The 115343-nt window shown below is 28.3% G+C and carries 107 protein-coding genes, 1 pseudogene and 1 riboswitch (2 of these 109 only partly in view); of the genes and pseudogenes, 24 read left to right on the forward strand and 84 right to left on the reverse strand.

What is annotated here, in order from left to right; genetic code table 11:
• The 6 genes from ACZ5RS_RS14250 to ACZ5RS_RS14275 form a co-directional block, all read right to left on the reverse strand.
• Positions 1-772, reverse strand: partial view of a MutS-related protein gene (locus ACZ5RS_RS14250; protein WP_464636560.1) — the 5' portion only. 869 nt of this gene lie to the left of the window's left edge; 772 of the gene's 1641 nt are visible here — the first part of the coding sequence; the start codon lies at positions 770-772; its stop codon lies off the left edge, out of view.
• Between the two features lie 389 nt (positions 773-1161).
• Positions 1162-1350, reverse strand: a complete 189-nt coding sequence (locus ACZ5RS_RS14255; protein WP_464636562.1) for a helix-turn-helix domain-containing protein — start codon at positions 1348-1350, stop codon at positions 1162-1164.
• Positions 1351-1452: 102 nt separating this feature from the next.
• Positions 1453-2706: an ATP-binding protein gene (locus tag ACZ5RS_RS14260; RefSeq protein WP_464636563.1), complete on the reverse strand. Its 1254-nt coding sequence runs from the start codon at positions 2704-2706 to the stop codon at positions 1453-1455.
• A gap of 358 nt (positions 2707-3064) precedes the next feature.
• A complete protein-coding gene (locus ACZ5RS_RS14265) occupies positions 3065-4045 on the reverse strand; it encodes a DUF4238 domain-containing protein (RefSeq protein WP_464636565.1) in 981 nt (326 codons plus the stop codon).
• A 25-nt stretch (positions 4046-4070) separates the two neighbouring features.
• A complete protein-coding gene (locus tag ACZ5RS_RS14270) occupies positions 4071-5129 on the reverse strand; it encodes an MrcB family domain-containing protein (RefSeq protein WP_464636567.1) in 1059 nt (352 codons plus the stop codon).
• 25 nt (positions 5130-5154) lie between these two features.
• Positions 5155-5925: a hypothetical protein gene (locus tag ACZ5RS_RS14275; RefSeq protein ID WP_464636569.1), complete on the reverse strand. Its 771-nt coding sequence runs from the start codon at positions 5923-5925 to the stop codon at positions 5155-5157.
• Positions 5926-6163: 238 nt separating this feature from the next.
• Between ACZ5RS_RS14275 and ACZ5RS_RS14280 the strand changes: the two genes are divergently transcribed.
• Positions 6164-6847 carry a BspA family leucine-rich repeat surface protein gene (locus tag ACZ5RS_RS14280; RefSeq protein ID WP_464636570.1) on the forward strand — a complete coding sequence of 228 codons (684 nt, stop codon included), beginning with the start codon at positions 6164-6166 and terminating at the stop codon, positions 6845-6847.
• Between the two features lie 234 nt (positions 6848-7081).
• Complete coding sequence (locus ACZ5RS_RS14285) at positions 7082-7909, forward strand: hypothetical protein (RefSeq protein ID WP_464636572.1); 828 nt, start codon at positions 7082-7084, stop codon at positions 7907-7909.
• 145 nt (positions 7910-8054) lie between these two features.
• Here the strand turns inward: ACZ5RS_RS14285 and ACZ5RS_RS14290 are convergent, their stop codons facing one another.
• The gene (locus tag ACZ5RS_RS14290; RefSeq protein WP_464636574.1) at positions 8055-8702 is read right to left on the reverse strand and encodes a YkgJ family cysteine cluster protein; all 648 of its coding nucleotides are present in this window, start codon (positions 8700-8702) and stop codon (positions 8055-8057) included.
• 490 nt (positions 8703-9192) lie between these two features.
• Between ACZ5RS_RS14290 and ACZ5RS_RS14295 the strand changes: the two genes are divergently transcribed.
• From ACZ5RS_RS14295 to ACZ5RS_RS14315, 5 genes are read left to right on the forward strand one after another with little or no spacing between them, the layout of a single operon-like run.
• Positions 9193-9459 carry a hypothetical protein gene (locus ACZ5RS_RS14295; protein WP_464636575.1) on the forward strand — a complete coding sequence of 89 codons (267 nt, stop codon included), beginning with the start codon at positions 9193-9195 and terminating at the stop codon, positions 9457-9459.
• Positions 9425-10267 (forward strand): BspA family leucine-rich repeat surface protein, encoded by an 843-nt coding sequence (locus tag ACZ5RS_RS14300; protein ID WP_464636577.1) that lies wholly within the window; start codon positions 9425-9427, stop codon positions 10265-10267. The genes ACZ5RS_RS14295 and ACZ5RS_RS14300 overlap by 35 nt, the downstream gene beginning before the upstream one ends.
• Before the next feature lie 44 nt (positions 10268-10311).
• The gene (locus ACZ5RS_RS14305) at positions 10312-11817 is read left to right on the forward strand and encodes a type I restriction-modification system subunit M (RefSeq protein WP_464636579.1); all 1506 of its coding nucleotides are present in this window, start codon (positions 10312-10314) and stop codon (positions 11815-11817) included.
• The gene (locus ACZ5RS_RS14310) at positions 11807-13042 is read left to right on the forward strand and encodes a restriction endonuclease subunit S (RefSeq protein ID WP_464636580.1); all 1236 of its coding nucleotides are present in this window, start codon (positions 11807-11809) and stop codon (positions 13040-13042) included. Before ACZ5RS_RS14305 ends, ACZ5RS_RS14310 begins: the two co-directional genes overlap by 11 nt.
• 19 nt (positions 13043-13061) lie before the next feature.
• The gene (locus ACZ5RS_RS14315; protein ID WP_464636582.1) at positions 13062-16100 is read left to right on the forward strand and encodes a type I restriction endonuclease subunit R; all 3039 of its coding nucleotides are present in this window, start codon (positions 13062-13064) and stop codon (positions 16098-16100) included.
• A gap of 174 nt (positions 16101-16274) precedes the next feature.
• Here ACZ5RS_RS14315 and ACZ5RS_RS14320 read toward each other — a convergent pair whose 3' ends face one another.
• The gene (locus ACZ5RS_RS14320) at positions 16275-17978 is read right to left on the reverse strand and encodes an AIPR family protein (protein ID WP_464636584.1); all 1704 of its coding nucleotides are present in this window, start codon (positions 17976-17978) and stop codon (positions 16275-16277) included.
• Positions 17979-18674: 696 nt separating this feature from the next.
• Between ACZ5RS_RS14320 and ACZ5RS_RS14325 the strand changes: the two genes are divergently transcribed.
• The gene (locus tag ACZ5RS_RS14325; protein WP_464624056.1) at positions 18675-23744 is read left to right on the forward strand and encodes an ATP-binding protein; all 5070 of its coding nucleotides are present in this window, start codon (positions 18675-18677) and stop codon (positions 23742-23744) included.
• A gap of 324 nt (positions 23745-24068) precedes the next feature.
• Here the strand turns inward: ACZ5RS_RS14325 and ACZ5RS_RS14330 are convergent, their stop codons facing one another.
• From ACZ5RS_RS14330 to ACZ5RS_RS14345, 4 genes are read right to left on the reverse strand one after another with little or no spacing between them, the layout of a single operon-like run.
• Positions 24069-25025, reverse strand: coding sequence for an IS3 family transposase (locus ACZ5RS_RS14330; protein ID WP_464636585.1), 957 nt, complete (start codon positions 25023-25025; stop codon positions 24069-24071).
• Entirely contained in the window at positions 24967-25365 is a 399-nt protein-coding gene (locus ACZ5RS_RS14335; protein WP_464624058.1) for a hypothetical protein, read from the reverse strand. Before ACZ5RS_RS14335 ends, ACZ5RS_RS14330 begins: the two co-directional genes overlap by 59 nt.
• Positions 25366-25398: 33 nt before the next feature.
• Entirely contained in the window at positions 25399-25950 is a 552-nt protein-coding gene (locus tag ACZ5RS_RS14340) for a flavodoxin domain-containing protein (protein WP_464636587.1), read from the reverse strand.
• A 60-nt stretch (positions 25951-26010) separates the two neighbouring features.
• A complete protein-coding gene (locus tag ACZ5RS_RS14345; protein ID WP_464636589.1) occupies positions 26011-26937 on the reverse strand; it encodes a cation diffusion facilitator family transporter in 927 nt (308 codons plus the stop codon).
• Positions 26938-27010: 73 nt separating this feature from the next.
• Positions 27011-27102: riboswitch (NiCo riboswitch) on the reverse strand.
• A gap of 303 nt (positions 27103-27405) precedes the next feature.
• Here ACZ5RS_RS14345 and ACZ5RS_RS14350 point away from each other — a divergent pair.
• Complete coding sequence (locus ACZ5RS_RS14350; RefSeq protein ID WP_464624061.1) at positions 27406-28707, forward strand: transposase; 1302 nt, start codon at positions 27406-27408, stop codon at positions 28705-28707.
• A 473-nt stretch (positions 28708-29180) separates the two neighbouring features.
• Here ACZ5RS_RS14350 and ACZ5RS_RS14355 read toward each other — a convergent pair whose 3' ends face one another.
• Together ACZ5RS_RS14355 and ACZ5RS_RS14360 are read right to left on the reverse strand one after the other, a co-directional pair.
• Positions 29181-29714: a hypothetical protein gene (locus tag ACZ5RS_RS14355; RefSeq protein ID WP_464636590.1), complete on the reverse strand. Its 534-nt coding sequence runs from the start codon at positions 29712-29714 to the stop codon at positions 29181-29183.
• Positions 29702-30553, reverse strand: coding sequence for a transposase (locus ACZ5RS_RS14360; RefSeq protein WP_464636592.1), 852 nt, complete (start codon positions 30551-30553; stop codon positions 29702-29704). The genes ACZ5RS_RS14355 and ACZ5RS_RS14360 overlap by 13 nt, the downstream gene beginning before the upstream one ends.
• A gap of 102 nt (positions 30554-30655) precedes the next feature.
• Here ACZ5RS_RS14360 and ACZ5RS_RS14365 point away from each other — a divergent pair, with 102 nt between their 5' ends.
• Complete coding sequence (locus tag ACZ5RS_RS14365) at positions 30656-30922, forward strand: PGN_0703 family putative restriction endonuclease (RefSeq protein WP_464636594.1); 267 nt, start codon at positions 30656-30658, stop codon at positions 30920-30922.
• Between the two features lie 12 nt (positions 30923-30934).
• On the opposite strand, the gene ACZ5RS_RS14370 is transcribed toward ACZ5RS_RS14365, so the two are convergent.
• From ACZ5RS_RS14370 to ACZ5RS_RS14390, 5 genes are all read right to left on the reverse strand, one after another.
• Positions 30935-32509 (reverse strand): recombinase family protein, encoded by a 1575-nt coding sequence (locus ACZ5RS_RS14370; protein ID WP_464636595.1) that lies wholly within the window; start codon positions 32507-32509, stop codon positions 30935-30937.
• Positions 32502-33782: a recombinase family protein gene (locus ACZ5RS_RS14375; protein ID WP_464636597.1), complete on the reverse strand. Its 1281-nt coding sequence runs from the start codon at positions 33780-33782 to the stop codon at positions 32502-32504. Before ACZ5RS_RS14375 ends, ACZ5RS_RS14370 begins: the two co-directional genes overlap by 8 nt.
• A 197-nt stretch (positions 33783-33979) precedes the next feature.
• Entirely contained in the window at positions 33980-34162 is a 183-nt protein-coding gene (locus tag ACZ5RS_RS14380; RefSeq protein ID WP_464638963.1) for a DUF5049 domain-containing protein, read from the reverse strand.
• Positions 34163-34333, reverse strand: coding sequence for a DUF4314 domain-containing protein (locus ACZ5RS_RS14385; protein ID WP_464638965.1), 171 nt, complete (start codon positions 34331-34333; stop codon positions 34163-34165).
• A 242-nt stretch (positions 34334-34575) separates the two neighbouring features.
• Positions 34576-34755: an HNH endonuclease gene (locus ACZ5RS_RS14390; RefSeq protein ID WP_464636602.1), complete on the reverse strand. Its 180-nt coding sequence runs from the start codon at positions 34753-34755 to the stop codon at positions 34576-34578.
• A 1042-nt stretch (positions 34756-35797) separates the two neighbouring features.
• On the opposite strand from ACZ5RS_RS14390, the gene ACZ5RS_RS14395 reads away from it, so the two are divergent.
• Positions 35798-36568 carry a DUF3658 domain-containing protein gene (locus ACZ5RS_RS14395; RefSeq protein ID WP_464624107.1) on the forward strand — a complete coding sequence of 257 codons (771 nt, stop codon included), beginning with the start codon at positions 35798-35800 and terminating at the stop codon, positions 36566-36568.
• A 591-nt stretch (positions 36569-37159) separates the two neighbouring features.
• Here ACZ5RS_RS14395 and ACZ5RS_RS14400 read toward each other — a convergent pair.
• From ACZ5RS_RS14400 to lnt, 4 genes are read right to left on the reverse strand one after another with little or no spacing between them, the layout of a single operon-like run.
• Positions 37160-38998 (reverse strand): heavy metal translocating P-type ATPase, encoded by a 1839-nt coding sequence (locus tag ACZ5RS_RS14400; RefSeq protein ID WP_464624108.1) that lies wholly within the window; start codon positions 38996-38998, stop codon positions 37160-37162.
• A 3-nt stretch (positions 38999-39001) separates the two neighbouring features.
• On the reverse strand, positions 39002-39223 hold the full coding sequence (locus tag ACZ5RS_RS14405) for a cation transporter (RefSeq protein WP_464624109.1): 222 nt from the start codon (positions 39221-39223) through the stop codon (positions 39002-39004).
• A 12-nt stretch (positions 39224-39235) separates the two neighbouring features.
• Entirely contained in the window at positions 39236-39592 is a 357-nt protein-coding gene (locus ACZ5RS_RS14410; protein WP_464624110.1) for an ArsR/SmtB family transcription factor, read from the reverse strand.
• 54 nt (positions 39593-39646) lie between these two features.
• Positions 39647-41263, reverse strand: a complete 1617-nt coding sequence (lnt, locus tag ACZ5RS_RS14415; protein WP_464624111.1) for an apolipoprotein N-acyltransferase — start codon at positions 41261-41263, stop codon at positions 39647-39649.
• A 678-nt stretch (positions 41264-41941) separates the two neighbouring features.
• Between lnt and ACZ5RS_RS14420 the strand changes: the two genes are divergently transcribed.
• Positions 41942-42922: a lamin tail domain-containing protein gene (locus ACZ5RS_RS14420; protein ID WP_464624112.1), complete on the forward strand. Its 981-nt coding sequence runs from the start codon at positions 41942-41944 to the stop codon at positions 42920-42922.
• A 114-nt stretch (positions 42923-43036) separates the two neighbouring features.
• On the opposite strand, the gene ACZ5RS_RS14425 is transcribed toward ACZ5RS_RS14420, so the two are convergent.
• From ACZ5RS_RS14425 to ACZ5RS_RS14495, 15 genes are all read right to left on the reverse strand, one after another.
• The gene (locus ACZ5RS_RS14425; RefSeq protein WP_464624113.1) at positions 43037-43858 is read right to left on the reverse strand and encodes a tetratricopeptide repeat protein; all 822 of its coding nucleotides are present in this window, start codon (positions 43856-43858) and stop codon (positions 43037-43039) included.
• Positions 43859-43930: 72 nt separating this feature from the next.
• Complete coding sequence (locus tag ACZ5RS_RS14430) at positions 43931-44332, reverse strand: DUF1492 domain-containing protein (protein WP_464624114.1); 402 nt, start codon at positions 44330-44332, stop codon at positions 43931-43933.
• Positions 44322-44543 carry a hypothetical protein gene (locus ACZ5RS_RS14435; RefSeq protein WP_464636606.1) on the reverse strand — a complete coding sequence of 74 codons (222 nt, stop codon included), beginning with the start codon at positions 44541-44543 and terminating at the stop codon, positions 44322-44324. Before ACZ5RS_RS14435 ends, ACZ5RS_RS14430 begins: the two co-directional genes overlap by 11 nt.
• Positions 44530-45906, reverse strand: coding sequence for an SNF2-related protein (locus ACZ5RS_RS14440; protein ID WP_464636608.1), 1377 nt, complete (start codon positions 45904-45906; stop codon positions 44530-44532). Before ACZ5RS_RS14440 ends, ACZ5RS_RS14435 begins: the two co-directional genes overlap by 14 nt.
• Positions 45887-46168 carry a PDDEXK family nuclease gene (locus ACZ5RS_RS14445; protein ID WP_464636610.1) on the reverse strand — a complete coding sequence of 94 codons (282 nt, stop codon included), beginning with the start codon at positions 46166-46168 and terminating at the stop codon, positions 45887-45889. Before ACZ5RS_RS14445 ends, ACZ5RS_RS14440 begins: the two co-directional genes overlap by 20 nt.
• Positions 46162-48507, reverse strand: a complete 2346-nt coding sequence (locus tag ACZ5RS_RS14450; RefSeq protein ID WP_464636611.1) for a virulence-associated E family protein — start codon at positions 48505-48507, stop codon at positions 46162-46164. The genes ACZ5RS_RS14445 and ACZ5RS_RS14450 overlap by 7 nt, the downstream gene beginning before the upstream one ends.
• Before the next feature lie 256 nt (positions 48508-48763).
• Positions 48764-49561, reverse strand: coding sequence for a hypothetical protein (locus ACZ5RS_RS14455; protein WP_464636613.1), 798 nt, complete (start codon positions 49559-49561; stop codon positions 48764-48766).
• Positions 49562-49698: 137 nt separating this feature from the next.
• The gene (locus ACZ5RS_RS14460) at positions 49699-50913 is read right to left on the reverse strand and encodes an RES domain-containing protein (RefSeq protein WP_464636614.1); all 1215 of its coding nucleotides are present in this window, start codon (positions 50911-50913) and stop codon (positions 49699-49701) included.
• Positions 50914-50981: 68 nt separating this feature from the next.
• On the reverse strand, positions 50982-54035 hold the full coding sequence (locus ACZ5RS_RS14465; RefSeq protein WP_464636616.1) for a type I restriction endonuclease subunit R: 3054 nt from the start codon (positions 54033-54035) through the stop codon (positions 50982-50984).
• A complete protein-coding gene (locus tag ACZ5RS_RS14470; RefSeq protein ID WP_464636618.1) occupies positions 54032-55237 on the reverse strand; it encodes a restriction endonuclease subunit S in 1206 nt (401 codons plus the stop codon). The genes ACZ5RS_RS14465 and ACZ5RS_RS14470 overlap by 4 nt, the downstream gene beginning before the upstream one ends.
• Positions 55237-56805, reverse strand: a complete 1569-nt coding sequence (locus ACZ5RS_RS14475; RefSeq protein WP_464636619.1) for a type I restriction-modification system subunit M — start codon at positions 56803-56805, stop codon at positions 55237-55239. The genes ACZ5RS_RS14470 and ACZ5RS_RS14475 overlap by 1 nt, the downstream gene beginning before the upstream one ends.
• Positions 56806-57180: 375 nt before the next feature.
• Entirely contained in the window at positions 57181-57561 is a 381-nt protein-coding gene (locus ACZ5RS_RS14480) for a nucleotidyltransferase domain-containing protein (protein WP_464636621.1), read from the reverse strand.
• On the reverse strand, positions 57551-57889 hold the full coding sequence (locus ACZ5RS_RS14485) for a hypothetical protein (protein ID WP_464636623.1): 339 nt from the start codon (positions 57887-57889) through the stop codon (positions 57551-57553). Before ACZ5RS_RS14485 ends, ACZ5RS_RS14480 begins: the two co-directional genes overlap by 11 nt.
• A 301-nt stretch (positions 57890-58190) precedes the next feature.
• On the reverse strand, positions 58191-60053 hold the full coding sequence (locus tag ACZ5RS_RS14490) for an alpha/beta hydrolase family protein (RefSeq protein ID WP_464636624.1): 1863 nt from the start codon (positions 60051-60053) through the stop codon (positions 58191-58193).
• Between the two features lie 200 nt (positions 60054-60253).
• Positions 60254-62230, reverse strand: coding sequence for an alpha/beta hydrolase (locus tag ACZ5RS_RS14495; protein ID WP_464636626.1), 1977 nt, complete (start codon positions 62228-62230; stop codon positions 60254-60256).
• A gap of 611 nt (positions 62231-62841) precedes the next feature.
• On the opposite strand from ACZ5RS_RS14495, the gene ACZ5RS_RS14500 reads away from it, so the two are divergent.
• Both ACZ5RS_RS14500 and ACZ5RS_RS14505 read left to right on the forward strand, forming a co-directional pair.
• Positions 62842-63414, forward strand: coding sequence for a MarR family winged helix-turn-helix transcriptional regulator (locus tag ACZ5RS_RS14500; protein ID WP_464636628.1), 573 nt, complete (start codon positions 62842-62844; stop codon positions 63412-63414).
• A 246-nt stretch (positions 63415-63660) separates the two neighbouring features.
• Positions 63661-64533 (forward strand): GNAT family N-acetyltransferase, encoded by an 873-nt coding sequence (locus ACZ5RS_RS14505; RefSeq protein WP_464636629.1) that lies wholly within the window; start codon positions 63661-63663, stop codon positions 64531-64533.
• A gap of 170 nt (positions 64534-64703) precedes the next feature.
• On the opposite strand, the gene dhaL is transcribed toward ACZ5RS_RS14505, so the two are convergent.
• The 8 genes from dhaL to ACZ5RS_RS14545 all read right to left on the reverse strand — a co-directional run bounded on the left by dhaL (position 64704) and on the right by ACZ5RS_RS14545 (position 72633).
• Complete coding sequence (gene dhaL, locus ACZ5RS_RS14510) at positions 64704-65333, reverse strand: dihydroxyacetone kinase subunit DhaL (protein ID WP_464636630.1); 630 nt, start codon at positions 65331-65333, stop codon at positions 64704-64706.
• Between the two features lie 43 nt (positions 65334-65376).
• Complete coding sequence (gene dhaK / locus ACZ5RS_RS14515) at positions 65377-66372, reverse strand: dihydroxyacetone kinase subunit DhaK (RefSeq protein WP_464636632.1); 996 nt, start codon at positions 66370-66372, stop codon at positions 65377-65379.
• 10 nt (positions 66373-66382) lie between these two features.
• Positions 66383-67516 carry a glycerol dehydrogenase gene (locus ACZ5RS_RS14520; RefSeq protein ID WP_464636633.1) on the reverse strand — a complete coding sequence of 378 codons (1134 nt, stop codon included), beginning with the start codon at positions 67514-67516 and terminating at the stop codon, positions 66383-66385.
• A gap of 411 nt (positions 67517-67927) precedes the next feature.
• Positions 67928-68896 carry a PocR ligand-binding domain-containing protein gene (locus ACZ5RS_RS14525; protein ID WP_464636635.1) on the reverse strand — a complete coding sequence of 323 codons (969 nt, stop codon included), beginning with the start codon at positions 68894-68896 and terminating at the stop codon, positions 67928-67930.
• A 251-nt stretch (positions 68897-69147) separates the two neighbouring features.
• Positions 69148-70746, reverse strand: coding sequence for a recombinase family protein (locus ACZ5RS_RS14530; protein ID WP_464636637.1), 1599 nt, complete (start codon positions 70744-70746; stop codon positions 69148-69150).
• Entirely contained in the window at positions 70649-72019 is a 1371-nt protein-coding gene (locus ACZ5RS_RS14535; RefSeq protein ID WP_464636638.1) for a recombinase family protein, read from the reverse strand. Before ACZ5RS_RS14535 ends, ACZ5RS_RS14530 begins: the two co-directional genes overlap by 98 nt.
• A gap of 67 nt (positions 72020-72086) precedes the next feature.
• Positions 72087-72239: an SHOCT domain-containing protein gene (locus ACZ5RS_RS14540; RefSeq protein WP_464624079.1), complete on the reverse strand. Its 153-nt coding sequence runs from the start codon at positions 72237-72239 to the stop codon at positions 72087-72089.
• A gap of 1 nt (position 72240) precedes the next feature.
• The gene (locus tag ACZ5RS_RS14545; protein ID WP_464636640.1) at positions 72241-72633 is read right to left on the reverse strand and encodes a sigma factor-like helix-turn-helix DNA-binding protein; all 393 of its coding nucleotides are present in this window, start codon (positions 72631-72633) and stop codon (positions 72241-72243) included.
• Positions 72634-73187: 554 nt separating this feature from the next.
• Between ACZ5RS_RS14545 and ACZ5RS_RS14550 the strand changes: the two genes are divergently transcribed.
• Positions 73188-73523, forward strand: coding sequence for a ferritin family protein (locus tag ACZ5RS_RS14550; protein ID WP_464636642.1), 336 nt, complete (start codon positions 73188-73190; stop codon positions 73521-73523).
• A 21-nt stretch (positions 73524-73544) separates the two neighbouring features.
• Complete coding sequence (locus ACZ5RS_RS14555; RefSeq protein WP_464636643.1) at positions 73545-74243, forward strand: peroxiredoxin; 699 nt, start codon at positions 73545-73547, stop codon at positions 74241-74243.
• Between the two features lie 506 nt (positions 74244-74749).
• Here the strand turns inward: ACZ5RS_RS14555 and ACZ5RS_RS14560 are convergent.
• The 27 genes and pseudogenes from ACZ5RS_RS14560 to ACZ5RS_RS14690 all read right to left on the reverse strand — a co-directional run bounded on the left by ACZ5RS_RS14560 (position 74750) and on the right by ACZ5RS_RS14690 (position 97720).
• Complete coding sequence (locus ACZ5RS_RS14560; RefSeq protein WP_464636645.1) at positions 74750-75061, reverse strand: hypothetical protein; 312 nt, start codon at positions 75059-75061, stop codon at positions 74750-74752.
• 13 nt (positions 75062-75074) lie between these two features.
• Positions 75075-75650, reverse strand: a complete 576-nt coding sequence (locus ACZ5RS_RS14565) for a hypothetical protein (RefSeq protein ID WP_464636647.1) — start codon at positions 75648-75650, stop codon at positions 75075-75077.
• A 9-nt stretch (positions 75651-75659) separates the two neighbouring features.
• Complete coding sequence (locus ACZ5RS_RS14570; RefSeq protein WP_464636648.1) at positions 75660-78173, reverse strand: hypothetical protein; 2514 nt, start codon at positions 78171-78173, stop codon at positions 75660-75662.
• A complete protein-coding gene (locus tag ACZ5RS_RS14575; RefSeq protein WP_464636650.1) occupies positions 78174-79220 on the reverse strand; it encodes a hypothetical protein in 1047 nt (348 codons plus the stop codon).
• 17 nt (positions 79221-79237) lie between these two features.
• A complete protein-coding gene (locus ACZ5RS_RS14580; RefSeq protein WP_464636651.1) occupies positions 79238-81010 on the reverse strand; it encodes a hypothetical protein in 1773 nt (590 codons plus the stop codon).
• A complete protein-coding gene (locus tag ACZ5RS_RS14585) occupies positions 81010-83343 on the reverse strand; it encodes a phage tail family protein (RefSeq protein ID WP_464636653.1) in 2334 nt (777 codons plus the stop codon). The genes ACZ5RS_RS14580 and ACZ5RS_RS14585 overlap by 1 nt, the downstream gene beginning before the upstream one ends.
• 298 nt (positions 83344-83641) lie before the next feature.
• The gene (locus ACZ5RS_RS14590) at positions 83642-84004 is read right to left on the reverse strand and encodes a hypothetical protein (protein ID WP_464636655.1); all 363 of its coding nucleotides are present in this window, start codon (positions 84002-84004) and stop codon (positions 83642-83644) included.
• Between the two features lie 5 nt (positions 84005-84009).
• Positions 84010-84969 (reverse strand): phage tail tube protein, encoded by a 960-nt coding sequence (locus ACZ5RS_RS14595; protein WP_464636656.1) that lies wholly within the window; start codon positions 84967-84969, stop codon positions 84010-84012.
• Between the two features lie 11 nt (positions 84970-84980).
• Positions 84981-85433 (reverse strand): hypothetical protein, encoded by a 453-nt coding sequence (locus tag ACZ5RS_RS14600; protein ID WP_464636658.1) that lies wholly within the window; start codon positions 85431-85433, stop codon positions 84981-84983.
• Positions 85408-85929 carry a hypothetical protein gene (locus ACZ5RS_RS14605; protein ID WP_464636660.1) on the reverse strand — a complete coding sequence of 174 codons (522 nt, stop codon included), beginning with the start codon at positions 85927-85929 and terminating at the stop codon, positions 85408-85410. The genes ACZ5RS_RS14600 and ACZ5RS_RS14605 overlap by 26 nt, the downstream gene beginning before the upstream one ends.
• 1 nt (position 85930) lies before the next feature.
• The gene (locus ACZ5RS_RS14610) at positions 85931-86476 is read right to left on the reverse strand and encodes a hypothetical protein (protein WP_464636661.1); all 546 of its coding nucleotides are present in this window, start codon (positions 86474-86476) and stop codon (positions 85931-85933) included.
• A gap of 52 nt (positions 86477-86528) precedes the next feature.
• Entirely contained in the window at positions 86529-86768 is a 240-nt protein-coding gene (locus tag ACZ5RS_RS14615; RefSeq protein WP_464636663.1) for a Head fiber protein, read from the reverse strand.
• Positions 86769-86781: 13 nt separating this feature from the next.
• A complete protein-coding gene (locus tag ACZ5RS_RS14620; protein ID WP_464636665.1) occupies positions 86782-87990 on the reverse strand; it encodes a phage major capsid protein in 1209 nt (402 codons plus the stop codon).
• Between the two features lie 19 nt (positions 87991-88009).
• Positions 88010-88735 (reverse strand): head maturation protease, ClpP-related, encoded by a 726-nt coding sequence (locus tag ACZ5RS_RS14625; protein ID WP_464636667.1) that lies wholly within the window; start codon positions 88733-88735, stop codon positions 88010-88012.
• Positions 88677-89990: pseudogene (locus ACZ5RS_RS14630) on the reverse strand (phage portal protein). Before ACZ5RS_RS14630 ends, ACZ5RS_RS14625 begins: the two are co-directional and overlap by 59 nt.
• 17 nt (positions 89991-90007) lie before the next feature.
• Positions 90008-91609, reverse strand: a complete 1602-nt coding sequence (locus ACZ5RS_RS14635; protein ID WP_464636668.1) for a terminase large subunit — start codon at positions 91607-91609, stop codon at positions 90008-90010.
• Between the two features lie 57 nt (positions 91610-91666).
• Entirely contained in the window at positions 91667-91849 is a 183-nt protein-coding gene (locus ACZ5RS_RS14640; RefSeq protein WP_464636670.1) for a DUF5049 domain-containing protein, read from the reverse strand.
• Positions 91842-92069, reverse strand: a complete 228-nt coding sequence (locus ACZ5RS_RS14645) for a DUF4314 domain-containing protein (protein WP_464636672.1) — start codon at positions 92067-92069, stop codon at positions 91842-91844. Before ACZ5RS_RS14645 ends, ACZ5RS_RS14640 begins: the two co-directional genes overlap by 8 nt.
• Positions 92070-92220: 151 nt before the next feature.
• Positions 92221-92985 carry a hypothetical protein gene (locus ACZ5RS_RS14650; protein WP_464636674.1) on the reverse strand — a complete coding sequence of 255 codons (765 nt, stop codon included), beginning with the start codon at positions 92983-92985 and terminating at the stop codon, positions 92221-92223.
• Positions 92986-93067: 82 nt separating this feature from the next.
• Complete coding sequence (locus tag ACZ5RS_RS14655; protein WP_464636675.1) at positions 93068-93358, reverse strand: hypothetical protein; 291 nt, start codon at positions 93356-93358, stop codon at positions 93068-93070.
• Entirely contained in the window at positions 93309-93581 is a 273-nt protein-coding gene (locus ACZ5RS_RS14660) for a hypothetical protein (RefSeq protein WP_464636677.1), read from the reverse strand. The genes ACZ5RS_RS14655 and ACZ5RS_RS14660 overlap by 50 nt, the downstream gene beginning before the upstream one ends.
• Positions 93578-93886: a hypothetical protein gene (locus ACZ5RS_RS14665; protein ID WP_464636678.1), complete on the reverse strand. Its 309-nt coding sequence runs from the start codon at positions 93884-93886 to the stop codon at positions 93578-93580. Before ACZ5RS_RS14665 ends, ACZ5RS_RS14660 begins: the two co-directional genes overlap by 4 nt.
• On the reverse strand, positions 93886-94188 hold the full coding sequence (locus ACZ5RS_RS14670; protein ID WP_464636680.1) for a hypothetical protein: 303 nt from the start codon (positions 94186-94188) through the stop codon (positions 93886-93888). Before ACZ5RS_RS14670 ends, ACZ5RS_RS14665 begins: the two co-directional genes overlap by 1 nt.
• Entirely contained in the window at positions 94166-95428 is a 1263-nt protein-coding gene (locus ACZ5RS_RS14675) for a site-specific DNA-methyltransferase (protein ID WP_464636681.1), read from the reverse strand. The genes ACZ5RS_RS14670 and ACZ5RS_RS14675 overlap by 23 nt, the downstream gene beginning before the upstream one ends.
• Entirely contained in the window at positions 95418-96584 is a 1167-nt protein-coding gene (gene metK, locus ACZ5RS_RS14680) for a methionine adenosyltransferase (RefSeq protein WP_464636683.1), read from the reverse strand. Before metK ends, ACZ5RS_RS14675 begins: the two co-directional genes overlap by 11 nt.
• A 29-nt stretch (positions 96585-96613) precedes the next feature.
• Positions 96614-97150: a P27 family phage terminase small subunit gene (locus tag ACZ5RS_RS14685; RefSeq protein ID WP_464636685.1), complete on the reverse strand. Its 537-nt coding sequence runs from the start codon at positions 97148-97150 to the stop codon at positions 96614-96616.
• Between the two features lie 117 nt (positions 97151-97267).
• Positions 97268-97720 carry an HNH endonuclease gene (locus ACZ5RS_RS14690; RefSeq protein ID WP_464636686.1) on the reverse strand — a complete coding sequence of 151 codons (453 nt, stop codon included), beginning with the start codon at positions 97718-97720 and terminating at the stop codon, positions 97268-97270.
• Positions 97721-98416: 696 nt separating this feature from the next.
• Between ACZ5RS_RS14690 and ACZ5RS_RS14695 the strand changes: the two genes are divergently transcribed.
• From ACZ5RS_RS14695 to ACZ5RS_RS14715, 5 genes are all read left to right on the forward strand, one after another.
• Positions 98417-99118 (forward strand): ion transporter, encoded by a 702-nt coding sequence (locus tag ACZ5RS_RS14695; RefSeq protein WP_464636688.1) that lies wholly within the window; start codon positions 98417-98419, stop codon positions 99116-99118.
• Between the two features lie 157 nt (positions 99119-99275).
• On the forward strand, positions 99276-99662 hold the full coding sequence (locus tag ACZ5RS_RS14700; RefSeq protein WP_464636689.1) for a hypothetical protein: 387 nt from the start codon (positions 99276-99278) through the stop codon (positions 99660-99662).
• A gap of 194 nt (positions 99663-99856) precedes the next feature.
• Complete coding sequence (locus ACZ5RS_RS14705) at positions 99857-101044, forward strand: lamin tail domain-containing protein (RefSeq protein ID WP_464636691.1); 1188 nt, start codon at positions 99857-99859, stop codon at positions 101042-101044.
• 137 nt (positions 101045-101181) lie between these two features.
• The gene (locus ACZ5RS_RS14710; RefSeq protein WP_464636693.1) at positions 101182-102312 is read left to right on the forward strand and encodes an AAA family ATPase; all 1131 of its coding nucleotides are present in this window, start codon (positions 101182-101184) and stop codon (positions 102310-102312) included.
• On the forward strand, positions 102305-102988 hold the full coding sequence (locus ACZ5RS_RS14715) for a DUF4276 family protein (protein WP_464636694.1): 684 nt from the start codon (positions 102305-102307) through the stop codon (positions 102986-102988). Before ACZ5RS_RS14710 ends, ACZ5RS_RS14715 begins: the two co-directional genes overlap by 8 nt.
• A gap of 69 nt (positions 102989-103057) precedes the next feature.
• Here the strand turns inward: ACZ5RS_RS14715 and ACZ5RS_RS14720 are convergent, their stop codons facing one another.
• Genes ACZ5RS_RS14720 through ACZ5RS_RS14740 form a run of 5 tightly spaced genes read right to left on the reverse strand, consistent with a single transcriptional unit; the run spans position 103058 to position 107634 of the window.
• Positions 103058-103459, reverse strand: coding sequence for a DUF1492 domain-containing protein (locus ACZ5RS_RS14720; protein WP_464636696.1), 402 nt, complete (start codon positions 103457-103459; stop codon positions 103058-103060).
• Positions 103449-103670 (reverse strand): hypothetical protein, encoded by a 222-nt coding sequence (locus tag ACZ5RS_RS14725; protein ID WP_464636698.1) that lies wholly within the window; start codon positions 103668-103670, stop codon positions 103449-103451. Before ACZ5RS_RS14725 ends, ACZ5RS_RS14720 begins: the two co-directional genes overlap by 11 nt.
• Complete coding sequence (locus ACZ5RS_RS14730) at positions 103657-105033, reverse strand: SNF2-related protein (RefSeq protein ID WP_464636699.1); 1377 nt, start codon at positions 105031-105033, stop codon at positions 103657-103659. The genes ACZ5RS_RS14725 and ACZ5RS_RS14730 overlap by 14 nt, the downstream gene beginning before the upstream one ends.
• Positions 105014-105295, reverse strand: a complete 282-nt coding sequence (locus ACZ5RS_RS14735; RefSeq protein ID WP_464636610.1) for a PDDEXK family nuclease — start codon at positions 105293-105295, stop codon at positions 105014-105016. Before ACZ5RS_RS14735 ends, ACZ5RS_RS14730 begins: the two co-directional genes overlap by 20 nt.
• Positions 105289-107634 (reverse strand): virulence-associated E family protein, encoded by a 2346-nt coding sequence (locus ACZ5RS_RS14740; protein WP_464636701.1) that lies wholly within the window; start codon positions 107632-107634, stop codon positions 105289-105291. The genes ACZ5RS_RS14735 and ACZ5RS_RS14740 overlap by 7 nt, the downstream gene beginning before the upstream one ends.
• A 142-nt stretch (positions 107635-107776) precedes the next feature.
• On the opposite strand from ACZ5RS_RS14740, the gene ACZ5RS_RS14745 reads away from it, so the two are divergent.
• The 3 genes from ACZ5RS_RS14745 (at position 107777) to ACZ5RS_RS14755 (ending at position 109294) form a co-directional block, all read left to right on the forward strand.
• Positions 107777-108085 carry a hypothetical protein gene (locus ACZ5RS_RS14745; protein WP_464636703.1) on the forward strand — a complete coding sequence of 103 codons (309 nt, stop codon included), beginning with the start codon at positions 107777-107779 and terminating at the stop codon, positions 108083-108085.
• A 42-nt stretch (positions 108086-108127) separates the two neighbouring features.
• Entirely contained in the window at positions 108128-108862 is a 735-nt protein-coding gene (locus ACZ5RS_RS14750) for a hypothetical protein (protein WP_464636705.1), read from the forward strand.
• A gap of 264 nt (positions 108863-109126) precedes the next feature.
• Positions 109127-109294, forward strand: a complete 168-nt coding sequence (locus ACZ5RS_RS14755) for a DUF6900 domain-containing protein (RefSeq protein ID WP_464636706.1) — start codon at positions 109127-109129, stop codon at positions 109292-109294.
• 11 nt (positions 109295-109305) lie between these two features.
• Here the strand turns inward: ACZ5RS_RS14755 and ACZ5RS_RS14760 are convergent, their stop codons facing one another.
• The 6 genes from ACZ5RS_RS14760 to ACZ5RS_RS14785 all read right to left on the reverse strand — a co-directional run.
• Positions 109306-109692 (reverse strand): DUF7768 domain-containing protein, encoded by a 387-nt coding sequence (locus ACZ5RS_RS14760; RefSeq protein ID WP_464636708.1) that lies wholly within the window; start codon positions 109690-109692, stop codon positions 109306-109308.
• Between the two features lie 2 nt (positions 109693-109694).
• Complete coding sequence (locus ACZ5RS_RS14765) at positions 109695-112949, reverse strand: DNA polymerase (protein ID WP_464636710.1); 3255 nt, start codon at positions 112947-112949, stop codon at positions 109695-109697.
• A 90-nt stretch (positions 112950-113039) separates the two neighbouring features.
• On the reverse strand, positions 113040-113603 hold the full coding sequence (locus ACZ5RS_RS14770; protein WP_464636712.1) for a DUF2815 family protein: 564 nt from the start codon (positions 113601-113603) through the stop codon (positions 113040-113042).
• The gene (locus tag ACZ5RS_RS14775; RefSeq protein ID WP_464636713.1) at positions 113604-114725 is read right to left on the reverse strand and encodes a DUF2800 domain-containing protein; all 1122 of its coding nucleotides are present in this window, start codon (positions 114723-114725) and stop codon (positions 113604-113606) included.
• Positions 114718-115200, reverse strand: a complete 483-nt coding sequence (locus ACZ5RS_RS14780) for a hypothetical protein (protein WP_464636715.1) — start codon at positions 115198-115200, stop codon at positions 114718-114720. The genes ACZ5RS_RS14775 and ACZ5RS_RS14780 overlap by 8 nt, the downstream gene beginning before the upstream one ends.
• Positions 115190-115343: the 3' portion of a hypothetical protein gene (locus ACZ5RS_RS14785; protein ID WP_464636717.1), read on the reverse strand. The gene runs 50 nt beyond the window's last position; only the last 154 of its 204 coding nucleotides appear in the window; its start codon lies beyond the right edge, outside the window; its stop codon occupies positions 115190-115192. The genes ACZ5RS_RS14780 and ACZ5RS_RS14785 overlap by 11 nt, the downstream gene beginning before the upstream one ends.

Below are 115343 nucleotides of genomic sequence, written 5' to 3' on the forward strand. Positions count from 1 at the left end.
CTCCACGCATGTGCCTATATGGAGCAAGTGATATTTCAAGATCATCCCCGAGGGTACCACTCCCACCCATTTCATTCAATCGACTTGCAAATTCACGATGAATCATCTTCGCTCCATGTACCAATGAAGAAAAATAACGAAGACTTTCAAGCTCACTTTCCAAAGAGCTTGTTTTATTTACCGATACAAGGATATTAAGACACACGCTACATATCAGAAATCCCATGCTTATTTGTATTGATAGTGGTAATAATGCACATGCCACTAATGGGGATATTGCCAATACCACATATATCCAATCATTTCCCAACCGCTTGGTAAAAGGATTAAAAATGAATGCACCAAGCCCGTTTCCCGGTCGCTTACCAATACCAATAAGAATTCTCTGAAGATGAATTCTGGAAACTTCATCTGAAAAAAGCCATTCTTTGAGTAAGTATCGGGACTCCAGAGTACTTTGTGGTGTATGGACATCATGCAAAACATGATACAAATACTCATCACCTATAGAACAGTGACATGCGTTGATCCTCTGATATACGGAATCCATTGAGAGATCACTCCAAGTTGTAGAATCCAGAAATGAAGCTCCCTCGTCTGCTTGTATAGCGTGTACGTGATATGAGCTCACGCGTTTCATATCGTGCTCTTCATCTGGAATACGGCCGAAAGTTTCCTTTAAATTACGAACAGAGGCAATATGTGCTTTCCTTATCAACAACAATACAACTGCCATGACACAAAAAATCCCCACAGATATCAAAGCAAACATAATTAATCCTTCCTTTTATATAAAATTAACTAAATAAAAGAGTATTAGTCAACTGAAAAGAATTCTCTCTTAAATTTGACCGACAGTAATTTGCTATGACAAAATTAATAAACATCAACAACAACTATTTCACCATTCTTGAAGTGTATCTTAATTTCTCTTTTTGAAAAAACTTCAACGATATCAACAATGGATGTAAATAGCTTTGGAGAAAATTCTGTTATTAAATCATCCTGAACTTTGAGGGTTTCAAGAAATCTATGAATATGTATTTCTCTTGAATACTTATCAGCCTAGATATTTTCATATCAATACAACTATAAAATTATAGAAAAAGTAGGTATGGTTCATTTCAAGTGGTTGTAAAAATATTTATTATATACGTAAAATTATTTTATAATGGTACAAACTCCATCACGTTCCCAAACTATTCTCTTAATTAATCCTTTATTTTGTAAAGCACTTAAAGCTTTATCAATAGTCCTCTTTTTTACATCTATCTTTTTAGCTATATATTCTAAAGAATAGATTTCATCTTCTAATAAATAGCTTATCACTTTCTTTTCAGTCTTATTCAAAAAGAAATATAGCTTCTCAATTTTTGATATAATTTCAAAATAAATTTAAAGAAAAAATCACCAGGATTGCTATTTGATAAAACTTTTTGCCAATTTTTATGTTTATAAATCAAGACTATTTTCATTAAGTAAAAAATCATAAATACTCATTGTAATTATTCCATTTTCATCTCTATACATTTTTACAATATCACGTGTGATAATTATTTTTTTAAAGGAATCTTTAATATTAAGCAATGATGCTTTTTCTTGTTTAATTTTTATTTCTGTTGGAAGGCTTAATGCTGATTGAATATAATATCTTTTACTACCTAAATTAGCAACAAAATCAACTTTTAGTTGCTTTTTCTCAAAACGGCCATCTTCTGTTTTATTACGTTTAATAACAATTCCAACATCAACTTGATACCCTCTTAGTTTTAGCTCATTATAAACAATATTTTCCATGAGATGAGTTTCTTCGATTTGACGAAATCCTAGTCTAGCATTTCTAAGTCCTACATCTTCAAAATAATATTTTAACTGAGCCCCTATATATTTTCTACCCTTAACATCAAAACGATATGCTTCATTTACTATAAAAGCATCTTTTAAAATATCAATATACTTTTTAATTGTATTAATACTAATTTTGGATTGTATAGAACTTTGGAAAGTTTTTGCAATTTTACTCGGATTAGTAAGGGAGCCAATACAAGAAGCCAGAATATTAATTAAATCATCTAATTCTTGATTTTTTTCTATACCATTTCTTTCAACTACATCTTTAATATAAGTCTCTTCAAATAATCTAGTTAAGTAATTAATTTTTTGCTCTTCGGTTTTCATTAATATTGTTAATGGCAATCCACCAAAAGTTACATATTCAGCCCAACCTTCATATTTATCTCCCTTGTAAACACTCATAAATTCTTTATAGCTTAATGGGTAAATATGAATCTCATCTCCACGCCCTCTAAATTCTGTAAGAATATCTGTTGATAAAAATTTTGAGTTACTTCCTGTAACATAAATATCAAGATTACTTATATGTAATAATGAATTTAAAACATCTTCAAATTCATTCAACATTTGAACTTTATCTATAAATAGATAATATGTTTCTTTATCTTTAATTAATAATTCTATGTATTCGAGAACAACTTGGGGAGATCTATACTTCTTATTCTCAAATTTATCTAACTCTATCTCAATAATATGATTTTCATCAACATCTTTATTCAATAAATAATTTTTAAATAATCTAAATAATAAATATGATTTACCACTTCTTCTTATTCCAGTTATTACTTTAATTAGACTATTATCCATACGATTAATTAGTTTATTCAAATAAATATCTCTTCGTATTTCCATAAATACTCCCCTATTGACAAAATTGGGTAAAAATACCTTCTTTTATCAAAATTATAATACATGGCAAATCTATACACAAGATATATATTGACAAAAACGGGTAACTTTACCCTTTTTTATCAAACTTTAAATAGGGTTAGATTTACCATACAAAGTGAGTCTTGAATTCATAAAAATAGCCGGATATTCTTTAAATATTGAGGAAAAAATAAATTTCTATTATGATAGTTTTCTCTGGGATGGAATAGAGTATGATATTTATCAATGTGATGAGATTTTAAAAAGAGAAGGTTTCCTAGGATTTATAAAAGGAGAAAGTATTTATTAAATTAAAATTTCTCCTTAGGTAGTCTAATATTTATCTCTTTAAGTATTTATATATTTCTAAAATTTCTTTATTGTTTGAAAATATTTTACTACTAAACTTCTTAATTAATATATTATAATAATTTGCTTCATCTATAGAAACATTTCTATTATGTATAAGTCTTTTATTATTTATTCCTTTTGGAGAAATTAATATAGATAAAGTTGGAGATATTGGATAATAAAATTCTAATTCTTTGGCTTCTTCTTCAGTATTTAGATTTTTTATATTAATTACGGGTTGATTTCCCGTAATAAAAGGTATTTTGGTATTATTATAAAGAATTGAAATATGTAGTTCAGTATTTAATAAATAATTTGCTGTTTTAAATGCAATACAAATATGAATTAAAGGAAAAATTTTATTAATATCAACAGAGAATTCATTAAGCTTAGCTATCATTCTTTTTTTTAAAACATCAGTTCTTGAATATTGAATACTTATAAAATAAATTAAATCTGAAAAATCTTTAACTGAATTACTAAATTTGCAACTAAATATTTTTTTTAGTGAGAACAAACCTATTCTTTCAAAAAAAGTTTCAAAATCTTCTATTCCCTCTTTATAGATATTTTTAATCAAAACAGGATCTATAATCTTTTTTTTCTCTAAAAAAGGTTTTACTTCTGCAGAAAAAAATAAGACATCAATAATACCTAACATTGGATGTCTATATTTTTTTGAATTTAGTTCATTAAAGTATTTGACAATGTTTTTATCTGTATCACAATTATTGCTATTTGATACTAAAAGTTTGTTATCTTCATCTCCAACCATTAATAAAAGCAATTTTTTTTCAACAATATTAAGTGACTTAATTTCATAAAAATAATTATGCACACACAATCTTACAGGATTGGCTGGAAATAATTTACCTTTATTATCTAAACAATAAACTTGATTATTATTATCAGCCCATTTGGCCAAATATTCTCTATTTACTACATGCTGGCGTTTTGTAATTTTATTCATTAGCTTCAATTCTCATAAAATAATATTATAATTCTATACCACATTTCTTTAATCTATCTTTTCTTTGTTCTAACAATTTATTAGTCATTTCTTGCTTTTCTTCGCTAGTCCCAAGATGTATTTTTTTATGGCAATTTGGGCAAAGTGCAACAATATTTGCTTCAACATCTAGGCTATAATGATAATTACATTGTTGACTTAATGGAATTAAATGATGAGCTTCTACATATTCTCTACCTGTTGAACCTGAAATAAAAGATTGATGATCATTATTTATTTCACATTTATAACCAGCCATCTTTAATGCATTTACAGCTTTTTGAGGATTTCTCTTAATACTTTGATTATTTCTAGAATTATTTGTTCCTGGAATATCTTCAGGTTTATCCTCAAATTCTACTGGAACATCATTCTGTATCTCATTTTGGAATTCTAAATCATCATCTTCAATACTCCCATCCACATAAGAAGAGCATCCAGTGACCCATCTAATATACTCTGCTTCATTATCTACATCTGGTAATATAGCTTTTAATTCATTAAAAATGCCTATAAGTTTATATAAATCATTAATTAACTCATTTTGACTAGGTATATTATCTTTAGGATAATATTTTGATATTATATTTCCTAATTGATAACCTTTCCCTAAAGTATGATTTGAATGAAGATTTATTGAAGCCTCTGGGAAATTAGAAATATCGCTTCTAAGTTTTGTTCTTAAATAATCAGAGACTGATTTTACAGTATTATTAGCTTCGGATTTAAAAGTATTTCTATACCATGTGTAACCTTGATTTAAGGATAAATAAACACCACTCATATCTTCAGAGAATAAGTAAACAATATAAAAACCTTTTTGTGCTGTATTCGTAATTCTTTTATCAAAAACACACAACCATGGAATACTTGCCCATTGGCCTTTACCAACAGAACCTTTTACTAAAATATTATCATCATTTAATTGTTGTTCAATTTGATTTTTAAGCTGATAATTCACAGTTTGTTGCATTGAATGGCTAGTAAATATTTCTTTTTTAGCAATTAAGTAATTATTTAAAATTTCTTCTATTGTATTTTTCAATATAAAATCCTTTAAAAAATATGTTTTAATAATCTAATTTAGCATTATTTATAACATCAATTATGCTCTCAAATCTTGTCACAATGCACGATTCCGATTTATTAATAATATAATCTTTTGTAAGTTTATCTAATATGTCTTCTTTATCATTAAAAGCTTCTCTATTAAAATCCCAATAGTAAGGGTCTGTTTCAACAAATAAAGGATATATTTTGGAATAAGGGAAATCATTACTTCTTTGAACAGGACTTCGCAAACTTTTATTCCAGAAATAAGGCTCAAAGTACTTTCCATTATTTGTAGCTTCCTCAAAAATATATAAAATATTTTCTTTTGGAATATTAAAACTGTTTCTAATTAAATTCATTCTATTTTCTATATTCTCTGAAAGGTTATTACGACTCCAGCCTATAGTAGTTTTAACTTCAATTACAAAAAAATTCTTACCATTTTTTTTAATTAAAATATCAGGGTAAATATTTTTATTTTTTGAATCTACAATAGTTGAGCCCTTTTGCTCAAGGAATATTTCATATTCTGTTGAATCCAAACATTTAGATAAATAGAAAGCAATTATATCTTGAAAGAGTTCTGCCATAGTATGTTTTTTTGCACGATTAAACTTTACTCTATGCTTATATCCCGCAAACTTCATCGAACACATTAGATAATAAATGGCTTTACTTATTTCATTACCATTAATATCAAAATCAACTAAATCATCTTTACCAGAAAAAGCACCTAGCATTTTCTCATAAAAATCTGAAACTCTACAAATTTCTATTGCATTACTCATTACTTTACTTCCTTATATTTATTATTTATATTAGAAAAATAAAATCTATTTTTTATAATATAGCATATTTATATAAAGAATAAAAATTAATTTTCATCATTCAACAATTTAGTTTTCTATGGTAAAATGAAATTTATGTACACATTTTTTTAAAAATTGCATTCATAATTAAATTATGTCCTTATTTAAAGTTGATAAAATCAATATATTGATTTAGGACATTTTATTAGGAGAAAAAATGAAAAAAAGAAAAACTTTAGTTGTTTTTTTAATACTATGCATTGGATTACCATATTTTATTTTTGCGACAAATATAGTTGTCCCCCAATCAAAAGAAGAACTTATAAAAGAAATTGATAATGCTATTAAAAAATATGGTAATGAATTAAATCTAAATTACATTGATGTATCAGAAATACAAGATATGAGTTTTTTATTTAGTGAATCTGCTTTTAATGGAGATATATCTCAGTGGGATGTTTCTAATGTTACTAATATGCAAGCCATGTTTGATAGTTCTGATTTTGACGGGGATATTTCTAATTGGGATGTTTCTAATGTTAAAAATATGTCAAGTTTATTTAGTGCATCACCTTTTAATGGGCAGCTTTCCGAATGGGATGTTTCTAATGTTATTGATATGAGTGGAATGTTTATGTATTGTCCTTTTAATGGAGATATTTCTAATTGGGATGTTTCTAATGTTAATAATATGATGGCGATGTTTATGCTATCTTTTTTTCAAGGAGATATTTCTAATTGGGATGTTTCTAATGTTACTGATATGAGTTTTATGTTTACAAATTCTTTTTTTAATCGAGATATTTCTAATTGGGATGTTTCTAATGTTAATAATATGACTTATATGTTTCATGAATCTCAATTCAATGGTGATATTTCTAACTGGTCCAAAAGACCTTAATAATATAAAGTCTGTATCCTATTTTTCAGTACTTTTTATATAATTTAAGACCATAGAAAATAAATAATTAACTTATTAGATTAATACAACAACCTATGTAATCTTTTTTATTTTTCACCATTCAACAATTTAGTTTTCTATGATAAAATGAAATTTATCTATGAGGTAAATTTATGGGCTTATCATTAAAACTTTCAATCAATATTCCAGAAAAAGCTAATAGGACAATTATAAATGAAATACTATCTTGATGTTAATGCTGTAGTTGAGCTATATGAAAGAGATTACAAAATAGAAAATGAACTGACTTACATATCAAGCCTAACTATATCAGAGATGTGTAAGAATCTGGACAATAATTTCAAGAGACAGAAATCTCAATTTGAATTTATCGAAAATAGCAAAATTAAAATTAATTGGAAACAGTATCATGAAATAATTTTTGGTGACGCCTTCGATATTGATTATCCAAGATCAAGAATTCAAATCAAATATATATACTCTGCTATATTACAAAATGAAGATTTAACGTCTTTTAAAAATAATTTTTTACCATTGGTTTTGAAAAATACAAACTTGGAAAATGATGAGTATGCAAATTCATTTTTTATGAAAGACTTTATGTCCGAAACATGCCTTTCTTTTATTAATTTCTATTATAATATGTTGTGGGAAGAAATAAATTCAAAAAGAGAATATTTCTTAAAAAAGAAAATTTATGAAATAAAAAAGGAACTTTTAAAGAGTTTTCTTCTAACAAATTTCAAAGCCAAATGTATTGGAGAGCTAACAGCAAAAAATAAAAGCGAATTTCGTAAAATTCTAAAAAGATATAATGGCTCTATAGATTTGTTTTTGGATAGTTCATCTTATTATTATAAAAATGCGAATACTGTTGAACGAAATGATGCCCCAGATTTATTACATCTAACATATTTAGGTCTAGATGATATTTTTGTTACTCAAGATAAAAAACTAAAAAACCTATGTGATAAAGTTTCTAAAGTACCCCGAGTAATAACTATTGAAGAATATTTAAATAAGGTCAATACAAATAAATAAAAGGAAAATTATATCAAGTACTTATAATCCTTTTTTAAATCAAAGCTGACTCATAAAAATGTAGTTAAGAATTATTGAATCAATAAATACTTCTACATTATATGTTTCGTATAAATTACCAATTAATTTAAAAAATATTAGTAAATTAACGTTTGCATTTTGCCATAACTTCAGGAGGAAAGAAAATTCTGATATCACTATAATCATACTTTTTTGAAATATCTTCTAAATAAATTAAATCATTTTCATTAAGTATCTTTTTACCGCTAGTAATTTGTTTCATAAAAGAATCAATTTTCTGTTGCTTCTTTGATAGGTATTTTTTAACTAAAGAATGATAAGCATTATCAAACTCTTCTGAAGTTTGTTGCATGCATTCTAAATTCTGTATGCACTTTGTATTATCTTTCTCAATAACAACATGCCTTCGACATTGATAAGGTCGAATTTCATAAATACTACAAGCATCATTAAATAAGAAAGGACATGAACCTTGTGGAATATAACCATCTTCCTCAATACATATAGTATTATTAGCAATACCTAACTTATTCTTAATATAATTTGCTTCTAACTCCGAAATATCAATCCTCATACCACATTTACAACAGTGAGAACAGCCTTTTTTACATGGAGTTTCATCCTCTATTTCTCTCATCAATTCATCAGTATATTTGTATAAACATTCTAAAGCTTTTATATTATTTTTTATTGAACCAATCTTTGTCTCAATCACTTTCTCTAATTTATAAGTACGCTTTGTAAAAACAATTTCATTGATTTTTTCATTCATAGATATTTGTTATAATCTCCTTAAGTAGTCCTTTAATGTTAGTTCCTTGAGATTCTTCGAATTATTGATTCTTTAATTTTTTTGCAATGACGATTCCAACATTCCACTTAATCTTCAAACATATTACTCGAGAGTGAAGGAGCTCCTTTCATAGAGTAGTAAATTAAAAAGCATTTTGTCAACAGAACATTCCATTCATTTACAGCAAATTTTGGTTTGCTTGTTTCTCTTAAGTTTCATCTCTTCTAAAATATATTTTCGTACAATTTCGTAAAAATTTTATTATTTTTATATTATTTCTATTTAAATCTAAAAACTCCATTTATAGTAATCCAACAACAAAAAATAGCTGACGCTCACCGATGGAACAGAGAAAATTTTAACCTAACCACAAGTTAAGAAGCGTAACTTACTTACAAATATTTTATTTTTCACCATTCAACAATTTAGTTTTCTATGATAAAATGAAATTTATCTATGAGGTAAATTTATGGGCTTATCATTAAAACTTTCAATCAATATTCCAGAAAAAGCTAATAGGACAATTATAAATGGTAAACCTTATGCCACTGATATTAATGGCAAAGGGTTATATTGCCTTGTTAGTAATAAAGAAGATGAGAATGAAGGTTATTTAATAGATAAGACTTTTAAAGTTAAGAATAATGCTTCAAATGAAATAAAAGAGAAAATACTAGTAAATGCAAAAAGGAAACAATCTGATGAGAAAAACAATCAAACCTTTAAATTCAGATGAATTAAAAGAAATAATAAATGAGACAATTAATAAAAAAGGGTTAAACTGTGATTTAAATTTTATAGATACTAGTAATATTAAAGAAATGATGTTTTTATTTTCAGAATCACAATTTAATGGTGATATCTCAAAATGGAATACAAGTAATGTAAAGGCAATGATGGGGATGTTTCAAAACTCATCATTTAATGGAGATATTTCGAATTGGGATACAAGTAATGTATTCAGCATGGATTTAATGTTTCAAGGTTCAAAATTCAACGGAGATATCTCAAAGTGGAATACAAGAAACGTTGGAAATCATGAAGATTTCAATGGAATGGAAAGCCTGTTTCAAGATTCTATTTTCAATGGTGATATTTCGCAATGGGATACAAGCAATGTTAAATCAATGGAAAGAATGTTTCAAGATTCCATATTCAATGGTGATATTTCGCAATGGGATACAAGCAATGTTGAATCAATGGAAAGCATGTTTCAAAATTCCATATTTAATGGAGATATTTCTAAATGGGATACTAGTAATGTTGAAACAATGAGGTCAATGTTTAAAAATTCCATATTTAATGGAGATATTTCTAAATGGGATACCAATGAAGTAATGGATATGAGTAATATGTTTTATGAATCTAAATTTAATTCTGATATATCTAATTGGAAAGTAAAACATGTTAGAAATATGGAAAATATGTTTCTTAAATCAACTTTCTCACAAAATATTAAATCCTGGAAAATTCAAGATGACACAAAGACTTCTTTTATGATGCCTAACAGTCTTGATGAATTCCTTAAAGCAATAAAAGATTAATAAGAACTTAAATGAAATAAAACAAAAAATACTAGGAAAGAAAAATGGCTAAAAGTAATGATACTAATATTGGATTTGAAGAACAAATCTGGGATGCAGCATGCCACCTATGGGGACATATACCTGCAGCTGAATATAGAAAAGTAATAGTTGGATTAATTTTTCTAAGATACATATCAACTGCTTTTGAAAAAAGATATAAAGAATTAGTAGAAGAAGGCGATGGTTTTGAAGATGATCGTGATGCTTATACTATGGAAAATATTTTCTTTGTTCCTAAAAATGCAAGATGGGAAGTTATAGCTGCTGCTGCACATACAGCTGAAATAGGAACTGTGTTAGATAATGCAATGAGAGAAATTGAAGCTGAAAACAAAAGCTTAAAAAATGTTCTTCCCAAAAACTATGCCACTCCTGATTTAGATAAACGTGTTCTTGGTGATGTTGTAGATGTTTTTACTAATATTGATATGAACGATACTAGTGAAAATAAAGATTTATTAGGGAGAACATATGAATACTGTATTGCTAAATTTGCAGCAAAAGAAGGTGCAAAAGGTGGAGAATTCTACACTCCTACTAGCATTGTAAAAACAATTGTTGAAATATTAAAACCTTATGAGAATTGTCGTGTTTATGACCCTTGTTGTGGCTCTGGTGGAATGTTTGTTCAAAGTGTTAAATTTATCCAAGCTCATAGTGGAAATAGAGGCAATATTTCAGTATTTGGACAAGAATCAAATTCAGATACTTGGAAAATGGCTAAAATGAATATGGCAATTAGAGGAATTGAAGCAAATTTTGGCAAACACCATGCTGATACCTTCTTTAATGATTTACATCCAACATTAAAAGCTGATTTCATTATGGCCAATCCTCCTTTTAATCTAAAAAACTGGGGACAAGATAAATTAATAGATGATGTACGTTGGAAATATGGCTTACCACCTTCAGGAAATGCAAACTATGCATGGATACAACATATGATTCATCACCTATCTCCTAATGGTAAAATTGGTTTAGTTTTAGCAAATGGAGCTTTATCAACACAAACAGGGGGTGAAGGTGAAATTAGGAAAAAAATAATTGAAGATGATTTGATTGAAGGTATTGTAGCTTTACCAACTCAATTATTCTATAGTGTTCAAATTCCAGTAACCCTATGGTTTATATCAAAAAACAAAAAACAAAAAGGTAAAACATTATTTATTGATGCCAGAAATATGGGCTATATGGCAGATAGAACTCATAGAGACTTTAAAGATGAGGATATTTCAAAATTAACTAATACATTTTCAGCATTCCAAGAAGGCACATTAGAAGATGAAAAAGGATATTGTTCTGTAGCTGATTCAGAACAAATTAAAAAACATGATTATGTTTTAACTCCAGGAAGATATGTTGGAATTGAAGATGAAGAAGATGAGGGAGAGCCTTTTGAAGAAAAGATGACTAGATTAACTTCAGAACTATCTGAAATGTTTAAACAATCTCATGATTTAGAAGAAGATATTATAAACAAACTTGGAGCCATTGGTTATGAAATGTAATGAAAGAAAACTTTCTAAATTATCAGATATTGTAGAAAGTGTTTCCGAAAGATTCAATTTTGATAAAAATAAAATAATATTAATTAATACCTCAGATGTTTTTAATGGAAAAGTCTTAAATCATAATTATATACCAAATAAAAACATAAGAGGACAATTTAAAAAAAGTTTTAAAAAAGATGATATTCTTTATAGTGAAATAAGACCAAAAAATAAAAGATTTGCATATATTGATTTTGATAGTAAAGATTATGTAGCTTCAACAAAATTAATGGTGCTAAGAAAAATAACTAATCAAATTGATAATAAATTTTTATATTTGCTACTTACTAGTGACGATATTATTAATCATTTTCAATTTTTGGCAGAAACTCGTTCCGGAACTTTTCCTCAAATAACTTTTTCAGAAATAAAGGACTATCAATTTATCCTCCCCAATCTTACAACCCAAAAAAAAATAGCCTCTATCCTATCCGCCCTTGATGACAAAATTGAATTAAATAATAAGATAAATAAAAATTTAGAAGAAATGGCACAAGCTATTTTTAAATCTTGGTTTGTTGATTTTGAACCTTGGGGTGGTGAAATGCCTGATGATTGGGAATATACTTCATTATCAGACATAGCTGAATTTATTAACGGGTATTCTTATAAAGGAAAAGAATTACAAAAATCTACTACAGCAATGGCTACAATAAAAAATTTTGAAAGGAATGGGGGTTTTAAAATTGAGGGTTTTAAAGAAATTTCTCCCTCAGCAAAATTAAAACCAACTCAAAATGTTGAACTTTTTGATTTATTAGTAGCTCATACAGATTTAACTCAAAAAGCGGAAGTTCTTGGTAACTCTGAAATTGTCTTAAGCAAAAATGATTATAAAAATATTATATTTTCTATGGATTTAGTTAAAGTGATTCCAAAAACAATAGAAATATCAAAATTTATGTTAGCAGCTTTGCTAAAAAATAAATATTTTAAATCCTACTGTTTAGGATATGTAAATGGTACAACTGTATTACATTTAAGTAAAAATGCTTTAAAAGAATATAAATTATTTTTACCTATTAATCTTTCTAAACTTAATCCTTTAAATAATATATTTGAAAATATATATAAAATAAAGTCCAAAAATATTATAGAAAATGAAAAACTAGCTAATTTAAGAGCCACTCTCCTACCAAAACTAATGTCTGGGGAACTAGACGTCTCAAATATAGAATTCTAACACTTAAGGAGCACTAAATATGCCACAATACTATAATGAAGATTCATATGAAAAATCTATAATTGAATTATTCCAAAATATGGGATATAGGTATATTTATGCTCCTGATTTAGAAAGAGATTTTAAAAGTCCATTGTATGATGATGAACTGATTAATTCTCTCCAAAAAATAAACCATAAATTACCTAAAGAAGCTATTAATGAAGCAATAAATAAAATAAAAAACTTCGATAATGGTGAATTAGTTCAAAAAAATATTACTTTTATGAATTATATTCAAAATGGGATTCAGCTTGATTATTATGATAAAGGTGAAAAGAAAAATGATATAGTCTATTTAGTTGATTATAATAATCCAAATAACAACTCATTCATAATTGCCAATCAATGGACTTTTATTGAAAACAGTAATAAACGTCCAGATGTATTGTTATTCCTAAATGGACTCCCTGTTGTTCTAATTGAGTTAAAATCACCATCAAGAGAAGAAACTGAAGCATCTGAAGGTTATAAACAAATTAGAAATTATATTCATGAAATACCTTCAATGTTTTTTTATAACTGTATTTGTGTAATGAGTGATCAGCTAACATCAAAAGCTGGAACTATTACTTCTAAAGAAGACCGTTATATGGAATGGAAAACTAAAGATGGGAATTACGAAAATACTCAGCATGCACAGTTCGATACTTTCTTCGAAGGAATGTTTCAACAAGAAAGACTACTAGATATTATTAAAAACTTTATTTGTTTTTCAAATGAAGGAATTAATCAAGTAAAAATACTAGCAGGATATCATCAATACTTCGCTGTAAATAAAGCTATTAAATCAACAACAAAAGCGACTCAAACTGATGGTAAAGGTGGTGTATTTTGGCATACTCAAGGAAGTGGTAAATCTTTATCTATGGTTTTCTACTCTCACCTTTTACAAAACGCTCTAAACAGTCCTACAATTGTAGTAATTACTGATAGGAATGATTTAGATGACCAACTTTATGGGCAATTTGCCAAATGCAAAGACTTTCTACGTCAAACACCAGTTCAAGCAACAAGTAGAGAGGATTTAAAAAATCTCCTTAATGGAAGAATAGCTAATGGTATCTTTTTTACAACAATGCAAAAGTTCCAAGAATCAGAAGAACCTTTATCTGAAAGAAGAAATATTATTGTAATATCAGATGAAGCTCACAGAGGACAATACGGTTTAAAAGAAAAGATTGACCCTAATACTGGAGAAATAAAAACTGGATTAGCTAGAATAATTAGAAATAATTTACCTAATGCTACTTTTATAGGATTTACAGGAACTCCAATATCTCAAAAGGACAGAAGTACTAGAGAAGTATTCGGTGATTATATAGATATTTACGATATGACTCAGTCTGTAGAAGATGGAGCTACTCGTCCTGTTTACTATGAAAGCAGAGTAATAAAACTAAAATTAGATGAAAATACTTTAAAATTGATAGATCAAGAATATGACTTAATGGCTGAGAATGCAGATGAAATCGTTGTAGAAAAGAGTAAGAAAGAATTAGGTAGAATAGAAGCCTTATTAGGTAATGAACAAACTATTAAATCTTTAGTCGATGATATTCTATACCACTATGAAAACCATAGAGAAAATCTATTAACAGGTAAAGCTATGATTGTTGCTTATTCTAGAAGTATTGCAATCAAAATATATCAATATATATTAACCGTCCATCCTGATTGGACTGAAAAAGTTGGTGTTGTAATGACAGGTAATAATAACGACCCTGAAGAATGGCATAGTATTATTGGAAATAAACAACACAAAGATGATTTAGCTAAAAGATTTAAAGATAATAATAGTGAATTAAAAATAGCTATTGTAGTTGATATGTGGCTGACTGGATTTGATGTTCCTTCTCTTGCTACAATGTATGTTTATAAGCCAATGAAAGGCCATAATCTAATGCAAGCCATTGCTAGAGTCAATAGAGTCTTTGGAGATAAAGAAGGTGGTCTTGTAGTTGATTATATAGGTATAGCATCAGCTTTAAAAGAAGCTATGAATGATTATACAACTAGAGATAAAAATAAATATGGAGATACTGATGTTTCTAAAGTTGCATATCCTAAATTCTTAGAAGAGTTATCCATCTGTCAAGATTTATTCCATAATTTCAATTATTCTAAATTTTTAAACGGTACAGATTTAGAAAGGTCAAAAACAATAAGTGAAGGATTAAACTTTATATTAGCAGTAGAAAAAGAAACTGATAAAAAAACTTTTGTAAAAGAATCTTTATTATTGAAACAAGCCCTATCTTTATGTTCATCAATAGTAAGTAAGGAATTAAGAGTTGAAGCTGCTTTCTTTGAATCTATAAGAGTACTGATTTCAAGATTAACTAATACTGGTATGGGTAGAAGAATATCCCTTCCTGAAATGAATTCTAGAATAAATGAATTATTAAATCATAGCATAAAAAGTGATGGGGTTATTAATCTATTCTCTGATGTAAAACAAGAATTCTCTTTATTTGATCCAAAGTTTTTAGACGAAATAGCTAATATGAAAGAAAAAAATCTAGCTGTTGAACTATTAAAAAAACTATTAGCAGAACAAATTAGAACATATAAAAGAACAAATGTAGTTAAATCTGAAAAATTTTCTGAAATAATTCAAAGAGCTATGAATGCATATATTAATGGTTTAATAACAAATGAAGAAGTAATAGCAGAATTAATGAAACTTGCAAACGACATAGCTGAAGCAAAACAAGCAGGTGATAGCCTTGGGTTATCACAAGATGAACTTGCATTCTATGATGCATTAACTAAACCCCAAGCAATTAAAGATTTTTATAAAAATGATGAGTTGATTGCAATAACAAAAGAATTAACTGAAACTCTTAGAAAAAATAAAACTATTGACTGGCAAAAGAAAGAATCAGCAAGAGCTAGAATGAGAATGTTAATTAAGAAATTGCTTAAAAAATATAAATACCCACCTAAGGGTATGAATGATGCAATTAAAACAGTAATGACGCAGTGTGAATTGTGGACTGATAATAATGAGATGTAAATAAATATCCGCCCTCCCTATTATTAAATTAATTTATAAATTGTCTTTCTTAACTTTACCTAAATATTCCTTTTTTTTAGTTATAAAATAACCTCATTGATAAGTTTTATTATAGAAGGTTATTCTATCTAGTAATTAAATTAGTTTTACCAACACTCTCTTAATTTATTATTATTATAATTTATTAATTAAATCTTTAATATCACTGAATAATTTATTATTCTTGGTCAATGTTGAAACATTTCTAAGAGCTTCTGGATAATTATTACATATATGTTTCTTTATTAAAAATATAGAATCTCTAATTAATTTATTATCATCAAATTCATATTTTTTTTCAGTATATTTATCTTTAAGTAGTTTTACAGTATTTAAAATAATTATATCACCAGTATTTACAAATAAAAATTCATTAATAATGTGTAAAAATTCAGAATGCTCAATTCCAAGAAATTCTGAAAATTCACTTTTTGATTCATTTCTTCTAGTTTTTCTATAACTTGTAATGATGCTACTAATTTTTTTATACATATAATTTGCTTCAAGAACTCTATCTACATTTATATCCATAAGAATTTCATCAATTTTATTTTTATCAAAAAGAGCACTTTTACCTCTTTTTGCAATAGCTGCGTTATCATCTAACCAATACCCGACATAATATTGAATTACTTTTTCTAATTTTAAAGGTATTAATGTTTTTATATCTTTAACACCATAATTTTTTTTATATTCAAATTCATTTATTTGTCTTTCCAAATAATAACCTTGCTTTTCCAAATTTTTTTGCAAATCTCTTATTATAGTATGATTTGCTATAAAATAACTATCACGTATAGGATTTTGTGAATTTAAATATTCAGTTATTTTCATTCGTTCATTATAATCAGAAATTTCAATAATTCTTGTTAAAATATCAACACTTTCTTGAAGTCTATTTTCTTTATAGAGGTCATATAATGAAGTCACAGTTTGGCATCCATTTACTATAGATATACCTTTTAAATTAACACAAAGCTTATTAGGACTATTATTTACTTTATCACATATAATAGTTACACCATTATTATAAAAATAAAACATATCACTTTCTTTTTCATCAGAAGCAGTTTTTTTTATAGAATTATTTACATTAGACTTTCCTTCATAAAGACGAATATTTTCATCAAAAATGATATCTATTGAGTCTTCAATCGCTGCTACTAACTTATGACCATTAACTAGCCCAACATATGATTTTATATATTTAGAATCTATATCATATGCTGAAGCCATTTGTTTATAAGAAATAGTAACTTCTAAATCATTTGTTCTATTTATTTTTTCATAAATATTAGAAATTACAGATTTATCATTTACGATTATTTTTAATTCGCTACCATTATCTTTTTTAAAATTATTTGCTAAATTATCAATTAATTCTTTATTCTCTTGAGATACAATACCTTTATTATAACTTACAAAATAAATTTTAAATTTATAGATATCTTTATCTTTTATTATCTCTTTATACTGATTAAATTCGTCATTTGATTTTTGAACAACTGATTGATCAATTAACAAAGAAAATCCATGATACGTTTTTAAAATATCGGCTTGTTTAATTTCTTCGTTTAATCCCTTTTCCTTGTTGGGAAACTTAAATTGCATAACTATTAACTCTTTATTTTCTTCATTTAAAATTATAGCATCAATACCGTTATCACCTGAATTATCAATAATAACTTCTCCTATATCTTGTTCATCCATATAAAAATGATTTTTTAAATACCAATGTATAAAAGCTTTTGACAAAGTATTATATTCGTTATTTTCTTTAATAAATGTAATAGTTTCCTTTATTTGTTTATAATAGGACACATATTTTGTGATTGCCATATAGTACTCCAAGTAAAAAAATTAAAATAAAAGATAAAAAATTATTATCATTCAAGTATATTTCATAAAGTAATAAATATTATTAAATTATTAATTAGGAAAATAATAACATGTGTTTTATGTTTATGTCAAAAAAAATATGATTTACTAGATCTACATAATTATTTTCAATCAACCTACATAATTATTTTTTGCTATTTACTTGAATTTAATTTTTTATCTAAATTTACACGATTACCCTATAGGGGTGTCTGTTGTTACACGATTACTCCAGAGGGTCTTGTAAAATCATGCGAATTAGGCTTATATAAAAAAACAGCTATTTTTTAATTCCTTATATTAAAAGAAATTATAATAGCTGCATTATTGTATCAACGATATGTACTTAAATGCCTAGAATTTCACACATTAATACAACAATACGATTATATAAAAAGTGGGTGTAATTTTTCTTAATAGGGTTTAAAATAATTATGAATAAACTTTTTCTTTTTTAAGTAAAATTTTGAATAATAACCTTTAACAAAAGCATATATAACAAAAAAATATTATTAAATTGTTCAATAAAGTTTGAATTTTTACACTTCTAAATATATAATTTAAAAATATAATTAGTTTACTAGAACGAATATTAGATATTTCCATTATTGGATAATAAATTATAACTTTGAAACATAATAATTAATTGAGGTAAATATGTCAGATAAAGGAAGTGCTTTTCAAAAAGGTGGTGGTGGAACAAATTTTGAACAATTAGTTCAGACGGCATTTTTAACAGCACTGATTACAAAATGTAGTGTACCTTGTATAGATTCAGGAGAACTAACAGAAATTGCATTGCAAGTAACAAACAGAGGTTATGAAACAGATGATTTTATGGCAATAGTTAATTCAATACAAGGGAGCCATCGATTACTTTTTCAGGTAAAACACGATATTTCATTTACTTCGAAAAATGAACAATTTAAAGACGTAGTAACTGCTTTTTGGAAGGATTTTAACAATACTTCAATTTTTGACAAATCAAAAGATAAACTTATTATAATAAAAAATGGTTTATCTAAAAATGAAAGAGCACATTTTAAAACCCTTTTTAATTGGGCAAAAAGTCATGATTCAGAAATTGATTTTATATCAGAAGTAAACAGAATAAAAATAAAAGAAAATAGTTTAGATATTTTTCGTAAGATATTAAAAGAAGCAAATAACAATATTGATTTGACAGATAAACAACTATGGGAATTTTTAAAATGTGTTGATGTTTTAGAATATGATCTATTAAATAATGGTAGTGTCGATAAAACTTATTTTCTTAATCTTATTAAACTTTCTAAAAACAATGAAACATCAATTTCAGAAGATGAAATCTGGAATAGTATTTTTTCTTATATATCAACCCTCAATCCAAATGGTGGTAGTATAAATCTTCAAAGCATAAAGAGTGAAAGTTTCTTTAACTATTTTGACAATGCTAGATTACAACCGTGCATTAAAGATGTTGAAAAGCTTAAATCGGATAGTAAAGAAATATTACGACCGTTGAAAACTTATATTGGAAAAAATGAAAATATATTAAATTTTCCTAGAACTGAAGTACTTGAACAAATTGTAAAGAATATAAATAATTCACAAATTACAATTATTTCGGGGAACCCAGGAGTTGGAAAATCTGCAGCAATCAAAGCTCTTCTTAATAAAAATTTTCATAATGCGAGTGTGTTTGTCTTCAGAGCTGATCAATTTAATACACCAACTTTGGCAAATTTATTTTCTAATCTGGGAATACATGAGACTATTGAAAATATATTTTCTTGTATATCACTCATTCCTGAAAAATTAATTTACATAGATAGCCTAGAAAAATTATTAGAAACAGACCCTGAATGCGCTTTTAAACAACTTTTAGCATTGTTAAAAGAACACCCTGAAATCAAATTGATAGCATCATCACGAAAATATGCAATAGATTTAATTACTCAAAAATTTGATATTGATATAAATGAAACTAACATCACAGAAATCCCCCCCCTTAATGATGAGGAACTAAATCTTGTAAAAGAAAAATTTCCACAATTAATTAGTGTTATGGACAATAAAAAATTAAAAGAGTTACTTCAAAGTCCAAAATATATAGATTTTTCAATCTTGGCAATTAGTAAAACAAATGATAGTTATGCTAATTTATCATTAACTGAATTTAAAAATAAGTTATGGAATTCATTAGTTGTAGATCAAACTAATACTAGAAATGGGCTTCCTTTGAAAAGAGAAGAAGCGTTTATGGACATAGCTATAAAAAGAGCAAAAAAAATGAAACTCTTTGTACGTCCTGATAAATTTGATGCTGAAGCTATAACTTGTTTAGAAAATGATGAAATAATTTTTCAAGAAAACAATAATAATAGAAAATACTCTCCCACTCATGATATATTAGAAGATTGGGCATTAGTTAAATATATTTCATCAACCTACGATGATTTTCCCAATCCACAAGATTTATTTAACAAAATAGGTAATGAACCCGCAATTAGAAGAGCTTTTCGCCTTTGGGTTGAAGATTATCTAATTGATAACAATGATAAATTTATTGATTTAATAAAAACAACTATTTTTGATAAAAATATTGAAAAATATTGGTCAGATGAATTATTAATTGCCATTTTTAAATCAGATACTAGCCATTCCTTTTTTATTAATTTTGAAAAAGAACTTCTAGATAACAAGGCAGAGTTATTTAATAGATGTCTTCATATACTAAAAACATGTTGTAAAGAAAATTTCCAAATTAATAAAGAAAATTCATTTCTTTTGCCGATAGGTTCTGGATGGAAAGAATCAATATTTTTTATTCAGAATCATCTTTCTACATTAGATATAATTAAACATTCAATATTAAACTTTATTTCTGAGTATAATTATAGAATTATGTTCCAATATAATAAAATCAATAATGATGAAAAAAAAGCAATGAAATTTATAGTACTTACTTACCTAAACGAAATAGAAGATAAAAATGCTTTTTGGAAAGCAAAAAGCTCAAGTGATAAAATCAAAGATCTAATAACCATTATTTTTAACTTAGCTGGAGTTTCAAAAGATGAAATTAAGCTTTTATTAAATCGGGCTTTTACTCATATTGACAATAATAGTTCATGGGAATTGAATTATTTTTATAAAAATGTTATTGAAATTTCCCTTTCAGGAGTAGGAAATTATAATTTAATAAAAGAATTACCTGAGGTTATTATTGAAACAGCTTGGAAATATTGGAAAGATATTCCACAAAAAAAAGAAGAGCTCACAGTTCATGGATGGGGATTCCCCATAAACAATTCATTAGAAGAGGATGAATGTTGGGGAATAAAACATTTGTTTTCATTCAGCCCTTCTGGAATATATAAAACACCTTTTTATACTTTATTGAATTATCATCCTTGGATTGGAGTAAAATTTATAATTGAATTTATCAATTATGCTGTTGATTTTTATGTTAATTCTGATTGTGAATATAAACATAATATATCAAAAATTGAATTGGTTCTCAAAGATGGAACTACTTCTAAATTATGGGCCTCTCCTCAATTATGGGTAGCATATAGAGGCATAAGCGTAACTAGCTATTTACTGGTATCATTACTAATGAGCTTAGAAAAATATCTTTTAGAAATAGCTAAAATAAAAACACCAACAACTAAGAAAATCTTAGAAAAAATCTTTGACTATATATTTATAAACAGCAATAACATTTCTCCTATTGCAGTATTATCAAGTATTACTATGGCATATCCAGAAGAAGTAGAAGAATCTATGTTACCCTTACTATCGATTAAAGAAGCTTATCAATGGGATATAAGTCGAGTAGTACAAGAATCCACTGCTCTATCTCCAATGGATTTTAATAATCCATATGCATCAAAAGAACGTTGGGAATCAAATCAACTTCCTCATCGGAAAAAATACAAGCGTGGATTAAGTGATTTTATTTTCTATTATCAATTAAATAATAAAAAATTAAAGAAAGATATTCATAAGTGTTTTGATAAAATGAAAAAACAAGTAAATAAAAAAGATCTTGATATGAGAAAACTTTTACAAGATATTGATATAAGAAATTTACAAGCAAAAGAATATGATGAAAAATTAGGAGGATTCCCTTTAGAAACAAAATATGAAGAAGATGTGAATAATTATTTAGAATCACAAAAAGATGAAATTTATTCTATAAATAAATCAGCTTCATATTCAAACTTGATTTTCAAAGCTTATGAAAATAAAGAAAAAATTAGTTTTGACAAATGGAATGAATGTTATTTATACTATTTAGACAAAAACAATATTGACTCAACATATAGTAGACCCGCAACTTTAGCTGTCCTTGGATTAAAAGATTTTCCAATTTCAATTTCGAAAGAACAAAAAAAGTGGTGCCTAGATACTCTTATAAAAATAAATAAAGCTATCCTAGATGATACATTCTATAACAACTATAGTGAAAATAAAATCTACACTTTATTGGATAAATCCATATCATTAACAGCCTTCCATTTAATTTTGCAAAATCTTCAAGAAGAAAAGGAAATATCCGAAATTTTAGAAATAATATTTTATATGTTGATTGCTCCTTTTTCTGAAAATGAAACCAAAACTATTTTACAGTATATTAGAAAAACATTGTTCAAACTTTTTCCTACAAAATTAAAAAAAATATGGCTTTGCCTTATTAAATATGCTCAATTCAAAAAAGAAAACCCTAAATCTTATGCGTACCAAGACGAAGATACCTTAGCTGAAGAAAAAAGAAAAGAAAAAGAATTTATTCAAAGAATTTTATATACTGATACTAAAAAATTAGACCTTTCAGAAATTAATTTTAAAAATTTTGATGCATATTTACTTACTAAAGTACTTATAATAACACCTTATAATGTTGAAAATATTGATTATTCAAATTTTATTAATAAAATGTCATCTTTAGTTATTTCTGATTTATTCATAAAAGAAAAGCAACAATATGCTTATAATAAAAAATCCAGAAACTTACAATATAGTGCTATAGCATTAATTGAAAATTATTTATCAACTTTTTTATTATTAAATACTAATATTTCCTTCTCTAAAAAAGTTTTAACACAATTGATAAATTCAATATCAAACGATTCATCTAACAATGATTTAGTAGAGTTTGTTAAAGGGATATTGGATTATATTGCAATAAAACTTTACGATAATAGTAATTTAAATATTGACCAATTAAAGTTTAAAAAACAAAAGGAAAATTTCTGGACTTTATGGGAACTTCTTAATACTTTATTACCAACAAATGATAAACATCCACTTATTCCAACGCTTTTTTTAGATATAAGATTTCTTTTATGCGATATCAATGGGAATCCTCTTAAATATGAATGGTGTGTTTTAAATAATAAAAAAACATTTTATAAAAACCTAGTACTTGAAAGAGGTAAAAATAATATTGCATCAATAATTAATGTTTTTTCAACAATAGGTGAAAAAGAATTTTTACCAGAAGGCATAAGCTGGCTCAAAATATTATTAGAATCAAATTTACAAGAAGCAATTTCTTTAACCTCTTATTCAGCTGAAAGAATGATAAAACGACTATATTTTAACCATATTGGAGAAATAAAAAACAACAATAAGTTGATAAACGATTATATTTGGATTTTAAATCTTATGGTTGATTTAGGTTCATCAAGTGCATATCTAATTAGAGAAAATGTTATTACTTATAAAAAAATTGAATAGATTATATTAACCTGAATCCGTATAGATTTCAAAATAAGTAAAATATATTAACAAATGTATAGTAAATTATAGAATAAAAAAGCCTCTTATGTTACAATTAGATTATCACAAAAAAAGGTAACAGGAGTGTACGTGGTAAGATGTTTTGCGTAAGGAACAGTAAGGAGTTTTGAAAATTTATTGTAATGATCTGACCCCCATAAAGTTTACACCTTATGTTTGACTGGAACCCTTAAAGTTGTTCCTGTTTTGTGTGACTGACCCCAATGTGGTTTGCACTTGGGTCAGGTCCTATTCTATAGTATCAGTATTAGTTGTCAATAGTTATTCTACAATTACAGGTAAAGTCCCTCTTGGATTGTGTTGAAGATGCTCTACAGGAGTTTCCCATCCAAGTCCCGCTTTTCTTCTTTTGTTATTGTAGAAAGGTATAAATTCTTCAATCCTTTCCAGTACTTTTGCACATCTAATTCTTCTGTTTTTAAACTTAGTTTTTCCAAATCTATTATATAAACATTCAGTTTTTATTATGGCATTTACACTCTCTTCTGCACTGTTATCATAACAGTCACCAAAAGACATACTGGGAGTCATCCCAAGTTCATTAACCTTAGCCATATAAGCCTTATTATCATATGAAGTCCCACCATCACTGTGAATGATAGAACCTTGCAAATTACATTGCTCTGATAGCTCTACTAGCGTATCTACACACAATTGGCTATCAGGGTGTTCGCTTATTTTCCAGGCAACAATTTCTCTATTAAATAAATCAACAATAGTGTTTAAATAATACATTTTTTCTAATCCAAACAAATATGTAATATCAACTACAAAGTGATTTCTTGGAGTACCACAAAAGAAATTACGTTTCAATAAATCCTTAGGTCTGTTGGCTTTTAATTCCTTTCTCTGCTTATACTGTTCAGTAGAATATTTTCTTCTCCTAACAGAAGATAGCAGATTGTTTTCATCCATAATTCTATGAATACGTTTTTTATTCACCTGCATATGAAGTGTATTGTTAACCATTGCTGTCATCGGTCTGTATCCAACACCATAGCAAGTTTCTTTTTGAATCTTTTTTATGTAATTAATGATTCTATCATTTAGCTCATTATAAGCACTCTTTTGCTGTGATTTATAATAAGCTGCACGTGAGAGATCTGCAAATGAACAAAGGCTTTTTATGTTAGTTCTATGCTTTATTTCTTTGGCATATCTAATTGCTTCTTCCTTTTTTTTTCGACATCTTATTGGGATCAATATTATTAAGTTCAAGCAAGCTTTCTAAATAGGCAATATGATCTTCTTTTCTGCTTTCTTCTATTTTTAAACGCCTGTTTTCTTTTAACAATTCTAGCTGTTTCTCATTACTTAATTTCGTAGGTGATTCCCCCTCTGAGACAATGGATAGATTTAATGCCTCTGGATACATCCTAGCACATTCTAAACATTCTGCAATAAGAGAATCCTTTTGTGCTACCCAATTAAGTATTGTAACATGAGATACATTATATGCCTCTGCAATCTCTTGATATGAGCCTCTACCTTCTAAGTAATCTTCAATAGCACTTAGCTTTTGGCTAACCATTAATTGTGGTTTCTTTGCCTTATACATGGTAATTCCTCCATATGGAAACCTATAAGGGTTCTATGCAAAGAAGAGTGTCAACCTGTAGGGGTGCATATCAATTTGATTAAGCGTTTTGAAATCTACAAAATTAACTTTCTTATTATATGTTTCAATTAATGCTTTAGTTTCTTCATTTTGCTTTTCAATAGGCAATTTCTTTGTTTTATTATATAAAGCTTTCATCATTATTTTATGCATTACACTTAATTTTGAATAATCAACCCCGCCTCTTAAATGAAATATTTTACAATTATCATATAAATCTTTAGAAATCTGTGTAGAAAGTAATTTTTTTATATTATCTGTATTTTCTGTAACATTTGGATCTGATAAACCAACTGTAATAATTATTAATTTTTGATTTATTGAAAGAGGATGTTTATTGAGTGTATCTTTTAACCCTAAAACACCCCCAGCGTAAAGTCCACCAAAATAAATTACAACATCATAGCTTTCTAAATTTGTTACCTTTGAATATTCAATTATTGGTATTTCTGTCTTCTTTGATAATTCTTGGGCATAAGCTTTTGTCGTACCATATTTACTACCATAAATAATAATTTTTTCCATTTTTGTTCTCCTAATAAAAAAAATTATACCATTAATTATATAATGGGAAAAGATTTATTTTTAATCAATGAATTCTTTATAATTTGGTTCAAGATGAAAAGTAATAATACTTCTTTTCCCAAAATATTCTTTAAGTGTTTTTTCAATAGATTCAGAAATTGCATGTGCTTGGTATAAAGAAATATTTTTATCAAACATTAAATGAGCTTCAATTGCAATATTTGAACCAATCCTTCTTGTTCTTAAGTTATGATAATTTTTAATACCTTGATTACTTTCTATTAAATTAGATATATATTTTACATCTTTCTCATCAAGGGATGATTCAAGAAGCTCATTTACTGCAGGAAGCATTATCTCAAAAGCAACTTTAAAAATAAAAACACTTACAACTATAGCTGCAATTGGATCAAAAATAATCCATTTATCTCCTAAAAAGTAAGCAACACTGATACCAATTAAGGTTCCTATTGATGATAGTGCATCAGATCTATGATGCCATCCATTAGCTATTACAGCAGGAGAATTAATTTTTTCTCCGACTTTCTTTGTAAATCTAAATAAGAATTCTTTTGAAAAAATAGAAATCAAGGCTGCAATAATAGCAATTAATTTTGGTCTGGGTAGGATTTCATTTTTAAAAGCAATTTTATAGACATTAACTGCTCCACCTTGTAAAATATTAAACCCTGCTAATAATAATGCAATTCCAATTATAAAAGTTGCAAATGTTTCATATTTTTCATGACCAAAATTGTGATCTTTATCTGCAGGTTTCTCAGTAAATTTAAAACCAACAAGAACAACAATATCTGTAAAAAAGTCAGACAATGAATGTATACCATCAGCTAACATAGCATTACTTTTTCCAATAATACCAGCAGTTATTTTAAATACTGACAATATTGAGTTTATAAAGAATCCAACAAAAGTTATCTTTCTAGCTTTTTCACTTCTTACTTTTTCTGATGTAATATCTTTTCCCATTTTTCTCTCCAAAACTTGTTTTTAAGTATTTTTTTTAAAAAAATCATAATAAAAAAACACACCAATGGAACTTTCCTGTCCCACAGATGTGCTTATATTTCCCTCTGTTGTTACTCATTTTGTAACCCGACTATACAACAAAATATAGTCTGTCAGTAATATTTTTTTATATTAATTTACCTAAATTATAATTGATGAAAGTTATATTTGTCAAGGATAAATTCAAAATATTTGAAAACAAAAAAACTATGTTAATTGAATTATCTAATGCAACCCCCTCTAATTTTTTCTAAGGCAAATTGGTTGCAATAAATATTGCAAAAGATATAGTTGCTATTACTAATACAAATAAGGTTTTCTTATTATTCGGTTGTTTCACACTTGTTTTCTATTTTTATGAGGATTTACAATATTTTATTCTTGTTGGTTTTTGTGTTTGGTTCGTTATTCAAATCAAGGAGGATAATTATGAATAACAACTTTAAACATTTAAGTTCTAAAGAAAGACATTTTATTTATAGTGGTTTAAATGATAAGAAATCATTTAAACAAATAGCTAAAGGAATTGATAGATCACCTTCTACCGTTTCTAGAGAAATTAGAGCTCATATGCAGCTTAAAAGAAAAGGTTCTAAATGGAGCCATTATTTCAATGACTGTAAATTTAGAAAAACTTGTAATAAAGTCTACATGTGTGACAATCTTAATTGTCCAGGTAAAAGTTGTTCTACTTGTGGGAAGTGCATTTATATTTGTAAGGATTATATAAAAGAGGAATGTCCTTTATTAGATAAACCACCTTATGTTTGTAATGGATGTAAAAATGAATTCAGATGTGATTTAGAAAAAAGATTTTATGATAGTATTTATGCACAAAAACAGTATAAAGAAGTATTAGTTGATAAAAGATCTGGTATTGCTATTAATGAATATGAATTCCAATTTACTAATGATTTGATTACACCTCTAGTGAAGAAAGGACAATCTTTTCATCATATTTATGAAACACATAAATATGAAATACCTATTTGTGAAAGAACTCTTTATTCATATCAACATTCAGGATTATTTGAAGTTGATAATTTTAAACATCCACGTCTTGTTAGATTTAAAAAGAGAGTTAACACAAACAAATCTAAAAGGTTAATTGAAAAGAAATGTCGTATTGGAAGGTCTTATGATGATTACTTAGAGTATGTAGATAATTATCCCGATATTCCTATTGTACAAATGGATAGTGTTGAAAGCACTAAAGGAGGTAAAGTATTACTTACTATTCACTTTGTTAATTGTTCTTTTATGTTAGCCTTTATTAGAGAGAGAAACACAGCACAATCTGTTATTGATATCTTTAATGATTTGTATGAAAAACTAGGTCATGAATATTTTAAAAGATTATTTCCTATTATTCTGACTGATTTGGGTGCTGAATTCTCGGGACCAAAACAGATTGAAGAAACCATAGATGGAATTAGTAGAACAAAAGTTTTCTTTTGTGAGCCTATGGCAAGTTACCAAAAAGCATCATGTGAAGTAAATCATGAATTACTTAGAAGAGTAATCCCAAAATATCAATCAATAAATCACTTAGATCAAAAGAAGACAAATCTTATGATGAGTCATATCAATTCTTACAAAAGAGGAAAGTTAGGAAATAATACTCCATACGAAATCTTTGAAAGAATGTATGGCCCAAATATTTTAAAAAATTTAAGCATTACTTACATCCCACCAGATGAAGTAATGCTTAGACCAAGTTTAGTTAAATAACAGTAAAAATAACCAAACACGCACTGTTTACCAACAAGAAATAGTAAACAAAATGACAGTGATTGCATTTAGTACTGCAAAAAAACAGATTATTTGCCAATCTGGGTTTTTTGCGCCCTTTGGTAATGACAAATAAACATCGTACCTTAATTTTTAGGCAGAAAAAGCAAAAAGTCAAACGAAAAAAAGATTTTTCATTAAACTTTTCACTATTTCAATTGCATTAAGTCTTGCAAATGCTCAAAAGGTTGCAGTTAATATTTCAAGTCACCTGAATTATTTTGTTGTACGGATTTTATCTTGTCTATTTGTTTTACTTATTTCTGTTCTTATATTTTATTCCATTATTTTAATAGAAGGAAGAATAATATTTTTAATTTTTTATAAATATCACCTTTTTCAGACATTTCAAAATCTTCTAATTGATATTAGAAGTATTGGTTCTGTTGTTTTGTCTTTAGTTTAATTGAGTATTAAATGGAAAGTGGAAAATATATGTTAATAAATTTATCAATTCTTAATAACAACTCTGTCCAAGGATTATTCTTATATAGCCGAAGTACCATATTTCTTCCTTTTCTCATATATCTAGCACTAGTATAAATAATATCTCTTAATATTGTTTTCATTCTAATTCTATCTTTATTACCCTTAGTTCCTTCAGGTAAATAGAATTGATTTAATAAAGTAATATCTCCTATTATTCTCAAAATGTTATAAGCATTAGTAATCGCTGCTAATAACATTTCATTAACTCTATATTTACCAGATGCTAATCTTTCAAAGTTTAAATCAGTTTTTATTTCACTATGATATTGTTCACTTGTTGCATGGTCATGATATAGATTAACTACTGTTATTGCATCTTCAATTAAATTAGTCCAATAAAGCTCTACTTCTATTTCTGGAAATAATAATGTATTACCTTTCTTATCTTCATAACTCTCTTTAATCTTAAATGCTATTTGAGCTTTATTAGTAACATCTTCTTTTCCTACTGGATACATTTGGGTAAAATAACCATAGTATACAGTTGTTTGTCTATAATCATATGATATCTTTTATCATATAATGACTTAGCTCTTTCTAATAAATCTTGTGAATAATCGTTTCTTCTACACTTTTTCTTAATAATAAAGTTAACATTGTTTTTATCAAGTACATTAATAGTATCTACACTATCATGGCCACTATCAAATCTACACAACATTTTACTATAATCTTCTAAAGCAAGTATCTCTTTAGCATTATCCAATACCTTTTGAACAAAAGGTATTGAACCTTTTTGAGAATGTTGTTTTCCAGGTCTAAGTTCTGCTCCAATACAATAAGATCCTAAGTAACTCATAAGTGGTGCAAAACCATCTTCCCCTTTATATGTTCTAGAACACTCTTCTTTATTGCATTTGGGATTAATCATAGGTGTTACATCAAAATCTAATGGAATATATTTTTCACTTATCTTTTCACAAGGAAAAGAAACTTTCTTAAGTAATTCAATATTTATTAAATTACAATATTCTATAAAATTTTCACTAAGTTCTTTTTCTAAATATAATCTAAGCGTTTCTTGAGCTGGTGTAAATTTAAGATTTAAACATTCGTTAAATACTTCATTATTTCTAAATTGCTCTACATCAGAGAAATTAGTAAATCCCATAGAGTTTAAACCAACTAGTGTTTTATAAATAGTTTCATTTTCTAAAAGACTTTTAGATTTAAGAGTTTCTAAATCATATTCAGCATTATCACTAACTTTCATCATTGCAAATGTTAAAATTTTAGAAATTAAGTTTAAACCTGCTTTACTCTCTAGTGTAATTGTTGTAGTATCAAAATCAATCATTTGGCCTCTCCTGTTACCTTTTTTTGTGATAATCTAATTGTAACATAAGAGGCTTTTTTATTCTATAATTTACTATACATTTGTTAATATATTTTACTTATTTTGAAATCTATACGGATTCAGGTTATAGATAATAAATATGAAAGTTATCAGCTTATTAGAAATATTTTAACTGCTTATAAATATAATTATTCTTTTACCCTTCTAATTGATGAAAGTCGAACTGATTTAATCAGATTTTTTATCACAATAATTAAAGCTATTAAAATCAATGAATTACAAAATAAAATATACTTCATTACTTGGCAAGAAATTGCTGATGTTTGTGGTAGAGATTTAAAAGAATATTTAGAAAACAAATATTTTTAATTTACTAAATAATCAAACTGCATTTTCACCATTCTTAAAAACAACCTTAATATCATCTTTAGAATAAACCTCCATTCTATCAACAAGAGAGAAAAAAAGGTTAGGTGAAAATTCAGCTAAGAGTTCATTTTGAGATTTTAACGCTTTTAAGAATTGCTTGATTTTACTTTTTCTAATTGTCTTATCTTGAATTGTGGATTGAAGGCTTTTTAATTCATTAAGAGCTGAAGAATATGTGGAATATAAGTTATTATACTTCTCATCATATTCTACTTGGTTTTGAATTGTTGTAGCATTTGAAACCACTAGCTGATTTAATTCTTTTGATAATTTATCAACTTCTTTAGTTAGAGTTTCTTCTTTTGCTTTTAACTTATCTGTTTGTAAAACTTGATTAAGAATAAGATTGCAATTTTCTATAATTGATTCTTTATCTTTGATTAAATCATTAATTGCATTAAGTGATATTTCTTTTAACTCTTCTTCATAAAAATGAGGGGTAGAGCATCTAACTTTGTTTTTGTATTTGTTACTACATTGAAAGATAATTCTTTTATACTTAGATGTTGAGTGCCAGGTTTTAGTAGTATATACACTATCACAATCACCACAAATAACTTTATTAGCAAATACACTTTTATTAATATTCTTATTTTTTAAATTACCTCTTTTTTCAAACTCTTCTTGGACTAATTCAAATTGTTCTTTTGTTATAATAAAAGGGTGACTGTTTTCAACATAATACTTTGGAACTTCTCCATTATTAACCTTTCTCTTTTTTGATAAAAAGTCTGTTGAATATGTTTTTTGAAGAATAGCGTTACCTGTATATTTTTCATTTTGTAACATGCTTTTAATTGTAGAACCATACCATTTAATAGTTCCTCTTACATTTTTTACTTCTTTATCTTCTAACTCTTTTGCAATTGTATTAGGGGCTATGCCTTGTAAGTATCTAGAATAGATATATCTAACTATAGTTGCTTCTCTTTCATTAATTACAATATTACCATTATCATCCTTTTCGTAACCAAGAAAGCTACCATAAGACATTTTTACTTTTCCCTCTTCAAATCTCTTTCTTATACCCCAGGTACAGTTCTCTGAAATGGATCTAGATTCTTCTTGAGCTAAGGAGGACATTATAGTAATTAGTAGTTCGCCTTTACTATCAAGAGTCCAAATATTTTCTTTTTCAAAATAAACTTCAACACCTTTTTCTTTTAACAATCTAACTGTTGTTAAACTGTCTACAGTATTTCTAGCAAACCTACTAACACTCTTAGTTATTATTAAATCAATTTTACCATTAAGTGCATCTTGAACCATTGATTTAAAACCTTCTCTATTTTTAGTACTTGTTCCTGATATTCCTTCATCAGTATAAATACCAGCAAAATCCCATTCAGGTTTATTTTTAATATAAGAAGAATAGTATTTAACTTGTGTTTCATAACTTGAAGCTTGCTCTTCACTATCTGTTGATACTCTAGCATAAGCTGCTACTTTCTTTTTAGAATATTTATCTATTGGAGTTGATGAATATTCTTCTAATGTTGCAGGTATTATTTTAACCACTCTAGGCATGTAACTTTCTCCTTGTCTTATGATTCTTTTGCGTTTGCCATGTTTTCTTTACAATTTTTCCATCTTTAAAATGGAAGAATAGTTCATATTCTCCAACTGTTATTTTTTCAATTAGAGTATTAAATAATTCTTCATCTAATACTTCTCCATTTATTACTTCAGCTGCTAATTGGTGAAGGACTTTATCAGGAACATTGCAAGAAGGGCATACATGAGCAGTTTCTGCTATCTTTGTTCCACAAACCCATTTTTTATAATAGCTGATTTTGCCAGTACAGCTTTTATTTGGAATTGTTCTCTTTCTATAAGTCTTTCCACAAATTGAGCAATGAAGTTTTGAAGTAAAACAGCTAAAGGTTAAAGATTGATTTGCTCTATAACCTAAGGTTTTTCTTCTCTCTATTTCTTCTTGAACTTTATTAAATAATTCTTTTTCAATAATTACTGGATGAGTATCTTCTACATAATATTTAGGAAGTTCACCTCTATTAATTTTCTTCTTATGAGTTAGATGATTTTCAATAAAAGTCTTTTGTAAAATAGAATCTCCTGAATAATTAATTTGTCTAAGTATTAACCATACACTTTCATAACAGAACTTATCACTATTCATTGGTTCAAACCCATTAGAGTTTAATAGTTTAACTATCTTATTAGGGCTCATACCATCAAGATACCTATTAAATATTAATTTAACTGCTTCAGCTTCTTCTTCAACAATTTTATATTCATTACCATCCCATCTATAACCATAAAGATTTTTATGATTAAATATGCCTTCTTCAAATCTTTTTCTAATTGCCCATTTAGTATTTTCACTAATACTTCTAGATTCTTCTTGAGCAAAAGATGCTAGAAGAGATAAAAACAATTCACCGTCTTGTGAAATTGTATTTATATTCTCTCTCTCAAAATATACATTTATTCCTTTTTCTTTTAAGGATCTTACTGTAGCTAATAAATCAACTGTATTTCGATTTAATCTTGATATTGATTTTGTAATAACCATATCAACATTTCCTAGTTCACATTGCCTCAATAATTCTTGAAACCCTGGTCTATTAACTTTTGTTCCAGTAATTCCTTCATCTGAATAAATACCTGCAAATTCCCAATCAGCTCTACTTTTTATTGTCTTGGTATAATAGTTTATTTGAGCAGCAAGGGAGTGTAAATTATCAAGATAATCAACTGAAACTCTAGCGTAAGCTGCAACTTTTCTCTTGTTTATATAGGAGGTTTTTGTTGCTTCAATTTTAATTATTTTATCCATATCTACCTCATTGTTGATACACTATTAATGCTCTATTTTTTAAACTAAATCAAGTCAGTGTAAAGAATTAACTTTGTATTAATGGTTTATATTTTTTCATTAATAGCAATACTATATTTCACTATATATCACAAAAAAACGTACTCCTTAGACGAAAAAAATGACCCCTAAGGGCCTTACTTGATATAAATTGATAGTTAATCATTTCCATTAATAATGAACGAAATATAGTATTTGTAATTGTCTGTATTAGATATATAAGCAGATATTTCATTAAGCTTTAATTCCTGTGCTATATACTTGACATTTCTTAAATCAAACATATTTGTTAAGCTTGTATTTCTAACTTTTATAATTTGCTCTTTAATAAGCTTATCAATTTATTCAATTCTCTCTATTTTATCAACTCCAAATACAACACCGAGAGTAGATCCATTAGTCCATTTTACATGGATAGTTCCTGCATCATCTACATAAAAAACCTTACCTAAGGTTCCCCTCTTTGGAGCAAAAGAATCATCCATTGATATTAGTTTAACAACACATCCAATAGGGTATTATTTTCTTAAATTTTCTAACAGATTTTTAGTAATATTATTCATATAATTACTTCTCTTTAGATGGTGTATATATCGCTCTAAAGAAGAGAATTATCAAGCTTATAGTAATTTTATAATTTTAATAAAATGAGGGGTTAATACCCCCTTTGAATACTGCATTATCTGCGTTAATGGCCCTGTTTGTTATAACTCCTTATCCTACAGAGATTTATACACCCCTAGGTTATGACATATCAATGTATTTTTTTACTTTTAAATGTATGAAGTCTTGAATGACAAGACTTGCAAAGAGCCATTAAGTTATCCCAATCACTGCTACCACCCTCAGCTAAAGGGATAATATGATGAACTTCTTGTGTTGGAGTATTGATCCCACGCTTTTTACACATCTCACAAACTGGATGTTCTCTCACATAAGCATCTCGTATCCTCTTCCAATGAGGACCATATCTTTTTTTTGTTTCAGGGTTGCGTTTATATTTTTCATAATGCTGTCTTGTTAGCTTCTCATGCTCCTCGCAGTACCTTCCATAAGTCAATTTTGGACATCCTGGATATGCACAAGGCTTTTTAGGTTTTTTAGGCATTTCATTTTCCCATAAAAAAAGAACCCAAATTTCTTTGAGTCCTCTCGATATATTTTTCTAATTTTAGAGTAACTAAAAAATACTACTGTAATCAACTGTTATTTACTGTAATTTTTTATTTTTACCCCTCACCCTCAATTACTGAAAATTTGTTTATACCACTCACCCCTTTATTTCTTTTTTGGCCAAGTGGGCACGGACACTTATTATTCCTACTCTTTATATATAATAGGGGTATATATACACATATAGTACTATTACCACTATTATATATATATATACTTATTTATATTAATTATTGTCCTATTGTACCATTAAGTGTTTAAGTAGCTGTTTGATAAGGAATTATTTCAATGACAAGGTGAAGGGATAAGAAAAAATGAATTGTCCTATTTTTCTTGTCGTCCACCAAATCAAAAAAACAAAAATTTATGACTATCCAACTCTTTTACTTTTTGGACAGCTTTTTTTCATTAAAATAATTTATGAAAGGCTAAAAAACATCTATATAAAAATTGGGAATTGTCTTGAGTTTTGTTTAATTTATATCTTTCCAAATAGGAAATTAAATAAAAAACTTTTCAAGAATTGAACGTATAAAACATTGATTTACTAACACGTTTTAACCAATTATTCATTATTCAGTTTTTGTTCATTCTACAAAATTTTGGAAAAAATAAACTGTGTACCTGAAATATTTATTAAAATCAATTAAATTAGGCTGAAAGATTCAAATAGAGCGACTTATTTTATTAAGGGTGTATATTTAATTTGGATAACTATCAAAATATTTATTACAAAGCCATAATAAAAAATGAATTTCCAAATATCATTGACTCAAAAGATCTTTCTATAGTATTCTTGCACAATGAAAAAAATACATCTTATTGCTGGATATAATTCATTTGGCGCACTATGTTATGTTTATGAAAATAATAGAGAAAACCATCAAATATTTGGATTACGGGATTATTTATGTATTGGCCCTTTATATGACATTAATAATGTTCAATCAATTTACAATAGAAAAAAATATTTCAAATCATTTTGTTCTTTAATCAATGATAAAGAAAGTGAACAATATATTGATGAAGAGATAAATTATGATAAAATCAAAGAATTAAAGACTACAGAAAATCCCATTTATTATTACTGCACAAATAGTTCAAATGAACAAATATATTTAAGATTTTTATGCTATTTTTTAGAAAATACAAATATTTATATTATTAATCCTAATAAAATAGATAAATATAAAAATATAAAAGCAACTGCAGAAATTGAACTTGAAGATTATCCTTTACTATTAAATTATGCTAAAAAATTGACGCGTGAAGAAAAAAATAAGCTAAAAGATGAATATTTAGAATTACAAAATACAACCAATTGTTTTAGATTATTTAAAAATAATAAAATCTTAGTAAAAGAAGAATCCTTTTTAGATGATTTAATATTAGAGCAACTTACAAGTAATTTTACAAAATTTCAAATAATACTTTGTAACGTGTTTCGAAATATTTCTTTTGATATAAGTGACTCATTCCTTTCCTATAGAATTATGAATTTAATAAAATCAAAAAAAATTATTGCTAATAATGTTCATCTATCAATTAATGATATTATGATAAAAAAAGGTTAAAGTTCAAATAATGTTTTAATTATTTGATCAAATAACTAAAGAGAAATAAATATTTCCCATATATCGATATTGTACTCCTTTTTAAGAAAGATACATTAAAATGATTTTACCTATATTTGAAATAATTTATAAAACAGATTAGTTATTATTTAATTTATGTTTCTCATTCCATTATTAATCAAGTTTATTAAATAATAGAAAAACCAACAGAGAATATAAAATATATACAACAAGTAACACACTTAAAACAAATATTTTTTATTCAAAACTACAGTCTCTATCTTTTAAAGAAACCTACATAAAATTCATAATAGGACTTCTTCCTTTTTAAATTTACATACATCTCTTTCATCGTAAAATATGTATTGGCACTATACTAATGCAAAATAAATAATCCTAAATGATTTCAACAAAATTTATAAAAGTTTTTATTAAATGCTTAAAAAATAAAATATATAGCAAGGAGATGAAAATTCACGACTAATCTATAAAGTACTTTAGAATCATTAAATATTTCTAAAATTTTATACTCAACAAAAAAATTATATAAAGCTGAGTATAAAATTTATTTAGATCAAAAGATTAATACCATCATTTAATTTTTAGAGCTCGCAAAGCATTAATTATAGCAATAATCGAAACACCTACATCGGCAAAAATTGCAAGCCACATATTAACAATACCTAAAGCACTTAAAAATAGAACTATAAATTTAACAAGTAATGCAAATGTTATATTTTGTTTTACAATTTTAATAGTTTTCCTTGATATTTTAATTGCAGTAGCAATTTTTGATGGTTCATCATTCATTATAACAATATCTGCAGCTTCAATTGCAGCATCTGAACCTATTGCTCCCATAGCAATCCCAATATCTGCCAAAGCAAGTACTGGTGCATCGTTAATTCCATCTCCAACAAATGCTAATTTTTTCCCTTTTGGAATATTTTTTAAAAAATCTTCTTCTATCTCTACTTTATCTGTAGGTAGTAGTTGGGTAAAGGCTTCATCAATATTTAAATCCTTTGCAACTTTTTTACCAATAGAATCTGAATCTCCTGTAAGCATAATTGTTTTCTTTATGCCCTCTTTTTTTAAATTAATGATTGCATCTTTTGCATCTGATTTTATCTCATCTGATATTATAAGATAACCTTGATATTCTTTATCAATTGCAATATATACAATAGTTCCAATTTTATTTAATTCAACAAAGTTTGGAATTATTTTTTTCATCAACTTTGAATTACCGATATAAATTTCTTTATTATCGATATTTGAAATTATTCCATGACCAGGAATCTCTTCAACCGTTTTTATTCTTGTATTATCTATATCTTTTGAATAAGCTTTTAGAATCGATTGAGCAATAGGATGAGAAGAATTACTTTCGCTATAAGCTGCATACTCTAATAATTGTTCTTTATCAATATTTTTAGAATTAATTTCTTGAACATTAAATACACCTTTTGTTAATGTGCCAGTCTTATCAAAAATTACAACTTCAGTTTTTGATAGAGCTTCAAGATAATTACTTCCTTTTACAAGGATTTTTTCTCTTGAAGCGCCTCCGATTCCACCAAAGAAGGAAAGAGGGATAGAAATAACTAATGCACATGGACAAGATACAACTAAGAAAGTTAATGCTCTATATAACCATAGATTAAAAGATCCAAGATTTAATATAAATGGTGGGATTGTTGCTAGAAGAATAGCAGCAAGAACTACAAAAGGAGTATAAATTGCTGCGAATTTAGTAATAAAATTTTCACTTTTTGATTTTCTGCTACTTGCATTTTCTACTATATCTAAAATTTTGCTAACTGTTGATTCTTCAAAAGGTTTTAATACTTTAATTGTAATTAATCCATTTTGATTTATACTTCCACTTAATATTTCATCATTAACTCTTATATTTTTAGGCACAGATTCACCTGTTAAAGCTGAGGTATCAATAAGAGAAGTTCCCTCAACTACTATTCCATCTAAAGGCACTTTTTCTCCTGCTTTAATAACAATTAAATCACCAACTTTTACATCAAATGGATTTACCTTTGTAATTTCATTTCCAATTTTTAAATTAGCATAATCAGGTCTAATATCCATTAAGTTAGAAATAGTAGTCCTAGATTTATTTATAGCATAATTTTGAAATAATTCTCCTAATTGATAAAATAACATTACAGCTACAGCTTCAGGATATTCTTTTAGAAAGAAAGCTCCAAAGGTAGCAAAAGTCATTAAAAAATTCTCATCGAAGATTCTACCTCGAAAAATATTTCTTATAGCTTTTATTACAATATCATAGCCTACAATTAAATAACTAATAATAAATAGATAATTACTAAAAGTAATTCCATATATTTTTAATAAAAATGCAATTATAAATAATAAAAGTCCAATAATAAATCTAATAATATTTTTTTTCATATTTTAAACTCTTTGCACTATTACATCAGGTTCAATTTTTTTGATTATTGAAATAATTTCATTATTCGTTTCTTCAAAAAAATCATCTGTTATTTCTAGATTTAATTTTGTAGTCATAAAATTTAAACTAGCACTTTCAACATGCGATAATTTATTAATTTTTTTTTCAATTTTTGCAGCACAATTTGCGCAATCCAATCCAATTAATTTGTATAAAAGTTTCATTTTTTTTCCTATTTATTGGTGTACATGCATTATTCCAGCGTCTACCATGTCTTTAACATGTTTATCAGCTAGAGAGTAATACACACTTTTACCCTTTTTTTTATATTTTACTAAATTAGCTTCCCTTAAGGAGCTAAGCTGATGTGATACTGCTGACTTACTCATACATAAAATATTCGCAATATCACAAACACACATTTCATGTATACTCAATGCCCAAAGTATTCTAATTCTTGTTCTATCTCCAATTAACTTAAAATAAATTGTAGCATTATCAAAAATAATATCATTAAGCATTTTCATTTTTACTATTTCTATTACATCTTCATGTATAGAATTACAATCACAATTAAATTTATTTACACTCATCTTTTTAACCAACAGTTGAATATCTATTCAATTTAATAATAATTGAATAGATATTCAATTGTCAAGAGTTTTTTTTAACTTTCTTATTTTAATTATTCCCCAAATGATAAAAAGGGTAAAAGAAAGATAAACAAACCAGTTTCCGTATTTTGTGTAAAAAGTTAATCCAAAATCTTTTTCTTCAAAGATAGGAACATCATAAATCATATATGACTCAGTAAAAGGAGGAAGCGGTTTTAAAACTTCTCCAGTAGGTAATATTAAACAGGTAATTCCACTGTTAGTTGAGCGAACTGTACTTCTTCCATTTTCAATTGATCTAAAAATTCCAAGATTTAAATGTTGCACTTCTGCACTCACAGCTCCAGACCAACTGTCATTTGTTAAATTTAATAATAAAGATGAACCTTGTTTTACAAATTCTCTACTTATATCTTCAAAAACATCTTCAAAGCAGATAGATGTAGAAAAATATAAATCATTGAATATAAATATTTTTGATTTATCCCCTGGAAGCCACCATTTGAAATCATTTGCTTTTAAAAAATTATAAATTTTTGGAAATTGTTTTTCATAGGGAAAGTATTCAGTAAATGGAACTAAATGTTGTTTTCTATAAGTATCAACAATTTTATCATTGTTAAATAGAATTATAGAATTATAATCATCTCTATTCCAAGATCCATCATCATTAAATGGTTCATCATAATTTTCTTTCAAAACACCTTCTGGATTTCCTGTTATAAGAGGAACATCTAAAGATTTGCCAAATTCGACAAAATCATCAACCAATTTACTAATTGCTAAATTGTTTGGATATTTAGTATGCCAACTTACTGATGGAACAAACGCTGTTTCACTCCAAAGAATCATATCAGGATTATATTCCATTGCTTCCATTGTCATTTTTTTAAGCGTTTCAAAATTTTTTTTGTATTGCTGATATCCACCTTTCCAAGTATCATTATTATGTTGTAATGCTGCAATTTTTTTATAATACGATGGAGTAATATTTTTGTAATAATTTATTCTATAATAACCAAATATATTTATAGATATAAGAATAATAAAGTATAAGATTATAAATTTTTTCTTAATATCAAGAAATTTAAAGAAACTATTTTTTTTACTATATCTTACAATATAATCTGCAATAAAGATTTGAGGAATTATAAAGAAAAAAGATAAAAACCATTGTCCTGTGATGGATGTAATTTGAACAATAGGTAAATAGGATGCAAAAGCTGACGATAAATTTCCATATGGATATCCTAAAAATCCTTGTTGAATAATATAGGTATAAAGAGTGTAAGATATTGCTTGAATTAAAACAGTATGTTTTTTTTCAACTGTATATATCAATTTAAAAATTGGCACAAAAAACATCAATTGAATCGCTCTAATTGATGGGCCTATAAATATTGCCAAATTGTGAAAAGTTGAAAGCCAATAATTAAATATTGCTAAAAATATAAACCCAAATAAAAATCCAACTAGAAATGAAAATTTTAAGCTTGTTTTATATATTGCAATCAATAGTGGTATTAAAGCAATAAAAGCTAAAAATGGATATCCTTTATCACTTATAAAAGAGGGAAAGGCCATTGAATAAAAGAATGCAGAAATAATTGTCAAAGTAATATCTATCAAAATAGACTTAACTTTTTGCATATACAACCTCCTAATAAAAATATTTTATTTGTAAATAGAATTTTTGCCTTCAGATATAATGATTATGACTAAAGATGCTTAATGTAAATAGTTTATATGTGTATTTATATGAATAAAAATTCATATAAATACACTTTATGCATGAATTAAACCCGTTAAAAATATGATGTGTAAAAATTCTTAACTCAATCGAGTAGAAAATGACCCACAAAACCTACTACTTCAGTTAATAATATATTTTGATAAAAATGTAATTATCCAACTCTTTTATTTTTTGGACAGCTTTTTTTATTATAAATAATTTAATTTATTTCTTTCCAACTCAGATATTTTAGGAATCTTATTTCAAAAATTATCGCACAAACAGTGAGGCTTTTTATTTGCCCATTCCAATCTATTGCCAATTGTATAAAACTTTCATATTTTATAATATAATAGATAGGCAACTAAACTTTTGAGGTAATATTATGAAACATCTAAAAGCTACAATATTAATTGTGCTATCTTTATTATTTGTATCTTGCCCTATAACTAATGCAATACCAAATAATATACAACCTACAGAATCAATCAAATTAGCAAGCTAGAATATTAGGATTTTATCTAATGATAGCCGTGATGATTTAGAGCTACAAAAAATTGCGAATATAATAGATAGATAGATATGATATAGTTGCAGTGCAAGAAGTAAGAGATGTTGAAGTAATAAATAGATTACTCAACATATTACCTGATGAATGGAATGCTATAATTTCAAACAAAACAGGTAGAGGTGTAAAAGAACAATACACTTACTTTTTTGATTCAACTATCATTCAACCTCTAGGAATATCTTATCTATTTAATGATCCAGATGATTTACTAATTAGAGAGCCCTTTATTGCTCATTTCAAAGCATCAGATTTTGATTTTACATTAGCAACTATTCACTCTATTTATGGGGATAGTATAACTGACAGAAGAGCAGAAATAATGAAGATGGATGATATAATTGCTTTAGTAGATGCAGCAAATGGTGGTGAGTCTGATATTATATTACTAGGGGACTTTAACATGCCAGCAGATGATTATAGCTGGGATATGGGAACCTACCACAATCTAATACAACCTACATTAAAAACAACAATAACTGATACTAGTAGCTACGATAATTTTTGGATTAACTCTGGTACTTGGAGCAGAGAGTATAATTCTTTTTATGAAATGTACAAATTTGATGAATTGTTATTTTCTAATGATGATGAGCAAGCAAGCCTAGAAGTGTCAGACCATAGGCCTATATCAGCTAAATTTATCACAAACCTAGGCGATGATGATTTATCTGGTAACTGGATTAAAACCACAGGATTTACTGCAACAGGAGGTTCATCAGGCTATCCTACAACAGGTGATATTAGAATATATAGTGTTGTAAAAAACCCAACTGAAAATGAGTCAGTAACACTCAAGAATTATGATTCAGTTGATATTGATATAAGTGATTGGACTTTAGGTAATAAAAACAACCCAACATCACATAATTTTAGCAATGGTACAATTATCAAAGCCGGAGAAACTTTATTTCTAAATCATTCAACTCTAGGCTTTGGAATTAACGACACTGGAGAGATATTATATTTAAAAGATGGCTCCGGAGCTGATGTTGATATTTGGCCATAAGAAAAACATAGAATCAAAAAAGATTTCTACCGTTTAATTTTCCTTAATAAATATGTTAAATAAAAAAATTATAGCCCTAAAATAGATAGCTATAATTTTTTTTATTTATTGTGGTTAATATTCTACTTTTTGCAATCTTCTTTCAGCCAAATCTTTATAAAATAAATCTTTATCTCCGGCTTCTTTTATAATAATATTCAACCACTTTCTAGTATTATCCCATTGCTTATCTTTCCAATAAGATTGAGCTATCTGAAACCTAAAAGCTTGTAAAGTAGATGAATTTGGAAATTCTTTTTCAAAAGAATAAAATGTTGATAAAACCAAAGGAATATATTTCTCAAAATTTTTCTCAAGGCCATAAGATGAACCATATCTTCCAGATTCTGTCCAACCCAACAATGTTTTTAATTTTGAAATATAAGCCTCTTCAGCAGCAACAGTTTTTGGGAATTTAGTTATTACAAGATCATACCAAGTAATAGAGGCATCTACGTTATCAATCCAACTAGAATCAATATGAAAAGTATCTGATTTACCATCTGACCAAAAATCTCCATTTTTTAAATATATTGCAGCTTCAGCATTATCTACTACACCTTTAGTAGTTTTTCCTACAACTTCTTTTAAAATTTCCAATTTATCTTTTACAATTTTTGAATAATTAGAATTTGGATAGTTTTTAAGTAGGGCACTCCAAGTTTCAATTGCTATTTCAATTTTATTTTCTTCAAAAGCAATATTTCCTAATTTATAATAAGCCTCAGGTTTTAAACTTTCATTAGACTCAAATATAATTTCTATATATTCTTCTTTAGCTTTTTCATTTAAGCCATATTTATAATACATATCACCTTTTTCATTACTTGAAGCAAAACAAGCAATATCCCATAATAGTAATACTAATAATAGTAGTAGTATACTTTTTTTCTTCATAAACTATTATACTCCTTTAATATTTTTTTTAAGTATACTAATTTCAATATTAGTTGTCTACTAGAATATTTATTATATTTTAACCAACCTAATAGCTTTTCTATGTAAATAATACACATGATCTTGAGATACATTAAGTCTTATTGCTATTTCTTGCCAACTCAAATATTCAAGATATCGCATCTCTAATATTGTCTCACAGGAAATATTATTAATAGCTTTAATAGCACTCTCAATTTCTTTTTTTAAACCTATAAGCTTTATTATCTCTTTATTTATATAATCTTCTAATTCCATTATCTTTAATAAAGTTTTTTCCATTCTTGATTTCTCAGTAGCACTGCAATTAGGCATATCTGAAATGGATGGAGTTACATATATTGCATGAGCCCTTAAATACTGTAATTGATTTTCTTTTGATTTAATTTGTCTCTCTAAATAAAAAGCTCTAGATAAAAATTCTTTATTTGTCATTTAGTATGTTCTCCTTTTTTAATATTCTACTTACATCGTTAATTTCACATAAAAATTTAAACCAATCACTCTCAAAAAAGGCCTCTATCTCCTTCTTTGTTTTAATTGCATCTTCATAAGCTGGATTGCTATCCAGCTGCCTTAAAGCCCTTTTATAATCCTCTACAGCTCTAACTGTAATTGCTGCCACAAGGAGTCTATATGCTCTCATTTAGAACTCCTTTTATATCAGCTTTTACAGCATCAATTAGTGCTGATTGAACTTTCTCTTTACTTGACAGCGCAGTTAATATCTTCTCATCTATTGTTTCCTTGGTAACAATATGTTGAATAACTACAATATTTGATTTTTGACCTTGCCTATACAGCCTTGCATTAGTTTGTTGATATAGTTCTAAACTCCAGGGAATAGAAAACCAAACTAGGTTATAGCCACCAAATTGAAGGTTCAATCCATGACCTGCTGAAGCTGGGTGAATGAGTCCAATTTGCAACTCACCTTTATTCCATTTTTCAATATCTTCTGCTTTATAAATAGTTGAATAGTTTAATTTAAGCTTAGATAATCTATATATTATTCTCTCTAGATCATGTTGAAACCAATATGCTACTAAAATCGGATTCCCATTAGCTGCTTCTATAATATCTTCAAGTGCATCAAGTTTTCTATCATGAATACTAATTATATTCTTTTCATCATCATAAATAGCACCACTTGCCATTTGTGATAATTTACCACTAAGGCTTGCAGCATTAGCAGCAGTTATTTCAACATCTTTTAACTCAAGCAATAACTTCTTTTTCATATCTTTATAGATTTTTGTTTCTTGAGAATTCAAATGTACTTGAAAGGTTGTATTAATTAAATCAGGCATTGTTAGATAATCTTCAGCTTTCATTGATATTGTAATATCATCAATTGCTTTATAGATTCTTTCTTCTGCCCCTTCTCTGAGTGAATAACTATATATTATTTGACCATTCCTCTTATCAGGTACAAAATACTCATTTCTAAAAGCAGTTATAAACTTGCCTAGTCTCTTTCCCATATCTAATAATTTAAATTGAGCCCACAGGTCCATTAAACCATTACTAGCAGGAGTTCCAGTAAGACCAACAATCCTATCAACTTTTGGTCTTACTTTCATTAGAGACTTAAATCTTTTAGCTTGATGGTTTTTAAAAGATGATAATTCATCAATTACAACCATGTCATAATCAAACTTTATTTCATTAATTAACCATTTGACATTTTCTCGATTTATTATATACAAATCAGCTTTTTTATTTAAAGCATTAAGCCTTTCATCCAAAGTTCCAACAACAATAGAATAGGATATTTCATTTATATGATCCCATTTTATTATTTCAGCTGGCCAGGTATCTCTAGCTACTCGTAATGGAGCAATTATTAATACTTTATGAACTAAAAAATAATCAAAAAGTAAATTATCTATGGCTGTAAGAGTAATCACAGTTTTGCCTAAACCCATTTCAAGTAGAACAGCTGCAATGTTATTTTGCTCTATAAAATCTATAGCATAAGCTTGATATTTATGAGGTATATATTTCATTTAATATTTCCTTAATTTGTTTTTTTGAATCAAGAACATAAACCTTAAACCCTAATTTTCTTAATAATTTATGTCTTGAGATTTGAATTGGTCTTGGTTTTTCACCTTCTCTTTTAACTTCAACGAAGGCTAATTTACCCCCTGGAAGAAGCACCAATCTATCAGGCACACCAACAAAGCCAGGACTAGTAAACTTAAGAGCTTGACCTCTCATTCTTTTAGTTTCATTAACTAATTGTTTTTCAATATCTTTTTCTAACATTTTGCAGGTTGAAGTCTTTTATAGAATCTTTGACGACCATAGATAGGAAAATTAGTTCTACCACTTTTTTCCCAGCCCTCAATCTTTTTCATAATACTTGCGATTGCATAGGAATCAGACATTCTCAAATCTGAAGGTTTTTTACCTAAACATTCACTCCATATTTCAAGATTGCATACTTTATCACGAAGAACGCCTCCCCCATTGTTAAAACCAGCTAAATAATCTCTTCTTTGTCCAATATCAAACTCATCCCATTTATCAGGAATTGGTGTATCAAGATAAGCTCTTATCAAACCTTCTCTTTCATCAGTTTCCATTGCATCACCTTGATAAGACTGAGCAAGAGTAGCAACTTCACCTTCAAGAAATAAATTCTCTCCAATAAAATAAAAGATAAGAGCTTCTGCCCAAATTTGTGCAATAATATCATTGTTTAAATGCCAGGGTTTCTTTATGCAATCTCCTGTTACTGTTATAGGCCAAAATCTTCTATTTCCTGTTATATCTCTTAAAAAGCCATCTTGTGCATTAGTAGTTCCAACAATAATACATTGTCTAAGATGGCTTTCTACATTAACGCCATAGCTTGGTCGATACTTATCATCATTACGGGAAATAAAAGATTTAACACTTTCAATATCAACTTTTCTCATACCAGCTAATTCACCGAGTTCTAAAATCCAATATCCTTGTAATTTCTCAGGTCCAGATTTATCTTTCATATCAGTTAGCGTTAAACTATCTGAAAACCACTTACCACCTAGTTTTGCAAATAACGTTGATTTACCAATCCCCTGTGGTCCATTTAAAATTGGAACACTATCAAATTTAATTCCTGGTTCAAAAACTCTTGCAACTGCAGCTATTAAGGTTTTCTTTGCTACGGCTCTTGTATAAAGTGAATCATCCGCTCCAAGATAATCGATAAATAAAGTTTCTATTCTCTCAATGCCATCCCACTTGGGTAAGTTAACAAAATAATTTTTAACTGGATGAAAAGCCCTTTCATCTGCTACTGCGATTAATGCATCTTTTAGTTTAATTGGTGAATAAATATTATAGACTTTTGATAGATATACTTTGAGATGAGAAAAGTGAGTGTCACTCCAACCAGTTTTTTTCTGCTCCCAGGGTACATTCCCTACGACCTCAATTGAATTACTCAAAATATTAAATTTAATATTTATTAGTTTTTTATCATTTCTCAATATTAAAACAAAATTATCTAAGGTTTCTAAAATTTTACCACTTTTATTTATTTCAAGATTTTTATACCAATCATCGCTATCATCAAATTCAAGGCCCGCATCTTCTATTTTTTCTTTTGTAATTATTTTTTTAACTTTTTCATCATTAATTGCAAAGCTATTCATTTCAACAAAAGAAGGACTTTTTGTATTTAAATTATCAATATCATTGTCTAAATGTCCAAATTTATGAATTCTAATTAAATCAAATGCATTTAATAGTTTATTACAAGCTGAATCACTTGCATGATGAGAGAAGGAAAACTTATTATCATAAATAATAACACCAGCACTGGAATCAGCTGGAATATAATCATATCTACCTTCTACAATTGAAGGTTCATAAACCTCCGGAATAAACTTAGCTATTGCTTCTTCAATTCCATAGGCTCTACAAAAAGCTCCCACTATTCCTTTCTTCTCTAACGGATCTTCTTGCTTTTTACTTGATGGTTTATAAACAGAGCTTTCTCTACTAGAAGTTGGAAGAAGAGTACAATCTCTCCAATTAGGATAAGAAGCTAAAAACAAATCAGGATTTAACCATTCCTTATTAACTTCTTTAAATATGAATTCCCCATTAGATGGAGTTGTTGGCCAATACATTAATTGATGAGGTCTATAGGAACATTCATCAAACATATCTATTCCTAACTTCCGTGTATAGTATCTAGAAATGGCTATATACTCGTCAGGAGTCACATCTCGGGTTAATGGTATAATTATTCTACATCTAGGTGATATAGGGTGATGTGAGTGGGTTGTATAAAGTGCAGCTCTATACTCACAAAGATTTTCAAAGTTAGATATTAACTCAACTGATGCATTATCTACATCAAGAGCTAGCATAGATCTACTAACTATGTTTTCTCTTTTCCTTCTATTATCTTTTAATAATCCACCAACAAATCCACCTTTATTTTTTATTATATCTTTTTCTCTTTTAGGTAGATTTGGATACTCTTCTTGAGTTTCAGTTGTTCTAATAGTTGTTTTTAATTTTTTACAAAGTTCTTCAAAACTAATAGTCTCATTAGACCATTTCTTTGCAAAACAACTATTACCGTAGGCTATGGGTAAATTACGCATAACACACTCCTTGGTTAATAATTTAAGGACAAAATTACTTTAGCCCTCTATTTATTACCGAGAAAGCGTACCCCTCTTAAAAGTTTTGATTTATTAACTATACACAATTAGCATAACTAACTATAAAACTATTTCCAATTGGGGGTACTAAAATCTCTTTCAACAAGACCTCAGTAAATAATAGTAGAAAGAGTTGTTCCTCCTTCTATCTATCATCAAAAAAGCGTACCCCTCCCTAGATGGATATTTAACAATATTAGTTTAATTTTTGTTTTAAGAAATCGATATATTCTTGTTTATGAGGTTTTATAGTTAAATCATCTAAGTAAAATTTACCTGAGCAAATTAACCATATTATTTTATCAACTTTGTATGGAGTCATTGTATTATCTATTTCTTTACAATCATTAGATATTCTCACAATTTCTTCAAATATTTGAATGTCATCTTTTTCAGAAAATTGTAATGAAGTAAGAACTTCTACAATATGAACATCTGGTTTTGAGTAATCTGTAAATCCTAGCTCTTTTAAAAAATCACAAGCTAGTGCAAAACCAATTCCACTTATTTTCTTTGAAATTAGAAGAGGTAAAGCTATTTTAGTTTGAAGATTATATTTAAACATACTTATAAATTTTAAGAAATCATCTAAATCAGAAAAGTCATTAATAAACTTTGATGAATCAATTATTGATTTAGTCCATTTGTGCCAACAATTATTTTTCTTTTCTGAGTTTTTTATTTCAAAATTTTCTTTAAAAGTTTCATAAATGTCATCAAAAGTAGATTCTGAAATTTTTCTAAAATTAAAATCAAATAATAGTTTTTTAAAGAAATCTCTCTTCTGTTCAAATTTAATAACATTAGGCATTCTTTGATAATTTTGAGCTGAATTGATTAATTGTTCAAAAATATCTTCAAGACAACTAAAATCTTTTTTATCACCCACAAAGTATTTTTCTAAATCTTCTCTTTCAATATCTTTAGGCAATATATCATAAAGATATTTTAAAGAGTACTTATAAAAAAGTTTATGATTTTCATTTTTATTCATATTATTATTTACAACCTTCTTTTATTCATAATTCCAAAAAAAATTATTAACACATTTACAATAAGTGAATAAGAATTAATGCAATAAAATAAGCTAATTTTATCATTCTAGATTTATCAAATTAAATCCGTTTTCTGTTATTTGACAAATTTACAGTTATTAAAATCATCATAATGTTTATTAAAAAGAACATAACAATATTCTTTACCATCACCCTTTACACTTGGGTATCTAATTCCATCGATATTTCTTCTATCGTGTTTTTTTATAAAATATAAACACTGTGAAATAAAATTAGGAATCAAATATGCATGGGTTCCAATAGTAAAGTCAGAACAAGGGAATAAACAATAAGCAAAAGTGGCACCCATATCTTTATCTAAATTTATTAAATTAAAACTATCATTATTTTTTATTTGAATTGTATTAATATTTTTTACCTTTCCCATTGTATAACCAATCTCAGCTTTAGCAATTTTACTTGAACTAGTTAGGTATAAATGGTTTACACCTTTATTACTAAATCTATTTTCATTAGTTTTATCAAAAGGAGGATTAAACATTTCTTGAGGGAGTAATTTAAAACAAGATTTTTCTACAGTTCTACACCTATAAAATGTTGTATCGGATTCAATTGTAATACAATATTTTTCATAGTTAGTTTCTAATTCACTAAATATCATTTCACCTACTTTATGTTTAACACCTAACATTGGGAAGTTAACTAAAAATTCAAAAAAATTAGAACAATCCTCATTAGTAATTTTAGGTAAAAAACTTCTTAAAGTTTTATAATCTTTTTGTTCTTCTAATTTTCTCTCATTACCAGAAGTATCAAGTATCCTTACTACTGATTCATTACTATAATCAGTATCATAAGTTACTTTATTTACTAAAGATTCATCATAATATAATTCTTTTATTTTTGAATCCGGAATTCGTAGAAATTCTGGAATTTTTAAACTAGGTAAATCATTTAATTTTGCTACAGTTTCAGAAATATTTGCAGTATATAAGCTAATATCTTTGCAGATATCATAATTTAACTTATCAGTAATTAATGGAATAGTAGATTTATTATATATTTCTTTTGAAATAAAATTTAAGTCATCAAATCTGTTCTTTTCCATAACTGAAAAAACAGTAGTACTTAATTCCATTAATTGATCTCTAAGAGATTTAGGAATTAAATTAGCTTTCTCTAATTGATTATGCGTTTTTTGAACTTCTAATAAAATCTTGTTATAATTCGGATTTTTATATAAATCATTCATCTGATCGATAATTTTTGATATATTATTATCCGGTTTATCATAATCTTTTATTTTTGTTTTTTCATTATTGATTCTCATTTTATCTCCACTTACAATTTTACTTCTTTTTAACACGCCTTATTAAAAATTTATTTGTTAGATTATTTTTACTCAAAACAATTCAACCCTTTAAATTTATCAATTAACTGCTTTAACTCTTCTATTACTGTTGTCTTCTTTTGAAGTCTATTATTTGGACCTTTTGAGAATCTAGACATTGGTGGGAGTAGCTTATCAATATCTGTTCCTGTTGTTTTTAAATATCCATCTCTTAGTGCATTATCAACAAATTTAACTGTTTCTTTAGGCTTTAATTTCTCTTTATTAATTATATATTCAACTTCTTGCTCTTTAACACTTTTAGCATATTCATCCCAACCTAGATCATAGATATCTTTTTTATCACCTGTTGCATTAATTGATGCTATAAAGCTTTCTATTAGTTCTTTTTTACTTCTAAGTTCTATACTTGATTTAATAGCTTTTTGGATATCTACTAAGATTTCAGAGTTCTTACAATTTGAATCATGATATTCTTTTACAAGTCTTAATATATAATCAATGTTTATCTCTTCTTGTTTTACAAGTTCTAGTTCAAATACTATATCATCATTGATATCTGCTTTTTCAGCTTTTTTCTCTTTTTTAAACTTTTCATATATATCTATATAATTACTTTGATAATCTTGAAGTAATCTATCTGATATTATCTCTGGGCCATTAAATTCATCAAATGATGTTAATATATTTCTAAGTTTCAATAATGTACCAAATAGAGAGACAAATTCTTTTTGTTTTGTTTCTCCAATTATTTCTTCTTCAATTGGGAATTTATTCTTTAATTGTTCTACTAATTCAATATAACCAAAGATATGTTTTCCATCTTTATCATATCCATTTAGATAATCATTAAAACTTCTAAGAAGAACTATGCTTTCAGCATCACCATCTCCAAATAATGCAATTGCATCTCTTGTAGCATCTTGTAGATTTCTAAAGCAAACTATATTACCATATGTTTTAACTGAATTTAAAATTCTATTTGTTCTAGAGAAAGCTTGTATTAATCCATGCTGTTTTAGATTCTTATCTACCCATAGTGTATTAAGGGTAGTTGCATCAAATCCTGTTAAAAACATATTAACTACTATTAGTAAATCTATATCTTTTTCTTTTACTCTTTTTGATACATCTTTATAATAGTTTTGGAATTTATTTGAATCAGTACTGTAGTTTGTTTTAAATGTTTTATTATAATCATCTATTGCATAATCTAAAAAATCTCTTGATGTTTTATCAAGGGAGGAAGCATCTAGATCTTCATCAGGTAACAGATTATTTGCTGATTCTTCTTCATTTGCACTATAGCTAAAGATTGTACAAAACTTTAATGGTTTATTTTTTTCTTTTGTTTGTTTCTTAAATTCTTCATAATATCTCATTGCCATTGGGATTGAAGATACTGTTAGAATTGAATTAAAGCCAAATACTCTTTTATCTTTTAGTTTATAATAACTAGCTCTTTTAGTTTTTTGGTCAAAATGATTAATTATATAATCAACTATTAATGAGACTCTCTTTGGATTTTCTAATGCTGCTTCTCTATTTATTGATTCAACATCACTATCATTAATATCATCTTTTTCTTTAATGGTGTTTATATAGTCAATTCTAAAGGGTAATACGTTTTCATCGTTTATAGCATTAACTATTGTATAAGTATGTAATTTTGTTCCAAAGGCTTGTGGTGTTGTTTTAATTAGTGTTTTATTACCAGTTGGTGCATTCTTTACAAAGATTGGAGTTCCTGTAAAACCAAAGATATGATATTTCTTAAAGTTTTTAGTAATTGATGTATGCATATCACCAAACTGGCTTCTATGACATTCATCAAATATCATAACTACATGTTTTTTATAAACTTCATGTTTCTTATTTTGTTTTATAAAGTTATCTAATTTTTGAATTGTTGTAATAATAATTTTAGCATTAGGATTACTTAATTGTTCTGTTAATACTTTTGTTGAATTATTACTATTAGCACAGCCTTTTTCAAACTTATCATACTCTTTCATTGTTTGATAATCTAAGTCTTTTCTATCAACTACAAAAAGTACTTTATCAATATAATCTAATTTCATGGCTAATTGTGCTGTTTTAAAAGAAGTAAGGGTTTTACCAGAACCTGTGGTATGCCAGATATAACCACCTGCATCTATACTTCCCATCTTTTTATAGTTTGTTGCTATTTCTATTTTATTTAAGATTTGCTCTGTTGCACATATTTGATAGGGTCTCATAACCAATAATAGGTTCTCTGTTGTAAATACACAGAACTTAGTTAAAATATTAAGTATTGTATGTTTTGATAAAAAGGTTTTAGTGAAATCAACTAGATCACTTATTATATGATTTTTACTATCTGCCCAATAGGAAGTAAATTCAAAGCTATTGCTTGTTTTATTCTTTGTATTTTTACTTCTACTATTATTTTCTTTTATATGGCTAAATCTTGTAGTATTAGAATAATATTTAGTATGAGTTCCATTTGATATTACAAATATTTGAACATATTGGAATAAACCTGAAGATGCCCAAAAGCTATCTCTTTGGTATCTATCTATTTGATTAAAGGCTTCTTTTATTGCAACTCCACGTCTTTTTAACTCTACATGTACTAGTGGTAATCCATTAACTAGTATTGTTACATCATATCTAGTTTTATGATTTCCATTTTCTTCTTCATACTGGTTAATAACTTGTAATCTATTATTATGGATATTTTCAGTATCTATAATCTTTATATTTTTAGTTAAGCCATCATCTTTTTGAAGAAGTTGGATATAATCAGTTTGAATTTTCTTTGTTTTATCTTCTATATCATCTTTTTTATTAGCAAGGCATTCATTAAAGAAGTTATTCCATTCTTTATCACTAAAGGTATACTTATTTAATAACTCTAGTTGTTTTCTTAAGTTTATTATTAATTGTTCTTCTTTTGTTATATTCAAATAATCATAGCCTTGCTCTTCAAGCATTTTAATAAATGCTTTTTCAAGAGCAGCTTCACTTTGATAATTATCGGATTTTCTCTTATCTGATACATATTCAGATACTACTGTAAAATCATCTGTGTTGATTATTTGATTATAGCCCCTCATGCTTTTTTCTCCTTAAAGGTGAGTAACTTATCTCTATAATATTCATATTGTTTTTGTCTTGCTTCTATTTCTGCGGGTAATCCTTTAGAAATATCATTTGTTAAAGTATCGAACTTATCTAGTATTTTTACTATTCTCTCTTGTTCTGCTAGAGGGGGGACTGGGATTTTAAATTTCTCTGTTATTGGCGTTGATATTTGTGGCATTTGCATATTATTTGCAATATGTTGAAAATGTTTTTTATTTTTAATGAGATAATAATAAACGAATTTTAAATTTATTTTCTTATTTTCGCAATGATATGACCAAAATTCATTTTTATGGCTAAAAGGTTTTGTATAATATTCAAAGTCAATAATACCCCTAGATTTAACTATAATAGAAGTGGCATAATTAATATCTTTTGAAGGTATATCATTAAAATTAACATCTACAATAGTTTTTCCACCTGCAAAAATACGAACTTCCCCTTTTTCTTTATGCAATTGCTTCATTTTTTGTGCAGTTATTTTTGTCCCTTTTGTTCTAACTAAAAGAGTCCCTAACTCTTTCCATTTCACACTATCATCAAAAGTTAATAACTTATCACGATAATATTCATATTGTTTTTTGCGGGCTGTTAGCTCTGCTGTTAGCTCTGCTGTTAGCTCTGTGAAGGTGTCTAATATACGAACTATTTCTTCTTGGATTGGAAGAGGGGGCATGGGAATTTTAATTTTATTCCATTTATTTTTTGTAATACCGAACCGAGTTAATCCAGTAGCTAATTTAACAATTTGCTTTTGGATTAATTGTGTTTCAAACAAATATCTTAAAAAATAAGAAGTAATTATATTAAATTTAAATAAGCGTATTCTCATTATATGATAACTGTATACAGCATTAGGAATATCTTCTGTAATAACTGCGGCATGTCCAATATCATCAATTGTTTCCGAAGTTGGAGTAACAAAAATATCTCCTATAGAAAGATTACATTTTTCTATTTTATAATTTGGAGCAGTTACTTCCATTGACAATATACTTTTATTGATATATTGATTTTTATAAACATCCATATAATTCAATAACATAACTTTTTGCTGATTATCAATTATTTTTTTATCAACGCCAATATTTTCAATACTGCATATTTCACCCAAGGTAAGATATTCCACCCCATCAGGACATAACTCATTAATCAATTCATCTAGCTTACTCATTAGAAGTCTCCTTCTATTTCAGCAACTATAGAATCAATAGAATCTCTAAGTTCTGCTTCATGAGCAACTATTCTCTTAATTTCTTTGTTTAGTTCTGTGATATCTACTTTTTCTCTAGTATCTTCTTTTTCTACATAGGATGATACTGATAAGGTATAATCTTGTTTTGCAATTTCTTCATTGTCTACTAATTGAGAGATATAATCTTTGTTTTCTCTGTCTTGAAAATATTTAAGAATATTTTCAATATTAATTTCTTCTAATTTATTATTGTTGGTAGCTTTAGAAAATTCATTAGATGCATCAATAAATAATGTCTTATTATCTTTCTTTGATTTCTTAAGAACCATTATACAAGTAGCTATACTTGTTCCAAAGAATAGGTTTGTTGGTAACTGGATAATACAATCAACAAAGTTATTATCAATTAAATATTTTCTAATCTTCTGTTCTGCGCCACCTCTATATAGAATACCAGGGAAACATACTATAGCAGCTGTTCCATTTGTAGCCAACCAAGATAAACTATGCATTATAAAAGCAAGGTCTGCTTTTGACTTTGGAGCTAATACACCAGCTGGAGAGAACCTAGCATCATTTATTAATATTGGATTATCATCACCTTCCCAATTAATAGAATAAGGTGGATTTGATACTATAGCCTCAAAAGGTTCTTCATCCCAATGGTGAGGAGTAGTTAAAGTATCATCACAAGCGATATCGAATTTATCATAATCAATATCATGAAGAAACATATTAATTCTACAAAGGTTATATGTTGTTGGATTAATTTCTTGTCCAAAGAATCCTTTTCTTACTTTTTCTTTTCCAAGTATTTTAGCAAAGTTTAATAAAAGAGATCCTGAACCACATGCTGGATCATATACTTTATTTACTTCAGTTTTTCCAACAAGAGTAATTTTAGTTAATAACTCTGATACTTCTTGTGGAGTATAATACTCACCTCCACTTTTTCCAGCATTAGAAGCATACATACCCATAAGATATTCATAAGCATCACCAAAAGCATCAATACTATTATCTTGATAGTCCCCTGCTTTCATGGAATCTATTCCATTAAGCAATTTAACAAGTTTTTCATTTCTCTTAATAACAGTATCACCAAGTTTCTTACTATTAACATCTAAATCATCAAATAAGCCTTTAAAGTCACTTTCACTATCAGAGCCTTTAGTTGAGTTTTCTATATTGATAAATACTTTTTGTAAGGTTTCATTTAAGTTATCATCATTTTTAGCATTCTTTTTAATATTAACAAATAATTCACTAGGTAATATAAAGAAACCTTTAGTTTTTACAATATCATCTCTAATTGTTTCAGCTTCTTCATCACTTAATTCTTTATAATCAAAATCTAAATTACCATATTCTCTTTCATCTTTATTTATATAATTAGTTAGATTTTCAGATATATATCTATAGAATAACATGCCTAGTACATATTGTTTAAAATCCCATCCATCAATACTACCTCTAAGATCATTAGCTATTCCCCATATAGTCTTATGAAGTTCTGCTCTTTCTTGTTGCTTATTATTGTTGCTCATTTTTGTTTGTCTCCTAGTATCAATGTTATCAAGTTTAACACAAAAAAAGGTTATAATAAATAAAAAATAAAAGAATTAGATTTAAGAAATAAAAAGTTTATTTAAAAATTAAAAGCTATCAAATTTAAACAATACACGTTATACCTAAACTATACACGTTATCAATAAAAGTGGGTGAACCTTTGTATATAATTACACGATAGTTTAATTGGGCATTTTTTGATTTTGACATTTAAAAAAAATTAAGACACTAACTCTTTGTAGATAAAGAATTAATATCTTTTTTAACTTGTATTTTGAAATGTAGTTTAATGCCTTGGTACAACAATTCTAATACAATTACACGTTTAAGTAGCTCTAGGGTGTATAAAAATCCTATTTATTAAATTTCTTATAATGAAAAAAATTAAATATATTTTCGAAAAGTGTATTTTGATTTCGTTTATAAAGGATACGGGATTGTGTAAAAAAATATTCATCAAAAGAAGGCATATTCTTCCTAAATTCAAATTCTTTTTTTGTAAAAATAACAGGGTGGATTAAAATTTTATATTTATCAATCAATTGTGAAATACTTTTATATAAAATTTCACCTTTTTTCTCATTCTTTAAAATTATAAGAACATCAATATCTGATTTTGGATTATAATTGTTACATTGACTTCCAAATAATCTAATTTCTTCAATATTTCTATTTTTTTTCAGGTTACTTATTAGTTCATCAATTAATATTTTAACTTCATTATTACATATCATCAAGTTTTGCCTTTAGAATAAAATAAACAGCATCATTATCACTTTTATAAATCTTTTGAAGTTTAGTTTTTTCATTTTTAAGAAACTTTAATATAGATGTAAAATCAGCATTATATTTTATTACCATCCAATTTTCATGAGTCTCTTCATTTAAATAATTATAGATTAAATCTTCTAATTCCTTTATTTTTGATAAATAATTATCATAAAAATTAAGATCTTGATCAAAAGATTCTACAATTATTGCATAATTATATAAATAACTAAAAGCCTGCTGCATTGTTTCAGAAAAATTTTCACCAGCAATATATGACATAGTACGTATCATATCAAAACACAAATCAATTGCATATATATTTTGAAGCCAAATTATAATCTCCTTTTAATTTTCTACAACATAAAGATTACGTTTAGGTTGATAATTGAGAAATAGTAAGTTATGCGTAAATTCTATATAATATCTGTTTTACTAGCTCAGAAGAACAATTTAAAACAAACTAAAGTTTTTTCAAAGATACTTTAATTTATTGATTAATAACTGAGTGGCAATTACTCACCACCCAATATTTTAGAAAAAAAACAGATAAGTTATTTATATAACATAAATTTAAACTATCATTTAATTTTAATTATATTATTGTTAAAGAATTTGAAGAACTCATTAATGCTATAATCAATGATATAATTATTGAAGGTAGATAAGGATTTTTTGTAACCCTATAAATCTTACGACTTCCAATTGCAGCTAAAGGCAAAATAAAAGAAACAGGAATTGCCCAAATCCCTAATATACTTACACCTCCTAACATAGATTGTTCTCCCGTTGTAAAGAAAATTAAATAATTTATAATTACTACAAGAATAACACTTAATCCATTAAACAAAGCAAGGATTGCCGTATTTGCCCATTCTTTTTTACCATTATAATTAAAAAGATTAATTGCAATTGAGTTTGGAACATAAAATAATAAAAATAATGGTAAATATTTTAAAGCTATCCATATTTTATTTGAATCAAAAGCTTTAATATATAACAACCATAATCTAAAATCCGTTTTAAAAAAATAATCGGATATAAATACTATCATAAAAGAAGTAAATACTACAATTATTGATAATATGACAGTTTTAACCCATTGGTCTTTACTTAATAAAATTCCACGTTCCTTTAAATCCATACCTTCATATTTACCAATTAAATAATAGAAAAGAATTAACGAAACTATAATTATTAGCCCCATAAAGGCTGACCATGACCCTATAAACCAAGTTGAAGGTTGTGGTAACCAAGTTGGTTGTTTTATACCAAGTTGTTCTTGCCATCCTTGTATGTGAAAATAAGACCAGAAAGATATAAAAGCTATAACAAATAGAGAAATCCAAAACCAATTTTTACTTTTCCCTTTAAGAGGCTTCCGAATTACAACATTATCATTAGATTTTAAAACACTAAAATATGGGATTTTTATCAATTCTTTCGTAAATGAAATAATAAACATCATAAATCCAATTAATCCAATTGCATTAAAAAATACTTTTATTATCCATATTTGATTTGAAGATTTTATAAAATTAGGAGAACCTAAAGTCTTGTCAAAAAAATTGATAGTATCTTTTACAACCGTAGGAGAAAAAGCACTCCAAGCATGTGGAATTGACGGAGTATATATTACTCTTATAGACTCTTCTCCACCAATATTCTTACTATAAAAAGTCCCACTATTACGCAAAATTGCATCTGGATTATTTCCAAAATTTAGGAAAGATTGTGCCGCACTTGTTCCAATATAATCTCGAGGTGGAACGACTGTCCCATCTTCATTTAAATGGCGAAAGAAAAACTCATCATATTGATCGGCCACAATTCCAACGCTTCTATCACCATATCTATTAACATAACTTCTATTCTCAGTTGGTGGTTGCATAGACCAAAATAGAGGTTCATTTTCATTAGAAGTATACATTCCATCGTTAGACACTAATAGAACTGATTTGATTAAGTGATTTCCACTTGCCTCATCGTCTAAAACCGCCCAGTTGCTAGCTCTGGCACCGTTGGAATGACCAGTTACACCTATATTACTGGAATCAACATAAGGTAAATTTGCTAATAATTTTACTCCATCATATAATCCTGTACCATTTTTTCTCCATTCAGAAGCTTTTACAGCATCAGAATCTCCATGTCCATACATATCAATTGACAAAACGACAAACCCTCTACGTGACAATTCTACATAATTTAGGTCTTGCATTTCTTTATTATTATACCAACCATGACTAACAACAATTGCTGGTGCTTTATTTTCATTTGTTGCAGTTTTAGGTTTAAATAATAGTGCGGACATTGAGTGTCCAGAACTGGTTTCCCATGTCAATTCTTTGACTGATACTTTCCCAAAAGAAGTTTGAATAATTGAAGCCCCAATCATACTAATTAAACATAGTACAATAGATATAATTAAAATAAATTTATTTTTTATTTTTTGCATTTTTATTATACCTCCTAATAATAAATTCTTATTAAATACAGCATCAATTCAAAGCTATGTAAATTTACATATTATTTTGACTATAAAATTAATAATATCTAGTTCCCCTATTTATACAAAAAGATTTTTATTAAATATTTAAAATCAACAAATTACAACTTTGAATCAATACTGAAAAAAATCATAAACAAAAATTCATGCTAATCTTTTTTTATCTTTTTAAATAAATAAAGATAAAAGAAAACAAAAAGAGCAACACAAATAAATATAGTCAAATAAACTCCAAATCTAAATGGTAAATTTGAACCTATTTCAGGAATACGAATTTCACAAACAGACCATTCAATAATTGAAGCAAATATTCCAATAATAATGCCCCCCAAATACATATTACCTGTAGCAGAATAAATAATTCTAATCATAAGAACAGAAAAGAATATAAATAATGGTAGCGGTAAAACAGCTACTGCTGCGGAAGCTAACCCTCCAAACATTGGATTTTGACCTGTTTTATAATATTTCCCATATGAATATATAATTACAACTAATGGAGGTAATGCAGTCAAAAATGATACAAGAATATGATTTAATAATTTATATCTTGTCAATGCCTTTGTGTAATCAAAAACATTTACTACAACAGAAATTCCAACATAGAAAATAATAAACAAAGGCAATACTGCTAGCATACCAGGTATTCTTACAGCACTAAATGGAACTATATGCCAATAAGCAAATAACAGCTTTGTTCCTGAAAAATAGTTAGCAATAAATACAATAGAATAAATTGAAAAAATAGATATTAAAGCAATTAAAATAGTTTTCCATAATTGTTTTTTATTAATAAATAAACCAGTTGTATATATATCAAATTTATTTTTCTTTCCATATATTAAATACCACCCTAAAGATAAATAAAGAGAAAAAGTCCCCGCAATTATTCCAATTAATCCATGGTAAATTGGATTCGCTGAACGAAATATATTATCATGATAAGCGCTTAACCCTTGACTATTTAGAATTTTTATAATTAAAAAAATACTAATTGTAGTTATAATCATTAACCCCCACAGCCAAACAGCACCTTTTGCTCCACCAGCTTCTTTTAATTTAGGTTTCATAATATCAGCTTCTTTAAAAAACTTAATTTGAGTGGTAATAAGAACCGCAAGAGAAACCATTAATGTTAATAATCCTAACATACCAACGATAGAGAAAAAATTATCTAAAGGATATATAAAATCATCATTAGCAATTATTGTTTTAGTTGGTACAGAGTCTTGGAAAAATGATACAACTCTTTCAACAACATCACTTGAATACCAAGCAGTCATATGAGTATCAGGAGTAACATAGATTGTTCTAGTAGCAGTTCTTCCAGTTGGGAAGTCTTTTGAATATGTAGTATTTGCTAATCTTTTTTCCAAATTCTCTTTAATCGAATCTTGACCAAAATTTAAAAAAGATTGAGCTCTTTCTCTTTCAATATAGTTAACAGAACTTGCATTTACTGAAGCATATTTATTTGCATCATTAGAATAGCCTCCTGCAAAATTTTTGTACACAAAGAAGAATTCATCATATTGATCAGCTACTACAGCTACATTACGATCTCCATACCAATTAAAGTATCCATTTTCATTAGCATAGTATGGATCAGCATGAATAATAAATACATTTTTTATATAATGATTCTCTTGATCTAACTTAACACATTCACTAGAAGCAATCCCCCCTCTAGAATAGCCTAAAGTGCTTATATTATTAGAATCAACGAAAGGTAAAGTTCTTGCATATTTTACGGCATCATATAATCCTCTTCCTGAACTTAACCACAAAGAATCCGGCAAGACTTCTGAATTTCCCATATTATACATATCATTTGTTATAACTACATACCCCCTTCTTGATAATTCAATAGCATAAAGCTCCATTTCCTCTTTATTATTATTTCCACCATGTTGAATTACAATAGCTGGTCCTGGATTATCTAAAGTAATATTTTTTGGAGTATACACTTCCATAGATTGTTTATATCCAGAAGTAGAAATTAAAGCTACCTCTGTGATATTTACATTTCCAAAATCTGTTTTAATAAGTTGCGACATTGATAACCCAACAATCGCTAAAACAAAGCCAACAATAGTCGCCAAAAAGACAGACCCCTTTTTCCCCATAAATCTCTCCCTTTTTTATATAAATCATGTATTTAAATTAAAAACTATATATAATTAATTTTATAAATACACTTTATATAGATTAAATATAATTATAACCATTTTATTTTTATTTCCTTGGGCAATAAAAATAATGTCTTCTTTCATCATATAATAAATTTAAGGTTTGTCAATAAAAAGATAGCTAAATACATTTTTATAATTTCTCAAAATATAATATGTGGTTATAATCTCCTCTTCCGTGTATTATAGAAAGTAATGGAATTATAAAATCAATATCAAACATATTTAGAACTATTTTATGAATTAACTATAATTCTATTATAAAATTAATGTTTGATAGTTAATATTTTTCATAATACAAACAATTCCCAACAACGACTAACTAATTTAGAGATATATTTCATATGTAGTGAATATTCCAATTAATAAGTTTTAATAATGTTGTGGATAATGTATACAATACAAATACGATGAATAGGCGTAAAATACAGGGAATATACCTTGCATTCATTCCTCTGTTATGATAATTTAATACAAACAATTTCACATTAAATAGAAAATTTTGAATCTTAATAAAAGCTTAAAATTTCAAATTAAAGGAATGATTTATGAAATTAGAATGGCTGGGTGATTATAGAAATTTAATCGAGAGCCTAATACGATATACAAATGTGTATGCTCAAGTATATAATATAAAAGGGTTCCATGATACAAAAGTAAAATGCTCTCTTGCTCAAATCCAAGTCCTTGAATATGTTTTAGAAAATGAAGAAAAAAATCTAAAAATGGCAGAAAATGCAAAGCGATTAGGAATTTCTCCGAGTGCATTTTCGAAAAATGTTAAAAACATGGAAAATAAGGGATTACTAGAAAAATATTGCACAAATACTAATAAAAAAGAAATAATTATTAAAACTACTGATTTAGGCAGAGAAGTTTATAATGAATATACTACAAAATTACAAAAAATCCGATTTGATAAAACATTTGAAATTTTAAATCAAATTCCAGTACAATATATAAACAAATTTGAGGAATTATTAAATTTTAACGCAGAGAGTATGCTTGAACAAAAAAATAAAATAAGGAAAGCTAAAGGTAAAAAAAATAATTCTAAAATTAAATTAATTAAAATCAATACAAAAAAACCAAATAGTCATAAATCACACAGTAATAATTAATATTATATTATTTATTATCTTTAATATTGCTTAATTGATAGGTTTTATCACTCAAAACACTAAAGTATCAATTTGTCATATAATTACTTATTTTCTAGAAATTAACTTTACTTTCAAATTGAGCTTCTAAGATTTAGACTATAATTACTAATATTATTTTAAATTTTTGCTTTTAAATAACTACCTAAATTTAGTTATTCAAATAAAAACAATACAGTTTCATCAAAATAGAAAAAAGGAGGTTTTATGCTTATAACTTCACTCAAAAATACACCATGTTTTGATATCCACACTACCTTCTTAAAGGCATTTAGTGATTATCAATTACCTATAAAGGTAACTGAAAAGCAGTTTAAATTTGAAAATATCCAAAAAGGGGTTGAACTTAATTCTTCATTTGGAGCTTTTAATGATAACGGTGAACTTGTTGGATTTATTTTGTGTGGAAAGCAGGTTAAGGGGAATGCTCCCATTTATTACAATGGAGCAACCGGAGTTATTCCTTCATACAGAGGACGTCATATAGGAACGAAACTACTTAAAACAGCAATAAATGATTCTATATATAATAAAGCTAACTCTTTTATTCTTGAAGTGCTAAATGAGAATGTTAAAGCATACAACCTATATAGTTCAAAAGGTTTTTTTAAAACTAAAGATTTGTTATGCTATCAAAAATCTATAGAATCAATTGAAGATTATAATACAAATTTATATTCACTACTTACTCCAACATTAAATGAATTTGAATTAATTTTATCAAAACTTTCTTTACCTTTTGAACCCTCATGGCAAAATTCATTTTTTGCAGTATCTAATATTTTTGATTCTTTAGTAATTAAAGTACTATGTAAACAAAATAAAAAAATAGGTTTTATTGTTTTAAATCCTAATACTGGCCAAATATTACAAATATCTGCAAAAGATAACTCTTTAAAAATTATAAAGACACTAATATATTTTGCTAAATCTATGACAAAAACTGATAAGCTTAGATTTATTAATATCGATTCAAATTCACTACTATCTTCAATTTTATGCAATAATGAATGGGAAATTTTTGCAAAACAATTTGAAATGCAACTAAAACTGGCGTTATACACCACAATAAATAATTAACATATAACTTATTCCAAAAATCTAATTACTTCTTGAATTACTATTCTAAAATAAGCTTTCCCAACTAATATTTTCCAGGGCTAAACAAAACATAACAATCTAATCCAAATATTGGATTAGATCATTATGCTACTAAAATATGTAAATATAATTCTGCAATAACAACTAAATTAAAATTTATTAGCTATTTCTGTAAAAATAATACCTAGAGCCATAGCTCCAGCATCAGGATAACTCAAGCTCCGTTCACCAAGATAACTTGCACGCCCTTTTTTTGCAGAGTATTCTTTCGTCTTATCGGCTCCATTTACAGCAGCTAAAGCTCCTATTTTAAAAGCCTCTTCAAAAGATTTTTTTTCTATACTACTTTTTTTCAAAGATAAAGCAGTAGGAATTAATGCATCAAGAAGAGTTTTATCTCCAAGTTCAGCTCCACCAATTTTTTTAATTCCATCTACTCCAGCCTGAACCATTTCTGCAAATTCAAATAGATTAATTATTGTTTTCCCTTTTACAAAATTACCTGAACTTCTAAATGCAGTTCCCCATATTGGACCTGAAGCACCCCCACAATTTTCCATTATAATCATTCCACAATCTTTTAATAATGCACCAATATCAGTTCTATTTAGATATTCCCATTTCTTTAAAAGAACTTTAAACCCTTTTGCAATTGACATACCAAAATCACCATCTCCAGCTTTGGAATCTAATTCACAAAACAAAATTTCCTTTTCTATTATTACTTCACCCATAATTTTTATTATCCTAGACATTCCATTAACATCTATTTTATTCATAATTTCTCCTTTCTCAATCACAAATTTGTGATAATTTATAACATTAATTTTGTAGCACAGGGGTGACAACCGGTGCATCTAAGAAGTGTTTTAATTCTTTATCTAATTTTAATAGTGTTACTGAAGCACCAGACATATCAAGTGCTGTCATAAAATTCCCAACAAATGTTTTATATATTTTGATTTTTCTATTTTCTAAAATATTAGCAACTGAATTATTCAAAATATATAACTCTTGAAGAGGAGTCCCCCCAAATCCATTAATTAATACTGCCACTTCATCATAGTTGTTATAAGGAAGGTCATTAATAATTTTATCAAGTATCTTGATAGCTAATTCATCTGCAGATACAATGGTTTCTTTAGTTACACCTGGCTCGCCATGAATTCCAACACCAAATTCAATCTCATCTTCAGCTAATTCAAAAGTAGGTGAACCTTTTGCAGGTACAGTGCAAGAAGTAAATGCAAACCCCATAGTTCGAACATTGTCTATAACTTTTTGAGCTATCGTTTTCACAGCAAGAAGCTCTAACCCTTCTTCTGCCGCAGCACCAGCAATTTTATGAACAAAAACAGTTCCAGCAACGCCACGTCTCCCTATTGTATAAAGACTATCCTCGACTGCTACATCATCATTTACATATACACTTTCTACCACAATTCCTTCATCTTCATGTGCCATTTCAGAAGCTGAATCAAAATTCATGCAATCCCCTGAATAATTTTTGATAATAAGAAGAGTTCCTTTGTCTGATTTTGTATCGCGAATAGCATTGTAAACTTGAAAAGTTGAAGGGGATGCAAAAACATCTCCACAAACTGCAGCATCAAGCATACCAGTTCCAACAAATCCTGCGTGAGCTGGTTCATGGCCACTTCCCCCCCCACTTATTAATACAACTTTATTTTTTTTCAAAGTTTTTCTTACCATTACTTTATTTTTTTTACTAAAACATAATTGTTCAGGATAAGCCTTTTGCATGCCTTCACACATTTCAATAACAATATTTTCAGCTTTATTCATTATTTTTTTCATTTTATACTTCCTATGCTCTTCCAATTTTGTGAGATTTTCCTAATTTATCCGCTACTATAATAGCTGCAACTACATCTTCTTTTGTAATTGGAGAAGGCATTGCATGGATTGATTCTTCGGGTATACAGGTTTTTATAGCTACGTCCATTAGTTGTTTATATGTAATATGAATTACTCCTAAGTCTTCAAGGCATACTGGTAATCCCAGTTCACAACAAAAATCTAATACCGTATTTATTTCTTCCTTAGGTGAATTTTCTAAAACTAATTGTACTAATGTACCAAAAGCAACTTTTTCACCATGCATATAGGCATGAGTTTCTTCCAGAATAGTTAAACCATCATGTATAGCGTGAGCAGCAGATAGTCCACCACTCTCAAAGCCTAGCCCAGAAAGTAAAATATTAGCTTCTATAATATTTTCTAACGATCTTGTTACAACTTGATTTACACAAGCAACCTTAGCTCTTTGTCCATCCTCTAACAAGGTTCTATAGCATAAAGTAGCAAGTGCAAAAGAAGCATTGGTTCCTTTTGCAGGTACACAACTTCCATCAGTAGCCCCACAAGGTAATCCTGCATTCACATTTGAAAATGAGGCCCTAGCAGATCTTGTCTCAAAATACGTGGATAAAGCATCCCCCATACCCGAAACCAAAAATCTTACTGGAGCATTAGCAATAACTGTAGTATCAATTAATATTACACTAGGGCTTTGTTTAAAATAGGCATACTCTTCAAATTGACCTTCTTCTGTATATATTACCGCCGAATGACTAGTAGGAGCATCTGTTGCCGCTATTGTAGGACAAATAATTAAAGAATCCCCTTTTGCAACACATTTTGAAGTATCTATTGCTTTACCCCCGCCTAAACCAATTATACAATCACATGAATTATTTTTATAAACATTTTCTAAACGCGATATTTCTTTTTTTGAACATTGTCCGTTAAAATTGCTTTGAATAAATTTTACACCAAATTCCTTAGCCGTTTTTTCTAATTTACTATAGACTCTTGTAATGTCATCTGGATGAGCGATTAAAAGTGCTGATTTCCCAAAAGTCTTAACAAAAAAACCTAAATTCTCTAATTCATCCTCACCTTGCACATATTTTGTAGGACAAATAAACGCTTTTCTCATATCAAATCTCCTTTATTTTAATTAAACTATAATTATGATAAAAGAATATTTAACAACTCGATTGTACAATTCAAGATAAATTTGTGTCGAATTATGATGTAAAATAAAAATAAATTGTATTTTTCAGCATTAATTTTTATTTTTTATTAGCTTAAATCCAAATTTAAATAAAATTTTAATTTAATTAATATTTGGTAGTGTACAATAATGTTCGCAATTTGGTACTTGTAAAAAAGCCATCGGTAATCTCATAATGTTTGGTAAAGACACCGAATATAGGAGAAAACACAATGGCTAGAACTAAAGATATCACATTTTTTGAAATGAAACTGTTAGAATTTGCTGATTCTAAGGATCCTTTATTAGAAATGTTAGATTGGATGACAAAACAACTAATGGAGTTTGAGATTTCTATAAGCTATTTTTTATATATTTGTTGCGATATAATGATGGAGCTACACCTTCAATTTTTTTAAAAACTTTGTTAAAATAACTATTATCTCCAAACCCTAAATCCATCGCAATTACAGTAATTGGATTATCAGTATTAACTAAAAGCTCCTGAGCTTTTTTTACTCTAATTTTATTTATATAATTTGCAAAATTATCTCCTGTAACTTTTTTAAAAAGTTTACTAAAATAACTAGAACTAATATTGCATAAAGCAGCCATATCATCTAACATAATTTTCTCAAAATAATGCATTTTAATAAATTCTAAAGCTGGCTTAATAATAAGTGAATTATATTTAGGAGTTGGTTTTATAAAATTTAAATTTTCAGTTTTATTTTCGCTTAATTGATTATAAGACTCTATTTGTGAACCCCAAGTTTCATTTAGATTAATTTTTATAAGAGCTTCCTCAATAATGTAATTAGTTATTTGAAACAACATATTAGCAATAACTTGAACTTTTTCTAAATCCATTACAGGCAAATTGGAATATAGTTTATCTAATTTGTATTTACACTTAGCGTCTAAAAAGTCACCATAAGAATTAAAAATTTGTTCAAGCTTATTTTTTTCTTCATTTTCTTTTAAAACAACTTGGCCCGCCATTACAGCTCCAAAATAATGCCCTTCAACTACAATAGGGACCGCAAAATCTAAAAGACCCATATGGCATTTATAAATATAAGGGCGACCAGTACGGGCAGCCTCAATACCACCATGTGAATCACATTTTCTACATAGTTCATTTAAAGGATTAATAGAACGAACAAGAGAACAATATTCGCTACATTTACTATGAGTAGTAACACGCTCGCCCATTACATCTACAGTAACAAGTGACATCGCAGATGCATCAGAAAGACAATCCTGAATTTTTTGAAAATTTTTAGCATTAATTATAAAATCAAGATTAGGAAATTTCTCCATTACACACAACCTTATACAATATTATATATTAATAATACTCTCAAAAATAAAATAAATCAAATATCATACCAAATTAACTATAAATGATTGACATACTCAATTAAAATACACCCCACTCAAGGTTAGACATGAAAAATTTTATTCATATAAATTCTAATTTTTAGATTTTATAAGTTATTTGACTAATACTTAATTTTGATAGATTCAAAGATAATTTAAAATTTTTAGCTCTGCAAATCATTTGGATTATTCTATTTCTTTCTCCTCAACAAATCAACAACTACTATTTCACCGTTCTTGAAATGAACCTTTATCTCTTTTTTTGAAAATACTTCAACGATATCAACAATGGATGTAAAAAGCTTTGGAGAAAAGTCTGTTACTAATTCATCCTGAGATTTGATTGTTTCTAGAAATCTATCAATCTGTAATTTCCTTGAATACTTATCAGCTAGAATAGCTTGTGTCTTTTCAAGTTTCTCTTGAATTGCAAAATACTCTGCTGATAGATTATTATAATCTTCATTAAAGTCCCCTGGGTTATTTATAATAGTAGAATTGCTCTCAACTAGTTGTTCAATTTGCTTTGAAATCTTATTGAGCTCTTTAGATTGCTCAATTTCTTTAATTTTTAACTTTTTAGTATCTAAAACTTTGTTTAGAATTAATTGACAATTCTCTATTATCTCATCTTTTTCAACTATTATTTTATTAATTGCTTCTAATACTGCTTTGTATATTTCATCTTCACTCAGATGAACATTGTCACATTTCTCTTTTCCTCGGTATTTATCATTACATTGCCAAACAACTCTTCTATATTTATCAGTGGAATGCCAAATCTTTCTACCAAATAAAGCACCACAGTTACCACAAACTATTCTATTTGAAAACAAATTAGCACTGGTGCTTCTATTTGGATAAGCACATCTTTTTTCAAACTCTTCTTGAACTAAATCAAATTTTACTTGAGATATAATAGCTGGATGACTATTTTCAACATAGTACTTTGTAATCTCTCCATTATTTTTCAGTCTCTTTTTTGATAAGAAATCAACTGAATAAGTTTTTTGAAGAATAGCATTACCAGTATATTTTTCATTCTGTAGCATGCTTTTTATGGTAGACCCATACCATTTTACATCCCCTCTAACATTTGGAACTTCTTTTGTTTCTAATTCTTCTGCTATTGAATTAGGTGTTAATCCGTGTAAAAATCTAGAATAAATATATTTAACTATTTTAGCTTCTCTTTCGTTAATTACTATATTGCCCGCTTTATCTTTTTCATATCCAAGGAAATTTTTATAAGACATTTTAACTTTGCCCTCTTCAAATCTCTTTCTAATACCCCAGGTACAGTTCTCTGAAAGGGATCGAGATTCTTCTTGGGCAAGGGATGACATTATAGTAATTAGTAACTCTCCTTTACTATCAAGAGTCCAGATATTTTCTTTTTCAAAATAGATTTCAATTCCCTTCTCTTTTAATTTTCTAACAGTTGTTAAACTATCTACAGTGTTTCTAGCAAATCTACTAACACTTTTGGTAATTATTAAATCAATTTTACCATCAAGTGCATCACTAACCATTGATTTAAAACCTTCTCTCTTTTTAGTACTAGTTCCTGATATTCCTTCATCAGTATAAACCTTTACAAAATTCCAATCTGCTTTACTATTTATATATTTAGTATAGTAATTTACTTGTGTTTCATAACTTGATAATTGTTCTTTATTATCTGTTGAAACTCTAGCATATCCTGCGACATTCTTCTTCTTTATCTGAGATAAAGGAGTTTTCGAATATTGTCCTAGTGTTGCTGGTATCTTTTTTACTTTCCTTGTCATATTTTTTTATCCTTGTCTTATGATTTTTCTTTGTTTGCCATGTTTTCTTTACAATTTGACCATCTTTAAAATAAAAAAAGAGTTCATATTCCCCTACTGTTATTTTTTCAATAAGGGTATTAAATAAATCTTCATCTAAAACTTCTCTATTTATAACTTCAGCTGAAAGCTGATGAAGGACTTTATCAGGGACATTACAAGAAGGACAAACATTAGCAGTTTTCGTTATTTTCGTTCCACATATCCATCTTGTGTATTTACAAATCTTTCCAGCACTACTCTTATTACTATTAGATCTCTTTCTATAAGTCTTTCCACAAATAGAACAATGAAGTTTTGAAGTAAAACAACTAAAGTTCAATGATTGGTTTGCTTTATAGCCTAGAGATTTTCTTTTCTCAATTTCTTCTTGGACTTTATTAAATAATTCTTTTTCAATAATTACAGGATGAGTTCCTTCTACATAATATTTTGGTAATTCACCTTTATTTATTTTTTTCTTATGTGTTAAATGATTTTCTCTAAAAGTCTTTTGTAAAACAGAGTCCCCCGAGTAATTAATTTGTCTTAGTATTAGCCATACACTTTCATAACAAAAAGAATCCTTTCTCAAAGGTTTTACTCCCTTTGAATTTAACAGTTTAACTATTTGATGAGGGCTCATCCCTTCAATATAACTATTAAAAATCAGCTTTATTATATTAGCTTCATCTTCAACAATGTCATATTTATTACCATCCCATCTGTAGCCAAAAATATAGTTAAATTTACAAATTCCTTGTTCAAATCTTTTTCTAATTGCCCATTTAGTATTTTCACTGATACTTCTAGATTCTTCTTGAGCAAAAGATGCTAGAAGGGATAAAAACAATTCACCATCTTGTGAAATTGTATTAATATTCTCTCTTTCAAAATAAACATTAATACCTTTCTCTTTTAAGGATCTTACAGTATTTAATAAATCAACTGTATTTCTATTTAACCTTGATATTGATTTTGTAATAATCATATCAACATTTCCAAGTTCACATTGCCTTAATAATTCTTGAAACCCTGGTCTATCTACTTTAGTTCCCGTTATTCCTTCATCTGAATAAATACCTGCAAACTGCCAATCAGCTCTACTTTTTATTGTCTTGGTATAATAGTTTATTTGAGCAGCAAGGGAGTGCAAATTATCAAGATAATCAACTGAAACTCTAGCATAAGCTGCAACTTTTCTCTTGTGTAGATATGAGGTATTTTTAGCTTCTATCTTAATTATTTTATCCATAATCACCTCTCATTTGATACACTATTAATGCTCTATTATTCAAAGTAAATCAAGTCAATGTAAAGAATTAGCTTTGTATCATTGGCTTGTATTTTTTAATTAAAAGTTTATTTGCTTGATCATATTCAGCTTTTTTTATCAGCTTATTTTCTTTTAAATTATCTAATAAATATAAAGATGAGTTGTATTTTTTTTGATTACTAAAATTCTTACTGTCCATATTATTTCTCCTTAAATCTAGCTTTGATATAGCACTCATGGGTGCAATATTTCCTGGTAGTCTTACCATAAACTTTAAATTTTGTACCACAAGTTGGGCAAATAAATTCATTAAATGTTTTATTTGTTTTTTTTCGATGTTTATTCCACCATTGATAACGACAACTATCAGAGCAAAACTTCTTAATTTTTTTACCTTTTAATTGAATTAAAGGCTCCCCACAATTTAAACAATATGTTTTATTATCTTCACATTTATCATACTTTTTGAGATTATGATATTTACAATATGATTTAACAGTATTTACCGAGACATTTAATATTGAAGCTATAATTGCATAGCTTAGCCCTTGATTTCTCATCATCGTTACTTTTTCTTTTTCATCTATTGTCATAGTCCTTCTCCTTCTATTCAAAGACGAAAAAGCGTACCCCTATAGACATAAAAGAGTCATGATAGTTTCTAGCAAAAAAGTTAGAATACTAGATTTTTAATACACCTATTTTCATAAATTTGTTTAAAAGTCTTATGTTAAATATTACGTCAACTTTCATCAAATAGTGCATAAGCTACATTTCATTAAATAAAAAATAAGGACTTGTTATTTTCTAAACCATTATGAAGATATCCAATCAATTATTATTCCTTAAAATTCAAAATCATTGACTCTTCCCCTAATTCTTTTACCAGTATCATTAATTTGATTATTAATCCATTTTAATACTTTAGTAACATCAACTCTAAAAAATAAAACTTTTCTATTTGTAGAACTGTCAATAAGTCATCACCTTCTATATCTTGCAAAAATAAATAATGTAAAAATTTAATTGACTTTTGTTTCCTTATGCATTTAAATAATAAATGGCTTATGTCATTAACTTTTGGTTCATTGTGTTTTTAAATAATAAATGGCTTATGTCATTAACTTAGTTTCATTAGGAAACAAAAATGTTGATATTATGGTTATATAAGGATGAAAATCATATGCCAGATTTTAGTACACCGTTTGCCGGATTAGCTGAGAAAAAAAAGTTAACACATGAAGAATTAGTAAGGTCTATAAGATTTATGATTGCAGCTGAATATGAAGCAATTCAGTTATATATGCAATTAGCAGAATCTACAGATAATCAACTCGCAATAGATGTTTTAAAAGATATTGCTGATGAAGAAAGAGTTCACGCAGGTGAATTTTTAAGACTTTTACATGAATTGGATCCAAATGAAGCAAAATTTTATGCTGAAGGAGCTCAAGAAGTAGAAGAAGAAATTAATAAATTATAATTCTAAATCGTGGAGGATTCTATGGGTTGTGATACAGGTTTAAAGCCTATTAAAAAAGTGAAAAAAGAAGACTCGAAAGTAGAAGTAATAGAGGAGAAAAAAGCTATGAGTTCAACAATGGTAAGACAAGAAATGCCTGAATTTAAGATGGATGCTTATGATGCAAAAACTGGCCACTTTACAACAGTTTCAAGTGAAGATTATAAGGGAAAATGGACTGTAATTTGTTTTTATCCAGCTGATTTTACATTTGTTTGTCCCACAGAAATTGCAGCTATGAATTCTAAATATGATGAGTTTAAAGAATTAAATACGGAAATACTTGCTGTATCTGTTGATTCAAAATTTTCTCATAAAAGATTTGCAGAAACAGAACCAATTCTAAAAGGTTTAAAATTAATGATGGGTGCTGATGCAAATCAAGAAGTCAGCCGTGCTTTTGGTGTATTGATAGAAGAGGAAGGCGTTGCCTTAAGAGGTCGATTCTTATTTACTCCGGAAGGTGTTTGTGTTGCTCAAGAAGTTCAAGCTGACTCTGTTGGAAGAAATGTAAATGAATTTTTGAGACAAGTTAAAGCTTGGCAATATGCAACAAAAACTGGAGAAGTATGTCCTGCAGGTTGGAGACCAGGTAAAAAAACTCTTCCTGTTAATACAGATGCAGAAAAAATGGCTGGACATGTAGGTGAATATATAACTATAGAAGAAATATTAAGTTAGAGTTTTTTCTATTTGTGATTAAGCATTCTCATTTTGAGAATGCTTTTTATTGGTTCATGGGATTTTTAAACACAACTTAGTCGAGTTAATTTTATATATACTAATTCAATAATGATTTGTATATTATTAATTTCTAGATGTTTAAATTTAACATTAATATGTTAATTTATATAATTTATTATAGAATTTTTACCATAAATAGTATTAATAGAATATCCTGTATTAAATTTTTTTTTAAAATTGTAGTTTTCTTTTTTTTTACTTGGAACTGTGGTAAATCAAGAATTATATTAACATAAAAGTTCATTGAGAAATTTCTGTTTGTTTGAGTTTTTATACTAATAAAATAACAGAGAATGTATCCTATTTCTATTTTTATATTTTATTATATAGATTTCTTATGAATCTCACTATTTCCCCACAAATACCAAAAAAATACCAACCTGAATAAATCAAGTTGGCTTTAATTTGTAATAAAAAAATTTAAAAAATTTCATTTTTTTGTTTTAATATTTTTTAAGTGTAATTGTATTGGAATTAACAGCTACTGTAGATACCGTTTCTCCTGCTTCATTTTTTACAAAAGCTGTTGAAGCATTATAATAGTAGGATATGTATACCATAGTCATCGCATCTGATAAGCCAACCTCTTCAGCATTCAAAAAAGAAATATTGTAAATCTTATCAGTATCTAAGTTTAGATTTATTAGTGCATTAGTATTAAAATTAAAAGAATAAAGCTTATCCTTCACACTTATACTCGAAAATTCTAAATTTAATAATTCTGTCCCTTCTAAAGTTTTTATTATAATTATCATCTTGTTTCCTTTATTAATAAGTTCCAACATTGTGTGTATTTAAATTAGCAGCAGTTAATTCTATCCCTGGGATAAACCCACTTGAAGTTGGGTCAATATAATATCGAAGTGCTTTATTTTCTCCATTACTATTTGGATACATATATGATGAAAAATCCATAGAAGCTGAACCATGTTTATCATCTCGACAATCATAATATAAATAATACCAGCCTTCGGATGAGCCGAAGAATGAAGTTAAATCACTTTTTTTCAGATTGCCCGATAATGAAACTGTTGCATGTTCTGCAGATATTATTGTATATCTATTACCAATAATGACTCCTGTTGCAGTTCTTTTTTCAATCCACATTGTTATCCAAGGGCTATAATTACCAAACCAATACCATTCAGTAGTAGTAGAAGCATTCCAAGATATTACTATAGGGTCATTAGTTCCACCACAATCATGATAATAAAATAAGCCATTTCCTATTGAATGATCATCATTTGAATTATTTGGAGCAGTCCATGAAAAGGACCAATTAGCTATAATATTTTCACTATTTAATTTAGCAGCTGTTATTTCATCTCCTACACTCCAACTCATTTAATACCTCTAACTTGCATATACTTTTCCATGAACTTCAGTTGCATTAATTAAATTAATATTTGCTGATTGATAAGGTTTTTCTGATGTTCCAATGACCCTATTATCTCTAATCGGTATAATATGCCCTGTTTCAATTGATTCAATAGAACCAGCTACTATTGCATACAAGTTTAATGAATTATATCTGTCCTCTTGAATAAGATTTACTGTATTACCATTACTATCAATTGCTTTAATATAAGAACTAGTTATAAATAATTGAACAAGTTGTGTATCAATGCCATCAATAGATATTGTATGAATTATTCCATCAGTTAAAACTAACCAAGTATCCCTTAAATCATAAGTTATGTAATTATATAAACCTAAAATAAAATCAGTTTTATTCACTTTTGAAATATATGATAAGGAATTAATAGAATTCATGGTTATATTAATATCACTTTTATAATAAGTATTGTTCAAAAAATATTTCTTTTCTTTTCTTGTTGAATCATATAAAGCAAAACTATCAGGTATTCCAGATATATAAACAGAATAGCCAAAATCTATATAATTAATATTTAATGATGCCGCTGCTGTTTTATCTTTGCCATCTTCCTCATATTCATCTCCAAATAAATAAGCTGTTAAAGCCACTGTAATTTGAGTATTATAAGAACTGCAATCAATTCTGAAATAACCAGTATAATTAACATCTGTACTGGCTCCTGTTGAAGGGATTATATCAACTTCAGTTCCACCATTTATACTATATTTAAAATTTACATATGCCCCTCTTGATTCAGATGAATAAGCTCCATTATCACTTCCGACAAAGATATATAAATATTCAACCCATGGAGGTATTGTAATAGATGTAATAGGCACTGATAAAAGGTTTTCATTCCTTTGTGAATAAGTTATTTCTACGGCTTCTCTATTATTCAATTCTAAGAAATTTTCTCTACCTCCTCTAAAGGTTTTATGAAATCTAACATAATTAACAGAAGCATTTTGACTACCCCAAAGAGCCCAAGAATCGGCCCTAAATTGCAATGTTTCATTTGGATATAAAACAAAGCATATTTCCATGTTAGATACTGTACACAATTTTCTTGGGTATGAACCATTAATAATTTCCCATACAACTTCATTCATTGTACCATCTAATGTAGCTTTTACTGTTACATATATTGGGTATCCAAAAGTATTAGTCCAAGTATGTAAAACTTTATTATCATGTGCGCTTATTTTTGTTGTATAGGGATTAGTATCGTATAATAAATATTGATCTACATTATTTGTTTTCAAAAAATAATCAAAACTATCACCGTTATAAATAATTCCATAATTATTTCTATTAATATGGTTTGAGTCAAATTGATTAAAAAAATCGTTAGATAGCCATTCATTTTTAGCTAAAGTATAATCAATGGTATCACCGTTTTTCTGATCAATGGTTTTTAATGCTTTATGAACAATTTGTTCAGCAGTTATTTTATTAACATCAGCATTAATCATTGTGGAGCCATTAAAATATGATTTCCCATTACCTTCAATTTTCCAGCCACTTATTGGATATCCATTTTCATCTAATCCTGACCAGTTCGCTTGCATTGAGCCATCAGAATTTAAAGTTATTCCATCCTTAAATAGCTCAGGTTTATCCAGTTTATTGTTTAATGTTCCCTCAATATTGTTTTCTGATATTTTTAAAGAATTTAAAAATTGCCCATCATTTGCTAATAAAGAATTTACTAAAAGGGTTGATACTACAAGAGTTTGATAAAAGCTTTTTAGTTCAAGTGCATCTAACCAGTTTTCAAAGTCATTTTGGGATATATTACCTTGCCTAAATATTTTCATAAAAGCTTTTTGAAAATAAGAATCCAAAGGTTCTATTGAAGTAATCGCTGCAGTTTCAACAACACCTCCTTCATTTATTACAAATTCACCAATTTTAACATAAGAAAAATTATACATTGCGCTGTGTCGCGTTGTAATTAAAGTTGCATCCTCATAATCTACAATATTAATTGTTTGAACAGTATTATTATTAAAAATTGTTGTTCCAAGTTCTAATTTACAAAATTCAACTTCACTTGTATTTAAATTTACAATTATTATTCCATTACCGGAATAATTAAAACTTTTAGATGTTTCAAATATGTTTACTTGATTGCCATTGTATTTAATAAATCCTATATTCTGTAATGGTTTTACAGTAATAGTATTTAAATCAAAAACAACAGTTAATTTACCTGTTTCTCCTTCTGGGCCATTTTCTCCTATGTCCCCTTTATCCCCTGTTATTGAGTATGGTGTAAGTATTTTTATAGTTGAATTAGAATAAGTAATTACTTCTCTTTTCCAAAGTATCTCCCCTTCATTTCGTTGAGGGGGTGAAACACTCCAATTTGAAGTAGGCTCAATGTCCCTAGAATTACTTATAGAAAATTGTTCTTCAATTGATAAAACAGATAATCCATCTTCGCCATCAACAATATTAATTAAAGTAATGCTGGAACTAGCTTTCATTTATGCTACCTCACAATAAAATGTAGATTTAATATCAACCTCTTCATGTGAAACAGATATTGCTTTTTTCTTAGTTGCAACAATTGAACCACTAGCTACAGCAACTGGAGAGAAGGATGCATCAGGATTCCCATCTTTATCATTTTTCCACCAATTATAAGTTAAAGAACTTCCTGTTGTATCAATCTCAACTCCATTTTGATAAACTTTACATATAAGAATAGTAGAGCCACTATTATTCTTAAAAAAACTACCAGCGGTAGATTCTATTACTGATTGATAAGGATCTGATACATCTAAAATTGATACCCCTTCGGTAGTAAAGGTTTGATTATAAGTATCAGAAGAGGAGTCTGTATCACTAATATGACATCTAAACATTGCAAAACTATCAACGAGAGAGGGAGTAACACTTAAAATATTCGTACTTCCTGTAACAGAAGTCCAAGTACTTCCATTTGTTGATTTCTCCCAAGAATAGGATAAATTTGTTGTATCAGTTGTAGTTCCTCTTATAAGTTCAGCTTTAATTTTTAAAGAAGAAGGCGCTCCATTTTTAAATTGAGAGCCATCCAGAGTATATGCTCTAGCTACTACAAAAGAGGTACCATTAGCAACCCTTGATAAAGTAATACTTACTTCAACAGGAAAAGTTAAATTTAAAATTGTATCTAGATATGTTCCACTAAATTTATAATCAATTTGCCAGACATCCCCTACCAATTTATCCTCTGCTACCGTTAAAGCTCCTGTTGCTGAATTTATAGTTTCTCCATTTTGCCCACTTATAACAGCTATCCAATCTCCTCCTGCAGATCTTCTCTTCCAACCTTTATTAGTCATTGCTGTTAATAAACTAGTTGCACTACCTGCCTTCATAACTTTAGGTGTTAAAATAAGAGAGGTTTCCCCTTCCCAGGAAGGATGCAGATTTTGATTTGCAGTATCGTAAAGAGAAGTCAAAGGCAAATTAGAATCAATGCCCGTGATTAATGAAATACCATCAGTGTAATCCATGATGGTAAAAGATGCTGAGGTTTTACTCATTATTTGTTTCTCCTAATTTAAATATTTTCTAAATCAACTTCACAAAAAAAGACTGTACGTCCTATACAGTCTTCTGATTCTATTAATATTGATTTTTTATAAAGTGCTTTGGATGAAGTATTGAAAGCTTCATCACTTATTTCATCCTCGGTTTTCCGAACCCATTTGAATCGATAATCTTCAAGAGTTCCTGTTATATCAATTGCGTTTTGATAAACCTTACAAGTTAGAGTTGTATTTATTAAATTTGTTCTAAAAAGCGTACCATTTGAAGATTCAATTACTACCATAAAAGATTTACCATCTTCTCCCTTAGTATTACTTTTAGCTTTTGCTAAGCTTTGATAATAAACATTTTTTGTTAAATCAAATTTACTTATCCCAACCGCTAAGTATTTTATAATGTAACTTTGGTCAGTAAAGGTTTTTGCATAAATTAATACATTAACTTTTAAACCCGAATATAAATTGTCAAATAGGGTTATAACACTTCCATTTTCTAAATCTTCAGTTGAATAAAATTCATATTTGGTATTTGAATACTTATTATATTGTGAAATTAAATTAGCATGCTTACTTGCCAAATCTTGAGAGTGAATATATTTTACTTCTTCACATATTATTGAACTGGAGCTATCACTGTTTTGAGATATCGTATCAGTTGTACTAATAAGGTTCGTATCTTTTACAAAAATAATATCAGCTATTGCATCAAGCTGGGTAATATAATAAGGAATAGATCCATTATTTTTTATATCAATTAATAAATTAGTTCCACCAGCACTATCAATTATTCCTACCACATTTCCACTTTGAGATTTTAATATCGTAGAAACATTTTCAACTGATAAGATTTCATTACTTCCTACTATTTCAGTTTCGCTTTTAGCATTACAGGCTTGAACTAGAGAGGGACTTCGAAAAGTATTATCACTTTCGATTTCATCATAAATTTCAACCCCATCAAAATGCTCATTTGGATTTAGTGAAAAATAACAATAGGGATGAGAATCATCTTTACCCGTTGTATTTCTATAAATTAAATAATTATCAGAGGTACCTAGTCTAGTATAGGTAACTTTTGCACCATTATATTTTCTTATATCTTTCTTAATATTTATTGCGGAATTACCAACACAATATAAATAATCTTTATCTATTACTCTTAAGTTTTCAGTAGAAGTACACTCAATTTTATAAACTAAAAGATTTCCATATTCATTAAAATAATATACATATCCTAATTCATATAATAATTGCTCTAATAGTTCTTTACATGTTGTATCACTCTCTACTTTTGTAGTTACTATATCTAAAATCATCTCACAATCTTGAGCTATTAAAACTCCAGCAACTGTGCATATTTCATAAATAGCCATATAGGCTGATGAATTAATTAGATATTCCCCATCTTCTATAAAAGATTTAACAAGCAATTTAGTGCCAACATCCTCAATCGTGAGATTTAATACACTTTCCCCTGTTGAAGTAATAGACCAGTTATAATTTGAAGAAAGATAACCTGTAAAAATAGTCTTACTTCCATCTTTTAATACAGCTTTTATATCTCCATTTGTTACAATAATATCTTCTATACTTGAACAAGTTTTATATAATTGAAGAGATATTTGATTTGACGAAGATTTCAATCCATTTAATAATTGATACTTAAAACTAAGGGAGGGAAAGACAATATTATTACTATTTATTACTTGATTAAGCTCGTGATTAAACTGAATATCATTTTCTAAAAAGGTTAAATAAAGAGTTGGATTATTAAGTTTTTCCATTATACAGATACTCCATAATAATTGAGTTCTTCAAACTGATTTTTGATCATCATTGCAAAAGCTCTCATCCCCCCTTCTCCTACAATAGGTGCTTGTTGATAGATATTTATTGTTACTTGAGTTCCCCCCTGATACCCAGCACTACTAACAGCGGTATTAGTTGCAACAGAATCAGTCGCTGTTGTATCTTGATTAGAAAAAGAATCAATAGCATTTAACCTATCAGATAATCCACTAAAGGCATCGGAGGTGAATTTACCAGGAGTGGTTCCATAACTTTTTTTACTACTAAAGGGATGTGATAAATTATAAATTGTAACACCTATTGCTTCTCCTAGATATTTTATCCAAGAGCCTAACCACGAAAACAAATCAGCAAGGAACTGAACAGGCGACATCAATATAGTAAAAGCTTTAGCAACCAATATAAGTATTGGAAGGAGTGCTTCAATCACTCCTGATAATACTAAAAACAAAGGTTCTAGAGATTGAATAATAGGAGATAATACAGCAAAGATAACATTAGCAATTACAGAGAAAACTTTATGAAGTTCGTCTAGTAAAGGAAGGGTTGTAGAAGCTAAGGCTTCTCCAATCCAAGTAAAGGCATCTATTAAAGGTGCAAAAACAGAATTTAAAGCTGGCTCCATTACTGACACAAATCCACCTATTATTGTAAGCAATATATTAAGAGGATTTACAACCTGCATAACTATATCTATAAGGGGCATGATAGCAGATACTAAACTTCCAACTCCTCCTAACATCTCATTTGTTATAGAGTCAAATATAGAAGAGCCTTGTCCTTGAAAAAGACTTGTAAAAACAGTTGAAACTTTATCACTTAAAGATTTTGATATTTTATCTCTTATATTACTTTCTTCTTTATCAGTAGTTGTAGATGTTGTGGTATTTTCATCACTATTAGTTGATGAGGTATTTTCTGCTATTTCTTCTAGTACTTCACTTTGGTCTGCTGCATCTGAGTGTTTCTTTATCACCTCTAAATCAGGCATAACAATTTCATTTAAAGCATTTTTAAAATCAGAGCCAATTCCACCATAAATATCAGAAATAGCAGATACATTATTTGAGTTAATTACTTTTGCACTATCAATAGCAGATAAAACATAATCTTTTAATATAGGCCCTATATTTTCAAAAGATTTATCAGCTTGTATTTTACTATTTTCAGCTCTCTCTTTTATATGATTTCCGCCCAAATCAAGAGATTCTAATTTATCACCAAGTTTAAATATTTTACCAATCCAAGTCCCTTGAATTTTTTCACCAGCACTATTAATAACATTTTGGATAGCATTTAAAATAGAAGCTTCAATATTAGCAGCAATGTAAACAATCCAATTAAGAATACCTGCTACTAATTGAGTAAGCATTTGTGGAATTGCACCAAATACAGCTTTTAACATCTCCATTACTAATATTCCAATATTTTTTATAGCTGTAACAAATATTGTTTTAATAGAATTCCATTCAAAGGTTTTCTTTACCATTTCCCACAAAGTAGAAAGAGTTAAACTAAATACTTTAGGAAAGTTCTTAATAGCAGCACCAACATATATAGTAATTTTATTTATTCTTTGACCTAAATCTTCAAAGCCTGTATCAAGTTTAGCAATCCAAGGTCCAAAATTAAAATCGATAACTCCACCAATTTTCTCTTTTATATCCCCCCAAGTTTCACTCATATTTTTTAAATGCTGATTAGAATCCTCTTCAGCCATTTTATCAGAGTAATCACCTAGTTTTTCTATAACTAAATCAATTGCAGCACCCTGGCTTAACTCTTCTTTGGTAACTCCATCAAGATTAACACCTAATCTCTCTAATTGAGTTGTTGTTCCATTAAAGGTATTTAATAAAGTAGTCATTGAAGATTTTAAATCTTTACCTGTTACATTAGATAAAGAAACAGCAGCTGTTGAGATACTATTTATTTCATCAGAGCTTTTACCAAGAGCAGCAAGCTCGGCTACCATCTCTTCAATGTCCCCATTAGCTGTTAAGGTTTTCTTAGCTAAGGTATCAACAGTTTCTAAAACTGAGTTGTAAGCATCAGTATCTCCGAGAGCAATTGCTAATTGTTTATAAGCTCTATTAGCTTCACCAAAATCTTCAGTTAAAGCTGTTTTACATGCGGACCCTAATTTTTGAATTGCCGCAATTGCTGCAGTTACTGCAAATGCAGATTTAAGAGTAGATCCAAACTTAGATACTGTATTTTTTAGAGAAGACAAATCATTAGCAGCAGATTTTGTAGCTTGGCCTATATTGTTTTGACCTTTAATTATTACTTTTGCTTGTGTTGCCATTTCTATATCCTAAAAAAATACCAGCATAAAGCTGGCTATTTACTCTTTTGTTTTATTTTTTGCATTTTCTCATACAAAAACTTTCTATAATTTAATTGGATTAATTTTAGTATTTGCATACTCATATATGGTTGATTCATAATAGAGCCTTCAAAAGGAAGAGTTCTAAAATCTCCTGTTTCACTATCACAAATAGGAAGATAAATATCAGTTATATAAAATAACCAATGTTTATATTCATTAAATAATTCTTGATTTCTTCTACCATTAAAGACTTCAGAACAAAGAGAAGACAGAGCTATTCTATCTTCTGTGCTCGGGTAAAAAAACTAGCTTTGGTATAAGAGTCCACAACCTTTACTGTTAAATCTAAAGAATCAAAGATAATAGCTGTTACATCTTTTTCTGACATTTTCTTTTGAGCTTTTTCATCTTCATAAAAGTTATGCTCAATTAAGATTAATGGTAATAATTCTCTAAATAGAATTAATATTTCGTTTTCACTTTTCTCTGAAGCATCTTTCAATTTTAACATTTCAATTGTAGGTAATTCTTTTAACACAATATATGCTTCATCATCTTTTTCTAATCCTACATTAGTTCCAATTTCTATTTTTACTTTTTGAATACAATTATTATAATTTTTTGATTTTATAAACATATATTTTATTCTCCGTATGGTGTTGATATTTTATCTGTAATATTTACTTCTATTGGCTCTGTATCTCCAACTGATAAAGCTTCTCCTGAAATTGATGCTGTAAGTATTCCAGTTCCACCTATATTTGCTGATACATCATTGACTGATAAATTAGGAATAATTACTTCAATTTTATAATCTGAAATAGAGGATGCAAAAGTTAATATAACTTCTGTGTTATTTTCAGTAATTAAATAATTTGATTTAAAATCTTCAATTGCACTACTATAAGGTATTTCAAAATCGAGAGTTACACTTCTCTTTCCATGTTGAGGTTGACCTGAATATAAACCTGATGAGTAAGTTTTAGGAGATTCTTCTAATGCATTATCAATCTTTAATGAGGCACTTGAAATATCAAAAATATTACCACCTACACTAAAGGTTGCACTTATACATTTATAAGATGGAATACTAAAGTTTGGTATTGAAGTATTTAAAGAACCTGTTTCTTCTCTTACTCCTTTAATATCAATACTACCTTTTACAAAATCCCCAGCAGCACAAGTTAAGGTAAAGGATGAAATAGTACATCCAGGATATTTTTTAACAACCGCTTTTCTATCAATTACAATTGTAGTTGAAGGTAAATTTTGATTTACATCACATAAACAAAGGTTATGTTTATACCACTCACTCTCATCTATCTGAGAGCAATTATCAATGCCGCCTAAGGCTAGATTGAATAATAAACCTGCAAACTCAGGTCTTAATATAAAACTAATAGAGCCATCAACTCCAATTGATAATAGGTCTCTACTAGAGGGTGTTTTACTTGCTAAAAGAGATCCCTCGTCCCCTTTTGAAACTGATACACTTATTCCTTCATTTGTATGATTTATTAAAGTAGTAGGATTAGCACTTATTGCAAATCCACTTTCTTTTCCAAATTGAATAGTAGTTCCACTACCTGTTATAAAAGCCATTTCTACTTCCTTTAAAATTCTTTAGACCACATAAGATCCATCCTAACTTCAATTGCACTAATATTTGCAATTTCTGATACTGCTGGATAATAGTCCATATCTGTAATTTTTATAAAATCTATAAAACCATCTAAACTTTGATTGTTTTTTAACATCCCATAGAGTGCTGAATAATAAGCAAATACTCGCTTTATTAACTCTTCAGTTTTTACACCTTTACATAAAATAAAGAACTTAATATTCATAGTAGCCATATCACTATTAATACTAAGTTCTTCTAAGGTTTCATAATCAGGTTGAATATAAAACATGTTATTTTTTCTCATATTATCAATATCAGGAAAGTCAATTTTTATATTATGATCATCAATAACAAATTTATAAAATTCATCTTCAATGAAATTATTTAGTTTTTCTATTAAAATTAATTTAAGTTTTTCAAGGACTTGTATTTCTGTTTTCATTTTTCTTTTCTATTTTTGCTATTTCTTTTTGAACCAATTTATCTAGCTTTTCTTTATATGCAGTTGATTTTAAATAATCATTTACAGGTTTTTCAACAAAGTTTGTTTCAGGAAGTTTTACGCTATGAACTTTTTTCCATTTCCCATCTATTTGAAAAGTTAAATAACCACCATCTTTTGCTCTAATCTCAGAGCCTTTAGAGAGAGCATAACCATAAAAGACATTATTCTCAGCCTGCGCTTTTGCTTCAATAATTACAGCTTTCCCACTTTTTATAACTTTTTTAGAAATACTCTTATATAGAGTTCCAGAGCGTTTTTTTAAACCACTACTTTTATAGCCTTTTTTAACCTTATTCTTTGCATCAGTACCAATACCAGAGAGTAATCTTCTCATCATTGTTTTCTTTCTTGCACCTAAATCATTTAGCATATTTAGAGGGTCTGCTATATCTGATTCTATTGAAAAAAAATCTGTATTTGATTTCTGTCTCATATTAAAACCTTACAATTCTTAATATATCCAAAGGCTGCAAGTATTTTCTATAATTACTATAGTTAATAAAAGTTCTACTATTATCAGAAAAACTCTTACCTGTTAGCCCTATATTACCATTAGTTTCAGAGAGCATTAGTGTAGCTATTCTTAGAATTGAGAGCTTAATTACACTTGGCATGTTATTATCATTCCATCCAGCTTTAAAACTTAATAAAATATTATCAACACCTTTTTTAAAAGGCATTTTATAATCAGTGAAATATATATAATCATCATTGAAATTAAATTCATTTGTATCAAAAGTTGAATCATTAATAAAAACTGAATAAAGAGATGTAATAGGACGAGAAGGTAGATATAATCTCTTTTTATCATTGCCTGAAATTAATACATCAACATATTCTTGCTCTGTTGGATCAAATCCAAGATAGCCTTTTATAACTTCTTCTGCTGATGCTAAAAAAGATTCTTTTAGAATAATAGCTGATTCATTATCTTCATAATTTCCAGTATAGGAATTAAATAAATCTAAACTTACTATCATTTCATATCCCCATAAAAAAACACCTTAGATTTCTCTAAAGTGCTTGTTATAACTATACTTTTAGCAGTCCAACTTCTCTTAATTTAGAAAGAAGGAAGTTAAAATCATTTTTTAAAGCTTTTACAGTTTCAGCAGTACTATCTTCAAGATTATCTATTTCTTTAAAAGTTGAAAGGCCCTTAATATTTGAACCTTCTTCAATTATTATATTTGCAGTGGAGGTGATTTTTACATCACCCCCAAGTGCAATAGTATCTCCACCATCTTCTTTATAATTTTTTGAATTATTCATCAAATTATCCTTACTAAGCTACTTTTTGTTGAAGTACTTTAACTGCTTCTGGAAGAATTAGTTTTCCATCTACTCTTTGAGAACCTAAGAAACCAACCTGACCACTTGGTGCATATAATTCACCTAAGCGTTTAAAGACTCTACCTTGTCTATCAGCAATCCAATAATATGAGAAGTCCCCAAATACAACACTCTTATTTCCAGCAGTTAATTCAGGCATAAAAGAAGATGTTTGAACAGGTCTATTTAAAATACTGTCAGGTGTTCCTGCAGTTACTGATGGTTGCCAAATGTACTGACCATTTCCATCTTTTAATTTTCTTAAAGCTTTAATAGTTGTATCATTTACAATCCAAGTTGCATTTTTTCTATATGGTGATTTTAAGGAATAATATAAATCAATAATTTCATCAAATTTAATACCTGAATCCAAAGAGGATGTTACTCCAATTTGAGCACCCCCAGTTGTTGCTAAAATTCCTAATGGTTTTCCACTTCCATCCCCAATGAAGAAAGCTTCTTCTTCTTTTGCTCCAATTCTTCTTCCAAATTCTTTGGCAATATATCCCTCTAAATCAAATACATTATCACTAATTAACTCTTCAGATACTTTAATCATTGTACCAACTTTATGAGCACCAATACTTACTTGACCAAAAGCATCATCACTTTCAGGATAAGCTCCCCCTTCATCAATCCAGGATGCACTACCTTTTGAAGCAACAATAGGGATTTTCTTATCCCCACTTGCTGTATTCATTTTATGAGCAATTGTTCTAAAGATATTCTCTTCTTCTAATGCTTCGACAAGCCTTCTCTCAAATTCATCAGGAACTAAATAACCACCTTCAGTATCAACTCCAATTCTTAGTGCATTTCTAATCTCAGGTGTTACAATTCCATCTCTTGCTCTAATTTGTTTCCAGAAAGCAGAAGCATATTCACCACTATCTCTTCCTATCTTTTTAGAGTTTTCCATATCACCAGGTTTAATTGTAATAGGAGAATTGATTGGAGCAATTAATTCTCGCTCCATTTTATCTAATCTTTCTTGTCTTTCAATTTCTTTTCCAAGATTTACAATCTCATTTTCCATTCTTTCATAAGTTTGTGTATCTTCACTGGATAACATATTATTTTCATTTCTATGAGAGTCTAAAAACTTTTTAGCTTTCTCCCAAACGCCAGCTCTTTGTTCTCTTAATTCATTAGCTTTATTCATAAATCATATCTCCTATTTATTATGGTTTAATTAAAAATAATCTCTTCTCTAATTCATTTATTGATACACCTGTTTCAATTTTTTCTTGAGAAGCTTTTTTATATTTGTTTGTAATTTTGTTTATTAATTTTGATTCAACAGCTTTTCCTGAATAGGAATAACTATCTTCAATATTTGTTTTTTTAGAATCTTCTAATAACCCATCTGCGAATCCAAGTTCTATAGCTTTATTTGCATTCATCCACGTTTCACTATCCATCAGCTTACTAAGCTTTGCTCTTGGTTGGTTAGTCTTTAATTCATAAGCATTGATTATGCTCTCTTTTACTTGATTAAGCATATCAATAGCTTTTTGCATATCTTCATGATTTCCAAAAGCTACAGTCATTGGGTTATGAATCATCATAAGAGCAGTTGGGGCTAATAATACTTTAGTTCCAGCCATTGCAATTACAGATGCAGCAGAGGCAGCTATTCCATCAATCTTTATTGTTATATTAAATGGATAATCCATAAGCATTGAGTATATTTGACTTGCGGCAATACAATCTCCACCCGGAGAATTTAACCATATAACTAGATCCCCATCCTCAGAAAATAATTCTTCTTTAAATAGTTTTGGAGTTACATCATCATCAAACCAACTATCCTCAGCAATTGTTCCATTTATTGATAAAACTCTTACTTTATTTTCGTTTTCTACTTGGTTTTTCCAAATCCAGAACTTCTTGTTCTTCACTACCATTATCCTCCGTGTTTGTGCTTTCTTTATTGGCGTATATTCCAGCCATATTTAAAGGAAGCATATTCCCATTAACGAGATAGAGATTACCTCCATCCTCATCAGATATTTTATTTAAATTTTCTAACTCTCTAATATCATTTGCACTCATCCAGCCATTCTGTCTTGCAGTGGCATATCCATTCATACGGCTTTGATAATCTCCTCTTAAGAGACCTTCTACATTGAATTTTATAAAGTATTTTTTCTTATCTTCTTTATTGAATAGAATTCTAGATAAAGATTGCTCCCATCGAATTACCCAAGGGTCTAATGTGTATTTAACAAACTCAAGAGATTGCTACTCAATATTAGAAAAACTTGATTTTTCTAAGTCCCCTACCATATGAGGTGGAACTCTAAATATTCTAGCTATCTCATTTATCTGAAATTTTCTTGTTTCTAAAAATTGTGCTTGCTCAGGGGAAATGGAGATTGGAGTGTATTTCATACCTTCTTCAAGTACTGCAACTTTTCCAGTATTTGAGGAACCTCCGAATTGTCCTTGCCATGTTTCTCTAACTCTTTTAGGATCTTTTAAGGAACCAGGATGCTCAAGAACTCCACTAGGTGCTGCTCCATTTGCAAAGAAAGATGCACCAAATTCTTCACAAGCAATAGCCATTCCAATAGCATTTTTAGCCATTGCAATTGGAGAATATCCAACCAATCCATCAAAGCCAAGTCCAGGTATATGCAATACTTCGCTAGGGTCTAATATTACAGTTGTTCCCTTTAAAGTATTAGTATCCCCATCTCTCTTTGTATATTGATAATAAAGATTTCCAGATTTATCTCTATCAACACTCATTCTATCAGGCATTAAGGGATAGAGAGCTATAACATCCCCCTTACCATTTCTTATTATTTGGGAGTAAGCATTACCCCATAAAAGTAAATGAGTCATTAAGGTTTCTCTGAAAATAAAACTCGTCATTTCAGGATTTGGTTCATCATGTAATAAGAAATAAAGAGGATGCTCAACTGCTTTTAATGTGTTATTATTCTCCCCATAGTGATATAAATGTAGTGGAAGTCCTGCAATTGCTTCTGATAAAATTCTTACACAAGAATAAACAGCAGTCATTTGCATACTAGTTCTTTCATTTACAGGCTTTCCTGAAGTTGTTCCCCCAAAAAGAAAATTAAACGAAGATCCATTAATACTATTTTTAGGTTTATCTCGCGACTTCTTTTTAAAGTTTGGCAAAAATTGCATTATATTTCACTCCAAATTTAGATAAATAAAATACCTCTGCCATCATAAACAGAAGTATTATTTACATTTTCACATCTTATTGCTCTGTCCAGGGCCATTATGGTTGCAACAGCTCCATCTATCTTTTCAGTTGACTTCTCTTTATCTGGTTTTATATTACCAGCAGGGTCTCGTCTTATAAAAATATTATCCATCATCCATCTTAAAACAGGATGTTTTCCATGTGCTAATTTCCTCTCTAATACAAGTTTCATTAACTCTTTAGTTGGAGGACTCATATCTTTAAAACCTTGACCAAAAGGCACTACAGTAAAGCCCATACCCTCTAGGTTTTGAACCATTTGAACAGCACCCCATCTATCGAAGGCTATTTCTTTTATATTATATTTTGTTCCTAATTCTTCTATGAATTTTTCAATGTATCCATAGTGAACAACATTACCTTCGGTTATTTCTAAATGGCCAGTTTTTAACCAAACATCGTATGGAACATGATCTCGTCTAACTCTTAAATCAAGACATTCTTCAGGTATCCAAAAATATGGTTTAATTATATATTTATCATCTTCATCAACTGGTGGAAAAACTAAGACAAAAGCTGTTATATCTGTGGATGATGATAAGTCTAATCCCCCATAGCAAACTCTACCATTAAGGGAATTATTATCAATTTTATAACCACATAAATCCCATTTATTCATTGGCATCCATCTAACAGTTTGTTTTACCCATTGATTCAATCTCAACTGTCTAAAAGAATTCTCTTCACCTGGATTTTGTCTTGCACTATCACATGCCGCTTGAACCTTATCAAAACCTATTGTTTCTCCAATGGATGGATTTGCTTTTATCCAAGTTTTTCTTTTAGTCCAATCATCCTCTTCACTTGCTCCATATATTACAGGATAGAAGGTACTATCTATTTTTCTACCTTCTATCAAATCAATTGCTTTTTGATGTTGCTCATAACATATTGAGTGAGTATCTGTTCCAGCTGTAGTTATTAAAAAGAATAAAGGTTGTGTTCTTGCATCGCCTGATCCTTTAGTCATTACATCAAATAGTTTTCTATTAGGTTGAGTATGCAATTCATCAAAAACAACCCCATGTACATTAAAGCCATGTTTTGAATAAGCTTCAGCTGATAAAACTTGATAGAAACTATTCGTTGGAAGGTAAATTATTCTCTTGGTAGCTGTAAGTATTTTTACTCTTCTACTTAAGGCTGGACACATTCTAACCATGTCAGCTGCCACTTCAAAAACAATAGATGCTTGCCCTCTGTCCGCTGCACATCCATAGACTTCAGCTCTCTCTTCAAAGTCCCCACAAGTTAATAAAAGTGCAACAGCAGCTGCTAGTTCACTCTTTCCATTCTTCTTTGGAATTTCTATATAAGCTGTATTAAATTGTCTATATCCATTTGATTTAACAATTCCAAATAGATCTCTTATTATTTGCTCTTGCCAATCTAGTAATTCAAAAGGCTTTCCAGCCCAAATTCCTTTTGTATGGCTTAAACAATTTATAAAATTAACTGCATAGTCAGCTTTCTCTTTATCATAAATAGAATCCTTTGTTTTAAATTTAGTTGCTTTATATTTCTTTAATTTTTTCATAATATTTAGACACAAAAAAAGACCCCCATATGGCCTTTAAAAAATGGAAGAATTATATTAAAGCTTTCCATTTATTATAAAAGTTATATACTCTCTTTCATTATCACTTTCTTTTATATAATCAATTAATTCTTTCAATTCTAGTTTTTCTGCAATAAATCTAACATTTTTTAAATCAAACATATTAGTTAGACAGGTATCTCGAACTCTTAAAATTTGTTCTTTAATTATCTTAGTCATTGCTTACCTTCACAATTCTATCAACTCCGTATACTACTCCAAGTGTTGAACCTGTCTCCCATTTAACATGTATAGTTCCGGTATCATCAATATGAAATACTTCTCCCATAGTTCCCTTTTTGGGAGCTTGTAAATCTTCCATACTAAGCAATTTAACAATAGTCCTTGCAGGGTATTTTTTTCTAAGATAATCTAAATGACTTTTAGTAATAGTTCTCATAAAATAATAATCTCCTATACATGTATCTATCACTCTATAAGAGATAATTATCAAGTTAATAATCAAACATTATTTATTAATAATTTTATCAAAAGAAAAACTTTCTGAATTAATACAGAAAGTTTTTAGATAGTAAATTATATTTTTTACTTTAAAAATATTTGTTTAAAAAGTCCATTAACTCTTCTTTTCCACTAAATGAATTTTCATATCTTGGGTAGGGATTGTACCAAAATCTATAACAAGCTGTATGAGGAGCAAACCCACTTATAATTTTTTTACTTTTTGTATTTATTAGCAATCTATTATTTTCTAAGGGCTCTGAAGTTTCCCAATATTTATTCATAAGAGCATCCCAAGCTTTTATTGAAACTACAAAAATTGCATCAGGATCAAGAATTCTTATAAGATCCTCAAATACCTCATATGAAACTTTATCATCTAAATTAGTTCTCTTTAAACTCCCTCCAGAAATTTCTGCGGGTCTTTGAAAAAAATTGTAAAATGCAAAATACCTAAATAAATTATCATTAGGTCCACTATCCAAAATAATACCAGAATCTCTCATTGCATGATGAATATATCTATAAAATCTATGCCCACCATCATTCCAATTATTCATTCCAGTGCTTACAATTCCTGCTGTTTCAGTATAATCAACTTCAGACTCTTCATCTACCGGAGATAACCCTAAATCGTTAATTGTGGAGTTATACCAAAGTTCTGGATTTTTTTGAATTGTACTACCTTCTGGGAGATAATGACTTTCTCCAATAATTAAAATTTTTTTGTGTTCTTTCCCATATTGACTACCCACCCAAGGCATCATTTGAGGATATTTTTTGTAGTGAGGAACTTGAATTAATTGTTCTTCAAAACTATTAGAATAATCAATATAATTTCTAATATATGGCATAGTATTTCTCCTTTATACCTGTTTAAAAATATGTAAACAATCTTATTTAGTATACAGCAAGATTCCTAACAAATCCATAAATTTATTTTTTTATAATCTCCTTTAAAATCAACCCTAATTGTTTTCTATAAATATCCATTTCATATCTATATAGTGGCAATTCATACTCCCCATAATTTAATAACTTATCTACATCCTCTTCATTGATATAATATTTATCAGTCTCAAAGTTCCAATTCAACTTAGGGAATGTAGGTATTTCAGGTAAATCTGGAATCATATTTATTAGTATAGGAGTTGAATCAAAAGACTCTTCAATATTATCAGTTGTCGTGCAGCTTATTAAGCCTATCAAGGCGAGAAGAAGAATCATCAGAATCTGCAGTTTTTTTCTTTTTAGGTTTTTCATCTATTTTAACTTTTTTTATTTTATCTTGTACTTCACTTATTTTTTCAAACTCATTTTTAACTTTCTTAACTTGTTTCTTATTTTCTTCAAGCTCTTTCTTTTGAACTTTAATTTTATTAGATTGGTGCTTTGTTATTCCTAACAAGCTAAATATAATGGCGACAATTATTGTAATATAAGTATTCATTTAAGTTTCCTTTCTATTATATCTTTTAATAAAGGTTTCCAAATTTTCATACAGGAAGGAAGTTGTAATAAATAAATTAAAGCTGTGTATAAAATAATGATATAAGGAGTATTGTTAATCTCTTCAAAAATATCACTAATAGAGATTATTTTATAAACAAAAATACTAAACATAATTGATAAAACTAAAGCCAACGATCTTATTTCTAACACACCTGATTTATTTTTTCTGATTACTTTTTTATAAAGTTCCATCAGAAGTCCAATAAAACCTGCATAGACTAAAATTATTATTACTAGATACATTAATTCTCTCCATTATGTTTAAAAAGGGATAAAAAATATTCATCCATTTTCTCTTCTTGATTCTCTGATTCACCATTGATTTCATGATTTCTAAGAGCTTTAAAAATGACCTTATCATTTTCTAACGTCATAACTAAACCTTCCTGAACAAAGGAAAGTTTTTCTTTTATTGTTTTGATATCATCATGAGTTGAATCTTTAAAATCTCTTTTTTTAGTAGCTCTATTCAAAAACCAAATTACTAAACCACCAGAACCAAATATTGATATTATGAGAGTATTAACTACATTCCAATTGTTCATAATTCTTTTCCTCATTAATCAACTCATCATATGGGTAAGAAAGGCCATCTCTTTCAACTAATACCTTTTCACTTGAACCAACTAATTCAATATATCTTTTTATAATTACATCACAATATTTTTCATCAATTTCACAAGTATAACAAACTCTATCAGTTTGTTCACAAGCTATAAGAGTACTACCACTGCCACCAAAGGGGTCTAATACTAAAGTCCCACTCATAGAAGAATTCATAATAGGATATGCTATTAATTGAATAGGTTTCATTGTGGGATGATCAGCATTCTTTTTAGGTTTATCAAACTCCCAAATAGTAGATTCTTTTCTTCCTGTAAACCAATTATGCTTGCCTTTCTTTTTCCAACCATATAAAACGGGCTCATGTTGCCATTGATAAGGGGATCGACCAAGAACAAGAGATTGTTTCTTCCAAATACAAGTCCCTGATAAATAAAAACCAGCATTGTTAAAAGCCTTTCTAAAATTAAGACCTTCAGTATCAGCATGGAATACATAAATGGATGCATCTATTGCCATGCATTTTTCTATATTTTCAAAGGCAGCCAACAGGAAAGAATAGAAAGAATTATTATCCATATTGTCATTTTGAATTTTACCTGCGTTACTTTCATAATTAACATTATATGGAGGGTCGGTTACAACAAGATTTGCTTTTTTTTCACACATTAAATGATTATAAGTTTCTTCTTTTGTGCTATCCCCACAAATGAGCCTATGCTTTCCTAAAGTCCAAACATCGCCTTTTTTACAAATTGGAGGATTTTTCAACTCGTCATCTACATCAAAATCATCATCCTCTAAGCCATCTTTTAAACTATCCTTAAATAAATCATCAATCTCTTCAGTATCAAAACCAGTTAAAAAAACATCAAAATCAGCACCTTCTAAATCAGTTATTAACAATGCTAATTTTTCTTTATCCCAATCACCCGTAACTTTATTCATTGCGATATTTAAAGCTTTTTCTTTTTCGGTATTTAGATTAACGATTACGCAATCAACTTCTTCTTTACCTAAGTTCTTTAATACATTTAATCTTTGATGCCCGGATATAACAGTATTATTGTTTTGCTCATTTACAACAATTAACTCAACATATCCAAACTGTTCAATTGATCTCTTTAATTTTTCATACTCAGCATCCCCAGGTTTTAAATCTTTTCTTGGATTATATTTTGCGGGATTTAATGTATTTATTTTTAATGATTTAATTTCCATATTTTTCAAACATCTCCATTAATTCTTGTGATTTATCAAAATACTCCCAAGTATTATTTTTTATATTATTGAAATGACCATAAGTCGAAGTTTTAGAATATTTAACATTTCTTAGGTCTAAATCATTAATGATTGCGGAAGGTCTTAAATCAAACACATTTAAAATTAAATCTTCTAATTTTGATTCACTAATACTAGATGTACCAAATGTTTTTATTTCCAAAGCTACTGGATAAGCTTTACCAATTGCATAAGAAATGGAAGTTTGACATTTACTTGAAAATCCACATTTCACAATATTCTTTGAAATAGCTCTTGCCATATAAGCTGCTGACCTATCAACTTTGGTTGGATCTTTTCCTGAAAAAGCACCCCCACCATGAGCTGCTAATCCACCATAGGTATCAACTATTATTTTTCTACCAGTTAGTCCTGTATCTGCTGCAGGACCTCCTAACACAAATTTCCCAGAAGGATTAATTAAAATATTTGTATTAATATCAATTGGAAAATCTTCAAAAACTGGATTTATAACTTTTTCAAGTATTTCTTTTTTCAATTCACTAACATATATCTCTTCAATGTGTTGAACTGATACTACTATTGTAGAAACCCTTATAGGAATATCCCCATCATACTCAATACTAACTTGAGCTTTTCCATCAGGACCAATTCCAAAAATTGATAAATCCTTCATACATACATCTAATTTTTTACAAATTGCGTGTGCTTTAACTAAGGATAAAGGTAAAAATTCTTTTGTTTCATTTGTAGCATAGCCAATTACAGTCCCTTGATCTCCAGCACCTAACTCTATTTGTTTTTTTGCTTCAATTTTTCTAACTTCTAGAGCCAAATCAACACCATTAGAAATATCCAAACTTTGATTATGAACATATACTGATATTTTATAATCATTGGGATTATAGCCAACATCCAATAAAACGTCTTTAACAGTATGCTTTATATTAATTCTTTCTTTGCAGGTTATCTCCCCTGCCACAATTATGTGATTCGCAGTTGCTAATACCTCACAAGCAACTCTAGAATTTTTATCTTTTTCTAAACAAGCATCTAGTATTGTATCGGATATTAAATCACATAATTTATCAGGATGCCCTTTGCAAACTGACTCAGATGTCACTAGTTTTTTCATCTTTGAAAAGTTCCTTTTGTTTGATTTTTTTATTTTTTCTTTGAATTAAGAAGTCTCTCCATCAAATCATCTTGAGGGCTAGCTCCCTTAAAATCAGATGAGCTATTTTCTTTTACAAGTTGGAATATCTGAAACCAACATTGGTTAACTTGCTTCATATATTCACGACTCATTGAAACATAAGGAGAAGCAATAGCCGCACCAGTTGTTGGGTGCTTTGCAAGAAAACCAAAATCACTTATAGCTGTCTCGCACTGGATCCATCTTGCAACACTCATAGAATATTGTTCTATTAACTGAGGATTAACTATTTCTTCACACCGCCTAGATTTAAGGTAATTCCAAGTGTCCTTATACACATCTTTTGCACAGAACTCTAGACCACTTTTTTGTAAAGCTAACATGTAATCTTTTACAGGAGGCATTTCTAATCCATTTAAATTTGGAGTATCAGGGAGATCACATACAACAGCAGATTTTCCTTCTGTTATTTTTGTTGCAAGTGCTTTTGGTTTTCTACCAGCACCAACTCTAGCTCCACCTCGATTTGTGCCATCCTTAGCCATCTCTTACCACCTTAAAAATGGGTTTAATACCCCCTTTGAATTCCAATTTTTCTGCGTCATTGCCCCTGTCCGTTGTAAGTCGTTATCCCACAAAGATTTATATACCCCTACCATTTGTTAGTTACCCCACCTATCTCCACGATTAGCATGAAGTCTTGAATGGCAGGATTTGCAAAGAGCCATTAAATTATCCCAATCATTGCTACCACCTTCAGATAAAGGGATAATATGATGAACTTCTTGTGTTGGAGTATTTATCCCACGCTTTTTGCATATCTCACAAACTGGATGTTGTTTCACATAAGCATCTCGTATCCTCTTCCAATGAGGACCATATCTTTTTTTCGTAGCTGGATTTCTTTTATATTTTTCATAATGCTGTCGTGTTAGCTTCTCATGCTCCTCGCAGTACCTTCCATAAGTCAATTTAGGACATCCTGGATATGCACAAGGCTTTTTAGGTTTTCTAGGCATTTCATTTTCCCATAAAAAAAGAACCCAAATTGCTTTAGGTCCTCTTAAATATATTTTTCTAAGTTTAGAATAACTGAAAAAAACTACTGTAATCAACTGTTATTTACTGTAATTTTTATAAAGCCACCCATAAAAAAAGAACCTAAATTAATTCAGGCTCTTCTACATATTTTTCTAATTTTAGAGTAACTAAAAAATACTACTGTAATCAACTGTTATTTACTGTAATTTTTTATTTTTTACCACTCATGCTTTAAAACAATCCACCCTCAATTACTTTAACTGAAATTTTGTTTATACCACTCACCCCTTTATTTCTTTTATGACCAAGTGGCCACGGACACTTATTATTCCTACTCTTTATATATAATAGGGGTATATATACACATATAGTACTATTACCACTATTATATATATATATACTTATTTATATTAATTATTGTCCTCTTGTACCATTAAGTGTTTAAGTAGCTGTTTGATAAGGAATTATATCAATGACAAGTTGAGGGGATAAGAAAAAATGAATTGTCCTATTTTTCTTGTCGTCCACCAAATCAAAAAAACAAAAATTTATGATCATCCAACTCTTTTACTTTTTGGACAGCTTTTTTCAATAAAAGTAATTTAAGAAATGCCTTAATTACTCCTTTAAAAATAATCATTTTTTTTACTTCTAACACAAAATTCTTGAATAGCAAAATAAGTTTTTTAATTATAATAAAATCTTCTAATCCTTACTTTTGACTTAGTTGATTTATGGTGATAATCTTTTTATTCATTGGAGAGTTGTTTATGAAAAGTTTATATAATGTTTTAGAAGATCCAAAAAATAGACTTAATCCATTTTATAATGGTTTTATGTTAATAATAATTTTTATGAGTTTATTAAGTTTATTATTCAAAAATGAATATAAAGTTCTAACTTATATTGATTATATTACAGTTTCCATATTTATAATTGATTATGCATTAAGACTTTTAACATCCAATATTAAACTAAAAAAAGGATTAGCATCTTATCTTCTTTATCCTTTCACTGGATGGGCAATTATAGATTTGTTATCAATTTTACCCTCATTTAATATTTTATCTAATAGTTTTAAAATATTTAGAGTACTAAGACTATCAAAGTTATTCAGAGGACTACGAATATTAAAAATATTCAAAGTTTCAAAACAAGTAAAAATCTTTGTTTCTGTATTCAAAAAAGAAAAAAATGCACTAATTTCCTTTGGATTATTTGCTCTTGGATACATATTTATTACTGCTCTATTAATTTTTAATGTTGAGCCTGATACTTTTAGTAATTTTTTTGATGCAATTTATTGGGCAACAGTTTCATTAACAACTGTTGGATATGGTGATATTTATGCAACATCAGTTATAGGAAGAATAATCACAATGATTTCTTCTTTATTTGGAATTGCTTTAATAGCAATGCCAGCTTCTATAATTACATCTGGGTTATTAGAAGAAATGAATAAAAACCGATAGTTTTTTTAATACAATTAAATAATTAAAATTATTACCTAACAAATATTATTAACTAATAAATACAATTCTTTAATTAAAGGACATACAATATCTTTACATAAAACTTTAGCTATGTGATAGTTTAGATAGTATCATAACAAAAAAAAGGAGAATACGTATGAAGAAAGCAATTTCTTGCTTGCTATTATTATTAGTTAGTGTTAGTTTGTTTGCTGTCCCTCGAGCTTCAGCTTGGGATGGTGTTACTTATGCTATTAAAGATTATCTAGATGATAATGCAAACAACCCCAAAAGTATAAAATATGTAGAATGTAGCCCAATTATGAAGTTAAGCAATGGAGGGTGGGCTCAACGTGTAAAATTCAGAGGGGAAAACGCCTTTGGAGGAACAGTATTAAATGAATACATTTTCCTAATTCAGGGTGACAATAGTAATGCAAAAGTAATCTCAGCAGCTACACCAGAAGATTTCGCACTCGCTTTAACACAAGCAAACGTTTCAGTTATTGCAAGCTATAATTATGATGGTTCTCTGTACAGATAGTTTTGGTTGTTTTGTGAATTTATTGTATGATGCCCTAAATTTACCCATAAAAAACTAATACCGAGATTAAAAATAACAATAGTCTCACAAACAGTGAGGCTTTTTATTTGCCCATTCCAATCTATTGCCAATTGTATAATATTTTTATATCCACTAAAATAATAGATAGGCAACTAAACTTTTGAGGAAAAACTATGAAACATATAAAAGCTACAATATTAATTATTTTATCTTTATTATTTGTATCTTGCCCAGTTTCCAATGCAATACCAAATAATACACAACCTACAGAATCAATAAAACTAGCTAGCTGGAATATTAGGATTTTATCTAATGATAGCCGTGATGATTCAGAACTACAAAAAATTGCTACAATAATAGATAGATATGATATCGTTGCAGTTCAAGAAGTTAGAGATGATGAAGTAATTAATAGATTACTAAATATATTACCTGATAAATGGGATGCTGTAATTTCAAACAAAACAGGTAGGGGCGTAAAAGAACAATACACTTACTTTTATGATTCAAATATTATTCAACCATTGGGAACATATTATCTATTCAGTGATCCTGATGATCTACTAATTAGAGAACCCTTTATTGCTCATTTCAAAGCATCTGATTTTGATTTTACATTAGCAACTATTCATTCAATTTTTGGAGATAGTATAAATGATAGAAGAGCTGAAATAATGAAGATGGATGATATAATTGATTTAGTAGATACTGCAAATGGAAGTGAATCTGATATTATCTTACTAGGAGACTTTAACATGCCAGCAGATGATTATAGCTGGGATATGGGAAGGTATCATAATCTAATACAACCTACATTAAAAACAACAATAACTGATACTAGTAGCTACGATAATTTTTGGATTAACTCTGGTACTTGGAACAGAGAGTATAATTCCTTTTATGAAATGTACAAATTTGATGAATTGTTATTTTCTAATGATGATGACCAAGCAAGCCTAGAAGTGTCAGACCATCGACCTATATCAGCTACATTTACCACAAATCTAGGAGATGATGATTTAACAGGAAACTGGACTAAAACCACAGGGTTTACAGCAATAGGAGGTTCTTCAGGATATCCTACAACAGGTGATATTAGAATATATAGTGTTGTAAAAACCCCAACTGAAAATGAGTCAGTAACACTTAAAAATTACGACTCAGTTGATATAGATATAAGTGATTGGACACTTGGTGATAAAAACGACCCAACATCACATAATTTCAGCAATGGTACAATTATCAAAGCTGGAGAAACTTTATTTCTAAATCATTCAACTCTAGGCTTTGGAATTAATGACACTGGTGAAATATTATATCTAAAAGATGGCTCTGGTGCTGATGTTGATATTTGGCCATAATATATATATTAAATATAGAAATAAAATAACACTCTAAAATAATATTAACTATATATACAAGAACAATGCTAATAAAATAGATTTGTAAATAAACATCAATTATGCTATTCTAACAGAAGTTTAACAAGGAGAATTACATGGCTCAATTAGATAATATCTATATAAAAGGGTTTAAATCAATTAAAGAATTAAAAGATTTCCCTTTGAATAATATTAATATAATTATTGGTGCTAATGGCTCAGGAAAAAGTAATTTTTTAGAAATATTTAAGTTTTTAAGAGCAACCATGCAAATGTCATTACCTGGTTTTTTAGATACTGATTTGAAGAAATATGTTCAAGATTATGGTAGTGCAAGTGATTTTTTGCATGAGGGGCCTGAGACTGCAGAAGAAATAATTTTTCAAATGATTTTTGGTTGTAATGGCTATAGAATTGAATTTAGACCAACCCAAGACGATTTACTTAGAATAGACAAAGAATTAACATATTATAATGGATCAATGTATAATCGATGGTCACCATTATCTAGTTCTGTTGATGGGTATACACCCTATTTATTAACTGAAAAAGACTTAAGTGGGGCCACAGCACGTCATGGTATCGGCTATCATGTTTATAATTCTATTGAAAAATGGCAAATGTATCATTTCCATGATACAGGGAGATTAGCTCCGGTAAAAAGAGTGCAAAGTATTTTTGATAATGAATTCTTACGTTTTGATGGTTCAAATTTAGCAAGTTATTTATATAAATTGCAAAATGATAAAAATCCAATATTCGATAAAATAGCAAGTGTTGTTAAATTAATAGCACCTTTCTTTGATGGATTTCATTTAATACCAGATAAAAATGATAATATTAGATTATTATGGAAACAGAAAAAAATAGATATACCGATGAAACCCCAATCTTTGTCTGATGGAACTTTGAGATTTATTTGTTTAGCAACGGTATTATTACAACCTATTCATCCTGAAACAATTATTATTGATGAACCAGAATTAGGTCTTCATCCACAAGCTATTTCAATGCTTGCAGAATTAATTAAAGGGAGAGCTCAAGATACGCAAATAATTATTGCTACTCAATCACCTGAATTAATCAGTTATTTTGAACCTAAAGATATTATTGTAGCAGATAGGGAAAATAATCAATCAACTTTTAAGCGTTTAAACAATTCAGAATATGATAATTGGCTTAAGGAATATACACTAGGAGAATTATGGAAAAACAATATCTTATCTGGAGGACCTAAGTATGAGTAATATATTTATTATTTGTGAAGGACCAACAGAAAAAATATTTGTTGAACGGCTATTAGCTCCATATGTTTTTAAAAAAAATAGTAATGTATATTTAACCCCTATATTGATTGGTCAAACAAACCATAAAGGTGGGGATGTTAGATATGAAAGATTTCTTAGAAATTATAAAAATTTAAGAACTCCAAATTGCTATATTTCAACATTATTTGATTACTTTAGAATCGATTCAGAGTGGCCAGGTATAGAAGATATCAATATACGAAAACAAAGTGGAGCAAATTTATCAAAAGAAGATATATTGAATATTTTAAGTGCAAATACAAAAAGTAAAATTGAAGCAGATTTAGGTATCACTTGTGATAATTTTATACCAAATTTTGAAATGCATGAATTTGAAGCATTATTATTTTCAGATGTAAAAAAACTAAGTGAGAATTTACCTTATAATAAAAATAATGAAAAATATTTTTCAGAAATTCTGAACAATTATAATGGAGACCCTGAGTTAATAAATACAACTACAGCTCCATCAAAAGTAATTTTAAACAAAGTATCAAGTTTCAAAAAAACAGTTGATGGAATTGATATTGCAGAAAAAATTGGCATTGAAAAAATGAGACAAAAATGTTCTTGCTTTAATACTTGGGTAAGTATATTGATTGATTCAAATAAATAGATTTTTCATTTTTAATAATTTCTTAATAAACAAATATAAAGAAATAGCCTCGCAAAAGTGAGGCCTATTTTATATTTTCACTAAATTCATTGCTTTTCGATGCAAATAATACACATGATCCTGAGATACATTAAGTCTTATGGCTATTCCCTGCCAACTCAAATATTCAAGATATCTCATCTCTAGTATTGTCTCACAGGAAATATTGTTTATAGCTTTAATAGCACTCTCAATTTCTTTTTTTAAACCAATAAGCTTTATAATTTCTTTATTTATATAATCTTCTAATTCCATTATCTTTAATAAAGTTTTTTCCATTCTTGATTTTTCAATAGAACTACAATTTGGCATATCTGAAATGGATGGAGTTACATATATTGCATGAGCTCTTAAATACTGTAATTGATTTTCTTTAGATTTAATTTGTCTCTCTAAATAAAAAGCCCTAGATAAAAATTCTTTATTTGTCATTTAGTATGTTCTCCTTTTTTAATATTCTACTTACATCGTTAATTTCACATAGGAATTCAAACCAATCACTTTCAAAAAAGGTCTCTATCTCCTTCTTTGTTTTAATTGCATCTTCATAAGTTGGATTGCTATCCAGCTGCCTTAAAGCCCTTTTATAATCTTCTACAGCTCTAACTGTAATTGCTGCCACTAGAAGTCTATATGCTCTCATTTAGAACTCCTTTTATATCAGCTTTTACAGCATCAATTAGTGCTGATTGAACTTTCTCTTTACTTGACAGCGCAGTTAATATCTTCTCATCTATTGTTTCCTTGGTAACAATATGTTGAATAACTACAATATTTGATTTTTGACCTTGTCTATATAATCTTGCATTAGTTTGTTGATATAATTCTAAGCTCCAGGGAATAGAAAACCAAACTAGGTTATAACCACCAAATTGAAGGTTCAATCCATGACCTGCGGAAGCAGGATGAATTAGTCCAATTTGCAATTCACCTTTATTCCATTTTTCAATATCCTCTGCTTTATAAAGAGTTGAATAGTTTAATTTAATCTTAGATAATCTATGAATTATTCTCTCTAGATCATGTTGAAACCAATATGCTACTAAAATCGGATTCCCATTAGCTGCTTCTATAATATCTTCAAGTGCATCAAGTTTTCTATCATGAATGCTAATTATATTTTTATCATCATTATAAATAGCACCACTCGCCATTTGTGATAATTTACCACTAAGACTTGCAGCATTGGCAGCAGTTATTTCAACATCTTTTAACTCAATCAATAACTTCTTTTTCATATCCTTATAGATTTTTGTTTCTTGAGAATTCAAATGTACTTGAAAGGTTGTATTAATTAAATCAGGCATAGTTAGATAATCTTCAGCTTTCATTGATATTGTAATATCATCAATTGCTTTATAGATTCTTTCTTCTGCCCCTTCTCTGAGTGAATAACTATATATTATTTGACCATTCCTCTTATCAGGAACAAAGTATTCATTCCTAAAAGCAGTTATAAACTTGCCTAGTCTCTTTCCCATATCTAGTAATTTAAATTGAGCCCAAAGATCCATTAAACCATTACTAGCAGGAGTTCCAGTAAGTCCAACAATCCTATCAACTTTTGGTCTTACATTCATTAGAGATTTAAATCTTTTAGCTTGATGGTTTTTAAAAGATGATAATTCATCAATTACAACCATGTCATAATCAAACTTTATTTCATTAATTAACCATTGGACATTTTCTCGATTTATAATATACAAATCAGCTTTTTTATTTAAAGCATTAAGCCTTTCATCCAAAGTCCCAACAACAATAGAATAGGATATTTCGTTTATATGATCCCATTTTATTATTTCAGCTGGCCAGGTATCTCTAGCTACTCGTAATGGAGCAATTATTAATACTTTATGAACTAAAAAATAATCAAAAAGTAAATTATCTATGGCTGTAAGAGTAATCACAGTTTTGCCTAAACCCATTTCAAGTAGAACAGCTGCAATGTTATTTTGCTCTATAAAATCTATAGCATAAGCTTGATATTTATGAGGTATATATTTCATTTAATATTTCCTTAATTTGTTTTTTTGAATCAAGAACATAAACCTTAAACCCTAATTTTCTTAATAATTTATGTCTTGAGATTTGAATTGGTCTTGGTTTTTCACCTTCTCTTTTAACTTCAACGAAGGCTAATTTACCCCCTGGAAGAAGCACCAATCTATCAGGCACACCAACAAAGCCAGGACTAGTAAACTTAAGAGCTTGACCTCTCATTCTTTTAGTTTCATTAACTAATTGTTTTTCAATATCTTTTTCTAACATTTTGCAGGTTGAAGTCTTTTATAGAATCTTTGACGACCATAGATAGGAAAATTAGTTCTACCACTTTTTTCCCAGCCCTCAATCTTTTTCATAATACTTGCGATTGCATAGGAATCAGACATTCTCAAATCTGAAGGGTTTTTACCTAAACATTCACTCCATATTTCAAGATTGCATACTTTATCACGAAGAACGCCTCCCCCATTGTTAAAACCAGCTAAATAATCTCTTCTTTGTCCAATATCAAACTCATCCCATTTTTCAGGAATTGGTGTATCAAGATAAGCTCTAATTAACCCTTCTCTTTCATCAGTTTCCATAGCATCACCTTGATAAGACTGAGCAAGAGTTGCAACTTCGCCTTCAAGAAATAAATTCTCTCCAATAAAATAAAAGATAAGAGCTTCAGCCCAAATTTGTGCAATAATATCCTCACTTAAATGCCAGGGTTTCTTTATGCAATCTCCTGTTACTGTAATTGGCCAAAATCTTCTATTACCTGTTATATCTCTTAAAAAGCCATCTTGTGCATTAGTAGTTCCAACAATAACACATTGTCTAAGATGGCTTTCTACATTAACTCCATAGCTTGGTCGATACTTATCATCATTACGGGAAATAAAAGATTTAACACTTTCAATATCAACTTTTCTCATACCAGCTAATTCACCGAGTTCTAAAATCCAATAACCCTGTAGTTTTTCAGGACCTGATTTATCTTTCATGTCAGTTAAAGTTAAACTATCAGAAAACCATTTTCCTCCGAGTTTAGAAAAGAGAGTCGATTTACCAATCCCCTGAGGACCATTTAAAATTGGAACACTATCAAATTTAATTCCTGGTTCAAAAACTCTTGCAACTGCAGCTATTAAGGTTTTCCTTGCTACGGCTCTTGTATAAAGTGAATCATCCGCTCCAAGATAATCGATAAATAAAGTTTCTATTCTCTCAATGCCATCCCACTTGGGTAAGTTAACAAAATAATTTTTAACTGGATGAAAAGCTCTTTCATCTGCTACTGCGATTAATGCATCTTTTAGTTTAATTGGTGAATAAATATTATAGACTTTTGATAGATATACTTTCAGATGAGAAAAGTGAGTATCACTCCAACCAGGTTTTTTCTGCTCCCAGGGGACATTCCCTACGACCTCAATTGAATTACTCAAAATATTAAATTTAATATTTATTAGTTTTTTATCATTTCTCAATATTAAAACAAAATTATCTAAGGTTTCTAAAATTTTACCACTTTTATTTATTTCAAGATTTTTATACCAATCATCGCTATCATCAAATTCAAGGCCCGCATCTTCTATTTTTTCTTTTGTAATTATTTTTTTAACTTTTTCATCATTAATTGCAAAGCTATTCATTTCAACAAACGAAGGATTTTTTGTATTTAAATCATCAATAGCATTGTCTAAGTGTCCAAATTTATGAATTCTAACTAAATCAAATGCATTTAATAATTTATTACAAGCTGGATCACTTGCATGATGAGAGAAGGAAAACTTATTATCATAAATAATAACACCAGCACTGGAATCAGCTGGAATATAATCATATCTACCTTCTACAATTGAAGGTTCATAAACCTCCGGAATAAACTTAGCTATTGCTTCTTCAATTCCATAGGCTCTACAAAAAGCTCCCACTATTCCTTTCTTCTCTAACGGATCTTCTTGCTTTTTACTTGATGGTTTATAAACAGAGCTTTCTCTACTAGAAGTTGGAAGAAGAGTACAATCTCTCCAGTTAGGAAAAGCAGCTAAAAACAAATCAGGATTTAACCATTCTTTATTAACTTCTTTAAATATGAATTCACCATTAGATGGAGTTGTAGGCCAATACATTAATTGATGAGGTCTATAAGAACATTCATCAAACATATCAATACCTAGGATATTAGTAAAATGTCTAGAGATAGCTGTATATTCATCAGAAGTTACATCCCGAGTTAATGGTATAATAATTCTACATCTAGGGGATACAGGTTGATGTGAGTGAGTTGTATAAAGAGCTGCTCTATACTCACAAAGATTTTCAAAGTTAGCTATTAACTCAGTTGATGCATTGTCAGCATCAAGAGTTAACATAGACCTACTTACTATATTTTCTCTTCTTCTACTATTATCTTTTAATAGACCACCAACAAATCCACCTTTATCTTTTATTCTGTCTTTTTCTCTCTTAGGTAGATTTGGGTACTCTTCTTGAGTTTCAGTGGTTCTAATAGTTGTTTTTAATTTTTCACAAAGTTCTTCAAAACTAATAGTCTTATTAGACCATTTCTTTGCAAAACAACTGTTCCCATATGCAATAGGTAAATCTCGCATATTACACTCCTCGGTTAATTGATTGAGGACAATACTGTTCCTCTATCTATCAACGAAAAAGCGTACCCTTTATTAAAAAATAATATTTTGATAGTTTAGTTAAAAAAAATATTATATAATAACAATAATGGAGGATTTTAAAATGAAAAAAATACTAATTTTAGTTGGAGTTATTTCACTATTTATATCAATTTATTTTTTCTATGAAAGCTATGATAAATTTAACAATTATATAAATAGTGATACTTACAGCATTATTAATAAGAATGTATATGTTGGTGGGGATGCATACAATTATATTATAAATAGTAATTATTTCACTGGTTTTAATATTCTTGGAGTAGGTTCAGTACTTTTAAGTTTTATTTGTTTTGGTTTTGCTCACGTTAGTTATCAACAAGATAGAAACATAGAGGAATTAAAGAAAATAAATGGCAAAATTAAAGAATAATTAGTATGAATATATAAAACAATTTCAATTAAAAAGAATATTATGGAAGAGCATACACTAGTAAAAATCGCAAAAAACAGATTTGCAAATTTAGAAGAAACATCAGTACATTTAGTCGATGAAAATAATATAAATACATTTCTTAATGATCTTAATAATTATCCCCATGCGTATGTATTAGCTTGTCTTATGGATAGGCAAATCAAAGCAGAAAGAGCCTGGAAAATCCCATGGGTAATAAAAGAAGAGTTAAAAACATTTGATTTGGATATTTTAGAAAAACAATCATTAAATTTCTATGTTAATTTATTTAATGAAAAGTCTTTACATAGATTCAACAATGATATGGCAAAAGTTTTTTATTTAGCTATTCATAAAATTGCAAAAGATTATAGAGGAGATGCAGCCAAGATTTGGAATAACAAGCCAAGTAGTGCAGCCGTAGTATATCGTTTTTTACAATTTGAAGGTTGTGGCATAAAAATTGCCACTATGGCCACAAACATATTAGCAAGACAATTTTTGATTCCATTTTCAGATTATTATTCAATTGATATTTCGCCAGATGTCCATATAAAAAGAGTTTTAAAGAGAACTGGTTTAGTTTCGAAAAATGTCACAAATGAATCCATAATATATAAAGCAAGAGAATTAAATCCAGATTTTCCAGGAATTATTGATTTCTCTTGCTGGGAAATTGGAAGAGATTTTTGTCGACCAAAGAATCCAAATTGTTCAGAATGCCCAATAAATAAGGAATGTTTAAAAATATTATAATTCATGATAAAAGAAATTAAGATAAAAAATAAATTAAAGAAAGCTTTATAATCAGTGAAACTAAGCCTTAAAAGATTGTGAAATAAAATAACATTCAGCGAGCTTATGAACTATTATAAATAAACATTTAAAGGCTTCCATTATCGTAAAATCAAACTCATTTTATTGTAGCTATTTCTTTGTATTATAAAGAAATAAATCAAAATATAACTGGATATATATCCTTTCTAGAGTTACTATGTAAACATAAGGAAGGATATAAAAATGAAAAAAGAAATTGAAAAAATTGCAAAAGATGAACTACATGTTGAAACACTAGAAACAAGAAATAGTGATAGCCTAGACTTTTATGACTGCTCAATTTGGAGCATTAAAGAAGCCCTAGAAAAAGCCTATAAAGCAGGCCAAGCTTCAGTTTCAACAAAAGCCTAGCCTTTAAATTTTTACAGTTCATTGCAAAAGTTATCAAAATACCTAATAGTATATTTTTTAACTTTTGCTCTCTCTATCTCTTTTTTCATTCCTTCACTTATATAATTTCCAAAAACCCATATTTCTGAACATCTGTCCATTAGAATATTTCCAAATAATAAACCTAATTTTCTTTCACTCGTATTATTATCATTTAATATTTGGGGATACAGTAAATGTGGTGCAATAGGCATATATCCTTTATTAATTGCAAATCTACTATATTTCTTTGCATTAATTATATTATTTTCAATTTCTCCAGCATAAGAGGAGCAAATATATACAATTGGATAGTAGTGATTTTTCAAAGCTAAGTATGGAGTTAAATCCAAGTAACCTTCTTTATTATATTTATCCATGATTAATCCTTTTTATAAAATTCTGTTTCATATGCGTCTGCATTTAATAGCAAGCCTTTAGCCCAAGGAGGTGTTATTGTCATTATTTGAATAATTTCTTTAATACTTATTTCTTTTGAAGCTTCAATGACTACCTCATCGTGAATATGCATACAAATCTTATATTTCGATAAATTCTTCATTGCATAACACAAAATATCCCTACTTGTAGCCTGGACAATGTTCTCCACAATTTTAGGGCCATAAGTATTAATTCGACTCCAAGATTTTGTTGAATCAATTCCTTCATAGGTAATACATTCCCCTCCAAACTGGTTAATTCCAATTCGAGGTTTTATATATGAAAGGGTTCTGTTTGACGGAAGTTTTATAAAAAGAATTCCACTTTGATAAAAAAACTTTATTCCATAAGTTGTAACCGATGTTTTTTCTTTTACAGCTCTTTTTGCAGCATTATCAACAGCCCACCAAAATTTAACAATTTCAGGATTAGCAACTCTCCATGCATCTACTAAAGGTTTTAGTTCATCTTCTTTTATACCTAGTTCAATAGCACCCATAGCTTTTAAAGCACCGACAGATCCGCCATATCCACAATTATGAACTAGATGGTTCGATACGGTAAAACGATGATATCTTCCGGCATCTCGTATGTCATAAACTCTAGTTATTTTTCTATGTTTATCTGTAGTATTTTTTGGTAACTTTGATATACCACTTCTTATTAGATGTAATCCTTTGGTGGCTGCTTCAATAAATTGTATTGGCTCCGATTCCCCTTCAACCCATACTTGATGTTCTTCTGTTGCTTTAAGTCCTTCATATTCTATTACCTCTTTTATCCCTTTATAAATAACTCCTTTATGATTTACCCAGGATTCACCATCCCATAACTTTTCAGCAGTTGTAATTTTCTCAATTGGAATCAAACCTTTGTCGGTAAGAACAAGTTCACCTTCTGCAATACAAGCCAGCTCAGCCTGCTTACCTTTCTGTCTTAGATGACCATTTATTCCATGTTTTTCAACAGGGACTTTAAACATCTTTGATGCAGATGCACAATAAATATCTCCTCCATTTTTAAAAACATCTAATCTCCATTTCTCATTAGCAAACCAAGCTATAACTCGTGCTTCTATAGCTGAATAGTCAGCTACTATAAATCTTTTATTCCTACCAGCAATAAAAGCTGTTCTGATTAGTTGAGATAAAGTATCTGGGATATCTTCATATAAAAGCTTTAAAGCATCTGTATTATTATCTTTAACAAGCTCTCTAGCTTCTTGTAAATCTTCTAGTTTATTTTGGGGTAAATTTTGTAATTGAATGTTTCTCCCTGAGTTGCCTGTTACCCAAACTTTGCCACCTCTTCTAACAAGAAAATAACCTGTCTTTGTTACAGCACAATAAACCTTTCCAACAAATAGTCCTTTTTGAGGTTTTGAGATAATCCTATGGTTATTACCAGGAGATAACCAAATACTCAGTACATAAGAATCACTCCAATTGGGAGTTTTAATTGGATTTCTTTTTCTTATTTTTAAGATTGCAGTTCTGCCACTCATATGAGCTAAAGCTTGTACAATATCAGCATTTTGTTTATTTGTTGTTGAATACTGAATACTGTTAGGGGCTGGTTTATATCCATCCCAATAAGGTAATTCATCAAAAAAGATATCAGGGTTTTCATCTAATAACCAAAACCCAAATGTCTTATCTCTAAATTGTCTCAACCACAAAGGAACAGCTCTAGCAGGGATATCAATATTATAAACTTTTGTACGTTCATAGTAATTACTTGAAAAAGAGATATCTGCTTTTCTTAATAAAGTTTTACATCTTTCAACTTTTCTTATTTTTTTAAATCTAAATCTTACAGCACCATCATTTGTATAATGTCCATCAGCTTGAGTCATGATAAGAACCCTAATCCAATTAGGGTTAGCACATCCTCTGTGATATCTATATCCATGCATTGGAATACAAGGACTAGTTTTACTCATCTCTTCAACAGTCATATCTTGCCAATTGTCTGAATAAGATCTTTTAACTCTCATTTTATGATCAGGAGTACTGCATTGATCTATTCTAGAATCAAAATAAGTATACATATACCCAGAGTAATCAAATTCTACTTTTTCGACTTCTTGAAAAGAAATAGCTTCAGAACTAGCATTCCAACATGCAATAGCACTTGAATCCCATTCATCAAATCTCTGCCAACCTGTTCTAGTTAAAACTTGATGATCTCCTGTTAAGCAAAATCGTCCAGTCCTATTTGCACCATAGAATTGAAACATCCCTCTTGCCCTATTATCAGCACAAACAGTATTTTGCATTGCTTGATATTTTTTTATAGAAGATTTCGATAATTGAAGCCTTAACTCTAATATTTCTTTAAGATGAGGTGGTGCTTTTTCAATTAATGCCTTTACTTCTTTTTTACCTAAGGATTCAACCTTTAACCCATTCTCATTTAGCCAATTTTTCATTTGAACTACAGAGTTTGGATTTTCAAGTTCAGTTATATTTATCATTTTATTTGTAATTTCAATTTTAGATTTAGCATCAATTTCAATGGCATTTTGTACAAATTCCATATCAAGTAAAACACCAGTATCATTTATTAATTGATCCACATGATATTCATCCCAAACAAAATCAGGAAGAGGAAATTTAGATAATATATTTTTTATACCTAATTCAACCTCTACATCTCTAATATTGTATTTTACAAAATTCTCCCACTTCTCTATATCATCTGTTGGATAATTTCTAGTTCTACCTTCATTCTTTATTGTAGGTTTGCATGGAATACAAAAATATCTTATTAATTCTTTCCCTTCTTTCAACTTCTGCTTATCTAAACCTAAAACAGCACCAGCTCCTTCCAAAGATAAAGGAAGTCCAAGATATGCAGACCATATCATGGTACATCTCCAGGAAGTTGGGGATAAATATTTCCCTGTAGGATACCCTAGATACTTAGAAAGACAAATTCTTTCAAACATTGCATTAAATGCCCATTTAATTACTTTATCATCTTGAATAGCTGATATTATTTCTAAGGGTATTTTTTCACCCCTTGCAAAATCTACAACTTGAACTGCTTCACCATTTATTGAGTATGCAAATAGTAAAATTTCAAAATCATCTGATTCACAATACTTATAAACACCTGATTTATAAAGATTAATAGATGAATATGTCTCTAGATCACAAGATAGTGTTTTAATTTGATTTTTATAATTAATCATTAACGCCTCCTATCTATGGTCGAAAAAGAGTACCCCTAAATAACAAAGGCCACACCTTAAGTGCAGCCCAACAATATTTTTTTTACTTAACTATGCTAAAAAGTCATCTTCCTCATCAGTAGCAAAATCACTCTCAGCTGAGGCTTTACTACCTAAAGGCTCACCATCTCTAATTAATTGAAGATTTTGAAGCCCACAAGCAATACCTTTATTCCCATTAGAATTAAAAGCATAAAAAGTAATTGAAGCTCTTCCATATACTCCTGAATACACAGCAGACCTATCAAATATAGGATTACAATCAACATCTACAATACCAGGTGCTGTTGCACTATTTGCATTTATGAAATAGGAATTCTCATAAGCCTTATCATCAGGTCTTTCAATGTCTCCATCTCTCAAAGGAGTCTTAATTAATTCTAATTTTGGAAGGGACTTACCATTGCCTCTTAATTTTGCTTCACCTTCTTTGTATGCAGCTGCAATTGCAGACTTTACTTTATTTATTGTAGTTGTATCAGATTTTGGAATAATAAGTGAAACTGAATATTTTGGTGTTCCACCATTAATTGATTTTGGCTCCCATACTGTAGCGTAGGACCATCTTGTTTCTTTCCCTGTAATTACTTTTGTTGGATTTACTAATTTTGACATTTACTTTTCCTCCGTGTCATTTTTAAAATCATTTATTTCTAGTGCTGGTCTTTTATCACTTTCCAGCGCAAGTGTAGGTTTTCCTTTTGGTTTATAAATATATTGTTTTAAAAGCTCTTCAAATTTTGACTTGCCTAATAATTTGGTCATTGCAGTAATTCCTAAAACCTTATGCTCATAAGGGTCTAAGCCTTCATTTTTGACAGTTTCTATTACGGCGTTTTCATCTAAATATTTTCTATTGGATCTTCCTTCAACTAATTTAAATCCCTTAAGGGTGCCACCTCCACTTAACACCGAAAAAGCGTACCCCTGAATATCTGAAATCCAAGAACTTATTTCATCAACCTGCTTTAAAATTTCGATTACTTCCTCATCAGAAATTAAAGGAGGTTTCTTAAAATCATAAGCTGATAACTGCATATTCTTTTCAGCTCTTTTTCTACAAGTAGCTTTTATTTTGCAAAATCTACACCAGGAGCCAGCTTGCATTTCACCTTTACCCTCATATGCTAATAAAGCTCTAGGCTTTAGATACTCATTAGCCCATTGCTTAATTTGACTTGCTGTTATTGATGAAGTGCTAATATTTGAAAGTCTTGGCTGAAATATTGTCATATTTATATTTTCAATCTCATAGATACTTTCAAACATATCTAAGGCACCTAAGGCATATAACATCATTTGAGTATTGTTCTCTGCTGTTACTTCAATACCTTTTCCATATTTAAAATCAATAATATGAAGAGTTTTATTTGCAATAATTAAGCAGTCCCCTGTTCCTGAGCAATCAGGGACATAATTACTAATATCAAGCCTTTGCTCAGTTATAATAACTGGATCGTTATCTTTCTCCGATTGATATGCTTCAAGAACAAATAGCATATATTCTTCTGCAGATTGCTCCATCTCTTCATCATAAAAGGATAAATTTTCAATTGGGCTTTCTACCTTTAAACCTAAGGCATTATTCACCTTATATTCACAAAGAGTATGTGCATCAGTACCCTCTCTTGCATAAACACTTGTTTCATCATTAATGTTTTCAGTAAGTCTTGCTGAAGGTGGACATTCTAACCATCTTTTAGAAGAAGATGGGGATAATAGGGAATGTTTACTCATTACCTAACCTCTTTATATCTCTTAAAAAGCTAGGATAGTATTCTTCTTTCAAGTCCTCTAAACAAGTTGCACTATGATATTTATATATTTCATCAAATTTATTTGAAAAAGCTTTTTTCTTATCCAACTCATCTTTTATCATTTTAAGAGTAGTTCCTAAGCAAGAGGCTTCTTCAAGAAGAAGTTGATAATTCTTGGGTTTTATTTCTGATAATTTATCAGCACCATATTTTATTAATAAATCTCTTACTTGTTTTGTATAACCTTCTCTAGATTTAGCAACTAGAACTTTTCTAACATCTTCTAGTTTTAAAATTGGTTTTTCAACTTCTTCTTTTATTTGAAGATTAGTTACTTTAACTGTACTTTCAACTGATTCTTTAGAGTCAATAAGGTTATTTAACAAGCCAACACATAACTCGAATAATTTATTTGTTTCATTTAAAATATTAATTAGCTGTTCTCTAGTTTGCATTTAATAACTCTCCTTCAATCTCTTTTATTTCAATTGCTTGAATTGATTTTCCAGGTTTTAAAATCAAAACTTGGCTATAATCACCAAATAAAAAGTGTAAGAACCTATTTGAAATTCGCTTAAATCGGCTACTTAGCACACTT

The organism is Pleomorphochaeta caudata, from assembly GCF_055395745.1.

Bases quoted from the DNA above. Each gene is read 5' to 3' on its own strand.
- ACZ5RS_RS14300 (WP_464636577.1), top strand. From the start codon at position 9,425: ATGAGAAAAACAATCAAACCTTTAAATTCAGATGAATTAAAAGAAATA.
- ACZ5RS_RS14755 (WP_464636706.1), top strand. From the start codon at position 109,127: ATGAAAAAAGAAATTGAAAAAATTGCAAAAGATGAACTACATGTTGAA.
- ACZ5RS_RS14290 (WP_464636574.1), bottom strand. From the start codon at position 8,702: ATGAATGAAAAAATCAATGAAATTGTTTTTACAAAGCGTACTTATAAA.
- metK (WP_464636683.1), bottom strand. From the start codon at position 96,584: ATGAAAAAACTAGTGACATCTGAGTCAGTTTGCAAAGGGCATCCTGAT.
- ACZ5RS_RS14430 (WP_464624114.1), bottom strand. From the start codon at position 44,332: ATGACAAATAAAGAATTTTTATCTAGAGCTTTTTATTTAGAGAGACAA.
- ACZ5RS_RS14450 (WP_464636611.1), bottom strand. From the start codon at position 48,507: ATGCGTAATTTACCCATAGCCTACGGTAATAGTTGTTTTGCAAAGAAA.
- ACZ5RS_RS14340 (WP_464636587.1), bottom strand. From the start codon at position 25,950: ATGGAAAAAATTATTATTTATGGTAGTAAATATGGTACGACAAAAGCT.
- ACZ5RS_RS14745 (WP_464636703.1), top strand. From the start codon at position 107,777: ATGAAAAAAATACTAATTTTAGTTGGAGTTATTTCACTATTTATATCA.
- ACZ5RS_RS14765 (WP_464636710.1), bottom strand. From the start codon at position 112,949: ATGATTAATTATAAAAATCAAATTAAAACACTATCTTGTGATCTAGAG.
- ACZ5RS_RS14375 (WP_464636597.1), bottom strand. From the start codon at position 33,782: ATGGATAAAATAATTAAAATTGAAGCAACAAAAACCTCCTATATAAAC.
- ACZ5RS_RS14470 (WP_464636618.1), bottom strand. From the start codon at position 55,237: ATGAGTAAGCTAGATGAATTGATTAATGAGTTATGTCCTGATGGGGTG.
- ACZ5RS_RS14640 (WP_464636670.1), bottom strand. From the start codon at position 91,849: ATGACTAAGATAATTAAAGAACAAATTTTAAGAGTTCGAGATACCTGT.
- ACZ5RS_RS14715 (WP_464636694.1), top strand. From the start codon at position 102,305: ATGAGTAATATATTTATTATTTGTGAAGGACCAACAGAAAAAATATTT.
- ACZ5RS_RS14405 (WP_464624109.1), bottom strand. From the start codon at position 39,223: ATGAAACTTTTATACAAATTAATTGGATTGGATTGCGCAAATTGTGCT.
- ACZ5RS_RS14435 (WP_464636606.1), bottom strand. From the start codon at position 44,543: ATGAGAGCATATAGACTCCTTGTGGCAGCAATTACAGTTAGAGCTGTA.
- ACZ5RS_RS14780 (WP_464636715.1), bottom strand. From the start codon at position 115,200: ATGCAAACTAGAGAACAGCTAATTAATATTTTAAATGAAACAAATAAA.
- lnt (WP_464624111.1), bottom strand. From the start codon at position 41,263: ATGCAAAAAGTTAAGTCTATTTTGATAGATATTACTTTGACAATTATT.
- ACZ5RS_RS14460 (WP_464636614.1), bottom strand. From the start codon at position 50,913: ATGAGAATCAATAATGAAAAAACAAAAATAAAAGATTATGATAAACCG.
- ACZ5RS_RS14350 (WP_464624061.1), top strand. From the start codon at position 27,406: ATGAATAACAACTTTAAACATTTAAGTTCTAAAGAAAGACATTTTATT.
- ACZ5RS_RS14705 (WP_464636691.1), top strand. From the start codon at position 99,857: ATGAAACATATAAAAGCTACAATATTAATTATTTTATCTTTATTATTT.
- ACZ5RS_RS14580 (WP_464636651.1), bottom strand. From the start codon at position 81,010: ATGGAAAAACTTAATAATCCAACTCTTTATTTAACCTTTTTAGAAAAT.
- ACZ5RS_RS14615 (WP_464636663.1), bottom strand. From the start codon at position 86,768: ATGAATAATTCAAAAAATTATAAAGAAGATGGTGGAGATACTATTGCA.
- ACZ5RS_RS14685 (WP_464636685.1), bottom strand. From the start codon at position 97,150: ATGGCTAAGGATGGCACAAATCGAGGTGGAGCTAGAGTTGGTGCTGGT.
- dhaK (WP_464636632.1), bottom strand. From the start codon at position 66,372: ATGAAAAAAATAATGAATAAAGCTGAAAATATTGTTATTGAAATGTGT.
- ACZ5RS_RS14735 (WP_464636610.1), bottom strand. From the start codon at position 105,295: ATGTTAGAAAAAGATATTGAAAAACAATTAGTTAATGAAACTAAAAGA.
- ACZ5RS_RS14760 (WP_464636708.1), bottom strand. From the start codon at position 109,692: ATGGATAAATATAATAAAGAAGGTTACTTGGATTTAACTCCATACTTA.
- ACZ5RS_RS14500 (WP_464636628.1), top strand. From the start codon at position 62,842: ATGAAATTAGAATGGCTGGGTGATTATAGAAATTTAATCGAGAGCCTA.
- ACZ5RS_RS14495 (WP_464636626.1), bottom strand. From the start codon at position 62,230: ATGGGGAAAAAGGGGTCTGTCTTTTTGGCGACTATTGTTGGCTTTGTT.
- ACZ5RS_RS14540 (WP_464624079.1), bottom strand. From the start codon at position 72,239: ATGGACAGTAAGAATTTTAGTAATCAAAAAAAATACAACTCATCTTTA.
- ACZ5RS_RS14550 (WP_464636642.1), top strand. From the start codon at position 73,188: ATGTTGATATTATGGTTATATAAGGATGAAAATCATATGCCAGATTTT.
- ACZ5RS_RS14455 (WP_464636613.1), bottom strand. From the start codon at position 49,561: ATGAATAAAAATGAAAATCATAAACTTTTTTATAAGTACTCTTTAAAA.
- ACZ5RS_RS14750 (WP_464636705.1), top strand. From the start codon at position 108,128: ATGGAAGAGCATACACTAGTAAAAATCGCAAAAAACAGATTTGCAAAT.
- ACZ5RS_RS14370 (WP_464636595.1), bottom strand. From the start codon at position 32,509: ATGCCTAGAGTGGTTAAAATAATACCTGCAACATTAGAAGAATATTCA.
- dhaL (WP_464636630.1), bottom strand. From the start codon at position 65,333: ATGAATAAAATAGATGTTAATGGAATGTCTAGGATAATAAAAATTATG.
- ACZ5RS_RS14285 (WP_464636572.1), top strand. From the start codon at position 7,082: ATGAAATACTATCTTGATGTTAATGCTGTAGTTGAGCTATATGAAAGA.
- ACZ5RS_RS14265 (WP_464636565.1), bottom strand. From the start codon at position 4,045: ATGAATAAAATTACAAAACGCCAGCATGTAGTAAATAGAGAATATTTG.
- ACZ5RS_RS14425 (WP_464624113.1), bottom strand. From the start codon at position 43,858: ATGAAGAAAAAAAGTATACTACTACTATTATTAGTATTACTATTATGG.
- ACZ5RS_RS14710 (WP_464636693.1), top strand. From the start codon at position 101,182: ATGGCTCAATTAGATAATATCTATATAAAAGGGTTTAAATCAATTAAA.
- ACZ5RS_RS14605 (WP_464636660.1), bottom strand. From the start codon at position 85,929: ATGAGACAGAAATCAAATACAGATTTTTTTTCAATAGAATCAGATATA.
- ACZ5RS_RS14355 (WP_464636590.1), bottom strand. From the start codon at position 29,714: ATGTATCCAGTAGGAAAAGAAGATGTTACTAATAAAGCTCAAATAGCA.
- ACZ5RS_RS14700 (WP_464636689.1), top strand. From the start codon at position 99,276: ATGAAGAAAGCAATTTCTTGCTTGCTATTATTATTAGTTAGTGTTAGT.
- ACZ5RS_RS14650 (WP_464636674.1), bottom strand. From the start codon at position 92,985: ATGCCATATATTAGAAATTATATTGATTATTCTAATAGTTTTGAAGAA.
- ACZ5RS_RS14335 (WP_464624058.1), bottom strand. From the start codon at position 25,365: ATGTATAAGGCAAAGAAACCACAATTAATGGTTAGCCAAAAGCTAAGT.
- ACZ5RS_RS14445 (WP_464636610.1), bottom strand. From the start codon at position 46,168: ATGTTAGAAAAAGATATTGAAAAACAATTAGTTAATGAAACTAAAAGA.
- ACZ5RS_RS14595 (WP_464636656.1), bottom strand. From the start codon at position 84,969: ATGGCTTTTATAACAGGTAGTGGAACTACTATTCAATTTGGAAAAGAA.
- ACZ5RS_RS14560 (WP_464636645.1), bottom strand. From the start codon at position 75,061: ATGATAATTATAATAAAAACTTTAGAAGGGACAGAATTATTAAATTTA.
- ACZ5RS_RS14360 (WP_464636592.1), bottom strand. From the start codon at position 30,553: ATGATTGATTTTGATACTACAACAATTACACTAGAGAGTAAAGCAGGT.
- ACZ5RS_RS14740 (WP_464636701.1), bottom strand. From the start codon at position 107,634: ATGCGAGATTTACCTATTGCATATGGGAACAGTTGTTTTGCAAAGAAA.
- ACZ5RS_RS14645 (WP_464636672.1), bottom strand. From the start codon at position 92,069: ATGAGAACTATTACTAAAAGTCATTTAGATTATCTTAGAAAAAAATAC.
- ACZ5RS_RS14695 (WP_464636688.1), top strand. From the start codon at position 98,417: ATGAAAAGTTTATATAATGTTTTAGAAGATCCAAAAAATAGACTTAAT.
- ACZ5RS_RS14725 (WP_464636698.1), bottom strand. From the start codon at position 103,670: ATGAGAGCATATAGACTTCTAGTGGCAGCAATTACAGTTAGAGCTGTA.
- ACZ5RS_RS14610 (WP_464636661.1), bottom strand. From the start codon at position 86,476: ATGATAGTAAGTTTAGATTTATTTAATTCCTATACTGGAAATTATGAA.
- ACZ5RS_RS14520 (WP_464636633.1), bottom strand. From the start codon at position 67,516: ATGAGAAAAGCGTTTATTTGTCCTACAAAATATGTGCAAGGTGAGGAT.
- ACZ5RS_RS14670 (WP_464636680.1), bottom strand. From the start codon at position 94,188: ATGAACAATTGGAATGTAGTTAATACTCTCATAATATCAATATTTGGT.
- ACZ5RS_RS14625 (WP_464636667.1), bottom strand. From the start codon at position 88,735: ATGGTAGTGAAGAACAAGAAGTTCTGGATTTGGAAAAACCAAGTAGAA.
- ACZ5RS_RS14665 (WP_464636678.1), bottom strand. From the start codon at position 93,886: ATGTATCTAGTAATAATAATTTTAGTCTATGCAGGTTTTATTGGACTT.
- ACZ5RS_RS14575 (WP_464636650.1), bottom strand. From the start codon at position 79,220: ATGAGTAAAACCTCAGCATCTTTTACCATCATGGATTACACTGATGGT.
- ACZ5RS_RS14530 (WP_464636637.1), bottom strand. From the start codon at position 70,746: ATGACAAGGAAAGTAAAAAAGATACCAGCAACACTAGGACAATATTCG.
- ACZ5RS_RS14305 (WP_464636579.1), top strand. From the start codon at position 10,312: ATGGCTAAAAGTAATGATACTAATATTGGATTTGAAGAACAAATCTGG.
- ACZ5RS_RS14310 (WP_464636580.1), top strand. From the start codon at position 11,807: ATGAAATGTAATGAAAGAAAACTTTCTAAATTATCAGATATTGTAGAA.
- ACZ5RS_RS14585 (WP_464636653.1), bottom strand. From the start codon at position 83,343: ATGGCAACACAAGCAAAAGTAATAATTAAAGGTCAAAACAATATAGGC.
- ACZ5RS_RS14490 (WP_464636624.1), bottom strand. From the start codon at position 60,053: ATGCAAAAAATAAAAAATAAATTTATTTTAATTATATCTATTGTACTA.
- ACZ5RS_RS14535 (WP_464636638.1), bottom strand. From the start codon at position 72,019: ATGGATAAAATAATTAAGATAGAAGCTAAAAATACCTCATATCTACAC.
- ACZ5RS_RS14570 (WP_464636648.1), bottom strand. From the start codon at position 78,173: ATGAAAGCTAGTTCCAGCATTACTTTAATTAATATTGTTGATGGCGAA.
- ACZ5RS_RS14325 (WP_464624056.1), top strand. From the start codon at position 18,675: ATGTCAGATAAAGGAAGTGCTTTTCAAAAAGGTGGTGGTGGAACAAAT.
- ACZ5RS_RS14655 (WP_464636675.1), bottom strand. From the start codon at position 93,358: ATGATTCTTCTTCTCGCCTTGATAGGCTTAATAAGCTGCACGACAACT.
- ACZ5RS_RS14480 (WP_464636621.1), bottom strand. From the start codon at position 57,561: ATGATATGTAATAATGAAGTTAAAATATTAATTGATGAACTAATAAGT.
- ACZ5RS_RS14565 (WP_464636647.1), bottom strand. From the start codon at position 75,650: ATGAGTTGGAGTGTAGGAGATGAAATAACAGCTGCTAAATTAAATAGT.
- ACZ5RS_RS14770 (WP_464636712.1), bottom strand. From the start codon at position 113,603: ATGTCAAAATTAGTAAATCCAACAAAAGTAATTACAGGGAAAGAAACA.
- ACZ5RS_RS14775 (WP_464636713.1), bottom strand. From the start codon at position 114,725: ATGAGTAAACATTCCCTATTATCCCCATCTTCTTCTAAAAGATGGTTA.
- ACZ5RS_RS14590 (WP_464636655.1), bottom strand. From the start codon at position 84,004: ATGTTTATAAAATCAAAAAATTATAATAATTGTATTCAAAAAGTAAAA.
- ACZ5RS_RS14730 (WP_464636699.1), bottom strand. From the start codon at position 105,033: ATGAAATATATACCTCATAAATATCAAGCTTATGCTATAGATTTTATA.
- ACZ5RS_RS14660 (WP_464636677.1), bottom strand. From the start codon at position 93,581: ATGAATACTTATATTACAATAATTGTCGCCATTATATTTAGCTTGTTA.
- ACZ5RS_RS14320 (WP_464636584.1), bottom strand. From the start codon at position 17,978: ATGGCAATCACAAAATATGTGTCCTATTATAAACAAATAAAGGAAACT.
- ACZ5RS_RS14675 (WP_464636681.1), bottom strand. From the start codon at position 95,428: ATGGAAATTAAATCATTAAAAATAAATACATTAAATCCCGCAAAATAT.
- ACZ5RS_RS14545 (WP_464636640.1), bottom strand. From the start codon at position 72,633: ATGACAATAGATGAAAAAGAAAAAGTAACGATGATGAGAAATCAAGGG.
- ACZ5RS_RS14635 (WP_464636668.1), bottom strand. From the start codon at position 91,609: ATGAAAAAATTAAAGAAATATAAAGCAACTAAATTTAAAACAAAGGAT.
- ACZ5RS_RS14555 (WP_464636643.1), top strand. From the start codon at position 73,545: ATGGGTTGTGATACAGGTTTAAAGCCTATTAAAAAAGTGAAAAAAGAA.
- ACZ5RS_RS14275 (WP_464636569.1), bottom strand. From the start codon at position 5,925: ATGAGTAATGCAATAGAAATTTGTAGAGTTTCAGATTTTTATGAGAAA.
- ACZ5RS_RS14260 (WP_464636563.1), bottom strand. From the start codon at position 2,706: ATGGAAATACGAAGAGATATTTATTTGAATAAACTAATTAATCGTATG.
- ACZ5RS_RS14620 (WP_464636665.1), bottom strand. From the start codon at position 87,990: ATGAATAAAGCTAATGAATTAAGAGAACAAAGAGCTGGCGTTTGGGAG.
- ACZ5RS_RS14465 (WP_464636616.1), bottom strand. From the start codon at position 54,035: ATGAGGGGCTATAATCAAATAATCAACACAGATGATTTTACAGTAGTA.
- ACZ5RS_RS14410 (WP_464624110.1), bottom strand. From the start codon at position 39,592: ATGAGTGTAAATAAATTTAATTGTGATTGTAATTCTATACATGAAGAT.
- ACZ5RS_RS14295 (WP_464636575.1), top strand. From the start codon at position 9,193: ATGGGCTTATCATTAAAACTTTCAATCAATATTCCAGAAAAAGCTAAT.
- ACZ5RS_RS14395 (WP_464624107.1), top strand. From the start codon at position 35,798: ATGAAAAAAATACATCTTATTGCTGGATATAATTCATTTGGCGCACTA.
- ACZ5RS_RS14720 (WP_464636696.1), bottom strand. From the start codon at position 103,459: ATGACAAATAAAGAATTTTTATCTAGGGCTTTTTATTTAGAGAGACAA.
- ACZ5RS_RS14600 (WP_464636658.1), bottom strand. From the start codon at position 85,433: ATGAAAACAGAAATACAAGTCCTTGAAAAACTTAAATTAATTTTAATA.
- ACZ5RS_RS14345 (WP_464636589.1), bottom strand. From the start codon at position 26,937: ATGGGAAAAGATATTACATCAGAAAAAGTAAGAAGTGAAAAAGCTAGA.
- ACZ5RS_RS14400 (WP_464624108.1), bottom strand. From the start codon at position 38,998: ATGAAAAAAAATATTATTAGATTTATTATTGGACTTTTATTATTTATA.
- ACZ5RS_RS14440 (WP_464636608.1), bottom strand. From the start codon at position 45,906: ATGAAATATATACCTCATAAATATCAAGCTTATGCTATAGATTTTATA.
- ACZ5RS_RS14315 (WP_464636582.1), top strand. From the start codon at position 13,062: ATGCCACAATACTATAATGAAGATTCATATGAAAAATCTATAATTGAA.
- ACZ5RS_RS14280 (WP_464636570.1), top strand. From the start codon at position 6,164: ATGAAAAAAAGAAAAACTTTAGTTGTTTTTTTAATACTATGCATTGGA.
- ACZ5RS_RS14485 (WP_464636623.1), bottom strand. From the start codon at position 57,889: ATGATACGTACTATGTCATATATTGCTGGTGAAAATTTTTCTGAAACA.
- ACZ5RS_RS14525 (WP_464636635.1), bottom strand. From the start codon at position 68,896: ATGGAGAAATTTCCTAATCTTGATTTTATAATTAATGCTAAAAATTTT.
- ACZ5RS_RS14505 (WP_464636629.1), top strand. From the start codon at position 63,661: ATGCTTATAACTTCACTCAAAAATACACCATGTTTTGATATCCACACT.
- ACZ5RS_RS14475 (WP_464636619.1), bottom strand. From the start codon at position 56,805: ATGAGCAACAATAATAAGCAACAAGAAAGAGCAGAACTTCATAAGACT.